Origin of the sequence: Pantoea sp. GbtcB22 (assembly GCF_019091025.1) — a bacterium.
GTDB classification, from domain to species: domain Bacteria; phylum Pseudomonadota; class Gammaproteobacteria; order Enterobacterales; family Enterobacteriaceae; genus Pantoea; species Pantoea leporis.
In genome coordinates this window covers 1,533,259-1,648,601 of record NZ_JAGXKB010000001.1, presented here as the reverse complement: position 1 = coordinate 1,648,601, position 115,343 = coordinate 1,533,259, and the positions used below count along the sequence as shown (strand labels likewise).

108 protein-coding genes and 2 pseudogenes (1 of these 110 running past the window's edge) are annotated in these 115,343 nt (G+C 55.5%); 69 read left to right on the top strand and 41 right to left on the bottom strand.

Annotation, left to right across the window (positions count from 1 at the left end; all coding sequences use genetic code 11):
- A pseudogene (locus tag KVT28_RS27750) lies at positions 1-121 on the top strand (hypothetical protein); its annotated part reaches 41 nt to the left of the window's first position; the annotation flags it as partial.
- 45 nt (positions 122-166) lie between these two features.
- Here KVT28_RS27750 and KVT28_RS07770 read toward each other — a convergent pair.
- From KVT28_RS07770 to KVT28_RS07755, 4 genes are all read right to left on the bottom strand, one after another.
- Positions 167-370: a hypothetical protein gene (locus tag KVT28_RS07770; protein WP_101762527.1), complete on the bottom strand. Its 204-nt coding sequence runs from the start codon at positions 368-370 to the stop codon at positions 167-169.
- 67 nt (positions 371-437) lie between these two features.
- Positions 438-929, bottom strand: coding sequence for a type VI secretion system tube protein TssD (locus KVT28_RS07765; RefSeq protein ID WP_101762526.1), 492 nt, complete (start codon positions 927-929; stop codon positions 438-440).
- Positions 930-1,202 (bottom strand): hypothetical protein, encoded by a 273-nt coding sequence (locus tag KVT28_RS07760; protein ID WP_368734921.1) that lies wholly within the window; start codon positions 1,200-1,202, stop codon positions 930-932.
- Positions 1,177-1,698 (bottom strand): DUF2778 domain-containing protein, encoded by a 522-nt coding sequence (locus KVT28_RS07755; protein ID WP_217547471.1) that lies wholly within the window; start codon positions 1,696-1,698, stop codon positions 1,177-1,179. Before KVT28_RS07755 ends, KVT28_RS07760 begins: the two co-directional genes overlap by 26 nt.
- 214 nt (positions 1,699-1,912) lie before the next feature.
- Here KVT28_RS07755 and KVT28_RS07750 point away from each other — a divergent pair, with 214 nt between their 5' ends.
- Positions 1,913-2,053, top strand: coding sequence for a hypothetical protein (locus tag KVT28_RS07750; RefSeq protein WP_217547469.1), 141 nt, complete (start codon positions 1,913-1,915; stop codon positions 2,051-2,053).
- Positions 2,005-2,178 (top strand): annotated as a pseudogene (locus KVT28_RS27745) (hypothetical protein); the annotation flags it as partial. The gene KVT28_RS07750 and the pseudogene KVT28_RS27745, both read left to right, overlap by 49 nt.
- 36 nt (positions 2,179-2,214) lie before the next feature.
- On the opposite strand, the gene fadE reads toward KVT28_RS27745, so the two are convergent.
- Positions 2,215-4,659 carry an acyl-CoA dehydrogenase FadE gene (gene fadE, locus KVT28_RS07745; protein WP_217547467.1) on the bottom strand — a complete coding sequence of 815 codons (2,445 nt, stop codon included), beginning with the start codon at positions 4,657-4,659 and terminating at the stop codon, positions 2,215-2,217.
- A gap of 243 nt (positions 4,660-4,902) precedes the next feature.
- On the opposite strand from fadE, the gene lpcA reads away from it, so the two are divergent.
- Positions 4,903-5,484: a D-sedoheptulose 7-phosphate isomerase gene (gene lpcA / locus KVT28_RS07740; RefSeq protein ID WP_064740353.1), complete on the top strand. Its 582-nt coding sequence runs from the start codon at positions 4,903-4,905 to the stop codon at positions 5,482-5,484.
- Between the two features lie 48 nt (positions 5,485-5,532).
- Positions 5,533-6,300 carry a class II glutamine amidotransferase gene (locus KVT28_RS07735; protein WP_008108933.1) on the top strand — a complete coding sequence of 256 codons (768 nt, stop codon included), beginning with the start codon at positions 5,533-5,535 and terminating at the stop codon, positions 6,298-6,300.
- Here KVT28_RS07735 and dpaA read toward each other — a convergent pair.
- The gene (gene dpaA, locus KVT28_RS07730; protein ID WP_101762523.1) at positions 6,271-7,014 is read right to left on the bottom strand and encodes a peptidoglycan meso-diaminopimelic acid protein amidase; all 744 of its coding nucleotides are present in this window, start codon (positions 7,012-7,014) and stop codon (positions 6,271-6,273) included. The two genes, KVT28_RS07735 and dpaA, sit on opposite strands and share 30 nt — an antisense overlap.
- Before the next feature lie 244 nt (positions 7,015-7,258).
- Here dpaA and dinB point away from each other — a divergent pair, with 244 nt between their 5' ends.
- The gene (dinB, locus tag KVT28_RS07725) at positions 7,259-8,314 is read left to right on the top strand and encodes a DNA polymerase IV (RefSeq protein WP_217547464.1); all 1,056 of its coding nucleotides are present in this window, start codon (positions 7,259-7,261) and stop codon (positions 8,312-8,314) included.
- A 117-nt stretch (positions 8,315-8,431) separates the two neighbouring features.
- Here dinB and KVT28_RS07720 read toward each other — a convergent pair whose 3' ends face one another.
- The 4 genes from KVT28_RS07720 to pepD form a co-directional block, all read right to left on the bottom strand.
- Positions 8,432-9,496, bottom strand: coding sequence for a sugar ABC transporter substrate-binding protein (locus KVT28_RS07720; RefSeq protein WP_192236753.1), 1,065 nt, complete (start codon positions 9,494-9,496; stop codon positions 8,432-8,434).
- A 27-nt stretch (positions 9,497-9,523) separates the two neighbouring features.
- A complete protein-coding gene (locus KVT28_RS07715; RefSeq protein WP_101762520.1) occupies positions 9,524-10,522 on the bottom strand; it encodes an ABC transporter permease in 999 nt (332 codons plus the stop codon).
- Positions 10,519-12,024 (bottom strand): sugar ABC transporter ATP-binding protein, encoded by a 1,506-nt coding sequence (locus KVT28_RS07710; RefSeq protein WP_217547461.1) that lies wholly within the window; start codon positions 12,022-12,024, stop codon positions 10,519-10,521. Before KVT28_RS07710 ends, KVT28_RS07715 begins: the two co-directional genes overlap by 4 nt.
- A 359-nt stretch (positions 12,025-12,383) precedes the next feature.
- On the bottom strand, positions 12,384-13,844 hold the full coding sequence (pepD, locus tag KVT28_RS07705) for a beta-Ala-His dipeptidase (protein WP_167391190.1): 1,461 nt from the start codon (positions 13,842-13,844) through the stop codon (positions 12,384-12,386).
- A 255-nt stretch (positions 13,845-14,099) separates the two neighbouring features.
- Here pepD and gpt point away from each other — a divergent pair, with 255 nt between their 5' ends.
- From gpt to crl, 3 genes are all read left to right on the top strand, one after another.
- Positions 14,100-14,558, top strand: a complete 459-nt coding sequence (gpt, locus tag KVT28_RS07700) for a xanthine phosphoribosyltransferase (RefSeq protein WP_217547459.1) — start codon at positions 14,100-14,102, stop codon at positions 14,556-14,558.
- 121 nt (positions 14,559-14,679) lie between these two features.
- Complete coding sequence (gene frsA, locus KVT28_RS07695) at positions 14,680-15,927, top strand: esterase FrsA (RefSeq protein ID WP_192236751.1); 1,248 nt, start codon at positions 14,680-14,682, stop codon at positions 15,925-15,927.
- 102 nt (positions 15,928-16,029) lie between these two features.
- Positions 16,030-16,431, top strand: a complete 402-nt coding sequence (gene crl / locus KVT28_RS07690) for a sigma factor-binding protein Crl (RefSeq protein WP_008108946.1) — start codon at positions 16,030-16,032, stop codon at positions 16,429-16,431.
- A gap of 81 nt (positions 16,432-16,512) precedes the next feature.
- Here crl and ompC read toward each other — a convergent pair whose 3' ends face one another.
- Positions 16,513-17,604 carry a porin OmpC gene (ompC, locus tag KVT28_RS07685; protein WP_101762516.1) on the bottom strand — a complete coding sequence of 364 codons (1,092 nt, stop codon included), beginning with the start codon at positions 17,602-17,604 and terminating at the stop codon, positions 16,513-16,515.
- 245 nt (positions 17,605-17,849) lie between these two features.
- Between ompC and proB the strand changes: the two genes are divergently transcribed.
- The 7 genes from proB to KVT28_RS07650 all read left to right on the top strand — a co-directional run bounded on the left by proB (position 17,850) and on the right by KVT28_RS07650 (position 23,281).
- Complete coding sequence (proB, locus tag KVT28_RS07680) at positions 17,850-18,953, top strand: glutamate 5-kinase (RefSeq protein ID WP_101762515.1); 1,104 nt, start codon at positions 17,850-17,852, stop codon at positions 18,951-18,953.
- Between the two features lie 10 nt (positions 18,954-18,963).
- A complete protein-coding gene (gene proA / locus KVT28_RS07675) occupies positions 18,964-20,217 on the top strand; it encodes a glutamate-5-semialdehyde dehydrogenase (protein ID WP_101762514.1) in 1,254 nt (417 codons plus the stop codon).
- A gap of 353 nt (positions 20,218-20,570) precedes the next feature.
- On the top strand, positions 20,571-21,302 hold the full coding sequence (locus KVT28_RS07670; RefSeq protein ID WP_101762513.1) for a S24 family peptidase: 732 nt from the start codon (positions 20,571-20,573) through the stop codon (positions 21,300-21,302).
- Between the two features lie 415 nt (positions 21,303-21,717).
- Positions 21,718-21,993: a hypothetical protein gene (locus tag KVT28_RS07665; RefSeq protein WP_217547457.1), complete on the top strand. Its 276-nt coding sequence runs from the start codon at positions 21,718-21,720 to the stop codon at positions 21,991-21,993.
- A gap of 183 nt (positions 21,994-22,176) precedes the next feature.
- Entirely contained in the window at positions 22,177-22,644 is a 468-nt protein-coding gene (locus KVT28_RS07660; RefSeq protein ID WP_101762511.1) for a glycoside hydrolase family protein, read from the top strand.
- Positions 22,645-22,646: 2 nt separating this feature from the next.
- A complete protein-coding gene (locus tag KVT28_RS07655) occupies positions 22,647-22,991 on the top strand; it encodes a hypothetical protein (protein ID WP_192236784.1) in 345 nt (114 codons plus the stop codon).
- Positions 22,988-23,281 (top strand): hypothetical protein, encoded by a 294-nt coding sequence (locus KVT28_RS07650; protein WP_110867798.1) that lies wholly within the window; start codon positions 22,988-22,990, stop codon positions 23,279-23,281. The genes KVT28_RS07655 and KVT28_RS07650 overlap by 4 nt, the downstream gene beginning before the upstream one ends.
- A 19-nt stretch (positions 23,282-23,300) precedes the next feature.
- Here the strand turns inward: KVT28_RS07650 and KVT28_RS07645 are convergent, their stop codons facing one another.
- Complete coding sequence (locus tag KVT28_RS07645; RefSeq protein WP_158527638.1) at positions 23,301-23,444, bottom strand: hypothetical protein; 144 nt, start codon at positions 23,442-23,444, stop codon at positions 23,301-23,303.
- 39 nt (positions 23,445-23,483) lie between these two features.
- Here KVT28_RS07645 and KVT28_RS07640 point away from each other — a divergent pair, with 39 nt between their 5' ends.
- Positions 23,484-25,229, top strand: a complete 1,746-nt coding sequence (locus tag KVT28_RS07640; RefSeq protein ID WP_192236783.1) for a glycosyl hydrolase family 28-related protein — start codon at positions 23,484-23,486, stop codon at positions 25,227-25,229.
- A 125-nt stretch (positions 25,230-25,354) separates the two neighbouring features.
- Here the strand turns inward: KVT28_RS07640 and KVT28_RS07635 are convergent, their stop codons facing one another.
- The 6 genes from KVT28_RS07635 to KVT28_RS07610 form a co-directional block, all read right to left on the bottom strand.
- Positions 25,355-28,753, bottom strand: coding sequence for an autotransporter outer membrane beta-barrel domain-containing protein (locus KVT28_RS07635; RefSeq protein ID WP_217547454.1), 3,399 nt, complete (start codon positions 28,751-28,753; stop codon positions 25,355-25,357).
- A 288-nt stretch (positions 28,754-29,041) separates the two neighbouring features.
- A complete protein-coding gene (locus KVT28_RS07630) occupies positions 29,042-30,112 on the bottom strand; it encodes an ABC transporter ATP-binding protein (RefSeq protein WP_217547452.1) in 1,071 nt (356 codons plus the stop codon).
- Entirely contained in the window at positions 30,105-31,874 is a 1,770-nt protein-coding gene (locus KVT28_RS07625) for an iron ABC transporter permease (RefSeq protein WP_110867794.1), read from the bottom strand. The genes KVT28_RS07630 and KVT28_RS07625 overlap by 8 nt, the downstream gene beginning before the upstream one ends.
- 73 nt (positions 31,875-31,947) lie before the next feature.
- Positions 31,948-33,036, bottom strand: a complete 1,089-nt coding sequence (locus tag KVT28_RS07620; protein ID WP_217547450.1) for an ABC transporter substrate-binding protein — start codon at positions 33,034-33,036, stop codon at positions 31,948-31,950.
- A 170-nt stretch (positions 33,037-33,206) separates the two neighbouring features.
- Positions 33,207-33,899, bottom strand: a complete 693-nt coding sequence (locus tag KVT28_RS07615) for a response regulator (protein WP_110867792.1) — start codon at positions 33,897-33,899, stop codon at positions 33,207-33,209.
- A complete protein-coding gene (locus KVT28_RS07610; RefSeq protein WP_137385231.1) occupies positions 33,892-35,532 on the bottom strand; it encodes a sensor histidine kinase in 1,641 nt (546 codons plus the stop codon). The genes KVT28_RS07615 and KVT28_RS07610 overlap by 8 nt, the downstream gene beginning before the upstream one ends.
- A 1,022-nt stretch (positions 35,533-36,554) precedes the next feature.
- On the opposite strand from KVT28_RS07610, the gene KVT28_RS07605 reads away from it, so the two are divergent.
- From KVT28_RS07605 to KVT28_RS07590, 4 genes are all read left to right on the top strand, one after another.
- Positions 36,555-37,532, top strand: coding sequence for a glycosyltransferase (locus tag KVT28_RS07605; RefSeq protein ID WP_217547447.1), 978 nt, complete (start codon positions 36,555-36,557; stop codon positions 37,530-37,532).
- Between the two features lie 16 nt (positions 37,533-37,548).
- Entirely contained in the window at positions 37,549-38,856 is a 1,308-nt protein-coding gene (locus KVT28_RS07600) for an oligosaccharide flippase family protein (RefSeq protein WP_217547445.1), read from the top strand.
- On the top strand, positions 38,853-39,848 hold the full coding sequence (locus tag KVT28_RS07595) for a glycosyltransferase family A protein (protein WP_101762499.1): 996 nt from the start codon (positions 38,853-38,855) through the stop codon (positions 39,846-39,848). Before KVT28_RS07600 ends, KVT28_RS07595 begins: the two co-directional genes overlap by 4 nt.
- Before the next feature lie 379 nt (positions 39,849-40,227).
- Complete coding sequence (locus KVT28_RS07590) at positions 40,228-41,517, top strand: HAAAP family serine/threonine permease (protein WP_110867788.1); 1,290 nt, start codon at positions 40,228-40,230, stop codon at positions 41,515-41,517.
- Between the two features lie 45 nt (positions 41,518-41,562).
- Here the strand turns inward: KVT28_RS07590 and KVT28_RS07585 are convergent, their stop codons facing one another.
- From KVT28_RS07585 to dbpA, 3 genes are all read right to left on the bottom strand, one after another.
- A complete protein-coding gene (locus KVT28_RS07585; RefSeq protein WP_101762497.1) occupies positions 41,563-43,119 on the bottom strand; it encodes a methyl-accepting chemotaxis protein in 1,557 nt (518 codons plus the stop codon).
- Positions 43,120-43,560: 441 nt separating this feature from the next.
- Positions 43,561-44,523 carry a chemotaxis protein gene (locus KVT28_RS07580; RefSeq protein ID WP_008105989.1) on the bottom strand — a complete coding sequence of 321 codons (963 nt, stop codon included), beginning with the start codon at positions 44,521-44,523 and terminating at the stop codon, positions 43,561-43,563.
- 141 nt (positions 44,524-44,664) lie between these two features.
- Entirely contained in the window at positions 44,665-46,044 is a 1,380-nt protein-coding gene (gene dbpA / locus KVT28_RS07575; RefSeq protein WP_101762496.1) for an ATP-dependent RNA helicase DbpA, read from the bottom strand.
- 402 nt (positions 46,045-46,446) lie between these two features.
- On the opposite strand from dbpA, the gene KVT28_RS07570 reads away from it, so the two are divergent.
- On the top strand, positions 46,447-46,644 hold the full coding sequence (locus tag KVT28_RS07570; RefSeq protein ID WP_039333073.1) for a hypothetical protein: 198 nt from the start codon (positions 46,447-46,449) through the stop codon (positions 46,642-46,644).
- Positions 46,645-46,850: 206 nt separating this feature from the next.
- Here KVT28_RS07570 and KVT28_RS07565 read toward each other — a convergent pair whose 3' ends face one another.
- The gene (locus KVT28_RS07565) at positions 46,851-48,212 is read right to left on the bottom strand and encodes an amidohydrolase family protein (protein WP_217547443.1); all 1,362 of its coding nucleotides are present in this window, start codon (positions 48,210-48,212) and stop codon (positions 46,851-46,853) included.
- Positions 48,213-48,300: 88 nt separating this feature from the next.
- Positions 48,301-49,161, bottom strand: a complete 861-nt coding sequence (locus KVT28_RS07560; protein WP_192236741.1) for a LysR family transcriptional regulator — start codon at positions 49,159-49,161, stop codon at positions 48,301-48,303.
- Positions 49,162-49,248: 87 nt separating this feature from the next.
- Here KVT28_RS07560 and KVT28_RS07555 point away from each other — a divergent pair, with 87 nt between their 5' ends.
- The 5 genes from KVT28_RS07555 to yniD all read left to right on the top strand — a co-directional run bounded on the left by KVT28_RS07555 (position 49,249) and on the right by yniD (position 53,230).
- The gene (locus KVT28_RS07555; protein WP_217547440.1) at positions 49,249-50,421 is read left to right on the top strand and encodes a cyanate transporter; all 1,173 of its coding nucleotides are present in this window, start codon (positions 49,249-49,251) and stop codon (positions 50,419-50,421) included.
- A gap of 176 nt (positions 50,422-50,597) precedes the next feature.
- Positions 50,598-51,365, top strand: coding sequence for a transcriptional regulator LldR (gene lldR / locus KVT28_RS07550; protein WP_101762492.1), 768 nt, complete (start codon positions 50,598-50,600; stop codon positions 51,363-51,365).
- The gene (gene lldD, locus KVT28_RS07545) at positions 51,362-52,552 is read left to right on the top strand and encodes an FMN-dependent L-lactate dehydrogenase LldD (RefSeq protein WP_101762491.1); all 1,191 of its coding nucleotides are present in this window, start codon (positions 51,362-51,364) and stop codon (positions 52,550-52,552) included. Before lldR ends, lldD begins: the two co-directional genes overlap by 4 nt.
- Before the next feature lie 62 nt (positions 52,553-52,614).
- Positions 52,615-53,043 carry an OsmC family protein gene (locus tag KVT28_RS07540; protein WP_101762490.1) on the top strand — a complete coding sequence of 143 codons (429 nt, stop codon included), beginning with the start codon at positions 52,615-52,617 and terminating at the stop codon, positions 53,041-53,043.
- Positions 53,044-53,122: 79 nt separating this feature from the next.
- Entirely contained in the window at positions 53,123-53,230 is a 108-nt protein-coding gene (gene yniD, locus KVT28_RS27740; protein ID WP_021507251.1) for a small membrane protein YniD, read from the top strand.
- Between the two features lie 114 nt (positions 53,231-53,344).
- Here yniD and KVT28_RS07535 read toward each other — a convergent pair whose 3' ends face one another.
- Positions 53,345-53,578 (bottom strand): hypothetical protein, encoded by a 234-nt coding sequence (locus tag KVT28_RS07535; protein ID WP_110867781.1) that lies wholly within the window; start codon positions 53,576-53,578, stop codon positions 53,345-53,347.
- 111 nt (positions 53,579-53,689) lie between these two features.
- The gene (locus KVT28_RS07530) at positions 53,690-53,860 is read right to left on the bottom strand and encodes a hypothetical protein (protein WP_007887091.1); all 171 of its coding nucleotides are present in this window, start codon (positions 53,858-53,860) and stop codon (positions 53,690-53,692) included.
- A gap of 212 nt (positions 53,861-54,072) precedes the next feature.
- On the opposite strand from KVT28_RS07530, the gene KVT28_RS07525 reads away from it, so the two are divergent.
- Positions 54,073-54,240 carry a hypothetical protein gene (locus KVT28_RS07525; protein WP_167391189.1) on the top strand — a complete coding sequence of 56 codons (168 nt, stop codon included), beginning with the start codon at positions 54,073-54,075 and terminating at the stop codon, positions 54,238-54,240.
- Positions 54,241-54,298: 58 nt separating this feature from the next.
- Here the strand turns inward: KVT28_RS07525 and KVT28_RS07520 are convergent, their stop codons facing one another.
- Both KVT28_RS07520 and KVT28_RS07515 read right to left on the bottom strand, forming a co-directional pair.
- On the bottom strand, positions 54,299-55,105 hold the full coding sequence (locus KVT28_RS07520; RefSeq protein WP_192236737.1) for a GIY-YIG nuclease family protein: 807 nt from the start codon (positions 55,103-55,105) through the stop codon (positions 54,299-54,301).
- 109 nt (positions 55,106-55,214) lie between these two features.
- Positions 55,215-55,862, bottom strand: coding sequence for a CPBP family intramembrane glutamic endopeptidase (locus KVT28_RS07515; RefSeq protein WP_101762487.1), 648 nt, complete (start codon positions 55,860-55,862; stop codon positions 55,215-55,217).
- Between the two features lie 219 nt (positions 55,863-56,081).
- Between KVT28_RS07515 and KVT28_RS07510 the strand changes: the two genes are divergently transcribed.
- The 3 genes from KVT28_RS07510 (at position 56,082) to KVT28_RS07500 (ending at position 59,806) form a co-directional block, all read left to right on the top strand.
- A complete protein-coding gene (locus tag KVT28_RS07510; RefSeq protein WP_217547438.1) occupies positions 56,082-58,670 on the top strand; it encodes an EAL domain-containing protein in 2,589 nt (862 codons plus the stop codon).
- Between the two features lie 347 nt (positions 58,671-59,017).
- Positions 59,018-59,317, top strand: coding sequence for an I78 family peptidase inhibitor (locus KVT28_RS07505; RefSeq protein ID WP_101762485.1), 300 nt, complete (start codon positions 59,018-59,020; stop codon positions 59,315-59,317).
- Between the two features lie 171 nt (positions 59,318-59,488).
- Positions 59,489-59,806, top strand: a complete 318-nt coding sequence (locus tag KVT28_RS07500) for a hypothetical protein (RefSeq protein WP_101762484.1) — start codon at positions 59,489-59,491, stop codon at positions 59,804-59,806.
- Between the two features lie 12 nt (positions 59,807-59,818).
- Here KVT28_RS07500 and KVT28_RS07495 read toward each other — a convergent pair whose 3' ends face one another.
- Positions 59,819-60,070 carry a biofilm development regulator YmgB/AriR family protein gene (locus KVT28_RS07495; RefSeq protein ID WP_101762483.1) on the bottom strand — a complete coding sequence of 84 codons (252 nt, stop codon included), beginning with the start codon at positions 60,068-60,070 and terminating at the stop codon, positions 59,819-59,821.
- 392 nt (positions 60,071-60,462) lie between these two features.
- Between KVT28_RS07495 and KVT28_RS07490 the strand changes: the two genes are divergently transcribed.
- Positions 60,463-61,767, top strand: coding sequence for a multidrug efflux MFS transporter (locus KVT28_RS07490; protein WP_217547436.1), 1,305 nt, complete (start codon positions 60,463-60,465; stop codon positions 61,765-61,767).
- On the opposite strand, the gene KVT28_RS07485 is transcribed toward KVT28_RS07490, so the two are convergent.
- Positions 61,706-64,786 (bottom strand): beta-galactosidase, encoded by a 3,081-nt coding sequence (locus KVT28_RS07485; RefSeq protein ID WP_217547434.1) that lies wholly within the window; start codon positions 64,784-64,786, stop codon positions 61,706-61,708. The genes KVT28_RS07490 and KVT28_RS07485 overlap by 62 nt on opposite strands.
- Before the next feature lie 253 nt (positions 64,787-65,039).
- Between KVT28_RS07485 and KVT28_RS07480 the strand changes: the two genes are divergently transcribed.
- The 7 genes from KVT28_RS07480 (at position 65,040) to KVT28_RS07450 (ending at position 71,556) form a co-directional block, all read left to right on the top strand.
- A complete protein-coding gene (locus tag KVT28_RS07480; protein ID WP_217547431.1) occupies positions 65,040-65,180 on the top strand; it encodes a hypothetical protein in 141 nt (46 codons plus the stop codon).
- 313 nt (positions 65,181-65,493) lie between these two features.
- On the top strand, positions 65,494-65,748 hold the full coding sequence (gene iraP / locus KVT28_RS07475) for an anti-adapter protein IraP (RefSeq protein ID WP_101762480.1): 255 nt from the start codon (positions 65,494-65,496) through the stop codon (positions 65,746-65,748).
- A 102-nt stretch (positions 65,749-65,850) separates the two neighbouring features.
- Positions 65,851-66,153 (top strand): PsiF family protein, encoded by a 303-nt coding sequence (locus KVT28_RS07470; protein ID WP_101762479.1) that lies wholly within the window; start codon positions 65,851-65,853, stop codon positions 66,151-66,153.
- 287 nt (positions 66,154-66,440) lie between these two features.
- Positions 66,441-67,964 (top strand): sodium:solute symporter family protein, encoded by a 1,524-nt coding sequence (locus KVT28_RS07465; protein ID WP_217547429.1) that lies wholly within the window; start codon positions 66,441-66,443, stop codon positions 67,962-67,964.
- Between the two features lies 1 nt (position 67,965).
- Positions 67,966-68,739 (top strand): 6-phosphogluconolactonase, encoded by a 774-nt coding sequence (locus tag KVT28_RS07460; protein WP_217547427.1) that lies wholly within the window; start codon positions 67,966-67,968, stop codon positions 68,737-68,739.
- Positions 68,732-69,901 (top strand): N-acetylglucosamine-6-phosphate deacetylase, encoded by a 1,170-nt coding sequence (locus KVT28_RS07455; RefSeq protein ID WP_217547424.1) that lies wholly within the window; start codon positions 68,732-68,734, stop codon positions 69,899-69,901. The genes KVT28_RS07460 and KVT28_RS07455 overlap by 8 nt, the downstream gene beginning before the upstream one ends.
- Before the next feature lie 125 nt (positions 69,902-70,026).
- On the top strand, positions 70,027-71,556 hold the full coding sequence (locus KVT28_RS07450) for an FAD-dependent oxidoreductase (RefSeq protein ID WP_217547422.1): 1,530 nt from the start codon (positions 70,027-70,029) through the stop codon (positions 71,554-71,556).
- A 141-nt stretch (positions 71,557-71,697) separates the two neighbouring features.
- Here the strand turns inward: KVT28_RS07450 and proC are convergent, their stop codons facing one another.
- Complete coding sequence (gene proC / locus KVT28_RS07445) at positions 71,698-72,510, bottom strand: pyrroline-5-carboxylate reductase (RefSeq protein WP_137386850.1); 813 nt, start codon at positions 72,508-72,510, stop codon at positions 71,698-71,700.
- A 147-nt stretch (positions 72,511-72,657) separates the two neighbouring features.
- Between proC and KVT28_RS07440 the strand changes: the two genes are divergently transcribed.
- Positions 72,658-73,101 (top strand): YaiI/YqxD family protein, encoded by a 444-nt coding sequence (locus KVT28_RS07440; protein ID WP_008106050.1) that lies wholly within the window; start codon positions 72,658-72,660, stop codon positions 73,099-73,101.
- On the opposite strand, the gene KVT28_RS07435 is transcribed toward KVT28_RS07440, so the two are convergent.
- Positions 73,102-73,794 (bottom strand): DUF2076 domain-containing protein, encoded by a 693-nt coding sequence (locus KVT28_RS07435; RefSeq protein ID WP_217547419.1) that lies wholly within the window; start codon positions 73,792-73,794, stop codon positions 73,102-73,104. It abuts the gene before it with no gap.
- A gap of 283 nt (positions 73,795-74,077) precedes the next feature.
- Here KVT28_RS07435 and aroL point away from each other — a divergent pair, with 283 nt between their 5' ends.
- From aroL to ppnP, 7 genes are all read left to right on the top strand, one after another.
- Positions 74,078-74,602, top strand: coding sequence for a shikimate kinase AroL (gene aroL / locus KVT28_RS07430; RefSeq protein WP_101762472.1), 525 nt, complete (start codon positions 74,078-74,080; stop codon positions 74,600-74,602).
- A 108-nt stretch (positions 74,603-74,710) separates the two neighbouring features.
- Positions 74,711-74,902, top strand: a complete 192-nt coding sequence (locus KVT28_RS07425) for a YaiA family protein (protein ID WP_101762471.1) — start codon at positions 74,711-74,713, stop codon at positions 74,900-74,902.
- Positions 74,903-75,259: 357 nt separating this feature from the next.
- On the top strand, positions 75,260-76,012 hold the full coding sequence (locus KVT28_RS07420; protein WP_101762470.1) for an IclR family transcriptional regulator: 753 nt from the start codon (positions 75,260-75,262) through the stop codon (positions 76,010-76,012).
- Positions 76,013-76,201: 189 nt separating this feature from the next.
- Positions 76,202-77,761, top strand: coding sequence for an OPT/YSL family transporter (locus tag KVT28_RS07415; RefSeq protein ID WP_110867769.1), 1,560 nt, complete (start codon positions 76,202-76,204; stop codon positions 77,759-77,761).
- A 15-nt stretch (positions 77,762-77,776) separates the two neighbouring features.
- Positions 77,777-78,709, top strand: a complete 933-nt coding sequence (locus KVT28_RS07410; protein ID WP_110867768.1) for a DUF1177 domain-containing protein — start codon at positions 77,777-77,779, stop codon at positions 78,707-78,709.
- 2 nt (positions 78,710-78,711) lie between these two features.
- A complete protein-coding gene (locus KVT28_RS07405; RefSeq protein ID WP_101762467.1) occupies positions 78,712-79,389 on the top strand; it encodes an AroM family protein in 678 nt (225 codons plus the stop codon).
- A gap of 104 nt (positions 79,390-79,493) precedes the next feature.
- On the top strand, positions 79,494-79,778 hold the full coding sequence (ppnP, locus tag KVT28_RS07400) for a pyrimidine/purine nucleoside phosphorylase (RefSeq protein WP_101762466.1): 285 nt from the start codon (positions 79,494-79,496) through the stop codon (positions 79,776-79,778).
- 127 nt (positions 79,779-79,905) lie between these two features.
- Here ppnP and rdgC read toward each other — a convergent pair whose 3' ends face one another.
- Positions 79,906-80,817, bottom strand: a complete 912-nt coding sequence (gene rdgC, locus KVT28_RS07395; protein WP_101762465.1) for a recombination-associated protein RdgC — start codon at positions 80,815-80,817, stop codon at positions 79,906-79,908.
- 145 nt (positions 80,818-80,962) lie between these two features.
- Here rdgC and mak point away from each other — a divergent pair, with 145 nt between their 5' ends.
- On the top strand, positions 80,963-81,874 hold the full coding sequence (gene mak / locus KVT28_RS07390; RefSeq protein WP_110867766.1) for a fructokinase: 912 nt from the start codon (positions 80,963-80,965) through the stop codon (positions 81,872-81,874).
- A 395-nt stretch (positions 81,875-82,269) separates the two neighbouring features.
- Here the strand turns inward: mak and eat are convergent, their stop codons facing one another.
- Positions 82,270-83,634 carry an ethanolamine permease gene (gene eat / locus KVT28_RS07385; RefSeq protein WP_217547570.1) on the bottom strand — a complete coding sequence of 455 codons (1,365 nt, stop codon included), beginning with the start codon at positions 83,632-83,634 and terminating at the stop codon, positions 82,270-82,272.
- Between the two features lie 259 nt (positions 83,635-83,893).
- Between eat and KVT28_RS07380 the strand changes: the two genes are divergently transcribed.
- Together KVT28_RS07380 and KVT28_RS07375 are read left to right on the top strand one after the other, a co-directional pair.
- On the top strand, positions 83,894-84,898 hold the full coding sequence (locus tag KVT28_RS07380) for a phosphotransferase enzyme family protein (RefSeq protein WP_192236726.1): 1,005 nt from the start codon (positions 83,894-83,896) through the stop codon (positions 84,896-84,898).
- 151 nt (positions 84,899-85,049) lie between these two features.
- A complete protein-coding gene (locus KVT28_RS07375) occupies positions 85,050-86,141 on the top strand; it encodes an AraC family transcriptional regulator (protein WP_210081256.1) in 1,092 nt (363 codons plus the stop codon).
- Here KVT28_RS07375 and KVT28_RS07370 read toward each other — a convergent pair.
- Positions 86,071-86,490 (bottom strand): cell envelope integrity protein TolA, encoded by a 420-nt coding sequence (locus KVT28_RS07370; RefSeq protein WP_217547416.1) that lies wholly within the window; start codon positions 86,488-86,490, stop codon positions 86,071-86,073. The two genes, KVT28_RS07375 and KVT28_RS07370, sit on opposite strands and share 71 nt — an antisense overlap.
- 154 nt (positions 86,491-86,644) lie before the next feature.
- Between KVT28_RS07370 and KVT28_RS07365 the strand changes: the two genes are divergently transcribed.
- Genes KVT28_RS07365 through KVT28_RS07355 form a run of 3 tightly spaced genes read left to right on the top strand, consistent with a single transcriptional unit; the run spans position 86,645 to position 88,343 of the window.
- Positions 86,645-87,322, top strand: a complete 678-nt coding sequence (locus tag KVT28_RS07365; RefSeq protein ID WP_101762459.1) for a CsgG/HfaB family protein — start codon at positions 86,645-86,647, stop codon at positions 87,320-87,322.
- An 11-nt stretch (positions 87,323-87,333) separates the two neighbouring features.
- The gene (locus KVT28_RS07360; RefSeq protein WP_101762458.1) at positions 87,334-87,693 is read left to right on the top strand and encodes a DUF4810 domain-containing protein; all 360 of its coding nucleotides are present in this window, start codon (positions 87,334-87,336) and stop codon (positions 87,691-87,693) included.
- On the top strand, positions 87,690-88,343 hold the full coding sequence (locus KVT28_RS07355; RefSeq protein ID WP_101762457.1) for a DUF799 domain-containing protein: 654 nt from the start codon (positions 87,690-87,692) through the stop codon (positions 88,341-88,343). The genes KVT28_RS07360 and KVT28_RS07355 overlap by 4 nt, the downstream gene beginning before the upstream one ends.
- A 101-nt stretch (positions 88,344-88,444) precedes the next feature.
- On the opposite strand, the gene KVT28_RS07350 is transcribed toward KVT28_RS07355, so the two are convergent.
- On the bottom strand, positions 88,445-92,128 hold the full coding sequence (locus tag KVT28_RS07350; protein ID WP_217547414.1) for an AAA family ATPase: 3,684 nt from the start codon (positions 92,126-92,128) through the stop codon (positions 88,445-88,447).
- Positions 92,125-93,342: an exonuclease subunit SbcD gene (sbcD, locus tag KVT28_RS07345; RefSeq protein ID WP_217547412.1), complete on the bottom strand. Its 1,218-nt coding sequence runs from the start codon at positions 93,340-93,342 to the stop codon at positions 92,125-92,127. The genes KVT28_RS07350 and sbcD overlap by 4 nt, the downstream gene beginning before the upstream one ends.
- Positions 93,343-93,539: 197 nt before the next feature.
- On the opposite strand from sbcD, the gene phoB reads away from it, so the two are divergent.
- The 6 genes from phoB (at position 93,540) to proY (ending at position 101,559) form a co-directional block, all read left to right on the top strand.
- Positions 93,540-94,229 carry a phosphate response regulator transcription factor PhoB gene (phoB, locus tag KVT28_RS07340; RefSeq protein ID WP_007887040.1) on the top strand — a complete coding sequence of 230 codons (690 nt, stop codon included), beginning with the start codon at positions 93,540-93,542 and terminating at the stop codon, positions 94,227-94,229.
- A 20-nt stretch (positions 94,230-94,249) separates the two neighbouring features.
- On the top strand, positions 94,250-95,560 hold the full coding sequence (phoR, locus tag KVT28_RS07335) for a phosphate regulon sensor histidine kinase PhoR (RefSeq protein ID WP_137385254.1): 1,311 nt from the start codon (positions 94,250-94,252) through the stop codon (positions 95,558-95,560).
- A 657-nt stretch (positions 95,561-96,217) separates the two neighbouring features.
- Positions 96,218-97,144, top strand: coding sequence for a PstS family phosphate ABC transporter substrate-binding protein (locus tag KVT28_RS07330; RefSeq protein WP_217547410.1), 927 nt, complete (start codon positions 96,218-96,220; stop codon positions 97,142-97,144).
- Positions 97,145-97,310: 166 nt separating this feature from the next.
- On the top strand, positions 97,311-98,414 hold the full coding sequence (locus tag KVT28_RS07325) for a cobalamin-independent methionine synthase II family protein (protein WP_217547408.1): 1,104 nt from the start codon (positions 97,311-97,313) through the stop codon (positions 98,412-98,414).
- 402 nt (positions 98,415-98,816) lie between these two features.
- Positions 98,817-100,136: a branched-chain amino acid transporter carrier protein BrnQ gene (brnQ, locus tag KVT28_RS07320; RefSeq protein WP_101762451.1), complete on the top strand. Its 1,320-nt coding sequence runs from the start codon at positions 98,817-98,819 to the stop codon at positions 100,134-100,136.
- 67 nt (positions 100,137-100,203) lie between these two features.
- On the top strand, positions 100,204-101,559 hold the full coding sequence (proY, locus tag KVT28_RS07315) for a proline-specific permease ProY (RefSeq protein WP_101762450.1): 1,356 nt from the start codon (positions 100,204-100,206) through the stop codon (positions 101,557-101,559).
- 334 nt (positions 101,560-101,893) lie between these two features.
- Here proY and KVT28_RS07310 read toward each other — a convergent pair whose 3' ends face one another.
- From KVT28_RS07310 to KVT28_RS07300, 3 genes are all read right to left on the bottom strand, one after another.
- Positions 101,894-102,703: an inositol monophosphatase gene (locus KVT28_RS07310; RefSeq protein ID WP_101762449.1), complete on the bottom strand. Its 810-nt coding sequence runs from the start codon at positions 102,701-102,703 to the stop codon at positions 101,894-101,896.
- A 190-nt stretch (positions 102,704-102,893) separates the two neighbouring features.
- Positions 102,894-104,144, bottom strand: a complete 1,251-nt coding sequence (locus tag KVT28_RS07305) for a mechanosensitive ion channel family protein (RefSeq protein WP_217547405.1) — start codon at positions 104,142-104,144, stop codon at positions 102,894-102,896.
- A gap of 92 nt (positions 104,145-104,236) precedes the next feature.
- Complete coding sequence (locus tag KVT28_RS07300; RefSeq protein WP_217547403.1) at positions 104,237-104,818, bottom strand: ACP phosphodiesterase; 582 nt, start codon at positions 104,816-104,818, stop codon at positions 104,237-104,239.
- A gap of 183 nt (positions 104,819-105,001) precedes the next feature.
- Between KVT28_RS07300 and queA the strand changes: the two genes are divergently transcribed.
- Genes queA through secF form a run of 5 tightly spaced genes read left to right on the top strand, consistent with a single transcriptional unit; the run spans position 105,002 to position 110,440 of the window.
- Positions 105,002-106,072: a tRNA preQ1(34) S-adenosylmethionine ribosyltransferase-isomerase QueA gene (queA, locus tag KVT28_RS07295; protein WP_210081249.1), complete on the top strand. Its 1,071-nt coding sequence runs from the start codon at positions 105,002-105,004 to the stop codon at positions 106,070-106,072.
- A gap of 34 nt (positions 106,073-106,106) precedes the next feature.
- Positions 106,107-107,231 (top strand): tRNA guanosine(34) transglycosylase Tgt, encoded by a 1,125-nt coding sequence (gene tgt / locus KVT28_RS07290; protein WP_217547401.1) that lies wholly within the window; start codon positions 106,107-106,109, stop codon positions 107,229-107,231.
- A 24-nt stretch (positions 107,232-107,255) separates the two neighbouring features.
- Positions 107,256-107,588, top strand: coding sequence for a preprotein translocase subunit YajC (gene yajC, locus KVT28_RS07285; protein WP_008103990.1), 333 nt, complete (start codon positions 107,256-107,258; stop codon positions 107,586-107,588).
- A 25-nt stretch (positions 107,589-107,613) separates the two neighbouring features.
- Positions 107,614-109,461, top strand: a complete 1,848-nt coding sequence (gene secD, locus KVT28_RS07280) for a protein translocase subunit SecD (RefSeq protein WP_101762445.1) — start codon at positions 107,614-107,616, stop codon at positions 109,459-109,461.
- A gap of 10 nt (positions 109,462-109,471) precedes the next feature.
- A complete protein-coding gene (gene secF / locus KVT28_RS07275; RefSeq protein ID WP_101762444.1) occupies positions 109,472-110,440 on the top strand; it encodes a protein translocase subunit SecF in 969 nt (322 codons plus the stop codon).
- Positions 110,441-110,498: 58 nt separating this feature from the next.
- On the opposite strand, the gene KVT28_RS07270 is transcribed toward secF, so the two are convergent.
- Positions 110,499-111,059, bottom strand: coding sequence for a DUF3251 domain-containing protein (locus tag KVT28_RS07270; protein ID WP_217547398.1), 561 nt, complete (start codon positions 111,057-111,059; stop codon positions 110,499-110,501).
- Positions 111,060-111,073: 14 nt separating this feature from the next.
- Positions 111,074-111,514, bottom strand: coding sequence for a peptidoglycan-binding protein LysM (lysM, locus tag KVT28_RS07265; RefSeq protein WP_101762442.1), 441 nt, complete (start codon positions 111,512-111,514; stop codon positions 111,074-111,076).
- A 205-nt stretch (positions 111,515-111,719) separates the two neighbouring features.
- Here lysM and nrdR point away from each other — a divergent pair, with 205 nt between their 5' ends.
- The 5 genes from nrdR (at position 111,720) to thiL (ending at position 115,300) form a co-directional block, all read left to right on the top strand.
- Positions 111,720-112,169 carry a transcriptional regulator NrdR gene (gene nrdR / locus KVT28_RS07260; protein ID WP_008103978.1) on the top strand — a complete coding sequence of 150 codons (450 nt, stop codon included), beginning with the start codon at positions 111,720-111,722 and terminating at the stop codon, positions 112,167-112,169.
- Between the two features lie 3 nt (positions 112,170-112,172).
- Positions 112,173-113,276: a bifunctional diaminohydroxyphosphoribosylaminopyrimidine deaminase/5-amino-6-(5-phosphoribosylamino)uracil reductase RibD gene (gene ribD / locus KVT28_RS07255; RefSeq protein ID WP_217547396.1), complete on the top strand. Its 1,104-nt coding sequence runs from the start codon at positions 112,173-112,175 to the stop codon at positions 113,274-113,276.
- 90 nt (positions 113,277-113,366) lie between these two features.
- Positions 113,367-113,837 (top strand): 6,7-dimethyl-8-ribityllumazine synthase, encoded by a 471-nt coding sequence (ribE, locus tag KVT28_RS07250; RefSeq protein ID WP_007887008.1) that lies wholly within the window; start codon positions 113,367-113,369, stop codon positions 113,835-113,837.
- Positions 113,838-113,856: 19 nt separating this feature from the next.
- Entirely contained in the window at positions 113,857-114,276 is a 420-nt protein-coding gene (gene nusB, locus KVT28_RS07245) for a transcription antitermination factor NusB (protein WP_007887007.1), read from the top strand.
- A gap of 46 nt (positions 114,277-114,322) precedes the next feature.
- Positions 114,323-115,300 (top strand): thiamine-phosphate kinase, encoded by a 978-nt coding sequence (thiL, locus tag KVT28_RS07240; protein WP_101762440.1) that lies wholly within the window; start codon positions 114,323-114,325, stop codon positions 115,298-115,300.
- Positions 115,301-115,343: the final 43 nt, after the last annotated feature.

The window sequence follows — 115,343 nt, the reverse complement described above, 5'->3', positions numbered from 1 at the left end:
GCGCAGCAAAAAACCAGATAGTCAAACTGCGGGGCGACGGGAGAGGCCATTCCCGAGAGTGGAGAAAGAGAGGCCCTGGAAGTTCCCGACAGCCAAAAGAAAAAATGCCAGTCAGGCTTAACTGACTGGCATTAGCCCCGTTTCCGGGGCTTTTTTTATTTCACGTTTAAGCTGGATTTTTTAGCTTCATAACGATGTGTTCAACACCCGGCTCATTCGGTAACAGCTGAAGGGACGATTCAATGACAGTAATTTTTCCTGCGTTGATGTCATCCAGGCGGCCACGCACAATCTTATCGGTGTGAACGTTTAAGTCGATGCTAAAAACATCAGCGCTTGCGATCATTTTGTCACGTTCAGACTGTGGCAAGGCATAAAATTCTTCGAAGTTCTTTGGAAAAGCTTTATTTGCTGAGTGAAAGTTAATTACTAACGGATTACGCAGAAGGACGTTCGTTCCATGCGTCCGTGTACTGGATATTACCATCCACGATACGCCAGGTGATTTTTTCATACTGCAGACTGACGCTTTCCGTGTGGTTCAGCTTGTCATTGCCCGAAAGTTTTGTGTTGGCCACGCCGCAGTTAACGCCGGTGACTTTCACGTTTTCCATCAGCACGGTGTAATAGCACACCTCTTGGCCCGCATCGCTGATGTTGTAGAAACGAATTTCGGCGCTTTTCAGCGTCTGGCCGGTGGCCGCTGCTTTATAGAGATAAGGCGTTGAGCTATCCACCTCTTTCTCTATCATCATTGATGAATGCTGGCGCGTGCCGGTTATTTTGCCGTTAGCGGTGTCTACCGGCAGGTTAATTCCGTGGCTCAGGCCGATAATTTCAATGCTGCCTTCACGTTCGTGAACATCGACAGAACCTCTAATATCCGCGCCACCATCGTCTTTAAGCCACATATACGGAGGAATTGGCATTTATTTGCTCCTTATTTTTTTGATTAACTTCATTGTTAAAATGTAAATAACAACCGTGATGGGAATCACTGTGCATACGGACATGTAGAAATAGATGTCGTAAAAACGATCCGCTCCAATCTCTTCCTTCCCGTAAATCATTTGGCCGATTTTCAAGGCTAATTGTTCGTTAAACCATAACTCTGGCGGGCCCAGAGTACGGGCGACAACGAGCATTAGCGCGAGAAAAAAAGCGACTTTGGCCGCTTTACGGGCAAGTGTTTGAATAACCACCGGCAACCACCTCAATGTATCCGCGCGCCATTAAATTTTTCATGCAAGGAACCGGGATCGGCGCTGTTCTCAGAAGGGCATTACGAATTAGCGCATAGTCTGAATTAAGGTGGAGAGTTATACATCCTTCAGATACGCGGCCGGGATGAAGGCGAAATAATCCGCGTTTGACGTCATTAATCCACGTTTCATCATCAATGCTCAGATCGTCACGATATAAAGCAAACCATTCGTCGCGATCAAATTCAGCACCGTTAAAAACGCGGTTATATAAATCCTGTGACTTTGCCTTAGCCCATGACAGCAGGCCACCCCTCCCACGCTCAACAATCCAGTATTTACCCGGTGGGATAGGCCCAACGTTTGGGACGGCCATACATGCAGGAATATTTCTGTAGGCACCTTTCCCGGAAAACGCCATGAAGACGCCCACGCCATACAGATTCAACGGCACGAAATCTGAGCCGTTCAAAATCATCTTACCGATAATTGGCATCGTTAATCCCTAACCTTTAATCCATGTAGTAACTGATGTTTACGTTACATCCCTCAGATTGTCAGGACCAGAAATAATTAGAGTTGGTAATCAATAAAGCTTTTACGATCACGCTTTGCTATTGGCGTTGTTAAAACAACAACGAGAGATAGAGAATCTCAACGAACAACTCCTCCTTTCGCGCAAGACGTGCGACACAAACAGGATATTCGTTATGTCGCAGATGCTGACCGATCAGGATTTTAAGAACGCCGCCACCAAACTCAGCTGCAGTGAAGCCGCCGTGCGAGCCGTCGCCGAAGTAATGAGCTCCGGTATCGGGAAATCAAGCAGGGGCTGCAGAATAACCGGCTGACGCTGCGCAGCAAAAAACCAGATAGTCAAACTGCGGGGCGACGGGAGAGGTCATTCCCGAGAGTGAAGAAAGAGAGGCCCTGGAAGTGCCCGACAGCCAAAAGAAAAAATGCCAGTCAGGCTTAACTGACTGGCATTACTCCATGCGGAGGCTTTTTTGTTTTAAGCGGCTTCACTGGCCCGCGGGTTGGCTTTCGTCTGCGGCTTTGGCACTGCCAGCGCTTCCGGCGCGAAATCATCGACGTTAATCGCTTTCAGACGGCTGGCTTCCGCACGGATCAAGACCTGCGCTTCGCTCTCATCAATCCAGCCCGCTTTCAGGCCCTCTTGTGCCAGCGCATCCAGTCGGGTAAATGACAGATGCTTTTTCTGCTGCTTGCATAAACGATCGTGAATCACTTCGGCGGCCATCACATCCTGCAGCGCCTGCTCCAGCTGACCTGCAGGATTATGTGCGCTTGGTGCCAGATATTGGCCGCGGCCCAAACGGGTACGGGTCGCAGAAGGCAGCTGCAGCAGTTTCGCCAGCTTGTGGTCCAGTTTATCTGACGGTGCCGGGCAGTGATGACCACCGGCGAAAATCACCAGTCGCAGCGCACCGGCCACCATGCGGTTCGGGAAGTTACGCAGCAAATCATCCATCGCCACTTCGGCCTGATGCAGCGCATCCTGCACGCCCCAATGTACCAGCGGCAAATCGGCTTCGTTGCGGCCTTCATCGTCATAGCGCTTCAGGGTGGCGGAGGCCAGATACATCTGGCTCAGCACATCGCCGAGACGCGCCGAGATACGTTCACGACGTTTCAGGCTGCCGCCCAGCACCGCCATCGATACATCTGACAGCAGCGCGAGGTTGGCGCTCAAACGGTTAAGGTGTTGATAGTAGCGGCGCGTGGCGTCGCGGGTTGGTGTGGCGCTAGTGCGGCCGCCGGTTAAGCCCAGCCACAGGCTGCGTACTTTATTACTGCCTACGTGGCCAATATGGCTGAATAGCGCGCGGTCAAAGGTCACCAAATCGTTTTTCGCTGCGGCGTTCATCTCTTCCAGCACCCACGGATGGCAGCGGATCGCGCCCTGGCCGAAGATGATCATGCTGCGCGTCAGGATGTTAGCACCTTCCACGGTGATGGCGATCGGTGCGCCCTGATAAGCCCGCGCCAGGAAGTTGTTTTCGCCCAGCATAATGCCTTTACCGCCAGCGATATCCATCGCGTCGATAATCGCGCGCTGACCGCGATGGGTGCAGTGATACTTCACAATCGCCGATAGCACCGCAGGTTTTTCACCGAGCATAATGCCGCTAGTGATTAGCGTTGCGGCAGCATCCATCACGTAGGCGTTACCAGCAATGCGTGCCAGCGGCTCTTCGATCCCTTCCATCTTGCCGATAGAGACTTTGAACTGACGGCGGATGTGCGCATAGGCACCGGTCGCCAGTGCAATGCTTTTCAGGCTGCCGGTTGAGTTCGAAGGCAGCGTGATGCCGCGACCGACTGAAAGACACTCCACCAGCATGCGCCAGCCCTGGCCGGCCATGGATGGGCCGCCGATGATGTAGTCGATGGGTACGAAAATGTCTTTACCGCGCGTCGGACCGTTCTGGAACGGCACGTTGAGCGGGAAGTGACGTTGGCCGATCTCTACGCCAGGCGTGTGCGTTGGGATCAGTGCGCAAGTGATGCCAAGCTCTGTAGTCTCGCCCAGCAGATGATCCGGATCGGAGAGTTTGAACGCCAGGCCTAACACGGTGGCAATCGGTGCCAGCGTGATATAGCGCTTGTTCCAGGTAAGACGCATGCCCAGCACTTGCTGACCTTGCCACTCGCCCATGCACACCACGCCGGTATCGGGAATCGCGCCGGCATCCGAACCCGCTTCCGGGCTGGTCAGTGCAAAGCACGGGATCTCATCACCGCGTGCCAGGCGCGGCAGGTAATGATCTTTCTGCTCATCGGTACCGTAATGTTGCAGCAGTTCGCCGGGGCCGAGTGAGTTCGGTACGCCAACGGTGATCGCCAGAATGCCGGAGACGCCCGCCAGTTTCTGCAGCACGCGCGCCTGCGCATAGGCGGAGAATTCCAGGCCGCCATACTCTTTCTTAATGATCATGGCGAAGAAGCGATGCTGTTTCAGATACGCCCACAACTCCGGCGGCAGATCGGCCATTTCATGGGTGATTTCGAAGTCGTTCGCCATGCGGCACGCTTCTTCGACCGGACCATCGATAAAGGCCTGCTCCTCTTCGGTCAGGCGCGGCTGCGGATAGTTGTGCAGCTTCTGCCAGTCCGGTTTGCCGCGGAACAGGTCGCCTTCCCACCATGTGGTGCCGGCGTCGATCGCCTCTTTTTCGGTGCGCGACATCGGCGGCATCACTTTCTGGAAGCTGTGCAGCGCCGGTTTCGAGAACAGGCTGCGACGCATGACCGGCAGGTTAAATGGCAGCAGAATAATCGCCAGCGGCAGCAGCATCCATGGCGTCCATAAGTCAGCGGCCGCCAGTGCGCCGGTCCACAGCAGCAGAATTACGCTGCTCAGCTGAAGCGAAATTTGGTGGTAGAACAACACGCTAAGCAGGATTAGCGTCGCAAAGATTGAGGCAACCAACATAATGAACCACTCCATAAGTAGTAAGAGGTCTGACCTGTTATGGATGTAGGTTTAGAATATGGGGCAAAATTTATCAATCTGTTTACATCGCAATTACAACACATCTCACAAATTCGTTGCACGATGCGCAACAACTGCCAAACTTCCTCGAGACGCCGCGCTTTTCCTTATGGCAGGCGCTTTGCGGCTTAGCCCCATTCCGTTAAACTTGCCGGGTCAATCTTTCCTCTAAAGGACATCTCTATGTATCAGGACATTATTCGCTCAGAACTCAATGAAGCAGCCGATACGCTCAACACGTTCCTGAGTGACGAAGCCAACATTCACGCCATTCAGCGCGCCGCAGTTCTGCTGGCCGATAGCTTTAAAGCGGGCGGCAAGGTGCTCTCCTGCGGTAACGGCGGCTCGCACTGCGATGCGATGCATTTTGCTGAAGAGCTGACTGGACGCTACCGTGAAAACCGTCCTGGCTACCCGGCGATTGCCATTTCTGATGTCAGCCATCTCTCGTGCGTCAGTAACGATTTTGGTTATGACTATGTGTTCTCACGCTATATCGAAGCGGTAGGCCGTGAAGGCGATGTGCTGCTGGGTCTTTCTACGTCCGGTAACTCTGCCAACATCATTAAAGCCGTGGAAGCTGCGCGCGCGAAAGGCATGAAAGTGATTACTCTGACCGGCAAAGATGGCGGCAAGATGGCAGGTTCGGCGGATATCGAAATTCGTGTGCCGCACTTTGGCTATGCCGACCGCATTCAGGAGATCCACATCAAAGTGATCCATATTCTGATGCTGTTGATTGAAAAAGAGATGGTTAAGTCATGATGCGTTCCTCTCGCCGCGCGCGAGAGGATCTAACTTAAGGCGGTTGCTATGTGCGAATTGCTCGGGATGAGCGCCAATGTCCCCACGGACATCTGTTTCAGTTTTACCGGTCTGGTGCAGCGTGGCGGTGGAACCGGGCCGCACAAAGATGGTTGGGGCATCACGTTCTACGAAGGAAAAGGGTGCCGCACCTTCAAAGATCCGCAGCCGAGCTTTAACTCGCCGATAGCCCGTTTGGTGCAGGAATACCCGATCAAATCGCATTCGGTGGTGGCGCATATCCGCCAGGCGAATCGCGGTGAAGTGTCGCTGGAAAATACCCATCCATTTACGCGTGAGCTGTGGGGCCGCAACTGGACCTACGCACACAATGGTCAGCTCAAAGGTTATCGTCAGCTGGATACCGGGCCATTTCGTCCGATTGGTGAAACCGACAGCGAGAAAGCATTTTGCTGGATGCTGCACAAACTGACCGAGCGCTATCCACGCACGCCGGGCAACTGGCCAGCGGTGTTCCGCTACATTGCCGAGCTGGCAGCAGAAATGCGTGAGAAGGGCGTGTTCAACATGCTGTTATCGGATGGGCGCTATCTGATGGCGTTCTGTTCGACTAATCTCTACTGGATTACGCGCCGGGCGCCGTTTGGCAAAGCGACGTTGCTCGATCAGGATGTGGAAATTGATTTTCAGCAGCAGACGACGCCGCAAGATGTGGTGACGGTGATTGCTACGCAACCGCTGACGGGCAATGAAACCTGGCACCGGATAGTGCCAGGCGAGTGGGCATTATTTTGCCTGGGTGAGCGCCAGGAATGATTTCGAGGCAGCATCCGGTGTAGCGATCACCGGCGTGCTGTTCACCGCATATTGGCCGGTGGCCGTCACGTTCACGGTAGGCGGCACACGGTACTTAGCGAAGTACGCATAGCCCGGCTGCAGTTCACGCCAGAAGTTAATGTACGTCGAGTATTTATGACGCTGCATATTGCTGTCTGTCATGCGGAACGGATAGATATTGACCTGAATCTCCTGCTGACCATTACGCAGCGCGGCGTTGGTGTAGGCGAAGATCTCATCCATCGATGCATCCGTCATTGCGTAGCAGCCCACTGACACGCAATCTCCGTGAATCATTAAATAGTTACCGTTATAGCCTTTAGCGCGATCGTACTGATTGGGAAAACCGGTATTAATAGCGCGATAAAAACGGCTATCCGGTTTTAACTGGTTCAGCTTAACGTTATAAAAGCCTTCCGGACTTTTGAAATCGCCCTGACGACGTTTAGGTCCTAAACCGCCAGAGAAATTACAGATGCGATAGCTGTCCAGCAGACGATATTCATTCCCGATTTTGCCGTACAGTTCCAGCGTACGCTCTTCCTTGAAAATCTGAATAAAAACGGGGGTTCCAATTAGTTGTTTCTTTAACTCTTTGCTCACCGGAGCCAGCGGTTGCGTAGGCTCGGGGTTCATTGCCCAGCTAAGGAGCGGCATAAGAATCATCGCAAGCGTTAATGCGATTCTGCCCATTCTGTAGATACCTTGATGTGGAGAGAGACGATGACGCTGTGCGTCCGGGTATTGCATTATCGGAAATATCCGCTATCGCAGCGCAACATTAACATTGTCTGGCTTTTAATCAAGCCAGTGTCCGAGAAAATGGCGCGTTCCTAAAAGGAATACGACCACTAATTTGTAAACTTTAATCTCGCTCTCAACAAATATTGCCGATATTTTTCGCTGCTGTATACTTATCCAGTATCTGGGAGGGCGTATGCGCAAAATTATTCATGTCGATATGGACTGCTTTTATGCAGCGGTTGAGATGCGCGACGATCCCTCTTTACGTGATATTCCTATCGCCATTGGCGGCAGCCGCGTGCAACGTGGCGTGATCAGCACCGCGAACTATCCGGCACGTAAATATGGCGTGCGCAGCGCGATGCCGACCGGCATGGCGCTGAAACTCTGCCCGCATCTGCGGCTGCTGCCTGGCCGCTTTGATGCCTATAAAGAAGCCTCCCGCCAGATCCGCGACATCTTCTCACGTTACACCTCGCTGATTGAACCGCTGTCGCTGGATGAAGCCTATCTGGATGTGACCGACAGCCTGCATTGCCATGGCTCGGCGACATTAATGGCGCAGGCGATTCGTGCCGATATCCTGCGTGAAACCGGGTTGACCGCTTCCGCCGGCATCGCGCCGATCAAGTTTCTCGCCAAGATCGCTTCCGATCTCAACAAACCCAACGGGCAATATGTGATTACGCCGGACGCGATGTCCGATTTTCTACTGACGCTGCCGCTCAGTAAAATTCCTGGCGTGGGTAAAGTGGCGACTAAAAAGCTGGAAGAGATGGGCTTGCGCACCTGCGCGGATGTGCAGCGCGCCGATTTGGCGCTGCTGCTTAAACGCTTTGGCAAGTTTGGCCGCATCTTGTGGGAACGCAGCAACGGCGTGGATGAGCGCAATGTGGTGGTTGAGCGCGAACGCAAATCGCTCGGCGTTGAACGTACCCTGATGGAAGATATTCACAGCTGGGAGCAGTGTCTGGAGATTATTGATTTTCTCTATGCGGAGTTGGATCGCCGCTTAACCGCCATCAAGCCGGATAGGCAGATCGCCCGACAAGGCGTGAAACTGAAGTTCAATGATTTCCAGCAAACCACGCAGGAGCACGTTTGGACGGTGCTGAATAAAGACGACATGATCGCGGTGGCGCGTCAGGCGTGGGATGAACGCAGAGCAGGGCGCGGCGTGCGGCTGGTGGGATTGCATGTCACGATGGTGGATCCGCAGTTGGAGCGGCAGTTGGTGTTGGGGTTGTGAGATTGTGCGCGCTGCCCCTCATCCCGGCCTTCTCCCGCCAGCGGGAGAAGGAGTAAAACAAACCGCGCTAATCGGTTCTTTCTCCCACATGTGGGAGAGGGTTAGGGTGAGGGAAAACTACTTCTTACCGTACTTCGCTTCCAGCGTTGCAAACCATGGCGCGATGAAATCGTTATTTTCGCCCCAGCCCGGAATGATCTTATTCAGCGACGCCACGTTGACCGCGCCTTGCTGGCTATTCAACTGCTGCTGAGAAATCGATGACGCTTTAAACTCGTAAGTCGCCGGTGTGGTTTCGCCTGCAATCTTGTTCGCCACCAAACGCATATTCACTGCGCCAATGGTTTTCGGATCCACCGCCACGGTTTGTACCCACGGGCTGTTTTTCTCGTGCATCAACTGCAGATCCTGATTGGATACGTCGATGCTATACAGTTTGATCTCGCTACGACCATTCTCCTGCAGGGCTTTATACGCGCCCTGGCTGAAAGCATCCCACGAACCCCAGATCGCATCGATCTTGCCTTTCGGGTATTTCGCCAGAATCGCGCCAATCTTGTTGGCGGTATCGCCCTGTACATCAGATGAAACCGCGCCAATCGACTCCAGCTGATGAATGCCCGGATTCTCTTTCAGCAGCTTCTCATACACCACCTGACGACGATCCATCGCCGGGAAACCGGCCACCCACAGCTTGACGATATTCGCCTTACCGTTGAAGTCTTTGATTAAGCTGCCGAGTGATTCCTGCGCCAGCGAAGCATCATTCTGCGCCGTCACGGTGACGCCCTCTACCGGCGTATTAACCGGCGTATCAAACACCGACAGCTTGATGCCCGCTGCGGCAATACGCTGCACCAGCGCCGTGGAGTAGGGATCTTTACCGTGCGACAGGATAATGCCGTCATATTTCTGGCTAATCGCCTGGTTAACGAAATCCTGGAAGCGCGCATCGTCGCCATTGCTGAGGAAAGTGCTGACCTTAAAGCCCAGCTGGCGGCCTTGCTGAATCGCACCGGCGACAAACTGCGTGGTGTTATCGTCCGAACCCAGGTTGCGGATGATGGCGATGCGTACCGGGCCTTCATGGTTAGCGATAACCTCAGGCACTGCGGCATCGGCGAAGGCGGCGCTGGCGTTGAGCAGGCTAACCGCCAGCAGCGAAAGGGTAATTTTTTTCATTATGATCTCTTTCTGATTAAACGCGCCTTAACGGCGCTGGATGTAAGTCATCGCCAGCGCCAGCGCCAGTACCAGACCTTTAATAATGTCCATCGCGTAATAGGGCACCGACAACATCACCAGCCCGTTCTGCAACACACCAAGAATGATGGCGCCCACCAAGGTACCCAGCGCATTCGGTTTGCCCGAACCGGCCAGCGAGAAGCCGATCCACGCTGCGGCAACGGCATCCATCAGATAACCGCCGCCGGCATTCACCTGCGAAGAGCCGATGCGTGATGCCAGCAAAATGCCGCCCAAGCCAGCCAGCAGCGAGGCAAGCACATACGCCAGCACGCGATAGCGCGTGGTACGAATACCGGAGAGACGCGCCGCTTCAGGATTGCCGCCCAGCGCATACATACGACGGCCATGCTTGGTCAGCGACAGCGCCAGCTGCGCCACAATGGTGACCACCAGCATGATAATCACGATGGTCGGCACCTGGCCGAGCAGGCCAAAGGCGGCAGGAATGGTGCCTTCGGCCATGTCGCCGCTCGGCAGCACCATATTCTCGGTAATGGAACCACCAAAGCTGTAGGTCATCGCCACGCCCTGAATCACAAACAGCGTGGCGAGGGTGGCGAGCATGTCGGGAATACGTAGCACCACAATCAGGAAGCTGTTGAACAAGCCAACCAGCGTACACAGCAGTAGCGTAATAATGATGGCTTCTGTGGTGCCAAAGCCGTGCCAGACGAAAAGCGAAATCACCAGCGCATTGGCCAGCGAAGCGGTGGATCCCACCGACAGGTCAAAGCCGCCAATGGTCAGCGAAATCGACACGCCAATCGCAATCACCGTGACGATGGCAATCGAGCGCAGGATGTTAATGATGTTGGTCGGTTCGAGGAAGCTGTCCGAAGCAAGACCAAATGCGGCAATCAAAATCACCACGGTCAGCAACATGCCCCACTTATAGAGGAAATCAAACAGCTGATGGCGCAGAGAAGGCTGCGAGTTTAGGGATAGTTCTTTGCTGCTCACGCAGGTGTTCCTCCGGTGGAATAAAGCAAAAGTGCCTCTTCTGTGGCGGTGTTGCCCTCCATCTCTGCCACAATGCGCCCATCCCAGAGCACACAAATGCGGTCGCACAGACCGACCAATTCAGAAAACTCGCCCGAGGCATAAATGATGCCTTTGCCCTCACGCGCTAAGCCATCGATCAGCGTGAACAGATCGGTTTTGGCTTTGATATCGACGCCTTTCGTCGGCTCATCAAAAATCAGCACATCGGCGTTGTTGCGCAGCCACTTGCCAATCGCCACTTTTTGCTGATTGCCGCCCGACAAACGACGCAGGATTTGCCCCGGTCCGGTGGTGCGCACATTCAGGCGCTGAATCACCGCTTCCGCCCAACGCCACGCCTGGCGATGACCAAACAGGCTCCAGCGCGAGAAGCTGTTATCGGCGCTGATGCTCAGATTCATGCTCACCGGTTCATCGATGAAAATGCCCTCTTTGCGGCGCTCTTCCGGCACCAGCGCCATGCGGTTTTCTACTGAATCATGTGGTGAACGCGGTCGCCACGGTTTGCCGTGCAGTTCGCCCTTTGTCACGCGGCTTTTGCTGGCACCAAACAGCGCTTTACACAGCTCGGTTTTACCGGCACCCGCCAGACCAGCAATGCCCAGAATCTCCCCTTTGTGCAGACGCAGCGAAATATCCTGCAGTAGCCGATCGTCGTGTAAGCCTTCCACCGACAGCAGCAGCGGCAGAGTCGCACGGGCGCGACGCGGCGGAAAAACATCATCCAGCCGATGTCCGAGCATTTTTTCCACGATCTGCTCGCCACTCAGCGCCGCCATCGGGCTGCTTTCAATCAGACGACCATCGCGCAGCACCGTTAAGCGGTCGCAAATCGCTTTCAGTTCGTGAATGCGGTGCGAGATAAACACCACGCCAATGCCGCTGGACTGCAAGCGGCGCACCACGGTAAACAGGCGCTCGCTCTCATGCTGATCGAGCGGGGCGGTGGGTTCATCCAGGATCAGAAAGCGGCAGTGATGGGACAGGGCGCGCGCCAGCAGGATTTGCTGCTTCTCTGCCAGCGAGCAGCGCTCCACCAAACGGTTGACGTCGATGTTCACTTCCAGCTGCGCCAGTAACGTACGCGCCTGGCGGCGAATCTCACGCCAGCTGTAGACGTGACCCGGTTCGGCTAAACGATCGAGCAGAATGTTTTCGGCCACGCTGAGCTGTGGCACCAGCGCCACATCCACTTCCTGCTGCACCAGATGAATGCCGAGCTTTTTGGCATCGCGCGGTGAGCGAATAGTGACCGGCGCATCATCCAGCAGAATCTCACCGCTGTAATGATCGTGTGCGCCAGCCAGCACCGCCATCAGCGTAGATTTTCCGGCGCCGTTAGCGCCCGTCAACGCATGCACCGAGCCGCCTTCAGTCAGAAAATCCACCTGCGCGAGCGCGGCGAAACCGCCAAAGGCAATGGAGATATTACGCATCTCCAGGCGGTTGATCGCACTCATTGAACCGGGCCTTTAATTAGTTGAGTTGGGGGCATTTTTTCCTGAACCATCACTCTCGGCAACGAACGAAAGGGCATAAGCTAGCACGAAATCTTATTAGCCATCCAGACATCTGGACGTTATGGCGGCTAAATCTGGTTTGATGGAAAGATTTGGGTTAACCGAGAGGTGTAATCGTATTTATTCAGCGGGATGTGCTGTTTGTTGATTTCCGCAATAAATTGCGCCGCTACGGTATGTACAGCGTTTTATTTCCACACCTTACACACGTCACTTTTGTAGCGGCGCAATTTATTGCGCAATCCTTCGCAGGCATAAAAAAACCCGACCGAAGTCGGGTTCATCGCGAAAGCGCAATCTTACGCTTTTTCAGGCACCACGCTGAGCAGCGCGGTCAGCAGTTTCCAGTACAGACCCACGCTTTCGATGTGAACCTGCTCATCCGGCGAATGCGGGCCGGTGATGGTTGGGCCAATCGATACCATATCCATGTTTGGATACGGCTTCTTGAACAGACCACACTCCAGACCGGCGTGAATCACCTGAATGTTCGGCGTTTTACCAAACAGCGCTTCATAAGTTTTGCGCGTTAGCGCCATCACCGGTGAATCGGCATCAGGCTGCCAGCCCGGATAGCCGCCTTTAGGTGCGCTTTTCGCCCCGGCCAGATCGGCCAGCGAGGTCAGCACTTCAACCACCCAATCTTTACCGGTATCGATCAGTGAACGAATCAGGCAGATGATTTCGGCATTGTCCTGATCCATCGTAACCACGCCGACGTTCAGCGAGGTTTCCACCACGCCTTTCGCCACGTCAGAGTTACGAATCACGCCGTTTGGCGTAGCGTTTAGCAAATTAAGGAAACGATCGCGGCTGTCAGCGTTCAGCGCCTGGCCTTGATGCGCCAGCGACTCGGTGACCACGGCGATGTTCTTCTCTTTAATGCCCAACTCGTTCAGCAGCGTCGCCTGGAAATGTGCCGCAGCAGATTTCAGTGCATCAACCTTATGGCTGTCGATCGCCAACGTAGCAAAAGCTTCACGCGGGATAGCGTTACGCAGTGTACCGCCGGTGAATTCGATCAGACGAACATCGAGTTCACGCGCGTGCAGCGCCAGGAAGCGTGCCAGCAGTTTGTTGGCGTTGCCGAGACCATGATGAATGTCGGCACCGGAGTGACCGCCTTTCAGGCCTTTCAGCGTGAGCTTCAGGGTTTCATAGCCCGCAGGAATCGCTTCACGCGTCAGCGGCAGGGTGGTGATGAAGTCGATACCACCGGCGCAACCCATGTAGATCTCACCTTCCTCTTCCGAGTCGGTGTTGATCAGAATGTCGGCCTGCAGCCAGTTCGGCTGTAAACCAAAGGCGCCGTCCATACCGGACTCTTCGGTCATGGTCAGCAGCACTTCCAGCGGACCGTGGATCAGGCTGTTGTCAGCCAGCACCGCCAGCGCAGACGCCATACCAATGCCGTTATCCGCGCCCAGCGTGGTGCCGCGCGCTTTCACCCATTCGCCATCAACATACGGCTGAATGGGATCTTTGGTGAAGTCGTGCACCGTGTCATTGTTCTTCTGCGGCACCATATCGAGGTGCGCCTGCAGCGCCACCGGCGTGCGTTTTTCCATACCGGCGGTAGCGGGTTTACGAATCAGGATGTTGCCAACCTGATCGCGCTCAACCCACAAACCTTGCTCTTTTGCCCAGCCGACAACGTGTTCGGCCAGTGCTTCTTCGTGGTAAGAAGGGTGCGGAATGGAACAGATTTTGGCAAAAATATCCCACAGCGGTTGGGGTGAAAGTTGCGACAATTCAGACACCATGCATCTCCTGTGTCAGCGTGGCGGACATACCGCACGCACGCGGGTTTCCAGTAAAAATCGTCGTCAGAAGATCTGACGTGATGGGCCTGAGAATATCACTGTTTCTCGCCGGGTGCGTAATCAGCCGCGCTAAAAACCTGCAACCAGTAAGACAGATGCTGGTTTTTAAGGCGTCAGATCCTTATAATCTCGCGCAACCTTTTCCCCCTTGCATATTTTTTAAGCCAAGTTTCTTGGCCGGGATTCCTTTATATGAGCGAAAAATACGTCGTAACCTGGGACATGTTGCAAATCCATGCCCGTAAACTGGCCCAGCGCCTGCTTCCTGTGGAACAGTGGAAAGGTATCATCGCGGTGAGCCGTGGTGGTCTGGTTCCGGCATCGCTGCTGGCGCGTGAACTCGGTATTCGCTACGTCGATACCGTGTGCATCTCCAGCTACGATCACGATCATCAGCGCGAAATGAAAGTGCTGAAGCGTGCCGAAGGCGACGGTGGAGGCTTCATCGTGATTGATGACCTGGTGGATACCGGCGGCACCGCGCAGGCGATCCGCGACATGTATCCTAAAGCGCGTTTCTGCACCATCTTCGCTAAGCCAGCTGGCCGTGCGCTGGTGGACGACTACATTGTCGATATCCCGCAGAACACCTGGATCGAGCAGCCCTGGGACATGGGCGTGGTCTACATCCCGCCAATCGTCAAAAGCTAATTGATGCATCGCAAACAACGCCCGGTTATGCCGGGCGTTGTGCTTTCTGCGCCTCGCGCGCGTATGGCGGGTGCAGTACACTCTTAGCCATCGCCACGTTGTTGGCAGGAGAATAGCTGAGATGTCTGATAAAAACCTGAGCGAAGAACTGTTCAAACCGCGTTTTAAACACCCGGAAACCTCCTCATTAGTGCATCGCCAGCATCATGCCGCCGTGCAGGTGCATAACGCCCTCGAAGGGGATACGCAGCGCGGCTGGTATCGCATGCTGAACAAGCTGCTGTGGACGTGGCGCGGTCTGTCGCCGCAGGAGATCAGCGAAGTGCTGGCGCGTATCGCGGTGAGCGAGTTCGAACGCACCAATGAAGCCTTGCTCGATACCGTGATTGGCTATCGCGGCGGCAACTGGAATTATGAGTGGTCGAAGCAGGCGGCGATCTGGCAGCAGCGCGCGTTAGAGAGCGAAAACCATGACGATGCCGGTCAGCATTGGCTGCACGCCGCCAATCTGTTCAGCCTCGCGGCTTACCCTTACATCAAAGGCGACGAGCTGGCCGATCAGGCGCAGGTGCTGGCCAATCGCGCCTACGAAGAGGCCACGCAGCGTCTGCCGGGCGAACTAAAATCCCTGACTTTTCCGATGAGCGGTGGCAGTCCGGTGACGGGGTTCCTGCATATGCCCGCGCAAGCCGAAGCGCCGTATCCCACCGTGCTGCTGTGCGGCGGCCTTGATTCGCTGCAGAGCGATCACTATCGCCTGTTCCACGACTATCTCGCGCCGCGTGGCATCGCCATGCTGACGCTGGATATGCCATCGGTAGGATTTAGCAGCAAATGGCTGCTGAATCAGGACACCAGCCAGGTGCATCAGCAGGTGCTGCGTGAACTGAGCAATGTGCCGTGGATCGATCATACACGCGTGGCGCTGCTGGGCTACCGCTTCGGTGCCAACGTGGCGACACGTCTGGCCTATCTGGAAGTGCCGCGAGTACGCGCGGTAGCGACGCTGGGAGCCATGGTGCACAGCGTGTTTGTGGATGCGCAACAGCAGCAACAGCTGCCGGATATGTACATGGATATGCTGGCGAGCCGTCTCGGTATGTCCTCAACCTCCGACAGCAATCTGCGTACTGAACTCAACCGCTACTCGTTGAAGGTGCAAGGCTTACTCGGCCGCCGCACGCCAACGCCGATGCTGGCGGCTTATTGGCCGGATGATATTTTCGGTCCGGAAACAGACGCGCAGTTGATCGCCAACTCCTCGTCGCAGGGCAAGACGCTGGCGATTCCCGCCAAGCCGGTTTTTGCCAGTTTTGACAAAGCGCTCAATCAAATTTGTGACTGGCTGGAAAAACAGTTGAAAGGCTAACTGGCGAAATCTCTGAACTCTGCTACTACTTATATCCGGGATTTTCCATTTTTATGTTAATGGAAAGCTGGAAGTGCAATTTAAAGGGTTAAGGGAAAAGAGATGACATTACCGAGTGGTCACCCCCGTAGTCGCCTGCTTAAGCGCTTCACCGAATTGGGGCCGTATATCCGTGAAGGCAAATGTGAAGAGACACGCTTCTTCTTCGATTGCCTGGCAGCGTGTGTCAACGTCAAGCCTGCACCTGAGCTGCGTGAGTTTTGGGGCTGGTGGATGACGCTGGAAGCCTATGAAGATCACTTCACATACGAATATCATTTTGGCCTGTTTGATAAAGCGGGTGATTGGGGCGCTGCGACCATCAAAGGCAAAGAGAACAATGCCAAAGTGGAAAGCACGCTGCGTAATTTCCATGAGCGTCTGAAAGCGATGCTGCTGGAACAGAAACTCGATCTGCGCCCGGCGGAAGGCTTTAAAGAAGAGCCAGTGAAACTGAGCGCCTGATAGACTTTTAAGGGTTTAAAAAGGAAAGAGCCGGTGATGAGCCGGCTCTTTTTTTATAGACACAACGAGGGTACAGCTCAATCAGAATTGGTAAGTTAAGCCAACGGCCACAACGTCATCGTTGTTCAGGTTCAGCTTGTTGTTGTCATCCAACTGGTTGATTTTGTAATCCACAAAGGTCGACATGTTTTTGTTGAAGTAGTAAGTCATGCCCACGTCGATGTATTTAACCAGATCCTCGTCACCGATCCCTTCGATGTCTTTGCCTTTGGTCTGGATATAGCCGAGGGACGGACGCAGGCCGAAGTCGAACTGATACTGCGCTACCACTTCGAAGTTCTGTGCTTTGTTAGCAAAACCGCGGGTGCCGATTGGCGTCATGTTGCGGGTTTCGGTGTAGATAGAAGCCAGGTAGATGCTGTTCGCATCGTACTTGATACCGGCGCCCCATGATTCCGCTTTATCACCGCTACCCAGCGCCTGCAGCTGCTGCTGGTTAGTACGGTCAGAAGAGGTGATGGCCGACATCAGGCTGATACCGGTGTCAGCAATGGTGTAACCCAGTGACGCACCGTAACCGTCGCCGTTCTGACGAGAAGTATCGGTGATGCTGCCACGGGCGTTAGCGCTGGTGGCGTCGTTTTTGCCCTGATATTGCAGCGCGAAGCGCAGGCCATCAACCAGGCCAAAGAAGTTGCTGTTGCGGTAAGTGGCTACGCCAGTTGCACGCGCAGTCATGAAGTTATCGGTACGCGCGGTACCGTCACCGCCGAACTCTGGGAATACGTCAGTCCAGGCCTCGACGTCATACAAAACGCCATAGTTACGACCGTAGTCGAATGAACCGTATTGGCCGAATTTCAGACCAGCAAAGCCCAGACGGGTTTTGTTGCCTGCGTTGGCATCAGAACCTTCAGAATTATTCGCGTTGTACTGATATTCCCACTGACCGTAACCGGTCATAAGGTCATTAATCTGCGTCTGGCCTTTGAAACCGATACGCACGTAAGATTTGTCGCCGTCGCTTGACGCGTTATCGCTGAAGTAGTGTTCAGCTTTAACACGGCCGTAGAAGTCCAGTTTATTACCGTCTTTGTTATACACTTCTGCGGCGTTTGCGGTGGAAGCCAGCGCCAGCGCTGATACAACTAATGCCAGTGTGCTCTTCTTCATTTTGCTATCAATCCCAATGAGTAAAATTTGTTGTACCCGTGAAAGGTTTTGTAAAACACCGACTTTTTACCGGTTGGTGATGAACGTTTTATGACAGTTTTTCGGCTTTCTTGTTAATCGCGAACTTTTGGTCTACCGCATTGTCAGGGGATTTTTGTGCTTTTCCCCTTGCTGTTGTTGGCTTCCTTGCTCACTCCTGATAAAACGTCCCTTCGCAGATTTTTTTCTTACATGGCAGGAAAAACATGAGTGGCAGTCAAACCCTTGTGGTCAAGTTGGGTACTAGCGTCCTCACCGGCGGTTCACGTCGGTTGAATCGGGCGCACATGGTGGAGTTGGTTCGTCAGTGTGCGCAGTTGCACGCCGCGGGCCATCGCATTGTTATCGTTACCTCTGGCGCCATTGCCGCCGGACGCGAACACCTTGGTTACCCTGAACTGCCGCCTACCATCGCCTCAAAGCAGCTGTTGGCTGCGGTGGGGCAGAGCCGTTTGATCCAGCTGTGGGAACAACTGTTTTCGATTTATGGCATTCACATCGGGCAGATGCTGCTGACGCGCGCTGATATGGAAGACCGTGAACGTTTCCTTTATGCGCGAGACATGCTGCGCGCGCTGCTCGACAACCACATCGTGCCGGTGATCAACGAGAACGATGCGGTGGCCACCGCTGAAATTAAAGTGGGCGACAACGACAATCTGTCGGCGCTGGCGGCGATGCTGGGCGGCGCGGATAAACTGCTGCTGCTGACCGATCAGCAAGGGTTGTTCACCGCCGATCCGCGTACCAATCCGGAAGCGGAGTTGATCAGCGACGTGCACCAGATCGATGATGCGTTACGCACCCTCGCGGGCGGCAGCGTGTCGGGCCTGGGAACCGGCGGCATGGCGACCAAGCTGCAGGCGGCGGACGTCGCTTGTCGCGCGGGGATCGATGTGATCATCGCCGCCGGCAGTCGTCCGGATGTGATCAGCGATGTGCTGTATGGCAAACCGGTCGGTACGCGTTTCCACGCGCAGCAGTCGCCACTGGAAAACCGTAAGCGCTGGATCTTCGGCGCACCGCCGGCGGGCGAAATCACCATCGATGATGGTGCGCTGGCCGCGATGCTGGAGCGCGGCAGTTCGCTGCTGCCAAAAGGCATCCGTGACGTGCAGGGCAACTTCTCGCGCGGTGAAGTGATCCGCATTCGCAACCTGCAAGGGCGCGATATCGCCCACGGCGTCACGCGCTATAACAGCGATGCCATGCGCATGATTGCCGGTCATCACAGCCAGGAAATCGGCGAGATCCTCGGTTACGAATATGGCCCGGTAGCGGTGCACCGCGACGATATGATCGTCAGTTAAGGAGCAGATAATGTTAGAAGAGATGGGTAAAGCGGCGCGCGCTGCGTCGTACAAACTGGCAGAACTCTCCACCGAACAAAAAAATCAGGTGCTGCTCACCATCGCCGATCGTCTGGAAGCGGAAAGCGCGGACATCCTGGCGGCGAACGAGCAGGATTTGGCGGATGCACGCCAAAATGGCATGAGCGAAGCGCTGCTCGATCGCCTGACACTCAACCCGCAGCGTCTGAAAGGCATTGCCGATGATGTGCGTCAGGTGTGTCGCCTGGCCGATCCGGTGGGGCAATTGATGGATGGCGGCCAGCTTGATAGCGGCCTGCGCATTGAACGTCGTCGCGTGCCGCTGGGTGTGGTTGGCGTGATTTATGAAGCGCGTCCTAATGTCACTGTTGATGTGGCATCGCTGTGCCTGAAAACCGGCAACGCGGCGATTCTGCGCGGCGGCAAAGAGACTTATCGCACCAACGCCGCCACCGTGCGCGTGATCCAAAATGCGCTGACCCAGCACGGTTTACCAGCAGGCGCGGTGCAGGCGATTGAAAACCCGGATCGTGAACTAGTGAATCAGCTGCTGAAGCTCGATCGCTACGTCGATATGCTGATCCCGCGCGGCGGAGCAGGTTTGCACAAGCTGTGCCGTGAAAACTCCACCATTCCGGTGATCACCGGCGGCATCGGCGTGTGCCATCTCTATCTCGATGAAACCATGGAGACCGAGGCCGCGCTGGAGGTGATCGTCAATGCCAAGAAGCAGCGGCCAAGCGCCTGCAACTCGCTGGAAACGCTGCTGATCCATCGCGATCAGGCGGACACATTCATTCCGGCATTCCTGCAACGTATGGCGCAAGAGAAGATTGCGCTGCACGCCGACGAAAATGTGCTGGCGCTGCTGCAAAACGGTGCTGCCGAGGTGGTGGCGGTGCAAGCGGAAAATTATGATGACGAATGGTTGTCCAACGATCTGAACGTCAAGCTGGTGTCGGATATTGATGAAGCCATCGCGCATATCCGTGAGCACGGCACGCAGCACTCTGATGGCATTCTGACGCGCAGCATTGGCAATGCCAATCGCTTCGTCAACCAGGTTGACTCATCGGCGGTATACGTTAATGCCAGCACACGCTTCACTGACGGCGGCCAGTTTGGCCTCGGTGCCGAAGTGGCGGTCAGTACGCAGAAGCTGCATGCGCGTGGTCCAATGGGACTTGAAGCGCTGACCACCTACAAATGGATAGGGTGGGGCGACGATACGCTACGTCGCTAATGTTCGCTCCTGCATGACAATGGGCACCGAAAACGGTGCCCATTTTTTTCGTTTTCGATCCAGTTATTCCAAGAGCTTTTTGATTTATTTCTGTCATCTATGGCGGGCTCGCGGCTTTTCACCCATTTTTTCCTTTAGATGCTGGTCTTATTGCTACAGAACAATCCTGAAAACCCCTGTCAGAACAAGCGATATGGCACTGAACACTGGTTTCGCCCTAACCGAAGGGGATAATGATTGTCCAGCTTCATTGATAAAAGCGGTTGGGTAGTAAACTGCCGGTAATATAAAATGAACTGGTAGCAAAAATGAAAATAACATTCAGTCTTTTACTGAAGGCAGATTATTAACTGATGGTTAAAAAAGAAAGTACGAGACAAGCATTCACTGCCAGGCTGATTGCCGCATGCGAAAGCGCGGGAATTGTCGGACATGGACGGAATAAACAGGTTGCGCTGGCTCTGCAAGAGAGGGGATGCAAGATCTCAACGCCGGGGGTGTGGAAATGGTTTAACGGGCAATCGATCCCCGATGATAATAATTTACTGGCGCTCAGCCAGTTACTCGACGTGCGCGTGGAGTGGCTGCAATTTGGCATGGAAAAACCGGCCGCCTTGCTGACGCAGCGCAGTCTGGTGAACCCAAAACATCTGTTTCGCGTGGAGAGTCTGGATATTGGCCAGCACGGTGTGCGCAGCGGCTCTTCGCGCGATGAACTGGTGGAAACCATTCAAGCCATTGAATATGGGCTGGAAGAGGCGCGGGTGCTGTTTAACGGCCGCCCGGCAGAAAATATTCGCCTTATCGCGCTGAACAGCGATTCGATGGCCGGCACTTTTGCGCCGCGCGATCAGCTGTTTGTCGATATCAGCGTGCATCGCTTCGATGGCGATGGTATTTACCTGTTCACGCTTGACGATCAGCTCTATCTCAAACGCCTGCAACTTCAGCACAAAAAGGTCGCGGTAATCTCCGACAACAAGCGCTATGAAACCTGGTACCTCACGCTGGAAGAAGCCAGGACGCTGCAAGTGGTGGCGCGGGTGATCATGAGCCAGGCGCGGGATTATCAAATCCTGGGCTGATCACAAAACGTCAGATTGCGGCAAAAAAATATTTTGGCTGAAATCATTAATTTAACTGACGGTAAATAAAAAATTAACCATTGGTGTTTGCCAATGCATTAGAACCTGTTAATAATTTGAGCATGGATGGACAACATACCTGCTCACGGATGAGCCCGCTCTTAAACAATTGAGGCGCTGCACAAGCGCGATACATACCATCCAAAGTTAGTGAACTTTGGGATGGGGTGGATACGCACTTTGCAGCGTTGTCAGTTGCCCTCTGATTTTCACTCTCCTCTACTTCACCCTGGCCGCGAAAGCAGCCGGGTAAGTTGACGTCGGGTATTTTCCAGAGGAATAACGAACGCGTCGGCCTCAGCCGAATTGCCGTGCCTGTCACCCCATCGCCAAAGACTCATTAACAGGAGGAGTTATGGCGATTATCCAGTACGGAAAGTCAGTATTTTCAGGCAATGCACGCACGCGCCGCCATCGGCGACGCCAGTCCCTCAGCCTTAAGCGCAGCATCGATAGCGCACTCGGCATCGAATACGAAAACGTCACCTTGCGCACCGCTGAACGCATCTGCCAGCGCCAGAAGCTGTCGCGCGTTGACAGCGCCGTGCTAGCGCCCGTTCGTGTTCAGCAGGCACAACCCAGCTTTGATAACTGCTGTCTGCCCCACGTCTATTTGTATGCCGTGCGTTAACCCTGCATCACTTTCCCCAGTTTTAAACGGAACGTTCCATTGTTGCTCACTGTTTAACCATTCTTGAGCGTTTCGCTTATATGAAAACGCACTCAATGTCGTAAACGATCAGCAGGATTTATGTTTTTTGCCGTTTTGCGCAGCCATTTTCAGGCTGTTGCGCCCCGTCAAAGAGGAATTTCTATGAGCCAGATTATTGCCATCCTGAATTTCGAAGAGGGTTATCGCGAAGCGCCTTACCTCGACTCGCTGGGTTTCCCCACGGTCGCTGGCGGCATTCGCATCGGCCCCAAAGGGGCATCGCTTAGCAACTACATCTTCCAGGTGCCGCGTCCCGTCGGCGATGTGTGGAAGCAGTGCATTGTCGAGGGCAAGGTGCAGCAGATGCATCAGCGTGCGCTGGTGCAGCAGGCGCTGGCCAAATGCAATGAGGCGCGCAGCGATGTGCTGATCAGCATGGGATATCAGCTGGGGGTGGATGGGCTGGCGATGTTTCGCGGCATGCTCACCGCCATCACGCAGGGCGATTTCAACAGCGCGGCCAACGCCATGCTCGACAGCCTGTGGGCAAGACAAACGTCGGGTCGCGCACGGCGCCATGCCGAAGTGATGCGCAGCGGCACCTACGACATCTATCGGGGGCTGCTATGAATCTGAAACTGCTGATTTTTGTCACCGCGGTGCTGGCAGTGATTGTGGTGGTGTTGGTGATGCAGCGCTTCACCACGCTGGAGTTCGTGAAACATGCGCGGCTGTTATTCAAAACCTGGTCGGTATGGCTGGCGTCGCTCGGTTCGATGCTCAGCGCGTGGGTGCAATCATTTCCCACTGCTGCGCTTGATGCCTGGAACAGCATGCCGCCCGACGTGAAAGCGATTCTGCCGCACAACTATCTGGGGCTGATTGGCGCCTTTATGGTGGCGATGGGCGTGATTGCCCAATTCATCCGCCAGAAAGGCCTCAACCAGCAGAAAAATGCGATGGAGGAAAAAGTATGACATTGCTCATGACATTGTTCGGCGGCAGCTGGCACTGGGTTGCCGCGCTGGCGGGCGTCATCGCCGCGCTGGTTGCCAGCTACTTCGGTGGCAAGAAAATCGGCAAGGTGCAGCAAGCATCCCAGGCCGCCGTCGAGCGCGCCGATAAAGCCGCGGCGCAAGCGGTAGCGGTTAACCAACAGCAGCAACTGCTGCGCGAGGAGGCCAAACGTGTGGAAGCCAGCAACCTTAATCTTGATGACGCTGCTGCTCGTGACAAGTTGCAGCAATCGAAGTATCACCAGCCCTGAATCTCCCGTCGTCATCGACTCAGCCTGCACCCTGTTTTCCCCGATTTACACCCACGGCAATGACGCCGAGCGCATGGACGTTCGCACCGTGCGCGCCATCAACAACCACAACGATCTTTGGGATCAGCACTGCGGCCAACCGGCTCAGTAACGTTGCTCTCATGCATTTGCATTACCTACCCGAAAAGCCGAGGAGGCTATGATGATCGAAGTTAACTCTTATGCAGAACTGCGCACCACTGTACCGGCCAAAAACGGCGATTTGGCATTCTTACGTCGTTACAACGCGGACTCCACCTTCCACGGTGGCGGTGATTTTACCGGTTTTATCGGCACCACCACGGCGGTAGAAGATGGCGGTACGCTGGTGATCGGTAACGGTTTTTACTGGAAACGCGTGATTAACGATCCCACCGAAATCAACGTTTATCACTTCGGTGCCAAAGGCGACGGTTACGCCAACGATACCGAGGCGTTTAACCGTATGCTGGCGTGGACGCAAAGCTACTCAGGCAACATCACCGCATTACCGGTGCGTTTTCCAGGCGGTCGATTCCTGATTAGCCCCATCGACATCAGCGGTACCGAGCGCGCCTTCTTCGGTTTGCAGGGGGATGATGTCGAGCTGGGTTCGCTGCCGCGCACCACCATCATTTCCGACAAAAGCGCCAACACGGTGTTCAAGGTGAAGGCGCGTCGTACCTCAATCCGCGGTATTGCGTGGAACGGCCAGGCATCCGCCGATATCACCACCAACAAAAGCACCATCACTGCCGACATGTGCAGCAACGTGCAGCCGTTCTTCGAAAACACCTGTATCGAAGGCACCACCGTCAATATCTACTGTTTCCGCGCGCAGAATAACGGCGGTACGGTGATTAAAGTGCTGGATACCCTCGACAGTAAATTCGACCAGATTTACACCCTGTATACCTACGGACGCGTGTTTGATGTCGGCTGGTCAAACTCGCCAAAAGGCGCGTGGGATCACTCCACGGCGATTGAGCTGTGTAACTGTAACTTCCAGACCGGTTATGGCGACGCCACGCTCTACATGCCGCGCGTGACGCAGGGAATTATTCGCAACGTGTGGATTGAGCACACACGTAATCCGGGCGATCTCTCTGACGGCGGCTGGACGGTGGATACGCTGAACATTGAGGATTGCGGTACGCCGTTGAATCTCAATAATGCGCGCGTGGTGATCCGTCAGCTCAATCTGCAATCCGGCGCAAAACTCAGCCTGGATGCGGTGGCTGGACGTTGGTTATCCACCTTTGAGTATGGCTACCGTCGCGACGAGAACTACGGCACCTTTATGACCGGATCGCTGCGCGCGGGCTACTTCAGCGGCTACAAAATTACTAATAACACCGATACCGATAACTGGTATCGCGTCGGGCAGCTGTTCTTCCCGAACGCTAACCAGCAGTGGGTAATGGAGTTTATTGGTAAAGCGGATGCCACTCAGCCAACGGGCACTGCCGGTTCACCGGTCAACGTGGCGGCGACCGGCAAAACCTGGGTCAATCTGCAGCGTCTGGAAACGGTGTGGGCCGATGCCTATCACATGGGACAACCTGCGGTGCTGGATATCCGCTACAGCCGCGTCGGCACCACCTATGCGGCGGTGTGGGTAAAACTGCGCGCCAACAGCGGTGACACCATGATGAACCTGAAATGCACCGGCCCTACGCGTTTCGATACCGGTTCCTGCTCGCTGTTTCAGCAGGACTTCTCAGTCGTGACCGATACCACCAAACTGGGCGGTTTCAAACCGGCGGCGCGTTTCGGGCTGCACAACGGTTTGGCCGGTATTGGCGCGAACGAGAAAGGCGTGCTGACCGTCGCGACGGCGGCCGGTACGCCGACCAACAAAACCGCGCCTACGGGCTTTGTGCTGGTCAACATTAACGGTGTCGATCGTAAACTTCCTTATTACGATTGAGGTCCAGCACCTGTTTGGCGAGGCTTCGGCCTCGCCTTTTTTTGTTTGTGGGGAAAGAGCTCTGGCCATAAAAAAAGCACCGCTGTTTCCAGCGATGCTCTGATTAAAAGAGGCCGATTGCGCTATCAAAAACTGACTTTGACGCCCAGCGTGGCGCTGGAATCGCTGAAGCCTTTACCGCCAACCTGTTGCGCGATGCCGCCCCAGATGCCGACGTGCTGGCTCGGATTCACTTCAAGACCCAGTTTCACTTCGCCGATGTTGCGCGCACCCGCCTGCTCAATCTTCACGCCATCCAGTTTGCTGCCGAAGCGCTGCGTGTTATGCAGCCAGTTCACTTCAGCGTAAGGCTGCGCGGTGGCGGTGTGCATGGTTGCCCGTACGCCGGCGCGGGTTTGCACGTTATTTTTGCCGGTGGCGCTGACGCGGGTGCCGTTCTGCTCGGTATAATCGCCGGTTTTTACGCCCATCCACACCGCCTGCGCTTTCGGCTGCAGGCGATACTGCTGCTGCTCGCCGAAGGCGAAGCTGTAGCCGCCTTCCAGTGACGCTGTCATCCCCTTCGACTTGTAGCTTTCCTGACCGAGACCTTCACCTTTTACGCTGTTATTGAAGGTGTTGTAGGCCAGCCAGCTGTCGACAAAGGCGCCGCTGCGCGTCTGGCTGTCCTGCTGCCAGCCGGCATAGATACCGCCGCTGTAGCCGTTAACCTGGCCTTTGGCGCTGTAGCCGGTGGTTTTCGACAGCGTATTGCTTTTGGCGTTGCCGTAACCCGCCATCACGCCGAGGCTGAAACGGTCGCTGCCATTCAAACTCCATTGTGCGATGTCGCCACCCAGCTGCGTCATGTAGCTGTTGGTGATGCTTTTCAGCTGCGCGGTGCTGTCACTGAAGCGCCCGTGCGCGCCTTCGTTGCGCAGCCACAGCGTGGTTTTTTCCACTTTGCCGGTCAGCGCATCACGGTATTCTGTCACGCCCGGACGATCGGCTGCGCTCAGGGTAAACAGGTTGCTGGCCGCCGCAAGGTTAGCAATATAGCTGCCGACTTCCGGACGAGCACGCGGGGTACGTTTCGGTTGCGGCACCTCCGGTGCAATGACGGTACCCGTATCGCCGCCCTCGTCTTTGATGGGATCGACAGGCGTTGGATCAACGGGAATCGGATCGCTAACCAGGCGCCACTTACCGTTTTTATCCTGCACCAACGCATAATCCCACGCGCCTGCGACAATGCGGCCATCCTGCAGGAACTCACCGTTTTGCGTGCCCTCAACGCGAATCAACTCAACGCCCTCCAGTGTGGCAGCACCTTTACCGCCCGCATTGTGCACCTGAACTTTGGTGGTGCCGCTGGCGTTGCCGGCGATATGCAATTTATCGCTAGCCGCATCGTCACCCGCCAGCGCAAGGTTCATCACCAGCTTGGCGTTGTCAGCGTGGTAGTCGCCCTTAACGGTTAAGGTGTGGAAATCGCCTGCACCGTGATCGAAGATGATGGTGCTGTCTTTGGCCGTCAGGTTGTCCACGGTGGAAGTGCCGGTCATGTTCCACTGGCTGCTACCCGCTAAGCTGAGATCCTGCAAATCATGCGCGGCGCCCTGCCAGCGCGAACCGGAATCCAGGCTGACGCTGCTGGCCTGCGTTTTGCTGCGATCAATATTGGCATCGCCCTGAAGCTGAGAATAATTGCTGGCGTTAAACGCAATGCCGCGCACGTCTCCTCCTGCATCACCGCCATTCGGTGCAAACCCGCTTTCGAGCAGCGTTGTACCGGACAACAGGCTGTTGTCAAGATTCACCGTCGTTAAGGCTTGGTTATAAGCGACGATTGCAGGCCCATTATCTACCGTCAAGATTGTGTTATTGAGGTTGACTTCACCTTTAGTATATTCAGTCACAATTCCAGCGGCGTTATTTCCTTTGATATGTAAAAATGAATTATTAATGTTAGCCGTAGGGTCCGCGGAGCTTAAATAAGAGTTAGAGATGTTTATAGCAGTAACTAGTTTTTCTGGGTTATTAGTGTTATCCATTTCTGCAAAAACATTGTCAGCCGTTAATACGGAGCCACTTTCAACATAAAATGCAGTACCACCGCTGTTACTGTTTATTTTTGATTTTTTTAAATTTGTTTTTCCACTATAATCTAAGTGTATTCCGTATCCACCACCCAGGATGTCAATATCTACATTTTCTGCTTCAACTTGCCCTGAATCATCGGCATAAAGACCAGCAGAAGCTCTATCAGCGGCAATCAATTTACTGTTACGAACGGTTGCAAATCCTTTATTACGGGCAGTTATTGAGCCGCCATTATAAGCCCCGGAAGAAATTGTACTGTTATTGACATTTATCCGGGAGCCCTCATTTGTCGCCCAGGCTCCATTTCCTCTTGCATCAATCTGTATATTTTCAGCATTCAGGACGCCACCGTTTTTCGCAAACATGCCGGTGCTGTTTTTTCCTGTTGTAGTGATGCTCCCACCAAAAATATTCAGTTCCGAACCGGTATTGACCCACGCACCATAGGCACTGTCGCCCGTCGTAATATAGTGGCTATCGATGCTGGTCGTCTTTCCGCCGTTTTCAGCCAGTAATCCGTACGCCCCTTTATCCGTAACGGTGACATGACTGTTAGCCACATTTGCCACGGCTGAGCTGTAGCTATTGATGCCCTGACTGGTAGACACGACGGTCACGCCATCAACATTTACTACGCCACCGCTTTTGGCGAAAATACCGACGCTTTCTTTTCCGGTATTGGTAATGCTGCCACCGATAATGGTGAGTTCAGATCCCTTGTTTGCCCATGCGCCGTAAACGCTGCTGCCTGACGTGATGTAATGACTGTTGGTGCTGGTAACGTTACCGCCATTTTCAGCCAGCAGCGCGTAGGCTCCATTACCGTTCACGTTTACATTGCTGTCGGCAATGACAAGCTCGGTACCTGCACCCAAACCGTAAACGCCATAGGCGTTGGCCTGTACGCTCAGGTTCTTGGCCAAAATGTTGGATCTATCGGCGTAAACGCCCACGCCGGAAGTATTCAGGGTAATATCGCTAGCCATTAACTTGCCGCCATTGCCAGCCGCTAAACCATATCCTTGTGGACCTGTAGTGGTAATTGTACCACCCGTGACATCAATACTTGATCCGGCACCATTAACATAAACTCCATACGCTTTTTTACCGCTGGTCGTGAAGTTCACATTATTGCTGTGCGCGGTGGCGCCTTTTTCAATAAATAAGGCGTGCGCATTGTCTTCATTGGTGGCTACGTCCTTATCCTGAATATCAATAATATTGCCTGCGCCAGAAGCATATTCACCGTAAGCGGGGGCGGCCAGCGCTGGCTGGATAATCCCGACGCTGGAAATCGCCATGAAGGCCGTCGCCACGCAGCCTGCGGTGAGGCGACGTGCTGTGCTGGAGCGGGATGATTTCACTTTACCGCGTGCCAGCTCGGAGGTGACAACATAATTACCCTGGCTGTGGTTCCAGATAACCCGATAATTTTTATTCATTTTGACTCTCTGCATGTAAAAATACATCACGCCGCAATAACACGATGATTCGCACGCGGGATGGTTAAGGGGTGGGGATATAACTTGATGGCAGAGAGAATATGAAAGATGCGGCAAAAAACCGGCTAAGACATGTCTTGAATAAAATAAGTACAGAAAGAATTTAATTATTGAGCGGCGTATTTAATAGCAGGAGGTGATGTGTCGCTGTTTATTCTGTTTTAAAAAATTTATTTTTAATGAGGATTATCAGTGAAGAAAGGAGGCGGCTGGCCGCCTCCTTAAACATCAGGATTTCGGGAAAATCCACACATGGTTTTCCGGCAATGCCAGATGGCAGTGCTGCGGATCGCGCACCTCGCTGCCATAAGCGCGAATGACAAAATCATCGCCCTGGGTGCGGAACAAATATTCCCAGCGATCGCCCAGATACATGCTGGTGAGCAGCGGCAGTTCCAGCTGATTTTCGCCCGGCCCCTCGACCAGTTTCACCCGCTCGACGCGGATCACCGCCGTGGCTTCCTGGCCGTTTTGCACGCCTGCGCCCGCCAATCCCCACAACGCCCAGCCTTTGCCCTCGATGCGCGCTTTGCCGTCGCGCAGCTCGGTGATTTTGCCGTGCAGCCGATTGTTGCTGCCCATAAACTCGGCGGTGAACAGGGTTTTCGGTGAGCCGTACATCTCCTGCGGTGTGCCTTGCTGTTCGATTTTGCCGTTATTGAGCAGCAAAATACGGTCGGAAATCGCCATCGCCTCATTCTGGTCGTGTGTCACCATCAGCGCCGACAAGCCCAGTTTGATGATCAGCTCACGCAGGAACACGCGCGCCTCTTCGCGCAGCTTGGCATCCAGATTCGACAACGGCTCATCCAGCAGGATCACCGGCGGGTTGTAGACCAGCGCACGACCAATTGCCACGCGCTGCTGCTGACCGCCAGAAAGCTGGTGCGGATGGCGTTTACCAAGGTGGCCTAACCCCAACTGCACCAACACATCCTGCACGCGTTGGGTGATCTCCGCCGCCGCTACTTTGCGCAGCTTTAACGGATACGCCACGTTCTCGAACACGGTTTTGTGCGGCCACAAGGCGTAGGACTGGAACACCAACCCCAGATTACGTTCTTCCGCTGGGATCTCACTGCGCGGCGTGCCGGCGTAAACCGTGTTGTTGCCAATCACAATCGTGCCTTGCGTTGGCTTCTCCAGCCCGGCGACCGCACGCAGCAGCGTGGTTTTGCCGCTGCCGGACGGACCAAGAAGAGAAACCACTTCGCCGCGCTGCAAGTTCATCGACACGCCTTTCAGTACCGGATTGTCGCCGTAAGTTAAGTGCAGGTTCTCGACCGATAATTCAATCATGTAATTTGACTCCAAATCGCAAGGCAATACCCAAACCGACCACGACCAGCAGGATGTTAATAAACGAGAGTGCGGCGACGATATCTATCGCGCCCGCCGCCCACAGGGAAACCAGCATGGAGCCGATGGTTTCCGTGCCGGGCGAAAGCAGGTACACGCCGGTGGAATATTCGCGCTCGAAAATCAGGAACATCAGCAGCCATGAGCCAATCAGGCCGTAACGGGATAACGGAATGGTGACGTGACGCGTGATCTGTCCGCGCGTGGCGCCGGTGCTGCGCGCCGCCTCTTCCAGTTCCGGCCCGACCTGCAGCAGCGTGGACGAGATCAGACGCAGGCCATACGCCATCCACACCACGGTATACGCCAGCCAGACGCTGAAGATGGTGCTGCGCAGTGACCGCAGCCAGACGATCAGGTTATCGCGCAGCCACTGCGACCAGACGAAATCAGACAGCCAGCCCGATTTGAGCGAGTTATCCAGCCACATCGGCAGGAACAGGAACACCCAGAGAAACGCCAGGCCGGCCAGCAAGCCCGGCACCGCACGCGGTACCAGCACGCTGTAGTCGAGAAAGCGCGTGGTGTTATCGGGTTTGCGGTGCATGGCGATGCCGATAAACAGGTAACACACCACCGCCAGCGCGCCGCCAATTACCCCAATCGCCATCGAGTTGACGATGGCGCGCAGCAGGTTAGGCTGCGCCCAGATAGTCTGGAAAGTTTTGATCGACAGCTCATCCCAGAGCGAGACGCCAACGCCCCAGTTTGAGATAAACGCACGCAGCACCACGCCCAGCAGCGGCACGCCAATGGTCACCGTCAGCCAGAAGGCGACAACCGCGCCCGCCACCCAACGCCATTTGCCCAGCGGCAGCGCACGCGCCTGTGAGGCTTTGCCTTTCACGGTGACAAAGCGATTGGCGGTGCGCATCAGGCGGCGTTGCAGCATCACCAGCGGAATGGTGATACAGATCAGCACCACCGCCACGGCGGCCATCAGATGATAAGAAGGCGTGCCGAGTTTATTAGTCAGTTGGTAGAGATAGGTGGCCAACACCATGTTGCCTTCGGGATCGCCCAGCACCAGCATCAGGCCGAACACCTCCAGCCCGAGGAAGAACAGCAGCACGGTGGCATACAGCATCGAAGGACGCACCATCGGCAAGCTCACCGCCGTCATCACCTGCAGCGGTGTCGCACCCGCAATACGCGCCGCTTCTTCCACATCCGATCCCACGCTGCGTAGCGCAGAAGAGATATACAGATAGGCGTGCGGGACGTGCGTTAGCCCGGCGATCACTACGATGCTCGACATGTCGTAGATATTCCACGGCACAAAACCGAACAGCGATTGTGCCCACAGCGAGAAGAATCCCACCGGGCCCGCCGCCACCACGTAACCAAAGCCGAGTACCATCGGCGAGACAAAAATTGGCACGAGGATCAGCGGCTCAATGATGCGTCGGCCGGGCAGATCGGTGCGCACCATCAGAAACGCCAGAATACCGCCCAGCGGAATGGCGATGATCACCAGCCCGAAGGCGAGAATAAATCCGCTGCGCAGCGCTTTATAGAAGTCGGGATCGGTGAAAATAAATTCAAACGACTCGAGGCTCCACGCTTTCGACGGCGAAAAGAACGGGGCGGACAAGAAACTTTGTATCACGATAAACGACAGCGGAACGTAGATAACCAGCGCGGTTATCAGCACCACAACGCCGCGCGGCAGGCTTTGCCACTTTCTCTGCAATGCACGCATATTGAGACCCTGAATGGCGAATCAGATAACAGAAAGAGAAGCGCGACGCAGCGGCCGCGCTTCGGTACTGCCGTTATTTACCGGCGGCTGTGCGCCACTGTTTGATGTAATCCAGGCGTTTTTTCGGTTGCAGATATTCCAGCAGGCTTTCATCAACCGGGATCGGTTTCAGCGCGTTACCTAACATTTTGGTCAGGCCATCAATGTCATTTTTGCCTTCAATATCGTTGCGCAGGGAAGGGATATCGGCTTGATTGGCCAGAATGCTTTGTCCTTTTTCAGACAGCACGTAATCGAGCCACAGCTTAGCCGCATCGCTGTGTTGCGCTTGCTGGCTGATGAACGAGACGCGTGACAGCACCAGCGTGTAATCCTTCGGATAAGCGATGCCCAGCGACGGATCGGTTTTGGCGCGCGCTTCGGCGTAAGAACCCAGAATGTTAAAACCAATCAGGTTTTCGCCGGACGAAACCCTTTCCATCATGGTGCCGGTGGAAGACTGCACGGCTAAACCGCCTTTCGCCACGTCAGCCAGGGTTTTGAAATAGTTGGGGTCGGCTTTGGCATCCTGTACTGAGAGCATGAAGCCGAGGCCCGATTTCTCAATATCGTAGGTGGTGACTTTGCTCTTGAATTTGTCGGTCTGGCTGGCGATCAGTTTGGCTAACGCAGCGTGCGAATCGGGCACGTCACCGGCCGGGATCATGCGCTTGTTGTAGATAAAGACCACCGGTTCGTAGGTGGTGCCGTACGCCTTGTTATTCCACACCGCCCACTTCGGCAGTTGCGCCAGTTCAGGGGATTTGTACTCCTGCGCGTAGTCGGTCGCCAGCTTCAGCCCGGTATCCATTGAGGAGCTCCACACCACATCGCCGCTGGTGCCACCCGAGGCTTGTTCACTGATAAAACGGTTGTACAGCTCGGTGCTGTTCATATCGTTATATTCAACTTTGATGCCGGGATAAGTGGCCTCAAAGCCTTTTACCAGCGGCCCGGCGGCTTTGATGTCGGTGGTGGAGTAGACCACCACTTTGCCCTCTTTGGTGGCGGCATCAATCACGCTTTGGTAGTCCGAAGGGTAACCTTGCGGCGGAGCCGCTACGGCTGACATGGAAACAAACACAGTGGCGGCAATCAGAGACAGAGGGAAAATGTTCGACATTATAATTAACCTTTTAGTTACATTTGAGGAACTAAAGGTCAACATAGCCGATCGCCTTTTCCACACAAGAGGTGACGGATTGTTATCTTCACGAAGTGTGATTGTTGGCGTCGTTTAGGCAATTAACACCATAAAAACCACAAGTGGCCGCGCGCGGAATTTGCGCGTGATCACAGGATTTTGCGGTACAGCCGTCGCGGGTGGCCGATATTGCCGTACTGCATCTCGACGCCAATAAATCCGATCTCTACGCAATATTCGAGGTAGCGGCGGCCGGTGGTTTTGCTGATGCCGATGTTTTCTACCACCTGTTCAACCGACCAGCTGCTGTGCGGTGCTGCGTTAAAAAAGCCTTTCACCCGTTCCAGCGTAATCGACTCAATGCCTTTGGTGGATGGCGCAGCAGGCGCGTCACTGGCTGGCAGGTTGAACAGCTTATCCAGCGCCTGTTGATCGACATTCTTCATCTGACGCAGGGTCTGCACCAGCAGCATGAAGCGCTCCAGCGACGCGCGCAGGCGATGGAAAAACACCGGTTTCAGCAGGTAGTCAAAGGCGCCGCTGCGCATCGCGTGGCTACAGGTTTGCATGTCGCTGGCGGCAGTGATGAAAATCACCGAGCACTCAAAACGCTTCAGCAGCGGATCGTCAATCAAGGTTACGCCCTGACCATCCGGCAAATAGTTGTCGAGCAGCAGCAGCCGTGGCTGATGCGCGGCAATCAGCGCGCGCGCCTGCGCCAGCGTGGCGGCAATGCCGACCACGCGCAGATGAAAGTTTTGCTCAATATATTCACGATGCAGATCGGCCAGATGCGGCTCATCTTCCACAATCACCACATCAAGCGGCTTAGCATTATTCATGGGAAAGTCCTGTTAATGCGGCGGGCTGGAACGGAATAAACACCGAGAAGATGGTGCCCTGCGGTGAGTTGTCGCTGATCTCAATGCTGCCGCCCGCCTGCTGTACATAACCTGCCGCCAGATAGAGGCCGATGCCATGCTCTGCACCGAACATATCGTCTTCGCTGGACGGCTTGCTGGTGACGCCTTGCTCAAACAGATGCGGTTTAATGCTGTCATCGATGCCGCAACCCTGATCGGCCACTTCGATTAACAGCTCCTGATTACGGCCAGAAATATACAATTCTATCGGGGCGGCGGGCGTTGTGGCATTGAGCGTGGCGTCGACGGCGTTATCCAGCAGATTACCAATCACCGACATCAACGCCGTTTCACTCAGTGCGGCAGGAATGCGGCTCAGCTGGCAGGCCGGATCAAATTTCAGCTCCACGCCTTTTTCCCGCGCGCTGACATATTTCCCCAGCAGCAGCCCACAGAGCGCGGGCGAGGTGAAGCGCGCCGAGACAAAATCCAGCACCTGCTGCGCGCCAGCTGATTGCGCGTGGATGTAGCGCATCGCGTCGTCGTAACGCTGCATCTGTAACAGGCCGACCAGCGTGGCGGTCCAGTTCAGCTGTTCATGACGCATGATGCGTAAATTATCCGCATAGCGTTTCACCTGGCTCAGCTGGCTGCTCAGCGTATTGATGTCGTTTTTATCACGGAAGCTGCATACCCAGCCGCCAGGCTCGCCGGGTTCCAGCTCGATTGCCACCCGGTTAACGATCACCTGACGCTGATTGAGCACGGTAACGTGATCGTGGGTTTTCACCTCATGCTGGCGCAAAAACGCCGCAGGAATCTGCAACACCGCATCCAGCGGTTTCCCCAGCAGTTCACTCTCACTCTGCTGAATATCCAGCAACTCGCGCGCGGCGCGGTTGATGAGAATCAGCTGCCGCTCCGCGTTGACCGCAAACACCCCTTCATACATCGCTTCCAGCAGCGCCTTTTGTTGCAGCACCAGCAGGGCGATATCCTTCGGCTCCAGCCAGAACATCTGTTTTTTCAGGTTGCGACTAAACATCCAGGAAAAAATAAACAGCAGCAACAGCAGCGCCACGCCATACAAACTGGCCTGCCACAGCAGGCTAACGTTGATATTGGCAATATAGGAAGTGAGATAACCCACCGAGACAATGCCAATCACCTGATGCTGGGCATTTAAGATTGGCGCCTTGCTGCGCAGCGACACGCCGATGCCGCCTTTGCGCACCGAAATAATGGTTTTGCCCTGCAGCACCTCGGCATTGTCGCCGCCAATCATCGGTAAATTGAGGCGCTCCGGTGATTCCGAGTGGTAGAGATGGTGTTCTTGCGTGTCGCCAATCACGATATAGCTGGCATCGCTTTGGTTGCGCAGCGGCTGAATCAGCGCGGCGATGCCAGCGATATCGCGGCGCGCTACTTTCTCCGCCAGGCCGGGCATCAGCGCAATTTCACTGGCCTGCACCCGCGCGCGCTGTCCCAAATCGTGATGCAGCTGGCGATCGATAAAATGAAACAGAATAGTGCCCAGCAAGGCGAGTAGCAGGCAGGAAAACAGCACCAGCGACAGGAAGAGTTTTACCTGGAAAGATAATCTGCGTTTCATACAACCTGCAGTAAAGAGAAACTGGAGAGAGGCATGGCTGGAGACTAGCACGCGAAAATGCGTGCCGTGACACGCTATCTTCAGAGTTGTGAGCTGGCTTCAATCCCGGCGCGGCTTGGGCGCTGGTTACTGTTGGCACCATGTCAGCGATATTCCCATCTTATTCCTGGTATTCGCCTGCTGTGGCGCTAATCAATCGGCAAAAAATCAATTCACCACGGCTAATCTATGCGCCGTTGTTTAATCCAGCCTTTCTCTGAGTAAATTCCGGTTTGGCCTGGCAACCATTGACCTTATAACCCGGAGTGGTGAGAATGCCGGGAAAAGTTTTGAATTAGATCGCAAATTTTGGGCATTAAGCCCGTTGCAGTGCGACCGCAAGCGCCGCACTGAATTAACGCCACTTGCACTCATCGGAACGCAAAAGACGCGCCGAAGTAATAAAAGTGCAGGGCACACAGCAAATATCGTTAATGTCGTGACGTTCGTTGAGAAGGCCCGTCTGTTGATGCACCTACTCAGCCCCGGTCGGCATTTCTTGTTTTTGGTGATGAGCGCGATAAAAACGCCAGCGTTTTTTTACGCTTACAACCAGACAGATAAAAATTTAATTTAAGTTCGCCGTGAATGACGTGGTGACGCTATTAAGCCAAATCACCGCAAGATAAAACGTAACTGGCTGAAAATTAACTGAACTCTTACGAGCGCAGCGCAGCCTTTTTATGCCTGAAAATGGGTTTGTGCGTAGTCAGTAAACAGGTAGCTGCAAGCCTGGGGCGGTAGCCTGCCTGTTTTACCTGACGAAAGCAGAATAAATCTGCACGGTTTATTTGGCGATTATCTTATTTAGCGATCTTTTTACAGAGAATTAAAGGCCAGTTTTATTTGACCTGAGGAAACTCTGAAATAGACAGGCAATAAATGTTAAGCCGGGCGCAAGCAACGTGCACTGTTAATCACTGCAATGTTCAGCAAATATTTTTCCGCCCGCAACTTTTACTCCGACAGAGTCCAGAGGTTATATGCAAAATCCCGTTAACGACGTTTTAATCAGCGTCATCGTGCCGGTGTATAACGCCGCGGCGTATCTGGAGCGATGCATTGACAGCCTGCTACAGCAGGAAGAAAGCCGTTTTGAAGCGATCTTTATTAATGACGGCTCCAGCGATAACTCGCTCGCGATATTACAGAATTACGCCCATTACCCACATTTTCACATTATCGACAAAACCAACGGCGGCGTTTCGTCGGCGCGCAATCAGGGCATTCGCGCCTCGCGCGGCAAACTGCTGTGCTTTTTAGACGCCGATGATTTTCTGCCGGCCAGCGCGTTTGCCACCTATGTGCGGCTGATGCAAAACAACATCGCCATGGTGGGTGGGGAATCGCAGCACTTCACGCCGCAAGGCGATCCGCTCGATTTCCCGGCCAATAGCAGTGACGTGCGCCAGCTGACCGCTTCGGCGGCGATCAACGATCTGCTCTATTTCAATCCGCGTCACGGCATCTGCGACAAGGTGTTTCGTGGTGATGTGATTCGTCAGCATCAGCTCACCTTTAACGAAGAGATTTATAACTTCGAAGATCTGCTGTTTGTGGTCAATTACCTGCACCTGCAACAGGATCGTCAGGTGATCTTCACCCAGCAGGTGGTTTATCACTATGTGGAATCCACCAACTCCGCCACGCGATCGGCGTTACGCGAAAAGCATTTCTCCTTTGCACGTTCCTTTAATGGCATGCAGGCGTTTTTATCCGCGCAGCATAGCCGCTGTTATTACCATCTCTATTTAAAAGTGACCTCGTCTTATATCTATAAAGCGCTGCACAGCGACGGATTCAGCCGCGCCTTTATTGATGAATATATTTCGCTCTACCGTCGCAGCTTCAAGTCCTATTTCACATCAGGATTGATGCTCAATCCGTGGAGCCTGTACTTTGCGCTGTTTTTTGTCAGTCCACGACTGGTATCGCGTCTGCGCCGCCTGGCACAGAAATAAACGCTGAGGTTGAGTTGTGAAAGATAAATTAAAAAATTCTCTGTGGATGATCGCTGAAAAGCTGATTGCGGTGTTCGGCCTGATATTTGTCACCTCTTATGTGGCGAAATATGTGGGGCCCACCACCTTCGGCATTATCTCGATTTCGATGCTGGTTTTTCAGTTCATCCAAAGCATCGCGCTGATGGGCAGCGATGTGATTCTGCTGAAACGCTTATCGCAAAATCATCACTCCGGCATGCGCTTAATGATGGCGACCTTTCTGCTGGTGTTAGTGATTTACGGCATTCTGGCAGCCAGCGGCATGCTGATTATGGGCGAAGAGTGGAGTGCTGAAGCGCGGGTATTTATCTGCGCAGCGGCGATTGCCTGTCTGTTTTCTTCGCTCGATCTGGTCAATATCTACAACGAGGCGATGCTTAATGCGCGCCTGAATGTCATCGCCAATCTGGCGGGGCTGGCGATCAGTTTAACCGTGCGCTTCTTTATTTCGTATTACGGTTTGGATCCGCAACTGTTGTCGATTCCGATCGTACTGGCGACCTTTGTTCCTTTTGCCATCAAACTCACGATATTCCTGAAATACCATCGTCAGGTACCGATTCCGGCACTGCGCCAGATGAAGAAATATTCACGCTATATGGTGGCGTCCGGTATTTCTCTGGTGTTTTCCGTGATTGCGGTGGCGATTTATACCCGCGTTAACCAAATCAGCGTGTCGTATTTCCTTGGTGTGAAAGAGGCGGGGATTTTCTCTGTCGCGCTGACGCTCGCCACCGCGTGGGTATTTTTACCCAATGCCTTGCTGGCTTCCTTTTTTCCGGCGTTCTTTGCCGAACGTGACGATCGGCAATCGATTATCAAAGCACAGAAATTACATCTGCTGGTGATTGGTGTCTCGTCGCTGGTGATTCTGGCGATTTGGTTATTGTCCGGATGGTTTATCCGTGACTTTTACGGTGCGGAGTATCTCGATGCGGTAGCGCCAACGCTGTTACTCAGCGTGGGTGCGATGTGCGCGGTGCTAAGCAGCGTGATGGATCGTTTCATTATTAAGTACAACGGATATCGCTATTTAGTGAAGAAAACCTTCGTGGTGTTATTAATTTGCGTGGCCTCCTCTTTATTGTTGGTTCCTTATTTCGGTTTAAATGGCGCGGCCATGAGCGTGGTATTAACCGAGTTTTTATCTTTCTCCCTGCTTAATTACTTTTTCCCTGCTCAACCCGTAATGCGTATTCATCAAATTTTTATCAATCCCAGGAAACTATGGCTGTTATTTAACAATATCAAAACCTCAGACAGTAAAGAGAGTTTATCATGAATGAAAAACCCCTGTTTAGTCTTATCATTCCCGTCTATAACTCACAAAAAACCATTAAACGTACTTTACTGAGCGTGCTTAAACAGACGTTCAGCAGTTACGAAGTGATTGTGGTTAATGATGGCAGCAGCGATTCAACCGCGAATATTCTGCAGGAGTTTAGTGCTTATTCGCAGGTCACGGTAATTCACCAAATTAATGCCGGTGTGAGCGCCGCTCGAAATAGCGGAATGCAGCAAGCCAGCGGTGAATATGTGTTATTCCTCGATGCAGATGATTGGGTGGATGATAACTTCCTGATGATCTTCAAACAGAATCTCGATGCCTGGCCAGCGGAATCTGTCGATTTGATGGTGGGCAACCTCAACGACAACCGCGTGGGCAAAGTGTCGCAGGCGGGCTTCTTCAGTCAGGAGGACATTCCTTATGTGCTCGGTGAGCTGGAGATGAGTGATAACATCGGTTATCTGCATAACAAATGTTATCGCCGTCAGATTATTGAGGAGTTGAACCTGCGCTTTTTGGAAGGTATCTCCATGAGCGAAGATTTGCTATTTAACCTTAAATTCTTCAGCTGCATTAGCAATTTTCTGGTCACGCCGGGTGCGGCTTATCATTATGAAGATGTGGCGGGTTCATTATCGAAGCGTAAAGTGCAATACAGTGAACTGAAAGTACGTAAACAGTTTCTCACCGCACTGTATGATTCGATCATCAGTAAATATCAGGCCAGCGATCTCGACTATTTCCTTAAAGGCATCTCCAAACGTGTGCTGGCGCTGGATATGCAAATCGTGACCGCAATGTATCACTCATCGTTTTCACCTGCGGATATTGCCCAGGAAATTGATCAAATAAAGCGGGGTAAATACTCAAAAGGTATTTTCATCCTGCTGAATAAAAATGAAAAATTGAAGTACATGATTATGAATTTGAATACACTCACAGCGTACTATTTTCTTTATGCACTCTACAGAATGCGCGCATTCTAATTAAATTCTCCCGGCGTTAGCCTCTGGACGCATTTGCTGTATCAGAGGCTAGTGGCCGGGGGAGTTGCTCTTGTGTCATTTGCACTACCCGTGGTAACAGCCCAGCGTTGCCACACCTTTCCACTTTCCTCACGCCTTTCTGCTGACTCCCCGTTACTCCTTCTTGCACTCATTCCGCGTCTCATGTCAAATAGCGCCCCATGCAATCGATTGCGCGCATGTTTCGTGCATTTACTACGGCGCAAAACATCAGGATGCGTGAATTTCATCTCATGAAGCGTCATCCTTTGCGTTCCGGCCGGGCGGAGCAGCCCACGCCATGATTGGTAGCCATCTTTGTGGCTGCATGTTGATAAAGCTTGAAATTCTGGAGAGACAGATGGACAACTCACAAACCGGTACGCTTGGCACCGTAGAAACGGCGGCTAAGGGCTGGCGTAAGAGTGATACCGTGTGGATGCTGGGTCTGTACGGTACGGCGATTGGTGCGGGCGTGCTTTTCCTGCCAATTAACGCCGGTGCAGGCGGGCTGATTCCGCTGATTATCATGGCGATTCTTGCCTTCCCGATGACCTATTACGCGCACCGCGCGTTAACGCGCTTTGTGCTCTCCGGTAAAAATCCCGGCGAAGACATTACCGAAGTGGTGGAAGAGCACTTTGGCGTGGGCGCTGGCAAGATTATCACCTTGCTCTACTTCTTTGCTATCTATCCGATCCTGCTGATGTACAGCGTGGCAATCACCAACACCGTGGATAGCTTTATCGTGCATCAGCTGGGGCTGGTTTCGCCGCCGCGTGCGCTGCTGTCGCTGATTCTGATCATCGGCATGATGACGGTGGTGCGCTTTGGCGAACAGATGATTGTGAAAGCGATGAGCATACTGGTGTTCCCGTTTGTGGCGGTGCTGATGCTGCTGGCGGCTTATCTGGTACCGCACTGGCATGGTGCAGCGCTGGAAACGTTGTCGTTAGATGCGAATGTAAGCGGCCACGGCATTCTGATGACGCTGTGGCTGGCTATTCCGGTGATGGTGTTCTCCTTTAATCATTCGCCGATTATCTCCTCTTTTGCTGTTGCCAAGCGCGATGAGTACGGCGCAGGCGCGGAGAAGAAGTGTTCGCGCATCCTGGCGAACGCCCATCTGCTTATGGTCGTGACGGTGATGTTCTTTGTGTTCAGCTGCGTGCTGAGCCTGTCGCCCGCCGATCTGCAGGCGGCGAAAGATCAGAACATCACCATTCTGTCCTATTTAGCCAACCACTTTAATGTACCGATGATTGCGTGGATGGGGCCGATTGTGGCGATGGTGGCGATCACGAAGTCGTTTCTCGGGCATTATCTGGGGGCGCGTGAAGGGTTTAACGGCATGGTGGTGAAGTCGCTGCGCAGCCGCGGTAAAACCGTCACGCCGCAGCGTCTGAATCGCCTGACCACCACGTTTATGCTGCTGACCACCTGGCTGGTGGCAACGCTGAACCCCAGTATTCTGGGCATGATTGAAACGCTGGGTGGGCCGATTATTGCGATGATTCTGTTCCTGATGCCGATGTATGCCATTCAGAAAGTGCCGGCGATGCGTCAGTACAGCGGGAAAATCAGTAACGTGTTTGTGGTGATCGTTGGCGTGCTGGCGATTTCGTCGATTGCTTATTCGCTGGTCAGTTAAGCATACATATCAGAAAGGTCGCCAGGCATGGCGACCTTGTCATAACTACACCGCAGCCGTTTTAAACACACTCATCGACTGCGCCAGGCGATCTGCCTGTTCCTGCAACGCCTGCGACGCCGCTGAGGCTTCCTGCACCAACGCGGCATTCTGCTGCGTCACCGCCTCCATCTGCGTAATCGCTGAGTTGATCTCGCTAATCCCGCTACTTTGCTCGCTGCTGGCAATGGTGATTTCGCTCATAATATCCGCCACGCTCTTCACGCTGTTGACCACTTCACCAATCGTTGAACCGGCGTGCGTCACCAGACGGCTACCTTCATCCACCTGCGCGACCGAATCCTCAATCAACACCTTGATCTCTTTCGCGGCAGATGCCGAACGCGCCGCCAGATTACGTACTTCGGTGGCTACCACGGCGAAACCACGGCCTTGCTCACCGGCGCGTGCGGCTTCGACCGCGGCGTTAAGGGAAAGTATGTTGGTCTGGAAGGCGATGGAATCGATCACGCTGATAATATCGACGATCTTCTTCGAAGAGAGCGTTATGGCTTCCATCTTCTCGATCACCTGTTCCATCACCACGCCGCCTTGCTTCGCCACGTTGGAGGTGTTGGCCACCAGCTGATTAGCTTCCCGCGCGTTTTCGGCGTTGTGCTTGACGGTGGCGGTCATCTGTTCCATCGCCGATGCGGTCTCTTCCAGCGAGCTGGCCTGCTGTTCGGTGCGTGATGAGAGATCGATGTTACCGCTGGAGATTTGATTCGAGGCGACAGCAATGGTATCGGAACCGGCGCGCACATCGGAAACGATAGTGAGCAGATTGTCGTTCATCGCCTGCAGCGCCTGCATCAGCACGGCGGTTTCATCTTTACCGCTGATTTCAATGTGCGAACTGAGATCGCCTGCCGCGACTTTCCCGGCGATTTCCACCGCTTCATTCAGCGGACGCACAATTGAACGCGTCAGCATAAAGCCTAATACGATGGAGGCCGCAATGGCGAGAGCGGAGAAGATTAGCGTCATCTCAATAGCGGACGATCCGTTATCAATAATCTTCGCGCCTTCTTGCTGTAACTGCTGCGATTGCGAATCGGCAAACGCCACCGCGCTCGCCAGGAAAGCGTTTTGCGTAGCGGTAATGGATTTCAGTACATAGGTGCTGGCGGCGTCTGCATCGCCAGCGCGTACCAGCTCAATCAGCTGATGTTTCTCGGCCTCGAATTTGTCACTGGCCGCCAGCAGCCCGGCGATTTTCTTTTTACCCACTTCGGTAACCTGTATCGCTTTGATTTTGTTCATCGCGTTGTTGGTATGCTCAGTGGCTTCGGCGAGTTGCTGATAACGTTTAACGTTATTTTCCGGACGCGTGGTATCAATCACGATGCCACGCAGATATTTAATTTGATCGTTAACACCGTCACGGACGTCAAAACCAAGACGCACTTTCACGTAACGGTCTTCCACAATCGACGTAATACCGGTTTTGATGTTGTTAATTTTGGTAATCGACGTGATGCCGACAATGACTAACAGTGCCACCACTAAACCAAAGGCGATGCCCAAACGGACGCCGACCTTCATATTCTTTAAGCTCAACATTGGTTCTCCCCGTAATGCCAAAAATTGATGTTTTCAAGACGGAAAAGCAGGCAAGGCGCCCGCGTCAGGTTGATGTTTTCTAAGGTAAAAATGGTTACGCAGCGTGACAAATCTGGTATGGCAGCACCAGCGCAAGCGCTATCTGTTATCGGTTGTTAATGTTTTAACTTTAATTTTTTAGAGATGCGTCACGGTTTGGTTAATGACGTTAACCTTGATTTTTGACTGGATGGGAAAGTTAGGCGGGAGGATCCTGGTTGAAGGGTCGCCAGGAATGGCGTAATGCCGATCAGTTAAGCACCTTATCAAATCACCGCACATTCCGTAGCGGCGCGATTTATCGCGCAATGAATTGCGCCGCTACAAGGTGTGCTCTGGTAATTAAGGGTTTTCAGGTCTTAACTGACAAGCATTACGCTATGAACGGTGGCGTTACGATCATTAACGCGGCTTTTTCAGCACGCCGTGGATCACATTCGACAGCTCGTTGATTTCGAACTTCGCCACGTAACCATCGGCACCGACTTTGCGCACGTGATCTTCGTTGGCGCTGCCGGAGAGTGAAGAGTGGATCACCACCGGAATCTGGCGCAGGTTGTTATCGCGTTTGATGTTGCGCGTTAAGGTAAAGCCATCCATCTCCGGCATTTCGAGATCGGTCAGCACCAGCGCGATCTTGTCGTGGATCGACTCACCGTTTGCAGCCGCTTCTTTCTGCATTTCGTTAATTTTGATCCAGGCTTCCAGACCGGTGTTGTGCATAATCGCCGGGATGCCCATGCTTTTCAGGCCTTGCTCCAGCAGCTGACGCGCCACTTTGGAATCTTCCGCCACAATCGCCACTTGGCCAGGCTTCAGATTGAAGTCTTTGGCGGTCTCTGCGCTTGGCTCAACGCCGCGCACTGAAGGAATGATGTCATACAGAATCTGCTCAACGTCCAGCACCATCGCCAGATTATTGCTTTGGCCGTCGGTATCCAGACAGGCGATGCTGGTGATGTTGCGGCTACCGATGCCCGCTTCCGCCGTGTGCACCTGGCTCCAGTCGAGACGCACAATGTTCTCCACCGATTCCACCGCAAACGCCTGAGTGCTGCGCGCATATTCGGTCACCAGCAGCAGGTTAAGGCCGGTTTCTGGTTTGCAGCCGGTGACGGCGGGCAGATCGATAACCGGAATAAACTGGCCGCGAATACTCGCCATGCCAAGCAGCGGCGATTGCATGCCAGCGGCGCGAGTGATGGTGGGCATCGGCACGATTTCACGCAGTTTAAACACGTTGATGCCGTACAGCTCAGATTTGCCTTTCAGCTGATCGGAACCCAGTCGGAACAACAGCAGTTCGAATTTATTGGAAAGCGCAAGGTTGGCGCGTTCATCGATCTCTTTCTGAAAATTATCCATCATGGCCTCGGAGCAGATCTGGGCTGAGTAAAGGGCAGGGCAATATCGCCATGATTAACTTATCGGCAGAAGAGAAAAAAAATGAAGGGGGAGATAACGGAAATTTTAGCGTGAGAGCGATCGCCCTCACGCGGGTACCCTTTACTTCAGCAGAATGGCGCGCACGCTTTTGCCTTTGATCTTGCCCTCTTTCAGCTTGATCAGCGCTTTCTTCGCCTGAGCGGCGTCGATGGCAACATAGGCGTGGGTGGCGGTCATATCGATCTTGCCGATCTGGTCGCCGCTAAAACCGGCTTCACCGGTCAGCGCGCCGAGAATATCGCCCGGACGGATTTTGGCTTTGCGGCCGCCATCAATACACAGCGTCATTTTGGTCGCCGGCAGCGATTTGGCGCTGGTGCCTTTCAGCGAGCTGGAGGAAACCCAATTGAGCTTCTGCTGCAGATACTCTTCCAGCGCATTGGCGCGCACCATTTCGTCGGGGGCAACAAAGCTTACCGCCAACCCTTTCTCACCGGCGCGACCGGTACGGCCGATGCGATGAATGTGTACTTCCGGATCCCACGCCAGCTGGAAATTCACCACCAGCGCCAGCGATTTAATATCCAGACCGCGTGCAGCGACGTCGGTGGCGATCAATACGCGGATGCTGCCGTTGGCGAAGCGAATCAGCACGCGCTCACGATCGCGCTGCTCCAGATCGCCATGCAGCGCTAACGCACTGATATCACGCTCGTTCAGCGCGGCAGCAACGTCGTCACACTCGCGCTTGGTGTTACAGAACACCACGCAGGAGGCCGGTTGTTGCTGGCTGAGCAGCGCGCCGAGCAGGCTGTGGCGCTCTTTGGCGCTGGCTTCAATAAACTGCTGCTCGATGGTCGGTAACTCGGTTTTATCTTCGGTGGCGACCGCCAGCGCATCGCGCTGAAAACGCTGGCTGAGACTGGCGATGGTATCCGGCCAGGTGGCAGAAAACAGCAGCGTCTGGCGTGTTTCCGGCGTAAAGCCGATGATCGCTTCCATATCGTCGCGGAAGCCCATCTCCAGCATACGATCGGCTTCATCCAGCACCAGCGTTTGCAGCTGGCTGAGATCAAGGTTGTCACGCTTCAGGTGATCGAGCAAACGGCCCGGCGTGCCGACCACGATATGTGGCGCATGCACTAAAGAATCACGTTGCGCGCTCATCGGCTGGCCGCCGCACAGCGTCAGAATTTTGATGTTGCGGGTAAAACGCGCCAGCTGACGCAGCACGTTGCTGACCTGATCGGCCAGTTCACGCGTCGGGCACAGAATCAGCGCCTGGGTGTGGAACTGGCTGTTATCGATGCGGTTCAGCAAACCCACGCCAAAGGCGGCGGTTTTGCCACTGCCGGTTTTCGCCTGCGCACGCACGTCGCGCCCTTCCAGAATCGCGGGTAGGGAAGCGGCCTGAATCGGCGTCATGGCGTCGAAACCCATCTCGCGCAGGTTATCGAGTTGGCTGGCGGGCAGTTGCGTCAGGGTAGAAAAAGCAGTCACGGGAAAGTCTCTAATTGCGGGTAGGATGGCGGCGGTCAGTCTGGCAGAAAGGGGCGTCATCGGCAATGGCAAAAGCGCTTCTGCTGCCTGCCTGAAAACCGTTAGTGTTATAACAGGCTTGTCTCGTTTTTATACGCATACTGTTGCGAAGTTCTAATGCTTTTGTGGTTGATTTTATTCTGCAATGAAGGCGCTAAACCTCGACATATTCAACGAAAAAGGAGAATTAGCGTTATTAAACAAGCATTATCAGGGTTTGTTAATGCTTACTTATAAGTATTGTGCTAATGAATGGCTTCGCTTAGGTAAAATTCTGATTAAAACGAATAGCCGATTTGCTTTATATTTACCCCGCCGTTTGGCTAATCAGTAAATACCCATAATATTTCAGAGGTCATTTCATTGAGTCATTATGTCCAGGGACAAAACGAAGACATTCTGAAAATCGTCGGCCGCGCCGTGTTAACGCTGCATCTGCATGGAGAAACCTTATCTTCGGATAAAGTCAGCTCTATGATTGCCTGTTACGCGGAAGAAGAGCCTGTCAGCGACGATGAAAACCAGCGGCTGTATGCGCTGGCGATTCAGATGCTTTCGTAAAATCCAGCACTCACCGGGTGTGCGCATGCTGCCTGTTTATGTCGTACGTAAAGCCTCCTTGCGGAGGCTTTTTTGTTGGGTGCCTTCAGCCACAAGCTGCATACCATTGTAGCGGCGCAATTTATTGCGCTATGTCGTGAAGGGCGCGGTGCCGCCATTAATACGCGCGATAAATCGCGCCGCTACGGGAATGTGCGATTTTCTGCTTAAGCACTGAAAACTGGCAATCCGCGGTGGAAGGTGGCGCGGACCGGCGAGATGCGGGCAACGGCTTCGGCGGAGCAGCTGGCCTCGACCAGCATCATGCTGGCTTCATCGTCGACCTTCGGCCACTGACGTTCGCCCTGATTCGACAGCGGCAAAATCCCGCCGGTGGCGATATGCAGCGCGCGGCTCAAACCGAACTCATCGGAACCGCGATACAGCTGCGCGTACAAATTGGCTTTCTCCAGCATGCTGCCGGTGCCAAACGGTGACCAGTGATCGATCACGCTGTCCGTGCCGGTCATCACCGTGATGCCCGCCGCCTGCAGCTGCGGCAGCGGCATGGTCAGTTTGCCAATCGGAATGGTCGACGCCACGCTCATCTGCTGCTCGGCCATGCCCGCAATCATCTGATCCAGCGCTTTGCCTTCCAGCGTGCCGAGCGCAAAACCGTGGCTCAGCGTCACTTTACCCTTCAGCTGCGGGTTTTTCGCGATGGTGTCGATCATGTATTGAATGGCCGCCACGCCGGATGGCGAGGTTTCGTGCAGATGGATATCCACGCTGCGCTGGAAATCGAGGGCGATCTGGAACATCGCATCCAGCGACGCCTGCATCGCGCCATCCACGTTGGTGGGATCGAGCCCGCCGACAAACTGCACGCCCATCTGCATCGCTTCGCGCATCAAGCCATCAACCTTCGAATGCAGCAAACCGTGCTGCGGGAAGGCAACGATTTCACACGGGAATTCCGCATGATTCGCTAGCGCCAGCTTGAGATGCTCAAGGCTTTTCAGGCCGCTAACCGGATCGATATTGCAGTGGCTGCGCGCTTCGGTGGTGCCTTTGCTGTGCAGCAAACCAATGATCGCTTCGGCACGCGCCTGCGACGTTGGCAGCAGTTGCGGGATCAGCACCTGTTCGCGCGCAATCATATCCATGATGGTTTTGCCCTGACGCGGACGTGGCGCTTCCCACGGACCACCGTAAAAGGTTTTGTCGAGATGGATATGCATATCACGGGTGCGCGGCAGCAGCAGGGCACCGTTGGCATCCCACTGTGGCAGGGCGGCGTTACGCGCTTTGCCTGCGGCATCAATCGCCGCGAAAGTGCCGTCTTTGATGGTGATGTCGTACAGCGCGGTGCGCGTGGCGATCACCTCTTTACCGTCGCGCTCAAAGCCCTCTTCGAGGCGGACATTGAGCAGCTGGTAATGCGCAACGCGCGGTGGCGGCGTGTGCGGCTGTGTGCTGTTAGCGAGCAGCGGTGAAGCGGGTGCAGCGTAGCTGATGCCGGCGGCCAGCAGGCTTCCGGCGGCGGTCAGACTAAGAAATTCACGACGGCTGGGAGAGGTCAGTTGCATCAGCGGTTCCATCAAATGAGAAACGCTTAATCTGGCAAAACTCAACGCAGCGCGCTGCGATATTTGCCACTGGTTAGCAGTGGAAAAATCACTGCCACTGCAGCTGACAAAAGGTCACCAGCGCGGCGGCCAGCGCCTGCTGCAGTTCGTCCTGCGGCGCACGGCAAAATAGCGCCAGTTCAAAATGGTTGATGGTGGGTAAACCATCGGCTTCCCCTAATACGCGATGCTCAGGCAAGCGGCAGCTGGCGGGCAGCAGCGTTAAGCCCAATCCGGCGGCGCTGGCGCTGGCGAGCGCCACCAAACTGGCGCTGCTGTAGCTGATGCGCCAGCTGCGGCCGAGGCTATCCAGCGTCTGCGCCATCTCCTCGCGATATAAACCGAGCTGCGGGAACACCACCAGCGGCACCGGCGTTTGCTCAAAGCAGGGATGTGCGGCGCTGTCCAGCCACAGCAGCGGCTCGGGGCGCGCAGCCAGCGGACGTTCACCGCCCGGCTGTTTGATCAGCATGATATCCAGCTCCTCACGCTGCCAGGCGCGATGCAAATCGACATACATGCCGCTCATCACATCAAGGCGCAGTTGCGGATGTTCGCGACTGAACTCCGCCAGCAATCCGGCGGTCGGCGCGGCGAAATCCTCAGGCACGCCAAGGCGCAGCACGCCGTCGCGCCATTTATCGCTCAGCACGTCGTGCGCTTCGCCGTTTAACGCGATGATGCGGCGCGCATAGCCCAGCAGCTTTTCGCCCTCTTCGGTGAGCGCCACCTGATGCGACGTGCGCTGCAGCAGCGGTTTACCTATCATCTCTTCCAGCCGACGCACCTGCTGGCTCACGGTGGATTGCGACAGATGCACGCGATCGGCGGCGCGGGTGAAGCTGGCGGTTTCGCACACCGCGACAAAACTCAGCAGTTGCTGCGGGGTAAACATCGGCTGACGATTCATTTTTCCACTGGTCGTTATGGTGTTATTTCATTTCCAAATAGTAACGACTGCTGCGATGCTGACAACCTCTTTGCAGCAGGATTGTGTATGAATCGACATTTCAACGGATTAACGCTCGCCGCTTTGGTAGTGGCTGGGCTGAATATGCGACCGTTACTCACTTCTCTTAGTCCATTACTCGGCCAGCTTCGGCAAACGATGGGCCTCTCTTCACTGGCGGCTTCGCTGCTGCCTGCGGTACCGATGGTGATGATGGGCGCGGTCGCGCTACTGAGCGCTTCGCTGATGCAGCGCGTGCCGCTGCAACGCTTGCTGCTAGCCGGATTGACGCTGCTGCTGCTGGCGCTGGCGGCGCGTGGCGTGATCCACGACGGCAGTTGGCTGGTGGTCAGCGCGCTGTTTGGCGGCCTTGGCGTGGGCGTGGTACAGATGGCGATGCCGGGCCTGATTCGTCAGCGCTTTGCGCAGCGCAGCGCGCCGGTCACCGGATTGTGGGCCGGTGCGCTGATGGGCGGCGGCGGTTTGGGGGCGGCGTTATCGCCGTGGCTCAGCGATCATTTGGGCGAGCCGCTGGCGCTGAGCGGCTGGGCGCTGCCGGTGCTGCTGGCGATTGCACTGTGGCTTTACGTGCGCGTACCAACCGTCGCCAGCACGGAAAAGGTTGCGCTGCCGTCGCTGTGGCGCACGCCGCGCGCCTGGACGCTGGCAATCAGTTTTGGCCTGGTGAACGGTGGTTACGCCACCTGCGTTGCCTGGCTGCCGGATGCCTATCATCATCTTGGCTGGTCGGCGCAGGCCGGCGGATCGCTGCTCGGCGCAATGATTCTGTGTCAGGTTGCAGGTGCGCTGTTGATGCCGCTGCTAGCGCGTAAGGCGGATCGGCGTCCGCAGCTGATTATCAGCCTGGTTTGTCAGCTGATCGGCATGAGCGGCTTTCTGTTTGCCCCGCTGTTCGCGCCGTGGCTGTGGGCGGCGATTGCCGGATTTGGTCTGGGCGCGGCGTTCCCACTGGCGATGGTGCTGGCGCTTGATCACCTGCCGCATCCACAGGCCGGTGCACGGCTGGTGGCGTTTATGCAGGGCGCGGGCTTTATCATCGCCGGCTGCATGCCGTTTATCGCCGGTCAGCTACAGGCATTAACCCACAGTTTTTCCAGCGTCTGGCTGATGCAGGCGGCGGTGACGGTCGGGCTGATTTTGCTGAACCTGCGCTTTCATCCGCGCAGTTATGATCGGGCCTTTGGCCGGACTGCGGCGTAATTGGTCCTACCAAAAGATTCAAATGTGGCCGCGTCGTCACATAACATGAAAAATCCCGCCTGTTTCGTTGCATCGAAATAACAAAGCATTAACCATTCTCCTCCATCAAGCCCGCCACGCTGCATTTTGGTCCTACCAATGCAGCATGGCGGGGGAGCCTTTCTCAGGATAATGCGATGACCGAAAATACGCTGCGGGCGCGGCTCTGCGCCTGGATTACCGAGCATCAGCTGGAGCCGGGGATGCGGCTGCCGTCCGAACGCGCGCTGGCGGCCGAGTTCGGTTCATCGCGATCGTCACTGCGCGAGGCGATCCAACAACTGATCAGCAGCGGCGTGTTGATCAGTAAACGCGGTGGCGGCACCTGGCTACGTCAGCCGCAGCAACCGTGGTCGGAACAGCGCATCGTAGAGCCGATTCGCCAACTGCTGGCTGAAGATCCCGATTATCGCTACGACATCCTTGAAGCGCGTCACGCAATAGAGGCCAGCACGGCGTGGCATGCGGCGTTGCGCGCCACCGAAGCCGATAAAGAGCGGCTGGCTTACGCCTTTGATGCGCTGCTGAAGATTAAGCAGAGCGACGATGCCGATCTCGCGGCGCAGGCCGATCTGCGTTTTCATCTCGCCATCGCCGAAGCCTCGCACAATGTGGTGCTGCTGCAGACCATGCGCGGCTTTTTCGATCTGCTGCAATCCTCGGTGCTGCACAGCCGTCAGCGCATGTATACCCATCCGGTGATTTTTAATCGTCTTAACGAACAGCATCAGGCGATGTTTGATGCGGTGATGGCCGGTGATGCGGAAACGGCGCGCCAGGCGGCGATGGATCATCTCGGCTTTGTTCACACCACTATGAAAACCCTGCATGAAGATGAGGCGCGCCAGGCGCGTATTACGCGTCTGCCGGGCCACCAACCTCAGCACAAGGAAAATAACGGATGATCATTTCTGCTGCCAGTGACTATCGCGCCGCGGCGCAACGCATCTTGCCACCGTTCTTGTTTCACTATCTGGATGGCGGCGCTTACGCCGAGCACACGCTGAAGCGCAATGTCGCCGATCTCTCCGACGTGGCGCTGCGCCAGCGCGTGCTGAAAAACATGTCGGCGTTGAGCCTAGAAACGAAGCTGTTCAACGAAACCCTGTCGATGCCGGTGGCGCTTGCGCCGGTCGGCTTGTGTGGCATGTATGCGCGACGCGGTGAAGTGCAGGCGGCGCGCGCGGCGGCGCTGAAAGGCATTCCGTTTACGCTCTCAACCGTGTCGGTTTGCCCCATTGAAGAAGTGGCGCCGGCCATAAATCGTCCGATGTGGTTCCAGCTCTATGTGCTGCGCGATCGCGGCTTTATGCGCAACGCGCTGGAGCGCGCCAAAGCCGCCGGCTGTACCACGCTGGTGTTCACTGTCGATATGCCGACGCCGGGCGCACGTTATCGTGATGCGCACTCCGGCATGAGCGGCCCCAATGCGCCGCTGCGTCGTTACTGGCAGGCGGCAACCCATCCGCAATGGGCGTGGGATGTCGGTTTACATGGCCGTCCGCACGATCTCGGCAACATCTCCACTTATCTTGGTAAACCGACCGGGCTGGAAGATTACATCGGCTGGCTGGCGAACAATTTCGATCCGTCGATTTCCTGGAAAGATCTGGAGTGGATTCGTGAATTCTGGGATGGCCCGATGGTGATTAAAGGCATTCTCGACGCGGAAGATGCGCGCGATGCGGTGCGATTTGGTGCCGATGGCATTGTGGTGTCGAATCACGGCGGGCGTCAGCTGGACGGCGTGCTGTCGTCGGCGCGCGCGTTGCCGGCAATTGCCGATGCGGTGAAAGGCGATATTACCCTTCTCGCCGACAGCGGGATTCGCAGCGGATTGGATGTGGTGCGGATGATCGCCCTCGGTGCCGACAGCGTGCTGCTGGGACGCGCGTTTGTCTATGCGCTGGCAACGCACGGTCAGCGCGGCGTTGAAAATCTGCTCAACCTGATTGAGAAAGAGATGAAAGTGGCGATGACGCTGACCGGCGCGAAATCGATCAAAGAGATTACGCAGGCTTCGCTGGTGCAGGCTAACGCGCTGTTGAGCGAGGCGGGCTTGAGTCCGGCGCGTCCACGCGCGGTGAGCTAATCCAGCAGAATGAGTCATGTTGTCTATACTCAATACCTGTCGAACACAACAGGAGGAATGACATGACCATTCATAAGAAAGGATCGGCCCATTGGGAAGGCGACATTAAAGGCAAAGGTACGGTAAGTACCGAAAGCGGCGTGTTGAGCAATCAACCGTACGGTTTCAATACCCGTTTTGAAGGCCAGAAGGGCACTAACCCGGAAGAGCTGATTGGTGCTGCGCACGCCGCTTGTTTCTCAATGGCGTTGTCATTGATGTTGGGCAATGAAGGGCATCCGCCAACAAGCATTGATACCACCGCGGATGTGTCGCTGGATAAAAAGGGCGACGGTTTTGCCATCACCAAAATCGCGCTGACCAGCGCCATCGTCTTACCGGGCATTGATGACGCGAAGTTTGATGAGATCATCCAGAAAGCCAAAGCGGGCTGCCCGGTTTCTCAGGTACTGAATGCTGAAATCACGCTCGACTACACGCTGAATAAATAATCGCCCAAATGGGTGACCAGCGTTAGAATCAACGGTGCGCCTTAGGGCGCATCGTTGCTTTCTGTCGTCTGGAGGATGCGTGGCAAAAAAACTGGCTGCAACCAAACACTGGAAAATGATCGTGGTGCTGTTGTGCATCTGCGGGGCGCTGATGCTGATTCGCTGGGCGGCGATGATATGGGGATGAAAGAGTGGATCAGCAGCCACAAGCTTGGCGTGTTGGTGATGGTGATTTTGGTGCTGGAGTTACTGCACTACCTGCTCACGGCGTCATGGTTCCCATGGCAGATTGGCTAATCAATCAGGCGTACTCACCGTCTGTCTGGCGTACGTTACGCGCACTGCTGCGCGCAATGCGATACGCCTTGCGTGGATCGCCCGCCACGAACTCAAACGTGGGCGAGAAATAGAATGGCAGCCAGCCGCCGAAGCCGCTTTCCCATTCCCAACGTACGGGGCAGGGCCAGAGAATGCCATCATACAAAATGTAATAAACCCAGCGTCCGTTTGGACGACGGGGGCGAGATGTTTTCATTGGATTCACAACGATGATAGTGAAAAGCAGCTTATATTTTGAACGCTACAACCCATTCTTGCAATGCCGTTTGGCTACTATTTGCGCAACTTTAATCAAGCTGGCACCGAATTAACGGTGCACTTCGCCACAAAGTAAGACCACATTTGGCCGCACTTTATGGATGCGATCGGCCATCTGCTCACAGGCCACTTTGGTCGGATAGATACGCTCCGAAACCGGTAAGGCATCACAGGCATCATGCCCACATGCGCTCACTAATAAAACAAAACCAATCAGCATAATCAGACTCCTTTAACACCTTCTCGCTGGTACGGAATGTGTGGCTGGTCGTTCCCTTTTTTGATCCAGTATAGCTAAACGCGTTGAGAGTCAATTATCACCCTGAGCGGCTTTCTTGTCCGGCTCGCAAGATTATACGCATCGCAGTGCGCAACCGTAGCTCAATCTGGGCTAAACTATGCGGCCCTGATAAAAACGATGAGTGAGTTAACATGTCGAACGAAATTGCCCAACCAGCCAGCAGCCCAAAACAAGCCGCCTTGCAACTGGTGATTGAACTGGTGCGCGCGGGAAAACTGAGCCCGCTGCACGGTGATGCTTCCAACATGATTTCAATCTACGAACAGTTCAAAAACCATTTCGAAGCGGAAAAAGAGTAGCGCAAAAAATTATTTACGGCGCGTTGATAGCGCCGTAAATTTGAGATAGAGCTGTTAGCTAATTTAAATTATAACCATAATTATTCGAGCATAGCACGCGCTTCCAAAATTGTTCTCTATCTATAATTAGCTGATCATCCGTTCTCATTGAATAGAATTCCAATAAAGAAAATTGGAAGTTCTTTCTGGCATAATCGATGCCAGCCAAAGAAATTATCTCCGTGAGTCCTTCATTCAAACCATGTCCGGTGTGAACATAACATTCCCAGCGTGACCAAATGCCTGAATCACCATATGCGGAACCAACATATTTCTTTCCATTGGATTTATCTACAATAAGATAGACACCTTTGACGTTTAGCAATGCGGTTTTCCAATCTAAACGTTGGTTTTTGATGATGTGCTCGATTTTATCAAATGAATGTTCGATTTTGTCAAAGCCGCAGAATGTCTCGCCTGAGTATTGCTCTTCAAGTATCTGAGATATTTGCATTTTTGTGTAGTGATTTTCAAACAAGAAAGATCGTCCACGAGCTCCTGGGCCCGGATATTTTATAAGAAGTCGACCTATAAATTCTTTGTGCAAATCGAGCAGTTTAACAGTATATTTTTCCTGGTTTCTTTCTAATACTTCATAGATGCCACCAAATAACCACCGTTCTTGTTGAGGGTAAAACTTTATCAAACTGAAGATGTATTTTCTGTTGAAGTCATCTCTATGTCCTCTCCATTCATTCCATGCTTGCCATTCATCTTTACTACGAACAAAAGCATCCAGTGGCTGTTCTTCATAATTATAAACTGCAAAGTGAACCTTATAATCAAATTCATTCTCAATCTGTAAAACTGAACTCAGAGATATCATCCGTTGACCTCATCTTTAATGGTGATTTAATGAAATATTTTAACTCTGTAATGATTGTAGATTTAATTTTTAGCCTAATTTTTATGCGTATAAAACGTGATCTTTTTTATTAAGCGAAATACCAGGCGGGCAGGATAGCGATTAAATTGTTCAGCGTGTGCAGGAAGATCGGCAGCGCCAGGCTATTACTGCGCAAACGCGCGTAGCACAGCAGCATAGAAAACAGCGTTAAAGCAACCAGCGTTTCCCAGTGCACATATTGGGTATGCATCGCGGCGAACAGCAGGGAGGTGAGCAGCATGCAGGCAAAACGGCTTCTCGGCGCCCACAACAGAAAACCTTGCAGTAAAAATCCCCGGAACAGCACTTCTTCAAACACCGGCGCCAGCAGCACGGCGGTGAGCAGCAGAATCAACATCGAGCTGCGTCCCTGCTGCGATTGCGCAATCAGCCAGCCTTCGGGTTGCAGAAACTGCGTCTGCGCCACCATCAAAGCAAACAGCAATCCAATAAACAGCAGCGCCTGCATCGGCCGCACAAAGCCCAGCGGAATGTCGCTGCGACGCTGACAGTAAAAACGGTACAGCGGATAGATCACCGCAAACTCCACCAGGCAAAGCACCGGCATCAGCAAGCCGTTGGTACGCAGCATCCCGTAATTGGGAAACAGCGTAACCAGCATGGTCACAAGGTAATAGACCACAAAGCTACCCACGTAGAACAGCGTTAACGTAACTTTGTCGGATTGGGTGTCCATAGGCGACTCAGCGAGCAGAGGAGAGCGCATAGTAGCAACGCCGATCATCCCTGTCGAGGTGGCGTGCTGCACATTTGCGCTGCTCAAATATTCCACCAACAAGACTAAATCTGCGGCGCTCGGGGCCGATAACCGATCAAACCCTTACAGGGTGGAGATGTGCGCAGTCTGCGTTGTCATCCGCCTTTTTTTGCTGCCTGTATTCTACGAGCAATGCGCATGAATTCTGAGTTTCACCGGCACACGGCACTGGCCGCCAGGACCAATATGGAAGCACATACGGTAAGGCTGACGCGGCGCAGTCTGCGCACCTTATCCTCGCTGCTGTTTGGCGTGCTACTTCTCTCTGTGGTGATGGTGTTAGTTATCGCCCATCGACAAAACATCGACTCAATCCAGCAAGATGCCAATCTGATGCGTCAGGCGTGGCAGCAACAGCAGCAACAGATGCTCGTCGATGCGCGCGATTATGCTAACTGGGGCGAAGGCTGGAAGAACCTGCATCTGACGGTCAATAAGGTTTGGGCGTGGGACGAAGAGAACTTTGGTCCGGGGCTTTACAAGGAGTATCACTACGACGGCGTGTTCGTGGTAGATGGCAATGGGAAAACCCGCTATGCGGTGATTAACGGTGAATTATCAGATGCTTCGATTGAGAGCTTGTTAGGCGCACAAAGCAACGTACTGCTAAGCGCGGCGCGCTCACTGCATGACGCCGTTGCAGGCAATGCGCTGGTGGAGAGTAACCCGGCGATCGTCGTGGCCGCACCGATTACGCCGGGCAAAGGACAGGATTTGCCGACGATGCCCGGCCCCGCTTCGGTCATGGTGTTCGTTAACATTTTCACGCCACAAAAACTGCAAGCGCTGGGCACATCCCTGAATGTGATTGAACCGCGCATCGCCAGCGATCTAAACGATGCGCGGTTTGAGCCACGGCTGGTGGAGCCGGTGCTGCAGGGCGAACCCCTGGTGCTGCGCTGGCAGCCGAAAAATCCCGGCTTCGGTGTGATGTGGCTGATGATGCCGCTGCTGCTGTTCACCGCGCTGGCGGTGGCGCTGGTGACGCGTCGCGTGCTGCGGCATGCACTGCACAACGCGGTGATCTCCGATCGTCGCTTTGAAATGCTGGCGATCAGTCAGCGTGAGTTGGCCAACAGCGAAGAGCGTTTTCGCGATCTGGCGGAAGCCGCGTCGGACTGGATTTGGGAAGTTGACGCACAGGGCCGCCTCTGTTATCTCTCGTCGCGCTTTGCTGCGGTGACCGGCCATGAAGTGAAAAGCTGGATTGGACGTCCGCTCGATCAACTGCTGAGCCATCCCAGCCATTCGCTGGTCTCCTGGCTGATGCGTCAAGGCGAAGAGGTGAAACCTGTGCCGCTGCGCTGCCAGTTTATGTCGGCCAACGGCGAGCGCCGCATTGGGCAGTTAATGGCGAAAGCCATTCGGCGTAACGGCTTGCGCTCGGGTTTTCGCGGCACGGTGTCGGATATCACTCATGAAGTGGACGCCGAAGCGCGCATTCAGTTTCTGTCACGTCATGACATGCTGACCGGCCTCGCGAACCGCATGCAGCTGCAGGAGTATTTAACCGCGTATCTGGAGTGCGTCAGCGCGGATGATCCGCTGTTTGTCATCAGTTTCGATCTCGATCAGTTCAAACCGATCAACGATACGTGGGGCCACGCGGTCGGTGATGACGTTCTGAATGAGATCTCGACACGGCTGAAAAGCTTGCTGGCGCCGAATGAACTGGCGGCCCGGCTCGGCGGCGATGCCTTTATTTTGCTGCTGCGCGAAAGCACGCGGGCGGGTGTGGAATATCGCTGTCGTGCGCTGCAGCGCATGGTGCATCAACCGATCATCAGCGGATCGCATCAAATCAGCCTCACCGCCAGCATGGGCATCGTATCAGCACCGCAGGATGCGGCTCAGCCGGAAGCGCTGTTACGCCTGGCCGATATTGCGCTGGCTCAGGCGCGCAGTGCCGGACGCGATCGGTGGGTTTGGTACTCCACCGATATGGCGAACCATCTGCAGTCAAAACGCGACATGGTGCAGGCGATTGAGGGCGCGCTGCACAATCACGCCTTCACGCTGCATTATCAGCCGCGCTATCAGCTGCAAAGCGGGCAGCTGGCTGGCGCTGAAGCGCTGATTCGCTGGCAGATAGCCGACGATCAATGGATCACACCCGATCGCTTTATTCCGTTAGCGGAAGAGAACGGCCTGATCGCTGCGATCAGTGATTGGGTGCTGATGCGCGCATGCGTGGACGCCCGCGACTGGGGCGAACAGCGCTATGTTTCTGTGAATATTTCGCCGGTGGAGTTTCGTAATAACGATCTGGTGCAGCGCGTGGCGCATGCGCTGGAGGTGAGTGGATTACCGGCCACACGGCTGGAGCTGGAGATCACCGAAAACGTCACTTTTGAGAATCCGGATCGCGCATTGGAGATCATGCAAGGCCTGCGCGCGCTCGGCGTGCGGCTGACGGTGGATGATTTTGGTACCGGCTATGCGGCGTTGGGCTATCTGAAAACTTTCCCGTTCAACGGCTTGAAGATCGATCGTTCATGGATGAAGGAGTTCCCGGAATCGCAGCAGGCGCAATCGGTGGTGGCGGGGATTGTCGGCCTGGCGCGCGCGTTTGCGCTGACCATTACCGCTGAAGGGATTGAAACCGAAGCACAGCTAAAGGCGCTGAAAGCGCTGTCGTGTGAAGAAGGGCAGGGATATGTCCTTGGCCGACCCATGTCGCTGGCAGCCTTCAATGCGCGGTTACAGGAAGAGGAAACCGTCAATTGATTTTGCACACATTGTAGCGGCGCAATGCATTGCGTGATAAATCGCGCCGCTACGAAATGTGCGCGGCTTTTTAACGCACTCTGATCGCAACAAACGTCATCAGAGCGGCGAAGCCAACAAAAATTACCAGTTCCATCATTGCCTCCTCGCTAAGAAAATTCTTAGTTAATTGTAGTGGCTGGCGGATTGATTTTTAGACAGTGCGTGCGATTAATCCTAACTTTTGAGAGGAAGATCGCCCTTTTGAGCTGATTAGTGCGACCAATCTGCTGTAAAAATTTCCGTTTCACGGTCACGCTTTGCTACTCTCAAAAACCGGTTGTCTATTTATCCAGGAGGAGAAACTTGTGACCCATTATGGAAAAGCGCTACTGGTAACGGCCTTTTTTGCCCTGACCGCTTGCCAGTCAGCCAGCAAACCTGACGCCAGCGCGGCTGCCAGCCACGATCCGGAAACCGATCAGTGCGGCGCATCGCAATACCAAAACTACGTTGGTCAGCCATTATCGACGCTCGACAACAAACGCTTCGCGGTGCCCGTGCGTGCTATTCCGTGGAATTCAGCGGTAACGATGGATTTCAATCTGCGTCGGATAAATTTCGCGGCGGATCAAAGCGGTAAAATTTCCCGGGTGTACTGCGGATAACAAAAAAACGACATTGCATTGTCATCTGGCTGTCACAGCGCCGGGCGAGGATAACTGCGCACTACGGAGATTTCCTCGTCACTCTCGAATATGCAATGTTCGTCTTATTTCTTCCCGCTGCGGCGGGAATTTTTTTATCTTTCGGCCTGCAAGGCTGATGGAGGAGTGATGATGAGAACGCGTGGAAAATTGCTGCTGTTAACGCTGTTGTTGAGTCCGCTGGCGCAGGCGTCGAGCGAAGCCGCATGGCAGCAGAACGACAAAAATATGCAGCAAAGCTGTCTCAAGGCCAGCGGCCTGAAGACAGCGAAAGTGGTGGGTAAGCCGATTCAGTATGATGACAGCGTGGGCTTTGATGCGCTGCTGCTGGAAGGTCGCTATCCGCAAAAGCACATGAAAAATCAGGTCGGACGCGAACTCTGCCTGTACCAGCGTCAAAGCGGCAAGGCATTTGTCAGCGAAGCCGACCATCTGCGTGCGGTAAAATAGTGGCGTGGGCCGCTATTTCTGCGGCCCCGATTCCAGCAGTTTTGCCAGTAAGTTGCGGTAGCTCTGCAGCTGCTGTTCATCCCCTTCAAATTCCAGCTTATCAATCACGCGCGCAATAATCGCTTTGCTGGTGGCAGGCTGTCCGTCATCCATCAGTTCGCGCATGATCGCCGCCAGCATGTCGCTCTCATGCGGTGCATGCCAGGCTGGGCTATTGAAGTAGTCGGTAATCGCCCGACTGGCGCTGTTTGGCTGGGTTCTCATAGCTGACCTCCGCAGAGACAACGATGCCCACCGCCGGATAATGGCAGCATGGGGAAATTGGGTTTAATCATGCGGACTGTCCAGAACAGACAGCGCGTCGCCAGTGATAACTGGTGGTTTTTTAAACATAGATGCGGTGTGGAATATTGTCAGTAACGTGTAGACATATTTTTTCACGTTTGCCTGCCATTGCGATGCGCTTATCTTGCGGCAGGCAGGGTTTCAGCACATAAAGACACTAAAAAACGGCTTTCAGACATGATTTGCTGTGAGCAAAATCACGCTCGACAGTGTAAAACTGCGTTTTTTCGCCCATGCCATGTTTTGCCGTCCGGTAATGTTATGAGATTGTTAGACTGAACTCTCGTTTCATTCTGCTGATGCCCACGCCCATGTTACGCTCCATCGAGTCCTGGAAAGTTAATCTGATATCTGTTTGGTTTGGCTGCTTTTTTACCGGCCTTGCTATCAGTCAGATCATTCCCTTCCTGCCGCTGTATGTGGAAGAACTCGGGATTCGTGGCGGTAACGCGCTCAGCGTCTGGTCTGGACTCACCTTCAGCGTCACCTTCATTGTTTCTGCCGCCGTCGCGCCATTGTGGGGCAGCCTTGCTGACCGTAAAGGGCGCAAGCTAATGCTGTTGCGCGCCTCTTTCGGCATGGGCGCGGTGATTCTGCTGCAGGCGTTTGTCACTCAGGCGTGGCAGCTGTTACTGCTGCGCGCGCTGATGGGCCTTACGTCCGGCTACATTCCCAATGCGATGGCGCTGGTGGCGGCGCAGGTACCGCGCGAACGCAGCGGCTGGGCGCTCAGCTGTGTTTCCACCGGGCAGATCAGCGGCGTCATTCTCGGGCCGATGATTGGCGGTTTGCTGGCGGACTGGCTCGGTTTACGCATGGTGTTTATCGTCACCGCCGTGCTGCTGATGGTGAGCTTTCTCGTCACCTTATTTCTGATAAAAGAGACCGGTTATACGCCGGCTAGCAAGCAGGACAAGCTGAGCGGGCGCGACGTGTTTCTCACCCTCGATAATCCGCGCTTAATGATCTGCCTGTTCTTCACCACCATGGTGATTCAGATGTGCAACGGCTCGGTGAACCCCATCCTGACGCTGTTCGTGCGCGAGCTGGCACCGAATGCGCAGAACATCGCGTTTCTCAGCGGGGTGATCGCCGCGCTGCCGGGCGTATCGGCGCTGATCTCCGCGCCACGGCTGGGTAAACTCGGCGATCGTATTGGCACGCAACGCATTCTGCTCGCCACTATGATGGTTTCATTATTGCTGCTGGTGGCGATGTCGTTCGTCACCAGCGCGACGCAGTTGGGCGTGTTGCGTTTCCTGTTGGGGTTTGCCGATGGTGCCATGATGCCGGCGGTGCAAACGCTGCTGGTGCGGCATTCACGCGATAACGTCACCGGGCGCATTTTCGGCTACAACCAATCTTTTATGTATCTGGGTAACGTGGCGGGTCCGCTGCTGGGCGCGGCGGTATCGGCGGCAACCGGCTATCGCTGGGTGTTCTTCGCCACGGCGATGGTGGTGATGGTTAACGTGATCTTCCTGCGCCGCTTCTATCGTCGGCCGAAAACCACGCTGACTCCACCTTTGAGCCAGCGTGAAACCGCAGAAAAACCTACTGACGCAACGTCAGCGCGTAGTGCCAGCGCTGCTGAGAAAGCAAAAACTCCGGGCTAACGCTTGGGCTCCATGAATCATCACCGCCGACGCCCATGTGGAAGCCATCGAGGTGCAGCCAGCACCCATCCTCTTGCTGCAATAAGTGGCGATGCGAGGTGGCACGCAGCTGTTCAAGGCTGAAGCGACTGAGCGAAAAGGCGAAGTCGCCGCTCACCTGCAAGCCATTGCTCTGTAACTGACGCGTGCCACAGCGCAAACCATTTTCACCGGGGAACACATACGCGGTGCTGAGCGCTGCCAGTGGCAGCTGCCAGCGCGAGAACTGCGCCGCCAGTTGGCGATCCGGATAGTTCTCGTGCGGGCCCAAACCGAGCCAGCTCACCTGCTGCGGCGACTTCGCCAGTTGGCAGCGCAGCCCGATGCGTGCCGGCGCCGGCAGACCGGGCGCCTGTTCCACATTGACGCTAATGGACAACTCACCGTTAGCATTAATTTGATAGCGTTTGTGGCTGGTGAAAGCCAGCTGACCGTTGGCCAGCCACTGATGCCAGGTTTCAATCAGCACGCTGTGTTTCAGGCTATCGACCTGCATATCCACCAGCACCGCTTGCAACTCATCGTAGCCCGCACGTTTCCAGCGCTCGACCCACGCATTGGGATCAACATTGGCAGCTTCGCTGGTGCCGATATCGTTATCAATCGGCGCACGAATAAAGCACTCCTGCAGCGGCGTGAGCAGCGTTTCTTCATCATCGACAAACCATTGCACCAGCTCGCCGCTGCGGCGCGAGAAGTGCCAGCGCTGCTGCGACACAACTACCGCCACCAGATCGTGATTGGCAATCAGTTCCGGCGCGGTGGCACCGATCTCCACAACGCGCACCGGCAGCGCAGCGGGCAACGGCCACTGATCCCAGGCGACGCGCGCATCCGCTTCGGACCACGGCGTGGCGTTGATTTGATGCACCGCCAGATTCAGCCACGCGTTGCCCTGCAAATCTTCACTGGCGGGCAGCGTAAAGGTCTGGCTGCCTTGAGCGGCGAGATCGAGCGGCAATTCACCGCTGGCGATGGCAACGCCATCCTGCTCGATTGACCAGCGCAGCACTTCGTTATCGCTGCGGCGGAACAGATATTCGCTGCTGACGGTAAAGCGATACGGCTCGTTAGCGTCCCGCTGAAACTGGAAGTACTGCTGCGCGCGCTGGGCTTCAAACAGCGCCGGATGCGGTGAGCGGTCGGCAAAAACCAGCCCGTTCATGCAGAACTGGCGATCGTTCGGCGTATCGCCAAAATCTCCGCCGTAGGCTTGCCAGGCTTCACCGTTGTCGTCGTAGCGCGTCAGGCTTTGATCGACCCAATCCCAGACGAAGCCGCCCTGCAAGCGCGGGAACTGGCGGAAGGCTTGCCAGTATTTCGCGAAACCGCCAAAGCTGTTGCCCATCGCGTGGGCGTATTCACACAGAATCAATGGCCGCGTCTCGCCCGGCAAACCAATCCACTTTTTCAGCGACCACTTTGGCACCGCCGGAAAAGGCTGATCCTGATCGACGCGCGCGTACATCGGGCAGACGATATCGGTGGCGGCGGTGTTGGCGCCGCCGCCTTCGTACTGCACCGGACGCGTCGGATCGCTGCTTTTCACCCATTGATAGAGCGCATCGTGCGTGCTGCCGTGACCTGATTCGTTGCCCAGCGACCAGATAATAATGCAGGCATGATTGCGGTCACGCTGAACCATGCGCGTGACGCGCTCGCTGTAGGCGGCGAACCAGCGCGGATCGCTGGAGAGGCGATTCATGGGCTGCATACCGTGCGTTTCGATATTCGCCTCATCCACCACATACAAACCGTATTGATCGCACAGGCGATACCACAGCGGATGATTGGGATAGTGCGCGCAGCGTACCGCGTTAAAGTTGTGGCGCTTCATCAGCTCGATGTCGCGGCGCATGCTGGCTTCATCCACCACCTGACCGTTTTCCGGGTGATGTTCATGGCGGTTCACACCACGAATCAGCAGCGGCTTGCCGTTGAGACACAATTGGCCCTGTTCAATGCTGACGCGACGGAAACCGACGTCGTAAGCTTCGGCTTCGAGCACGGCACCGTTTTCATCCAGCAGCGTCACCACCGCGCGATAGAGATGCGGCGTTTCGGCGCTCCACAGCTGCGGCTGGTTGACCGGCAAAATCAGCAAAGCGCGTTCGGGATAATGTCCGCGCTCGTCGATAATCGCACTGCCGAGGGCCTGTTCCTGCTCGCCAATGCAGCTGTCGCAGCGCCACAAACTGACGCGCAGACGGCACTGCGCGGGCTGACGATCGCCGGCGTGGATCTTGACGCTGACACGCAGATCGCCGCGCAGGTATTCCGGGCTCAGCACGGTTTCAATCTGCACATCGGCCAACTGCATCTCCGGCTTATGCAGCAAGCTGACATCACGGAAGATGCCGCTCATGCGCCACATATCCTGATCTTCCAGATAGCTGCCATCGCACCAGCGCAGCACCATCACGGCTAAGCGGTTCTGGCCGGGTTGCAAAGCGTGAGTGAGATCAAACTCGGCGGGCAGGCGGCTGTCCTGCGAATAGCCGATCCACTGGCCGTTACACCACAGGAAGAAGGCCGAATTTACGCCATCAAAGATAATGCGCGTCTGGCCCTGTTGCAGCCAACTAGCATCCACTTTGAATGTGAGCGAGTAGCATCCAGTAGGATTCTGTTGCGGCACCAAAGGCGGCGTGACCGGAATCGGATACTGCACGTTGGTATAAATTGGCGCGTCAAAGCCGTGCAGCTGCCAGTTTGCGGGCACCGGCAGCGCATCGGCGCCAGGCAAATCCTGCAGCAGCCAGCTTTGCGGTACCGCTTCCGGCTGCGTGAAGTAGCTGAAGCTCCATTGGCCGTTCAATAGCTGGCGCGAAGGTGAAGGGCGGTCATCGCGCGCGCTGATTTCGTCGCGCCAGCTGGCAAACGGCGGATGCGCATCCAGTCGATTAAGGCTGGTGATCACCGGATTTTCCCAGTCACGGCGCGCCAGAATTTCACTCAGGGAGACAGCAGATAAGCTCATGATGAGATCTCATTTATTGTAATGCGCTCACATTGCGTGAAATCGCACCGGCTGTAAAGCGATCAACCACGATTTTGCGCAGCGCGTTGGCAGCAATTTATGCCAGCCGTGCAATGTTTTTGCCGCTTTAGTGCCAGTAAATTGTTAAGCGTGGTGAGCAGAGATGAATAGCGCCGGGTTGCGGAGAATTCTGTATTGTCGTGCCCGATGTGGCCTCATACACTCAGCCCGATTTCACCATTCCGAGGTAATTATGGTCCGTATGATTAAAATGGCCGCAGTTGTGGCATTGGTCACCGCGCTGAGCGGTTGTATTTTCCCACCTCCGGGTGGCGGCGGTTGGGGCGGCGGCCATGGTGGCGGTCCGGGACGCGGCTTTACGGGGCCGCATTAATACCCATCATAATTCAGGCTGCAGGTGCGTTGGCTGCGTGCATTCACCTTCAGTCACTTACTGAAGTAAGCTCCTGAGGATGATTGCACTTGCCGCCTTCCTGCACCTCGAATTATTCAGGGCATAGGTGAGCGAAACGTTTCAATAAATCTTTGAACGTCCAGTGAAACGTTTCGCTATTAACTATTGAAATCTAGCCGGTTTTTTTATTTTGCCGTTTGGCTGTTTTTTCTCTAAAACGGCTTAAAAATCCTTGTTGTTTTATTCAGCGCAATGCTAACGTCTGTTTTTCTTCTCTCGTTGAGCTTGTCGCATGAAAAACCTGATTGCGGAACTCCTTCTAAAGCTGGCTGAAAAAGAAGAAGAGTCTAAAGAATTAGTGGCTCAGGTTGAGGCATTAGAAATCGTGTTAACCGCGATGCTGCGCAAACTGAATCCCGATCAATTCCACGACATTGAGGCCGCTATTAAATTAGCCATGCCGCCCGTCGCTCCTGCGGCTGAAACGCCCGATACCACCATGCTGCGTAATTACGTAGAGAAGTTGCTGCATCATCCGCGCGTATAATGGCTATCGCCTGTTTTTGCAGGCAATTGTCATTATCGATTTCTCGTATTTGCTTATTCCGTGCCATGCTTAGAGAGCAATAATGCTACGGAGAATCCGGTAATGAAATCGTGTCTTTTAGCAATAATGACAGCAGGCTTGCTGATTGCAGGCGGAGCGAGTGCGGCAGAGAAAACCGCACAGCAGGAAAAAATGACCCAGTGTAACCAGAGCGCCGGTACACAAAATCTGAAAGGCGATGCGCGTAAAAGCTTTATGAGTGACTGTCTGAAAAAAGACAGCAAAATAGGCAGTATGACGCCGCAACAAATGAAGATGAAAACCTGTAATGCTGATGCGAGCGATAAAAAGCTCACCGGCGATGCACGTAAAACGTTTATGAGTTCGTGCCTGAAGAAAAGCTGATTTAATTAGCGATAATCGTCGCCGTTTTTAAATCACTCATGCGTGAAAAGGAATAAGGGTTCATGTTTAGCGTGAACCCTTTTTTTATTGCTGTAAGCTGCGGCGCAGACATATTCAATTTTACTTATCACGTCAGAGGAAAAACTCATATCAGGATCCTCATCACAAAACCGCACCGATAACGCTGCCAGGATGCTTTAGTCCTAAATGATGACTAATTATTCCATCCGCTCAATCCCCGCGAAGCCAGAGCGTTCGTTGGGCAGCCTTTACCTGTGGAGTCTGCTATGAATGTGCTTGATTATGCTGTGATGGCGCTTTATGCGCTGATGATTGTGGCTATAACCTTGTGGGCGATGCGCAAGGTGGGCAGCACGCGTGATTTCTTTGCGGCTGGCGGCAAAATGCCGTGGTGGCTGTCGGGCGTGTCGCATCATATGTCAGGATACAGCGCGGCGGTGTTTGTCGCCTATGCGGCGGTGGCTTACAACATGGGCATCACCATCTATTTTTGGTGGGCGTTTCCCATCGCGATCGCGGTGTTGATAGGTTCACGCCTGTTTGCGCCGCGCTGGGCGCGCTTGCGTATCTATATGAACATCGAATCGCCGATGGAATATCTCGCCACGCGCTACAACCTGCCAACGCAAATGGTGCTGGCGTGGAGCGGGGTGCTGCTGAAAACTTTTGACGTCGGCGCGAAGTGGGCGGCAATTGCGGTGATCATCAACGTCTTCACCGGACTCGATCCGCTGATTGGCATCTGTGTATCTGGCGCGCTGAGTTTGTTTTACACCGTGATGGGCGGATTGTGGGCGGATGCCTGCAACGACTTCGGCCAGTTCGTGGTGCAGTTTGTCGCCGCGATTGTGATGGTGGTCGCGGTGGCGGTGCACCTCGGCGGCTTTGCTGAGCTGTTCACCATCTGGCAGCGTTTGCCGCCAACCCACACCCAGATCATTCAGGAGCCTTACAGCATCGGCTTTATTCTCGCCTATTTCGTCATCTACACGCTGAGCTACAACGGCGGCACCTGGAATCTGGCGCAGCGCTTTATAGCCGCGCCCGCCGGCCGCGATGCACGCAAAGCGGCGCGCCTCTCCGCCGCGCTCTATCTCATCTGGCCGCTGATTCTGTTCTGGCCGATGTGGGCAGCGCCGCTGCTGTTTCCCAATCTCAGCGATCCGTCGCGCTCTTATTCGATGATGGCGATGGAGCTGCTGCCGAATGGTCTAGTGGGTTTGGTGCTGGTGGCGATGTTTACTCACACGCTGTCGATGACCTCGTCGGATGCCAACGCCATTACGGCGGTGGTGACGCGCGATATCCTGCCCGGCATGCTGCCGAAACACTTTCAGCGCGGTAAAAGCTCGCTGCTGGTGGCGCGGCTCACCGCTTTTATCTTCATTATCACCATGCTGGTGATTGCCATGAACGCCAGCCACTTCGGCGGCGTGCTGTCGCTGCTGATCATCTGGTTTGGCGGCTTAGTCGGCCCGATCTCCATTCCTATGCTGCTGGGTTTGCTGCCGGCATTTCGTCGCAGCGGCAGCGCCGCCGCGCTGGTGAGTTGGGCGATCGGCGTCGGCACTTTCTTCTGCGTGAAATTTGTCTTTACCGATGTCAGCACCGCCACCGTGGTGGCTGCGCCGGTGATGTCCTCGCTGGTGCTGTTTGTGGTGATGGGCTGGTTACGCCGCGCGCCGGTGCGCCCGGAAGTAGATCAACTGCTGAACGCACTCAATCAGGATCAGGATGCGCCTGCCGCACAGCGCTGGGCGCATAAAAGCAACGTCTCTCAGGAGGGATAACATGACGCTATTACAACAGGGAACCCGAGATCGCTTACGGATCAAACGCTTCGCCAGCCGCGCGGCATTAGGTGCTGCTGCTGCGCAGGATGTGGCCGCGTTTCTGCGTCAACGGCTGAGTGAACAGCATGTGGTGCGCATGGTGTTTGCCGCCGCGCCCTCGCAAAACGAGTTTCTCGACGCGCTGGTTGCGGCCGCGGATATCGACTGGTCGCGTATTCACGCTTTCCATATGGACGAGTACATCGGGCTGGAGACGGATGCGCCGCAGCGTTTCAGCCACTTTTTACGCCAGAAGCTGTTTGATGTGGTGCAGCCTGGCGAAGTTCACTTGATCCCATCTTGCGGCGATCCTGCCGCGATCTGTGCGGATTACGCGGCAAAACTTACCGCCGCGTCAATTGATGCGGTGTGCCTTGGCATTGGCGAGAACGGCCATTTAGCCTTCAACGATCCGCCGGTGGCCGACTTCAACGATCCTTTCTCCGTTAAGGTGGTGCAGCTGGATAATGCCTGCCGCCAGCAGCAGGTCAACGATGGCTGTTTCGCCACTGTCGAGGCGGTACCGACGCATGCCGTAACGCTAACGATTCCCGCCTTGATGAGTGGTGCGCGGCTGTTCTGCATGGTGCCGGGTGCGAGCAAACGCGCGGCGGTGCGCGCAACGCTTGAGGATGCGATCTCCACCGCGTGTCCGGCGACGTGTCTGCGCCAGCATGCCGATTGCACGCTCTATACCGACAGCGATGCCTGCCCGGAGGTGACCTTTGACTAACCTCATTTTGCGCGGTCGCGATTACCGCACGCTGCAACCGATTGAGCTGGAGATTGAGTACGGCACCATCAGTGATGTGCGCGCGCTGAATAAACTGGAAGAGGAGATCATCCTCGCGCCGGGCTTGGTCGATCTGCAGGTCAACGGCTTTCAGGGCGTCGATTTCAACCACTTTCCTTTTAGCGAAGAGGATGTGCTAAACGCCACGTGCGCGCTGTGGCAGCAGGGCGTCACCAGCTTTCTGCCAACGGTGATCACCGCCATGCCGGAGGAAATTGCGCAGGCGATGCAGCGACTCGCCAGCGCCCGCCAGCATCATCCTGACGTGGCACGCGCCGTTCCGGGGTTTCATCTGGAAGGACCTTTTTTGTCGCCTGAAGATGGGCCGCGCGGTGCGCATCCGCGCGAGGCGATTCGCGCACCGGATATTGCGCTGTTCGACAGCTGGCAGCAAGCCGCGCAGCAGCATATTCGCCTGCTCACGCTGTCGCCGGAATGGCCGCACAGCGATGCGCTGATCAAACATTGTGTGGCGCAGCAGGTGCGCGTCGCCATTGGGCATACGTCCGCCACGCCAGCGCAAATTAACGCGGCGGTTGACGCGGGCGCCACGCTCTCCACCCATCTCGGCAACGGCGCGCATCTGCAACTGCCGCGTCATCCCAATTACATCTGGCAGCAGCTGGCGGAAGATGCGCTGACGGCCACGTTGATTGCCGATGGCGATCACCTGCCGGCGGACGTGTTGAAAGTGTTCCTGCGTGCCAAAGGCGAGCAGGCGCTGCTGGTCAGTGACGTCACCTCGTTCGCTGGGCAGCCGCCGGGCATCTACGACACCGCGATTGGCGGCCGCGTGCAGCTTAGCGCTAGCGGACGCCTGAGCATCGCCGATGCGCCGCAGCTGCTGGCGGGATCGGCGCGTGGTTTGCTGGAGGGCGTGAACTTCCTGCTGCGCCATCAGCTGGCGACGCTGGCGCCGGCGATTGAGATGGCGTCTGTTCGTCCGGCGCGGCAGCTCAATCTGCCGCAGCAACAAGGTTTGGCCTGCGGCGCACCCGCCGATGTGCTGCTGCTGGCTGCTCAGGCGGACGGCGGCGTGGCTTTACGCGGCTGTGTGAAGCAAGGCGCTGTCGTGTGGCGGGATGGTGAAGATTATCTTTAGCGAATAAACAATAACTTACCTACCGTAGCGCGTTGTCGATGCGGACAAATCACCATGCTTTGCCAGGCTTACTCTTTGTAGGGATTTGCTGATTACCTCAAAAACCACAAGAAAGGAGGCCTAACGTGAGCTATCAAACTGTCGTGGAACTCAAGTCGCTGGCACAGCGCAAACCCACCAAATTTACCGTCGGCGACACCGATGTGGTACTGATTCGTGACGATGAGCGGGTGCAGGCGTTTCAGGCCAAATGCCCGCACGCCGGGGCGCCGTTAGAGCAGGGCGCGGTGTGTGGCGACAAGCTGATCTGTCCGTGGCACAAAGCGGTGTTTCAGCTGCAGGATGGGCAGATGTGCGAGCCGCTGGCGCTGGCGAATCTCAAGCGTTATCCGGTGCGCATCGAACAAGGCAAAGTGCTGGTCAGTCCGCAGGCGATGTCGCCCGCCAGTGCGCCCTCCGCACAAGGCGAGTCACCGGTATGCGTGATTCTCGGTTCGGGCGCGGCGGGGAGTGCGGCGATCTGGACGCTGCGCGATGAAGGTTTTAAAGGGCATATTGTGTTGATCGAGCGGGAATCGGCCGCACCTTACGATCGCACAGCACTGAGCAAATTCGTGCCGTCCGGCAAAATGGCGATTGAGGATGTACCTAAGCTGCTGCAGCAGGATGTGCTGGGCACGGTGGAGCGGATTCAGGGCGATGTCGAGCAGCTCAAAGCGCTTGAGCAAACGCTGATCCTTAAAGGCGGTCAGCAAGTGAAGTTTGACCAACTGCTCATTGCCAGCGGCGGCGTGCCGCAACCGCTCGATATACCGGGTAAAGATCTCGATGGCGTGCATCTGCTGCGATCGCTTAATCAAGCCGATGAGTTACTCAAAGAGGTGGATAAAACCGAGCAGCTGGTGATTATCGGCAACAGCTTTATCGGCATGGAGATGGCAGGTTCGCTGCGTAATCGTGATGTTGATGTCACGGTGATTGCGCGCCAGCCGCTGCCGTTTGCTAAACAGTTTGGCGAAGAGATTGGCCGCCACTTTTACGATCTGCATCGCAGCAACGGCGTGAAGTTTGTCGAAGGCGATCCCATGGCGCTGGAAGGCGAGGGCAAAGTCACTGCCGTGCGCCTGAAGAGTGGCAAAAAAGTTGATGCCAGCCTGGTGCTGTTTGGCACGGGCGTGGTGCCGGCGACCTCATTCATCCACGACCTGCCGCTGGAGGACGATGGCAGCTTGCTTACCGACAGCCAGCTGCGCGTGGCCGATAACATCTGGGTGGCCGGTGATATCGCCAGTTATCCGTCGGTGCAGGGCCCACAACGCATTGAGCACTATCGCGTGGCGCACCAGCAAGGGCGCATCGCGGCGCTGAATATGTTAGGGAAAAAGATCCTGTATGACCGCGTGCCGTTCTTCTGGACCGCGCATTACGGTACCCGCTATGAGTATCTGGGGCATGCGGAAGAGTGGGACGATTACCGGCTGCTGGGATCGCTACAGAATAAGCAGTTTATCGCTTTCTATTGTCAGGAGGGGATGATTGCGGCGGTGTGTTCTGCCGGGTTATATACGCTGACGGCAGCGCTGGTGCAGGAGATGCAGCAGCCCATGACGCTGGCGCAGGGTATTGCGCTGTATGAGGCGTACGCAGCGGCCTGATGCCCTCTCCTACAGGAAGAGGGAGACGCAGCCACATGCCCGATCGGACCCCTCTCCCGCATGCGCGAGTTCGCCACATGCTCGATCCGTTCCCTCTCCCGCTTGCGGGAGAGGGTTAGGGTGAGGGGCAAAGCGCACCGATCACTGCTTACTCAACGCCTCTGACTTCGCCATACACTGCTGCATCGCATTCATCACCGCGGCGCGGAAGCCTTTCTCTTCCAGCACTTTCACCGCTTCGATGGTGGTGCCGCCTGGCGAGCACACCATATCTTTCAGCTCGCCGGGATGCTTGCCGGTTTCCAGCACCATCTGCGCCGAGCCTTTGACCGCCTGCGCCGCAAACTGATATGCCTGCGCACGCGGCATGCCGCCGAGCACCGCCGCATCGGCCATCGCTTCGATAAACATAAACACATAGGCTGGCGCTGAGCCGCTCACGCCAACCACCGCGTGAATCAGGTATTCATTTACCACCGCCGCTTTGCCGAAGCTTTCAAAAATCCCCACCACTTCATCCACTTCATGCGCTTCCACCAGCACGTTTGGCGTCACCGAGGTCATACCTTCGTTGACCAGCGATGGCGTGTTGGGCATCACACGGATGATTTTGCGATCGTGGCCGAGCACCGATGCCAGAGAATCCAGCGTCACGCCTGCGGCGATCGAGACCACCAGCACATCTTTCTTCAGCTGGCCGGCAAGATCTTTCAGTACTTTGAGAATCACATTGGGTTTCACCGCGCCAAACAGGATATCCACTTCGCGCGCCAGACTTTCCACGCTGTCTGCGGCGGTGACGCCATATTGCTGCGCCATCGCCTGATTGGTGGCGGGCTTACGGTCGAACACCCAGATATTGGCGGGGGCGATCTGCCCGCTGTTGACCAGTCCGCTAATGATGGCTTTCGCCATATTGCCGCAGCCGACAAACCCGATTTTCTTCTCCAGCATCGCTTTATCCTCTAAGTGGTTCATTTTCTGTGGGGGTAAGCTTACGTCAGCGAGGATTAATAACAAGGCGGGCGGCCAGCAAAAACAGTTGCCATTCTGCCGTAGCACGGCAAGATCAGCCTCATTGTCTGTGAAAAAGGAGTCATCATGTCGATTTGGGTTGATGCCGATGCCTGTCCCAATGTCATCAAAGAAGTGCTGTACCGCGCGGCTGAGCGCACCAAAGTTACCGTGACCTTTGTCGCCAACCAACCGCTGCGCGTGCCGCCGTCGCCGTGGCTGAAAACGCTGCAGGTTGCTGCCGGGTTTGACGTGGCGGATAACGAGATTGTGAAACGGGTGCAGCCCGGCGAGCTGGTGATCACCGGCGATATTCCGCTGGCGGCAGAAGTACTGGAGAAGGGCGCTGCGGCGCTGAATCCGCGCGGAGAGCGTTATTCGACAGACACCATTCGTCAGCGCTTAACCATGCGTGACTTTATGGAAACGATGCGCGCCAGCGGGATTCAGAGTGGCGGCCCGTCGACCTTAAGCCAACGCGACCGCCAACTGTTCGCCAATGAACTAGATAAGTGGTTACGTCAGCGCTGATCAGACGAAGCTATCATCGTCGTCAAAGTCGCCGCCGCTGCCAAAGTCACCGAAATCATTATTGTCCGCCAGGTTGTTATCCCAGCCCGAGTTATCATTCAGGAACGCATTGTTGCTGTCGTTGCCGTTAAAGGTGTCGAGGCTGTTATCGACCTGCGGCAGCGCCGGTTCGTTGATGATGTTAACGATCTCTTCCGGCTGCGAATGGTGGAACATGCTGGTCAGCATATCCGCCATCACCACGCCGCCCGCCACGCCAACGGCCGTCTGCAATGCGCCGCCGAGGAAGCCGGTGCCGCGTGCCGCAGGCGCAGCAGATTGCTGCTGTGGTGGCGCATATTGCTGTTGTGGCTGCGGCGGTGGATTCCCCCACGCTTGCTGATGTTGCGCCGCCGGGCGCGATCCGCCACCAAACAGGCTGGAAAGAAAACCGCCGCTGCTCTGCTGCGGTGCCTGTTGCTGCTGCGCCTGCGCCAGACGATTTTCCAGATCCGTAACCTGCGCATTAAGCTTTTTCAGCGCCGCTTCCTGAATCAGGATCGCCTGTGACATGTAGTAAGGCGCGCCGGGCTGATTCTGTAAATGCTGTTTGATTAACTGCTCTGCGCCAGCATCACGCGGGCCGCTTTGCGTCTCAGCCTGTTTCAGTCGGCTGAACAGGTTTTCAATAAGTTGTTGTTCTTCGCTTTGCATGGGGAACCCTCCGTTAAGGTATGCCTCATATATGAGGGCGCGACCGAAGAAAGTAAATCAGCGGCCTGGTAAGGAAATGTTGGCCGCTGTTACATTTGGCCCGATGCACGATTCATGCATTGTTTTTTGCAGCTTAATCAAACGACTAGCTTAGGATGTGACTGAAATACGCGTAAATCGTGCCTCGCGGGTGGCTGATAAAATAAAATCCAGGTATTATGCGACGCATTATTGACCTGATGACGTTGCCCGTGCGGCACATTACGGCGGAGGATGAGCCCGGATGTCATTACCCATCTATCTGATCGGCGCACGCGGTTGCGGTAAAACCACGGTTGGCCAGGCGCTGTCGCAAGCGCTGGGCTATGTCTTCAACGATACCGATCACTATTTGCAACTCACTACGCAACGCAGCGTGGCGGAGATTGTGGCATCTGAAGGGTGGGATAGCTTCCGCGCCCGCGAAACCGAATCGCTGCGCGCGGTCACCGCTCCGAATACGGTCATCGCCACCGGCGGCGGCATGGTGTTGGCGGAAGTGAATTGTCGCTTTATGCGCGAACACGGCCAGGTGATTTGGCTGAACGCGCCTGCAGACGTGCTGGCCGATCGTCTGGAACATCAGCCGGAAGCCGCGCAGCGTCCCACCTTAACCGGCCGCCCGATTGCCGAAGAGATGGGCGATATTTTGCGTGAGCGTGCTCATTTGTATCGCCAAACCGCGCATCATGAAGTCAACGCGATGCAATCGCCCGATCGCGTAGTAGAGCAAATTCTGCAATCGCTCTCTTTAGCGCGCGCCAGCTAAACCCTCAGATTTCTCTCTGTTTCTTTGCAGCGATCCTCAGTTGTCTATACTTAGCGTTAGGCAGAGGATCACCGCTGTCTGTGGACAACTGATAGAAGAGGGAAAACAATGCCAACGAAACCACCCTATCCGCGCGTCGCGCGTATTGTCGCCGTTGAAAAAGGTTCGGCGGATCAAACCGTCACCTGGTATGAATTGCGTGCCGACCATCCCAAACCCGATACATTAATAAGCGAACACAAAAGCGAAACCGAAGCGCAAGATGCCAAAGAGCGCTACGAAGACGCTGAAAAAGATTAAGTTTACCCGTCATATTTCAAGCTGCAGGTGCGTTGGCTGCATGTGTTCACCCCAGTCACTTACCTAAGTAAGCTCCTGGGGGATTCACCCATTTGCCGCCTCCCTGCAACTTGAACTCTATAGGGTAAATAATTCAGCCGAAAAACTGCAATATTCCAAAAAAGTTACACACTTTCCTGCGGAATATTTAACTCACCTGATTACGTCATTTATTTCCCACTTCACGCCGTATTTTATTCTGCCTTAAATTCCCTCAGAAACGTCCGGCTTAAAATTTGCGCTTGACCGTCAAAGCGTCGCGCTTTACTTTCTGGTTATTGAAAGAGGAACTGTGTTCCATATAGTGAAACCAACGCCATGACCACACTCGAAAATGCCTCCGCTGTACTGAAGCTGTTTCAGCGCTTTGGCGTGACGCAGGGCCATCCCGGCTTGACCTTTACCGAGGTGGTGGATGCGTTAGGCATGCCGAAAAGCACGGTCTCGCGCCTGTTAGCGACCATGGAGAGTGAAGGCTTACTTGAGCGTGACACTGAAAGTCGCTGCTTCCAGATTGGTCGCGTGCTGCTGTCGGTGGCGGGTCACTATCTGTCGACGCCGCTAGTGGATAGCGCGTCGGCGCCGATGGCGCGCCTGGCGGCCAGCAGCGGTTGCATGGGTTATATCTCGGTGTTGGATGGCGACGATGTGCTGGTGATGCGCATGTATCACGGCCGCTTCTTCACCCAGTTGGTGACGCCGCCGGGCTCGCGCGTTTCATTAACCGGCACTTCGACCGGACGCGTGCTACTGGCGCAGCTCAGTGATGACGAGGTTCGCGAACGTTTTGCCAGCAACTGGCAGGCGGCTTCGATGAACTCGCCGCTGAGCGTCGATGCGTTATGCAAAGAGTTAGCGGTAATTCGCCAGCAAGGCTGGGCACTGGCGCGCAATGAGACGCTGCCGGGCATCAGTTCGCTGGCGGTCGCGGTAACCAATAAACATCGCGGTGAAAGTGCCGCGCTCTGTCTCTCGTTTTTATCGCAAGAAGCGGCGCCCGGATATCCGGAGAGGCTGCTCAGCGAACTACGCGCAACGGCTGCACTGATGGCCGAAAAATACGGCGCATAATCCTGTCCAAAACAGGAAACCCTATTTTAGTTTTGAAGGCGTTTATTCGCGCCACACCAGGGAAATAGCAGGTCTTCGGACCAGCTTATTTCAATAATCAGGGAACGATTAATATAAAAACGTTGATGTCCCGCGTGTCGGGCACTTCGAATTAAAGCGTTTTCTACAGGGTGAAAATACGGGGATCTCATGCGTCAAAATAATCCAATAAAAAGCGTTGGCGTTGCCTTAATGCTGGTTCTGCTGTCCGTTGCCGGCGCCATCATTGGGGTTCAGCTTATTACCACCATTGGGGTAACACCCAATACCTCTATTATCGGCGCACTTTTTGCCATGCTGCTGGCGCGTATTCCGCTGCAATGGTTTCGTCGCTATCGCTCCATTGAAGTACAAAACCTCGCGCAAACCGCCATCTCCTCGGCCACCTTCGGTGCGGCCAACAGCCTGTTGATGCCGATTGCGGTGCCGTGGGCGCTGGGTGAGCCGCAGCTGGTGCTGCCGCTGTTTGTAGGCGTCAGCGCGGCGATGCTGCTCGATGCTTATTTACTCTATCGTCTATTTGATACCCGCGTCTTCCCGGCCAGCAATGCGTGGCCGCCGGGCGTGGCGGCAGCCGAAGCGATCAAAGCCGGTGACAAAGGCGGTCGTCAGGCTTGGCTGCTGGTGGTGGGGATTGTTGGCGGCATCGTGGGTTCGATGCTGAAGATCCCGATGTCGGCATTTGGTACCGCGTTTATCGGTAATATCTGGGCGCTCAGCATGCTCGGTATGGGTTTCCTGCTGCGCGCCTACGCGCAACCGGTTGCTGGCATTGATATCAACGCACTCTATATTCCGCACGGCGTGATGGTCGGTGCCGGTTTGGTGGCGTTAATTCAGGTGGTGCAGGTGATTCGCAGCCGCCGCAATGATCAGGTCAACGTCAGCCGTAGCGACAGCGAAGTCAAACGTTCGCTGGGTTTCGGCACCGTCGGTTACATCGTCATCTCCACGCTGCTGGCGCTGGCGGGCGGTCTGTGGAGCCAGATGGGCCTGCCGATGCTGGTGCTGTTTATCCTTTACGCCGCCTTTGCTGCCTTCGTGCATGAATTGATTGTTGGTATCGCCGCCATGCACTCTGGCTGGTTCCCGGCCTTTGCGGTGGCGCTGATTACCCTGATTCTCGGTATTCTGCTCGGCTTCCCGCCGTTGGCGTTGTGCCTGCTGTGTGGCTTTACCGCCGCTACCGGTCCGGCGTTTGCCGATATGGGTTATGACCTGAAAGCCGGCTTTATCCTGCGCGGTAACGGTGCCGATGTGCAGCAAGAGCTGTGGGGTCGCCGTATCCAGCTGATCGCCGCGATGATTGCCTTTGTGATCTGTATTCCCGTGGTGTGGTACGCGCACACCATTTTCTTTGCCGAGAATCTGCTGCCGCCGGTGGCGCGCGTCTATGCCAAAACCATTCAGGCCGGCGCCGAACCGGGGATAGCCGGCAACCTGCTGATGTGGGCGATTCCGGGCGCGATTATTCAGTTGATCGGCGGACCAAAACGTCAGCTTGGCGTCCTGCTGGCGACCGGCTTGTTAATCAACAACGCCGCGGCAGGTTGGGCGGTGATGGTGGGCATCGCGCTGCGCATTATCATCCTGCGCGTGTGGGGCGAGCGTGGACGTTCACCGATGGAGGTGATGGCCGCCGGATTTATCGCGGGCGACGCGCTCTACAGCTTCTTCCATTCACTTTTTGCCAGCGGCAGCAAAAAATAATCCAGGAAATTCATGATGAGTTTACAGCAGACACTGCAGGTCTTTGAGTTACTCGATAGCGCTTACATTGATGGCCAACAGGTGGTCGATCTGTTCGCGGCCTATCCGGGCGTCACCGCCAGCACGAAACGCGTTAGCGGGCCAAAAGGGCGGACCGATTTCGTCCGCATCGATATCCCCGGTGCGCAGGGCAAAAGCAACGGCGGCAGTGCGCCAACACTCGGCATCATTGGCCGTCTCGGCGGTATTGGTGCGCGTCCAACGCGCATTGGTATGGTATCGGATGCCGATGGCGCCGTCGCGGCGGTGAGCAGCGCGTTGAAGCTGGCGCAGATGCAGACCAAAGGCGACGTGCTGGCCGGTGATGTGATTATCACCACCCACATCTGCCCGGATGCGCCAACCCGTCCGCACGAGCCAGTCGATTTCATGGATTCGCCGTGCGACGACATCACCATGAATGACAACGAAGTGATCGCTGGCGTTGATGCGATTCTGTCGATCGATACCACCAAAGGTAACCGCATCCTCAATCACAAAGGCTACGCGCTGTCGCCGACGGTGAAAGAGGGCTACATCCTGCGCGTATCAGAAGATCTGTTGCGCATCATGGAGATGACCAGCGGCAAACCGGCGGTTACCTTCCCGATCACCACGCAGGACATCACGCCATACGGCAACGGGGTTTATCACCTCAACAGTATTTTGCAACCTTCCACCGCGACGGATGTGCCGGTGGTCGGCGTGGCGATCTGTGCCGAATCGGTGGTGCCGGGCTGCGGCACCGGCGCCAGCCACGAAGTGGATATCGCTTTAGCCGTGAAGTTTGCGGTCGAAGTGGCGAAAGAGTTCGGGCGTGAAACCTGTCACTTCTACGACCCACAAGAGTACGCGCTGCTGCTCTCTTTGTATGGTAGTCTCAGCCATCTGCGCACCCGGAAAGCCTGATGATGAACATCTCCCTGGTCACACTGACGATTGGTCAATCACCGCGCAGCGACATTCTGCCGCTGCTGCTGGAACATCTGCCCGCCGATCAGGTGGCGCATGCCGGTTTACTCGACGGCCTGACGCTAGCCGAAGTTGAGCTGCAGTATGCGCCCGCGCCGGGTGACAAGGTGCTGGTATCGCGTATGACCAGCGGCGAGCAGGTGCGCCTGTCCGTAGCAAAAGTGGAGCTGGGACTGCAACGTAAGATTAACGCGCTGGAGCAGCAGGGCTATGACACCATTTTGCTGCTGTGCACCGGCGAGTTTGGCGCGCTGAAAACCCAATCCGCTTTGCTGCTGGAGCCCGATCGCATCATCCCACCGCTGGTACGCGCGATTGTGCAAGATCATAAAGTCGGGATTGTGGTGCCGGTGGAAGAGCAGATTGCCGAGCAGGCCAACAAGTGGCGCAATTTGATCACTCCGCCGTGTTTTGCCGTTGCCAGCCCGTATCTGGCGGAGCAGGCCGATTTGGTGGAAGCGGGATTGTCGCTGCAGGAGCAGGGCGCGGATGTGGTGGTGCTGGATTGCATCGGCTATCACCAGCAGCACCGCGATTTCCTGCAGAAAATGCTGGGTATCCCGGTGCTGCTGTCGAACGTGCTGGTGGCCAAGCTGGCGGCAGAATTGATCGTCTAACGCAGGGAGATCACAAGTTGCGATCTGTGGCGCTAATTCGCGTGACAGATCAGCGAGTTCCTTAGTAATCTGCCAGTCACGATAATGTGCTGTGAGGAAGTAATATGCTCAATACAAGTGAGTATTTCGACGGAAAAGTGAAATCCATTGGTTTCGACAGCGTGACCATTGGCCGTGCCAGCGTTGGCGTGATGGCCGAAGGTGAATACACCTTCGGCACCAATCAACCGGAAGAGATGACGGTGGTGAGCGGCGCGCTGAAAGTGCTGCTGCCGGGCGAAACCGAGTGGAAATGGTACGAAGCCGGCACCAGCTTCAACGTGCCAGGCCAAAGCGAATTCCATCTGCAGGTGGCAGAGCCTTCTTCTTATCTGTGCCGCTACCTCTAAACTCAAGCTTTAGAACATCTTAAACCTGCGACTTCTGTTGAAGCGCAGGTTTTTTTATTGCTCGACCCACGAAAATCCTGCGGGTTTGTCGTAGGGTCACCCTTAATGGCGATCAGGATCGAGAGGATTAACGCTTCGCTTCGCCGCCTAACGCTTCGACCAGATTGCCGATCAGCGCGGCCAGTTCGCTGGTCATAAGAATAAAATCGGCATCGAAACGCTGGGCGAAATCATCGCGGTCGATGTCATCATTCTGCTCACGCAGCGTGTCGCTGAACTTCAAACGCTTCACTGAAGCATCATCGGCAATAACGAACTGAATGCGTTCCTGCCAGTCAAGCGCTAGCTTGGTGACCACTTTACCGGCTTCAATGTGTGTAGCGATTTCGTCGGAAATCAGATCCTGCTTCTTACAGCGGATCACGCCGCCATCTTCCAGCATGGCTTTCAGCTCGGCTTCATCCATCAGGGCAAAACCGGCTGGCAGCTCACCTGAGCGCACCCATTCGGTCAGCGTCAGCTCGATCGGATTCTCCAGCGTCAGCGGTACCACCGGCAGCGAACCGAGGCTTTTACGCAGCAGCGCCAGCGTGTCTTCGGCTTTCTTGGCGCTGGCACAGTCGACGATGATCAGATTGTTAACGGTGTCGATCCACATATACGTCTGGCTGAAACGGCTAAACGCGCGTGGCAGCAAGCTGTGCAGCACTTCATCTTTCAGCGAATCTTTCTCGGTCTTCTTCAGCTTGCGGCTCTGTTCAGCTTCCAGCTTGTCGATTTTGGCTTCCAGCGCCTGCTTCACCACCGGCGACGGCAGAATCTTCTGCTCGGTGCGTGCACAAATCACCATCTGACCGTTGATTTCGTGCGTCAGCGCTTCGCTGCGGTTGCCCATCGGTGAAACCCAGCCGGTTTTTGCCATATCCTGGCTGCCGCACGGCGAAAAGGTAAAGGCGTCGAGCTGTTTTTCCAGATCGTCTGCGGACAGCGGAATGTCACGATTCAGACGATAAACCATCATATTTTTAAACCACAACATCGGGATTCCTTACCGTGGGTGCGATCGGGCGCACAAGTCTCAAAGTCAGCGCGCATGATAGCGAAACATCGGATTGGTTTCATTGCCTTTCCCGATTCAGCCTTCTACTGTATTTGTCACCAGAACGAATAATGAGGAATAAATCGTGCGTATCGGGATTGATTTAGGCGGGACCAAAATTGAAGTGATTGCACTGTCTGATCAGGGTCAGGAGCTGTTCCGTCATCGCGTTAACACCCCGCGTGACGACTACGCTGCCACGGTTCAGGCGATTGTCGATTTAGTGCTGCTGGCTGAGGAGAAAACCGGCCAGCAGGGCACGGTCGGCATCGGCATTCCCGGCACGATTTCGCCCTACACGCAACGGGTGAAGAATGCCAACTCCACCTGGCTGAACGGTCAGCCGCTGGATAAGGATTTAGCGCAGGCGCTGAATCGTGACGTGCGTATTGCCAACGACGCGAATTGTCTGGCGGTTTCCGAAGCGGTAGATGGCGCGGGCGCGGGTCAGCCGCTGGTGTTTGCGGTGATTATCGGCACCGGATCGGGCGCGGGCGTAGCGATTGGCGGTGAGTCGCGTATTGGCGGTAACGGCAATGCCGGTGAGTGGGGCCACAATCCGCTGCCGTGGATGGATGAAGATGAACTGCGCCACCGCGCGGAAGTGCCCTGTTATTGCGGCTTGCAGGGCTGCATTGAGACCTTTGTATCGGGTACCGGCTTCGCTATCGATTATCAGCGTCTGAGCGGTAAAGCGCTGAAAGGCGCGGAGATCATCAAGCTGATTGAGCAGCAGGATCCGGTGGCGGAACTGGCGATGAATCGCTACGAAATGCGTCTGGCGAAATCACTGGCGCAGGTAGTGAATCTGCTGGATCCCGATGTGATTGTGTTAGGCGGCGGCATGAGTAACAACGATCGCCTGTACCAAACCGTGCCGGCGCTGATGAAGCAGTGGGTGTTTGGCCGCGAGTGTGAAACGCCAGTGCTGAAGGCGGTACATGGCGATTCGAGCGGCGTGCGCGGGGCGGCGTGGTTGTGGCCGTTGAAAGGGTAGTTTCTGTTACGCACCTCTGTATGTGCTCGCTTTCCCCCTCCTCGGTCCTCCCCCATAAATGGGGGAGGAAGATGCTGCCACATGTCAGTGATGAAGCTGCATGTGGCAGCGTCTCCTTCCCCCGCTTGCGGGGGAAGGCCGGGATGGGGGACAGCGTGCACACCTCCATAAATGGGGGAGGAAGATGCTGCCATATGTGAGTTTGGATGCTGCATGTGGCAGCGTCTCCTTCCCCCGCTTGCGGGGGAAGGCCGGGATGGGGGACAGCGTGCACACCTCCATCAATGGGGGAGGAAGATGCTGCCACATGTCAGTGCTGAAGCTGCATGTGGCAGCGTCTCCTTCCCCCGCTTGCGGGGGAAGGCCGGGATGGGGGACAGCCAGCACTAACCCACTCACTCACCCACTAACATCGAATCCTGCGGCGCGTTATCGCGCTGGGCTTTCGTCGCCAGGAAGTAGACATATCCCACCGCCATAATCGCCACAAACAGGCCGCCAATCACCGGGTTAAACCACAGCATCGCCACCAGACACACCAGCGACAGCACCAGCGCAATGCCCGGCACAATCGGATAGCCAGGCGCACGGAAGCTGCGTTCCATCTCTGGCGCAGTGCGACGCAGTTTAAACAGGCTCAGCATACTCATCAGATACATCACAATCGCGCCGAACACCGCCATGGTGATCATCGCAGCGGTCAGCGTCATGCCTTGCAGATTAATGAAACCATCGCTGTAGATCGCGGCGATGCCAATCAAACCGCCGGCGATAATCGCGCGGTGCGGCGTCTGGAAGCGCGACAGCTTCGCCAGACTCTGCGGAATATAACCGGCGCGGGCGAGGGCGAAGAACTGGCGCGAATAGCCGAGAATAATGCCGTGGAAGCTGGCAATCAGGCCAAACAGACCGATCCACACCAGCATGTGCATCCAGTTGGAATTTTCACCGACAATCATCTTCATTGCCTGCGGCAGCGGATCGTTGATGTCCGACAGCTTGCGCCAGTCGCCAGCGCCACCGGCCAGCAGCATCACGCCAATCGCCAACACCACCAGCGTCAGAATGCCGGTGATATAGGCTTTGGGAATGGTGCGTTTGGGATCTTTGGCCTCTTCGGCCGCCATCGCCGCGCCTTCAATCGCCAGGAAGAACCAGATGGCGAACGGAATCGCGGCAAAGATGCCAGACATCGCCGGCATGCCGAAGTGATCGCTGCCCGCCCAGCCGTTAGCGGCAAAGTTGGCGATGCTGAAGCCCGGCGACACCACGCCCATAAACACCAGCAGCTCCAGAACCGCCAGCACGGTGACCACCAATTCGAACATCGCCGCCAGCTTAACGCCGAGAATGTTCAGCGTCATGAAGACGATATAGGCGCCGACCGCGGCGGTTTTCGGATTGAGATCGGGATATTGGACGTTGAGGTAAGCGCCAATCGCCATGGCGATCGCCGGCGGTGCGAACACGAACTCAATCAGCGTGGCGAGGCCCGCGATCAAGCCGCCGGTTTCACCGAACGCGCGGCGGCTATAGGCAAACGGACCGCCCGCATGCGGAATCGCGGTGGTCAGTTCGGTAAAGCTGAAAATGAAGCAAGTATACATGGTGGCGATCATCGCGGTGGTGATCAGAAACCCTAGCGTGCCCGCCACGCCCCAGCCGTAACTCCAGCCAAAATATTCCCCGGAAATCACCAGTCCAACCGCAATGCCCCACAAATGCAGGGTGCCCAGCGTGGGTTTGAGCTTATTCGTCATCATCTTCTCCCCGTCGTCATTGTTGGTGCGGCAGCTTCACCGCGCTTTTTTATCTTTGCGCTACAGTGAAGTGATAATGCCGCTGCCGGACGCGGGAAAACTTGACGCGGGCGCAGTGAGTTTTGTCCTCCACGGTCAACTCTAAGGCAAGAAAAGTGCCAGATGCACGCTGCGGTCAACTTTGGGTTGTCTGCGGTCAAGCAGTCAGGACGACGTCATCCCATGCTGATACCACTTGCTTGATGCTGGAGATTGATGAATGAGTGCCGAACAGTCCGATACCTTAACTGATACTGAAATCACCCTGCTGGCGCATCAGGCGCTGGCCCGTTATCCCGCGGCACTGCGCGGCGAACTCAAGCTGCTGTGCCGCTCGGAAAATGCCACCTTCCTGTTGCAGGCGGCGGGCAAACGCTACGCGCTGCGTCTGCATCGTCCTAACTATCACAGCAAAGCGGACATTCAGAGCGAGCTGCTGTGGCTGGATGCGCTGCGTGACATTGGCATCATGGTGCCGCAGGCGATCCCGGCCAGTGAGGGTGAGACCGTGCTGACGCTGCTGATGGCAAACGGCGACGAGCGCTACGCCGTGTTGTTCCACTGGATTGAGGGTGACATGCCCACCACCGATGTCGATCCCAAAGCGTTTCAGCAGCTGGGTCACATCACCGCGCGCTTGCACCAGCACAGCCGCAGCTGGCAGAAACCGGCCGGTTTCCAGCGCATCATCTGGGATCATCACACTATGGTCAGCGATCATAGCCATTGGGGACGCTGGCAGGATGCGCCGAACCTCAATCCGGCCGATCACGGCATCGTCGCCGAAGCGGTAGCGCGCGTCGGGCAGGAGCTGCAGGGCTTTGGCAAAGGGGCGGATCGTTATGGTTTGATCCACGCCGATCTGCGTCTGACCAACCTGCTGCTGCATAAAGGCGAAACGCGGGTGATCGACTTTGATGACTGCGGACTCGGCTGGTATCTGCACGATCTGGCGGCGGCGATCAGTTTTGTTGAGCACCATCCGCGCGCCGCCGAATGGGTGGATAACTGGATCCTCGGTTACGAAAAAGTGGCGCACATCAGTGATGACGAGATGGCGCTGGTGCCGACGCTGCTGATCCAGCGCCGCATTCAGATGACCGCGTGGATGGGATCACACGCGGAAACGGAAATGGCACTGAGCCTTGGGCCGCGCTGGGCCGATCACTCGGTGCGCCTCTGCCGACGTTATCTGGAAACCAATCAGCTGCCGGTTGGCGTTTGATGCACCAGCAGTGAGCAGCTTTGCGCTGTCGCGGCGCAGCAAAGGTCGCCATTCATGGCGACCCTGCGACAAAATCCGCAAATCATCCGCCTGGTACGAATATTGCTGGAATCCTCAACCTGTTTCACTCGCGCCACACGCAGAGGTTCCGATGCAATCACTCATAACACCCACTGAAGCCTTTAGCGCCTTGTCCGTCAGCGCCAGCAACCGCGGCGTTTTGGCGGCGGCGGCCACCGGACTGAGCGGGTTTATCACTGACAAAGGCGGCGATGTCGATCGTATTTTTGGCATCAGCGGCATCAACTCCGAACTGCTGGCGAGCCCCACGCTAAGCCTGGGTTTGGTGAACTACTGCCGCGTGATGGAAGAGGCAGCGCGTCATTCCGGTTTTGATAACTTCGGTTTGCATTACGGCAAGCAGTTCAAACCGCAGTCATTAGGCTTGATTGGGTATATCGGCCTCTGTTCGCCCACGCTGGAGCAGGCGCTGCACAACGTGGTGAACGCCTTTCCGTGGCATCAGCACGACACGCTGACGCGGCTGGTGGATAAAGGCGAGTGCTGGCGGCTCGATTATCAGGTGCGCCACGGTGCGATCCTCTCCAGACGTCAGGATGCGGAGCTGACGCTCGGCATGTTCCTCAACTTGATCCGCCACGTTGCCGGCAAAAACTGGGCACCGCGTGAAGTGCACTTCGAACATCCGCGCCCGGAGCAGTGGCACGAGCACTGCAAAGTATTTGATGCGCCGGTGTGGTTTGATCAACCGTTCAACTCATTACTGATCCCGAAACGCGATCTGCTGCGCAGCATGCCGGAACAAGATCCGATGTTGCTGATGGTGATGCAGGATGCTATCCGCCGCCTGAACAGTTGTGCCAGCCTGCAAAGCGTGGTGGAGCAGGCGCGATCGCAGGTCAATCTGTCACTGATGCAGGGCGAACCGGTGCTGGAAGATATTGCCGAAAAAATGGGCTTGTCGAGCTGGTCGCTGCAACGGCGGCTGCGTGAGGAGGGCATCAGTTTCACGGCGCTGGTGGACAAGGTGCGCTGCGAGATGGCGACGCACTATCTGCAACAGAAGCAGCTGCCGATCTCAGAGATGGCGCTGCTGCTCGGCTATTCCGAAGTCAGCGCCTTCTCCCGCGCCTTCCGCCGCTGGTTTGGCATCAGCCCGCGCCAGTGGCGCCAGGATGGCTCGGCGTTGCCGGGGCAAAACCGAACCACGCTGGCTGGCTAGCGTCCGGCGGCGGCGGTAAATGGTTGCTTTGACCAATCAACTGCCAGGCGCGCAGGCACAGCGTTTCGTCGCCTTGCGTCTGCGTCACCGCGTAGCGCCCGCTGTTTTGCCACTCAAGCCGCACCAGACATTGCTGACCGGCATAACGGCGCGCATCGCGGAAATGCTGGTTGAGCTGATGCTGCATCTCATCAGTCCACTTGCAGGATGCGCTGCCCGGCGCGCTTTGCGGCTGACACAGGTTGGCGATGCTATCCTGTTGCTTTGGCTGAGAATGCTGACAAGCGCTGAGCGTCACAATAATCATTAACCCGCCCAATAATCCCGCCATTCGATTAATTAAATTCATTAATATGCCTGTGTTTTCACTAAAGTTCCTCTCCCTCACTGCCGACAGTCTACAGACCGACTCAACCAATGCTATGGCATTACTCTGACTATCGGCAGAACCAGAATTTGCCGCAGCCTCGCGGCTTTATCTCCTTTTGATTCATGGATTAGAAATGCAGAAAAAATATGCCCTTGCGGCACTCTCCTTGTTAAGCGCCACGCTGCTCAGCGGCTGCGCGACCGAATCGTCACGCGCGATTGAAGCGCCACAGGTGCGTGCGGCCAGCCAGCCCGCGTATCAGGGCGTGCGCAGCCCGATTGCGGTTGGCCAGTTTGATAACCGCTCCTCGTACATGAACGGCATCTTCTCCGATGGCGTGGATCGTCTTGGCAATCAGTCGAAAACCATTTTGGTCACGCACCTGCAGCAGACCAATCGCTTCAACGTGCTGGATCGCAGCAACCTGAAAGAGTTGCAGCAGGAAGCCGGCTTTAAGAAGAGCGAGCAGAACATCAAAGGTGCGACTTACATCATCACCGGCGATATCACCGAATTTGGTCGCAAAGAAGTGGGCGATCAGCAGCTGTGGGGCATTTTGGGGCGCGGTAAGAACCAGATCGCCTATGCCAAAGTCAACCTGAATGTGGTGGATGTCACCACCTCAGAAGTGGTGTACAGCGCGCAGGGCGCGGGTGAATTCAAGCTGTCAGCGCGTGAGATCGTCGGTTTCGGCGGCACCGCCAGCTATGACTCCACTCTCAACGGCAAAGTGATGGATCTGGCGATTCGTGAAGCGGTAGATCATTTAGTGGATGGCATTAACAGCGGCGCATGGCGTCCGGCGAAATAAGGATATTGAGCATGAAAGGGTTGCAACTGAGTGCGGCGCTGATCGCTGCGGGTGTGCTGGCAGGCTGTGCGCCAAAAGGGCCGGAACCGATCTATTACTGGGGCGATTACCAGCAGCAGATCTATAGCTATTACAAAAAAGATAGCGATCCGCAGAAGCAGATCGAAGCACTGAATCTGGATATTGAAAAAGCCAAATCGGTCAACAAACCGGTTGCGCCGGGCCTGCACGCGCAGCTCGGCCTGCTATACGCCAAAACCGGTGCTACCGATAAAGCCTTCGGCCAGTTTGCCACCGAGAAGCAGCTGTTCCCGGAATCGGCACCCTATATGGACTTTCTGATGAAGAAAAAACAAGGAGTTGCCCAGTGAACAAGCTGATTGTGTCTTTGGGCGTGCTGGCCACGCTGCTATTGACCGGCTGCGCGCATAAAAAACCGTACGATTACAGCGCCTTCCGCGCCAGCAAGCCGGCCTCAATTCTGGTGCTGCCTGCGGATAACCGCGCGCCGGATGTGAACGCGGCGAACAGCTTCACCTCGCTGGTGACGCGTCCGCTGGCGGAAGCGGGCTATTACGTGTTCCCGGTGGCGGTGGTGGATGAAACCTTCCAGCAGAACGGATTGACCAACGGCCATGAAATTCAGGCTGTCAGCCCGCAGCGTCTGCATGACATCTTCCACGCCGACAGCGCGCTGTACATTTCAGTGACCGATTACGGCAGCAGCTATCAGGTGATCCAGAGCGTGACCAGGGTGTCGGCGACGGCACGTCTGGTGGATTTGCGCAGCGGTAAAGAGCTGTGGCAAGGCATTGCCACCGCCAGCGACGCGGAAGATGGCAACAACAATAATGGCGGTATCATTGGCATGTTGGTCTCTGCTGCGATTAAGCAGATCGCCAGCAATGTATCGGATAAGGCACACACAATCGCCGGTGTGACCAGCGCCCGTCTGCTGGCGCAGAACGAGCAGGGCGGTTTGCTGGCCGGCCCCCGTTATAAGTTGGTGAGTACGCGTTAAAAGAACGCAGTGAATCGTAGCGGCGCGATTTATCGCGCTCTTTTCGGATGGGCACCGCCTTAACAAGCGCAATAAATTGCGCCGCTACGAATTGTGCGTTTTTAAGCGAGATCGCCCGGCAACTCCAGCTTGCTGTAACCCAGGCCATTCATCTTGCGGACACGGATCTGTACCGGAATACGCTCCTTCATCGCTTCGACATGGCTGATCACGCCGATGGTTTTGCCGCTGGCGTTGAGGGCATCGAGCGCATCCAGCGCGGTATCCAGCGTCTCGGCATCCAGCGTGCCGAAGCCTTCGTCGAGGAACAGCGATTCGATGCGCGTTTTATGACTCACCAAATCTGACAGCGCTAACGCCAGCGCCAGGCTGACGAGAAAACTCTCGCCGCCCGATAGCGTGCGCGTATCGCGCGTGGCGTCAGCTTGCCAGGTATCAACCACTTCCAGCTCCAGTTCTTCACTGATGCGGCGCTGCAGCAGATAGCGACCGTGCAGGCGATCGAGCTGACGGTTCGCCAGCCACACCAGATGATCGAGCGTCAGACCTTGTGCGAAGCGGCGGAATTTATCGCCTTTGGCCGAACCCACCAGATCGTTCAGACGCCCCAGCTGCGCCAGTTCCACTTCATCGGTGGCGATTTGCGTCAGCAACGATTGCTGCTGCAAACGCTGTTGTGCATCGCTGTGTAACTGCTGCTGCGCTTCGCCCTGTTGACGGGCATTGTCACGTAACGTCACGCGCAGCTGTTCCAACTGCTGCTGAATCGTGGCGGCGATCTCGTCGCTAAGTTCCAAAGGCCGCTGCTGCTGATGCGCCGTCCAGCGCTGCATAAGCTGTTCGCTGAGGGTGAGCTGCTGCTGGCGCTGCTGATCGAGCGTTTGCAACTGCTGGCGCAGCTGCTGCACCTCGCGCTCCTCCAGCAGGGCGGCACGCAGCGCGCGCTCATCGTCAAAATCACTCTGCTGCAGCGCGGCGAGGAAGGCGCTTTCTGCGGCGGCAGCGCGCTCACGTAAGGTGTGTTGCTGCGCCGCGATCTGCTCGCACTGGCCATTCAGGCCGTGCAGCATGCTTTGCGCCTGTTGCCACTGCTGAAGCTGCTGCGCCAGCGCCTGTTCACACTGTTGCAGCGCGGCATGCTGCTGCTGCCGGGCTTCTGCCACCAGACGATCGCCAAACAGCTGTTGACGCTGTTGTTGCTGCTGTTGGCGCTGCTGCTGCAAAGTGCTGAGCGTCTGCTGCAGCTCATCCAGCCGCTGCTGTTCACGCGCCAGATTCTGCTGCAGGCTGCTGCGCTCGCTTTCGGCTTTCGCCAGCTGTGGCTGTAACTCGCCGTGTAACCGTTCATTTTCCTGCCATGCGATCCAGCGTTGTTGTAAGGTGCGCAGCCAGCTTTCCCGCTCAGCGACATCTGGCAGGACGAGCTGATGCTGCGTCAGCTGCTGTTCCAGCTGCTGCGCCAGTTGCTGCATGGCGCTGCGTTCGCTGGCCTCGCGCTGGCTGATTTCATCCAGCGTCTGCTGCGTGCTGGCGATCTGCTGCTGCGCCAGCTGCTGCTGATTCTGATGCTGTTGCCACAGCTGCTGCTGTTGCAGATGCGCATCCTTCGCCTGCTGCAGCGCACGCGCGGCGTTTTCCCGCGTCTGCAGCTGCTGTTGCTGCAGCTGCTCCTGCGCATCCTGCTGCTGTTGCCACTGCGCAAAATCGTCCTGCTGCTCTAGCGTGCAGGTAAGTGCCAGCTCACCGCTCAGCGCTTGCCATTGGCTGTTCACCGTCGCCAGTTGCTGATCGTAATCGCTGATCTCCTGCTGCAACGCCTGCTGCTGTTGCAGCGACAGTTTCTGCTGCTCGCCTTTGGCGGTGCCGGACTCTTTTAGCTGCGCCACGCGCGTTTCCAGCGCAGTTAAACGCTGCTGATTGGCACCGGGCTCAAGCTGCTGATATTGCGCAATCGCCGGATGCTGGCACGAGCCGCACAGCGGGCAGGGCTGATCCGGCTGCAGTTTAGCGCGCTCGTCGGCCAGCTGGGCGATGGTGCGCTCCAGCTCGCAGATTTTGCGCACATCGAGCAGCGCCTGATGTTCCCGTTTGTACTCCTCGCGCAGCGCCTGTAACGCCTGTTCCGCGTCCTGATGCTGCTGCTGGAGCTGCGCCAGTTTCTGCTGACGCTGCAACCGCTGCGGTTGCAGCGCGCGCCACTGCGCGGCGAGCAGGTTAAGCTGCTGGCGCGCAGGGCGTTGGGTTTGATGCTGCGTCAGGGCGTCGCGCAGTTGCGCGCTGCCGATCTCCGCTTCAAGTGAAGTCAGTGCTTGCTCCGCTTGCAGACGCTGCTGCGCGGCCTGCGCTTCGGCTTGCTGCAACGGTTGCGCCGCCTGTTCACGCTGAGCCTGCGCCTGTTGATGCTGCTCCAGCTGGCTGCGCTGCTGTTGATGCTGTGCGATGAGCTGCGTCAGCGTCTGCTCGCGCTCATCCAGCCGGGCAATCTCCGCCTGCCAGCGCGTTAATTCCGCGCCCCAATGGGCGACAGCGGCTTCGCGGACACGGAATTCCTGCTGCTGCGCCAGCTGTTGTTGTAAACGTTCACTTACCTGCTGTTGCTGGCTGAGTGCGGTTTGGCTGGATTGCAGCGCCTGTTGCTGCTGCAGATGCAATCGCTGCTGTTCATCCAGCTGCTGCGCGAGGGTGGTGATGCGTTGATCGAGCGGGATAACCTGCTCGGTGAGCAGCATTTCAAGCTGCTGCTGTTGCTGTAACGCCTGTTCACGCGCCTGCTGCGCGGCCTGATAATGGTTTTCGCCCTGTTGCAGCGCGGTTTTGGCTTGCTGCCGTTGCGCTTGCAGCTGCTGCGATTGCTGTTCCAGCGCACGCAGATCGCCCTGCAACTGTTCGCGCTGCTGCAACTTCTCGCGCAGTTTTTCTGCCGGTTCGGCGCGCGCCAGCCGCTGACGATCGCCATCCGCCTGCTGCCAGGCCTGTTGCGCGGCAAGCAGCGTCTGTTCGGCCTGCTGCTGCTCTTGGGTTAGCTGTTGCTGCTGCACCAGCCATTGCTGCTGATGCTGCGCCAGCGTTAGCTGTTCGCTGAGAATTTTCTCCTGCGCACCAAGTTCTGCCAACTGCTGCGTCAATTCTGCCCGGCGTGCTTCATCCAGCAGCGACATGCCACCGGCGCGGGCTCGCAGCGTATCCAGCTCGCTGCGCGCGGTGCGCCAGCGTTCATAGATCTGCACCGAGATTTGTCCGTAGATTTCGGTGCCGGTCAGCTCTTCCAGCAGCTCGGCGCGTTCGCCGGGTTTGGCATTCAGGAAGGCGGCAAACTGGCCTTGCGACAGCATCATCGAGCGGGTAAAACGGGCGAAATCGAGCCCCGACAGGGTCTCAATCGCTTTCAGCTTGTCGCCAACTTTATCGGCGATGATCTGATTATCGGCCACACGCGCCAGCTCGACGCGCGGTGCCTGCAGCTTACCGTCGGCTTGGCCGCGCGCGCGGTTCTGGCTCCAGAAGGCGCGCCAGGCTTCGCCTTTGATCTCAAACTCCACTTCCGCCAGACACTCGGCGGTGTCGCGGGTGATCAGCTCGTTCTGGGTTTGCGACAGCGTGCCGAGGCGCGGCGTCTGATGATAGAGCGCCAGGCAAATCGCATCGAGTAAGGTGGTTTTGCCCGCGCCGGTGGCGCCGGTAATGGCAAATAAGCCGTTGCTGGCAAAGGGCTCGCGACGGAAATCGATAAACCATTCGCCGCGCAGCGCATTGAGGTTTTTAAAGCGTAGCGTCAAAATTTTCATGCGGATGGATTCTCCAGCGCGGCAAGCTGGGAGCGGAACAGCTGCGTTAACTGCTCGGCCTGCCCGGCATCCAGCTGATCTTCCTGCGCCAGTCGGCGAGCAAACACGTCTTCCACTTTTAGTTCGCTCAGGGTTTCGTTCTCCAGCCGTTCGAGGCTGCGCTGCCGCTGTTCGCGGCTGCGGCGCACCAGCAGCACTTCGACCGGCAGATTTTCGGTGAGCGCTTCAATGCGACGTTGCAGATCGCTGAGATATTCCTGCGTGGTGATCTCAATATCCAGCCAGACTGGCTGTTCGCTGGCGCTCGCGCTGAACTGCGCCAGCTGATGTTCAATCTCCGCCATCGAGCCTTTCAGCATCTGCATCGGCTGGAAGTGCGGGATGGTTAGCGGCGTAACGGTATCGAGCGTGGTGCTGAATTCGAGCAGGAAGACGCTTTTCTCGCGGCCAAGCTCATCAAAACTGAGCGGAATCGGCGAGCCGCTGTAACGAATGTGCTCGCTGTTGGCGATGCGCTGGGCGCGATGGATGTGACCGAGCGCGATGTAATCGGCGGGCGGAAACGCCTGCGCCGGGAAGGCATCCAGCGTACCGATATAGATGTCGCGCACCGAATCGCTTTTAGTCACGCCAACAGTGGTGAGATGGCCGGTGGCGATGATCGGCAGCGTAACGCCCTGCGCATCGCGCTGCGCCTGCGCTGCAGCAAAGCAGTGCTGATAATGCTGCTCGATCGCCTCCAGCAGTGAGATCTGCTTTTCGCGGCCGGATTGGCCGGCCTGGCTGCGCAGAATGTCGCGCGGACGCAGATAAGGAATGGCGCACAGCAGCGCACCCGGCGCGCCATCACGCTGCTTCAGGGTTAACACCTGCTGTTCGCCCTGCGGCGTGGCGCTGGTGATCACCTGCGTATTCAGGCAGGCCAGCAGCTCGCGCGATTCATTCAGCGTCGCCACCGAATCGTGATTGCCCGCCAGCACCACCAATTGGCAGCCGCTTGGCTGTAGCGCCACCACAAACCGGTTAAACATTTCACGCGCGTAACTCGGCGGCGAACCGGTATCAAACAGATCGCCGGCGATTATCAGCGCATCCACCTGATGCTGCACAATCTGGTCCAGCAGCCAGTCGAGAAACGCCTGATGTTCCCGCGCGCGACTTTTGCTGTAAAAGAACTGACCGAGATGCCAGTCAGCGGTGTGAATGATGCGCATGTTTGCTCCGTGCTCTGTTTAGCGAAGGCGAATTATAACCACTTAAGATCACAAAGAAAAAAAGCAGAATTTTATTGTGACATTTCTGTTTTTTATCTATCTATCTTAGGGCGGTGTTTTCATAAAAGTGTCACAAAACTGACGCATAATGGCGCCGCAAATCCCAGTGACACGGTGTCACACTAGCAGGAGTTACAATGGCTAAGCGCATTTTGGTTGTGGAAGACGAAGCTCCCATCCGTGAAATGTTATGTTTCGTGCTGGAACAGAATGATTACCAGCCTATTGAGGCGGAAGACTATGACAGCGCGATTGGTAAGCTGATCGAACCCTGGCCTGATTTGATTCTGCTGGACTGGATGTTGCCCGGCGGCAGCGGGATTCAGTTTATTAAGCATTTGAAGCGCGAAGCCATGACGCGCGACATTCCGGTGATGATGCTGACGGCGCGCGGTGAAGAAGAAGATCGCGTGCGCGGTCTGGAAGTGGGCGCGGATGATTACATCACCAAGCCATTCTCACCGAAAGAGCTGATGGCGCGTATCAAAGCGGTGATGCGCCGTATTTCACCGATGGCGGTGGAAGAGGTGATTGAGATGCAGGGCCTGAGCCTTGATCCTTCCTCACATCGTGTGATGTCGGAAACCACGCCGCTGGAGATGGGACCGACCGAGTACAAACTGCTGCACTTCTTTATGACCCACCCGGAACGCGTGTACAGCCGCGAACAGCTGCTGAACCATGTTTGGGGCACCAATGTGTATGTCGAAGATCGCACCGTCGATGTGCATATTCGCCGTTTACGTAAAGCACTGGAATTAACCGGCCACGATCGCATGGTTCAAACCGTGCGCGGAACAGGGTATCGTTTCTCTGCCCGCTATTAAACGTAAACGGAGTGTTTACCGTGCTGGAACGACTCTCCTGGAAGAGATTGTTGACCGAGCTGGCGCTGGTCTGTTTACCTGCGCTGGTGTTGGGTCTGTTGTTCGGATATCTGCCGTGGCTGCTGCTGATTGCGGTGACCGGCGTGATGTTCTGGCACTTCAGAAATCTGATGCGTCTGTCGCACTGGCTGTGGGTCGATCGTTCAATGACGCCGCCCACCGGACGCGGCAGCTGGGAACCGCTGTTTTATGGCCTGTACCAGATGCAATTGCGCAACCGGCGGCGTCGCCGCGAGCTGGGCAATCTGATCAAACGTTTCCGCAGCGGGGCAGAATCGCTGCCGGATGCGGTGGTGCTGACCACCGAAGAGGGCACTATTTTCTGGTGCAACGGCCTGGCGCAGCAGCACCTTGGCTTGCGCTGGCCGGAAGATAACGGTCAGAACATCCTCAATTTGCTGCGTTATCCTGAGTTTTCCCGCTATATCCGTCAGCGCAAGTTCGACATGCCGCTGACCCAGATCCTCAATAATCAGCATCATATGGAATTCCGCGTGATGCCTTACAGCGAAGGTCAGTGGCTGATGGTGGCGCGTGATGTCACCCAGATGCACCAGCTGGAAGGCGCGCGACGCAACTTTTTTGCTAACGTCAGTCATGAACTGCGCACGCCGTTAACGGTATTGCAGGGTTATCTGGAAATGATGGACGACTCGGTGATGAACGAGCGCACGCGCAGCAAGGCGTTGCATACCATGCAAGAGCAGACGCGCCGCATGGACAGCCTGGTGAAGCAGTTGTTGACCTTGTCGCGTATCGAAGCGGCGCCAGCCATCGATCTCAAAGAGACGGTGGATGTGCCGGGCATGCTGATGCTGTTGCAGCGTGAAGCGGAAACGCTGAGTCAGGGACGTCACACCATCCATTTTCATACCGATCCGCATCTGAAAGTGTTCGGCAATGATGAGCAGCTACGTAGCGCCATTTCCAATCTGGTCTACAACGCGGTGAATCACACGCCCGATGGCACGCGCATCGACATCAGTTGGCTGCGCACTAAACAAGGCGCGCAGTTTAAGGTGTGCGATGACGGGCCGGGCATTAGCGAGCAGCATCTGCCGCGCCTCACCGAGCGTTTCTATCGCGTGGATAAAGCGCGTTCGCGCGCCACCGGCGGAAGCGGATTGGGGCTGGCGATCGTGAAGCATGCGTTGGGACATCACAACGCGCGGCTGGAGATCACCAGCGTGCCGCATCAGGAAACCTGTTTCAGCTTCCTGCTGCCGCCACGCTTGATTGTGGCTAACGTGATGCAAGAGCGGGTTAATTAAGGTCGTAGGATCGCTATTCATGGCGCCATACTTATCAGTTAATAAAGCCTTTTTGGTGCGGGCGCTGACACATCTGCTGCGTCACGGGCCGTCCTCGCGCCGCTAGCGCGGTACCTTCGGCTTCCACGTTGTGCCGACGGACCGTTCGCGGATCGGCCTTCCCTGGCCGACCCCGAACTGCCTCGCGCATCCATGCGCGAGGCTCCTGGCCCAACGTAAAAGCCTCAGCGCTGCGAATGGCCCTTTTGCCGCAGCAGACGCGCCAGCGCCTGAAGCGAATGAGTCCTTTTCAACAACACGCACTGAAGCTTATGAGCAGGCCGGGGGCACTTTTGGCCCGGCAATCCGCAGCGCTGAACGAAGCGAGGAAGCCAGGAGAGCCCGCAGGACGCGGGCGAAAGGCGGAGCCGGGACAAGGAAGTCCCGTCTCCGCCGGTCCGTCAGGCAGACGAGCGAAGTGAAGGTACCGCGTAAGCGGCGCGAGGACCGCCGGACCAAAAGTGACACCGGCCTGCGCACTCGTCGTTGGTTTAACTGACAAGCATTACGCCATTCATGGAGACCAATTCCCGCCTCATTAACAACCCATACGCAATGTATTGCGTGATAAATCGCACCGCTCCAGAATAGGCGTCTTACTGAATTGCGGAATCGCCAATGAAATCGCTGCTGATCTCCCTCTTGCTGCTTTGCTCTGCTTTGGCACACGGCCAACAAACCATGCTAACCGGCAATCTGAGCAGCGTTGGATCGGATACGCTGGGTTATCTGATGACATTATGGGGCGAGGATTTCAGCCGCCAGTCGCCGGGCGTCAACGTTCAGGTGCAGGCGGCGGGATCTTCTACTGCGCCGACGGCGCTGGCGGCAGGTGCTGCCCAGCTGGGCGCGATGAGCCGGCCGATGCAGATCGACGAACGTCAACTTTTTAACGCGCGCTACGGCTATCCGCCGCTGGCGGTGCCGGTGGCGATGGATGCGCTGGTGGTAGTGGTTAATCAGGACAATCCACTGCCGCGCATCGCGCCGCAACAACTCGATGCGCTGTTCTCCATCACGCGTCTTTGCGGTGGGCAACAGGTGCCGCAGCGCTGGGGCGATCTCGGCCTGAGCGAAGGCCAGTGGGCCACGCGCAGCATCCAGCGCTATGGCCGCAACTCGGCGTCGGGAACGTGGGGCTTCTTTAAGCAGCAGGCGCTGTGCAAAGGTGATTTCCGTGCTGATGTCGCTGAATTCCCCGGCTCTGCGGCGGTGGTACAAGCCGTTGCCGCCACACCCAACAGCATCGGTTATGCCAGTTTTGGTTTTCATCTCAGCGGCGTGAAAATGCTACCGGTGGTCACGGCGAACGGCGACAGCGTGATGCCGGATGCCGAATCGATACGCAGCGGCCGCTATCCGTGGTCGCGCCCGCTTTATATCTACGTCAACAAAGCACCCGGCAAACCGCTGCCGCCGCTGGTGAATGCCTTTCTGCATCAGGTGTTATCGCCACAAGGTCAGCGTCGGGTGAGCGAAGCGGGTTATCTGCCGTTGTCAGATAGCCAGATGGCGCAAGCGCGAGCGGCAATTGAGGGAAATTGAAGAACGTGCATCTGAACATGAAATAGTTTCATGCAAGCTGAATTTTCTTCCGTTGCCGAAAGGGTAACGGCGTGGCATTCTTTCTGGACGTATAGCCGTCCAGATGGCTGAAATAACCCAGCGAAATTATACCCTGACGCAACTATGCGCTCAGCCAGGAGATAAAATGCCACGTCATAACCCGTTCCGCGCCGATACCGTCGGCAGTTTTCTGCGTCCCGCAGCCATCAAGCAGGCGCGTGTGCAGTTTGCCAATGGCGAAATCAACGCTGATCAACTGCGTCAGGTTGAAGATCGCGAAATCCGCCATGTTGTGGAGCAGCAGCGTGCCAACGGCCTGCAGATCGTTACCGATGGTGAATTCCGTCGCGCTTGGTGGCACTTCGATTTCTTTGGCGATTTGCACGGCGTCGAGCTGTTCGAAGCGGAGCAGGGCATTCAGTTCAACGGCGTGCAGACCAAAGCGCACGGCGTGAAAGTCACTGGTAAAGTGGCTTTTAATCCTCAACACCCGATGCTGGATCACTTCCGCTTCCTGCAAAGCGTGGCGGGCGATGCGGTTGCCAAGATGACCATTCCCAGCCCAAGCGTGCTGCACTTCCGCGGTGGCCGTAAGGTGATCGATGCCACGGTGTATCCCGATCTGAAAGAGTACTTCGCCGATCTGGCGCAGACCTACAAAGACGCCATCAAAGCGTTTTATGCGGCTGGCTGCCGTTATCTGCAGCTGGATGACACGGTGTGGGCCTATCTGTGCTCAACCGAACAGCAGCAGCAGATCCGCGAGCGTGGTGAAGATCCACAGGAACTGGCGCGCATCTATGCTGAAGTGCTGAATACTGCACTGGAAGGTAAGCCAGAGGATCTGACCGTTGGGCTGCATGTGTGTCGCGGCAACTTCCGCTCAACCTGGATTTCCGAAGGTGGCTATGAGCCGGTCGCCGAAGTGCTGTTTGGCGGCGTGAATATCGATGCTTTCTACCTTGAGTATGACAACGAACGTTCAGGTGGTTTTGAGCCGCTGCGCTTCCTCAAGCCGGGTCATCAGCAAGTGGTGCTGGGTTTGATCACCACCAAAACCGGCGAGCTTGAGGATGCGCAGCAGGTGAAAGCGCGTCTGCAGGAAGCAGCACAGTTCGTGAGTCTTGATCAAATCTGCCTTAGCCCGCAGTGTGGCTTTGCCTCAACCGAAGAGGGCAACAGCCTGAGCGAAGAGCAGCAGTGGCAGAAGATTCGTCTGGTGGTCGATATAGCAAGAACAGTCTGGTAATGCTGTAAAGTTAGCCAAACAGGCGCGTAAATCGCGCCTTTTGTGCATCTGCAAGCTGATTTATGCAAAGAGATCTCTCGCGTCGAGGAAACATTTAGCAAATCATCTGAGGTGTTTTGCCGCTATTCCACCGTGATTCACTGCTTTATCTCACTATCTTGTTATATCCTTCTGGTTTTTCGATCCTGTATTGCCTTTCTTCGCTATAAACGTTCTAATTTGCGCCGTTGTCGATTTATCCCTCTGCGAACAGAAGAAAAGTAGATTAAATCACCTGCGCTTTAACGATTAGTCCCGCATAACACGCTGGTCTTGCCTGATAAGCCCTTGTTTTAGCGCATCCAGAGGACAACACGAACTCAACTTCCACCGCAACATCAGCTACAGGCAGTACAGAAGTTTATGACACATCGTTTAACCTCCAAGGATATCCTGGCGCTGGGCTTCATGACGTTTGCCCTGTTCGTTGGCGCAGGAAATATCATCTTCCCACCGATGGTGGGGATTCAGTCTGGCGAACACGTTTGGATTGCGGCTTTCGGCTTCCTGATTACGGCTGTTGGCTTACCGGTGATCACCGTCATCGCGCTGGCGCGTGTGGGCGGCGGCATTGATGCGCTGAGCTCGCCGATTGGTAAAGCCGCAGGCTTGCTGCTGGCGACCGTGTGTTACCTGGCTGTTGGCCCGCTGTTTGCCACGCCGCGTACCGCCACCGTTTCCTTTGCCGTAGGTATTGCACCGCTGACCGGCGACGGCACGCTGCCGCTGTTCATTTACAGCCTGATTTACTTCGCGCTGGTGATTGGCATCTCACTGTATCCGGGCAAACTGCTGGATACCGTCGGCCACTTCCTCGCTCCGCTGAAAATTCTGGCGCTGATTGTGCTCGGCGTTGCCGTGCTGATCTGGCCGGCCGGTGGCGTTTCGCCGGGCACCGAAGAGTATCAGCGTGCCGCCTTCTCCAGCGGTTTCGTTAATGGTTATCTGACCATGGATACGTTGGGAGCGCTGGTGTTCGGTATCGTCATCGTCAATGCGGCGCGCTCACGCGGTGTGGAAGATGCCAAATTGCTGACGCGCTATACCATGCTGGCGGGCATCATCGCCGGTATCGGTTTGACGCTGATTTACCTGACGCTGTTCAAACTCGGTAACGATAGCGGCGCATTAGTGGCGCAAAGCGCGAACGGTGCTGAAATTCTGCATGCTTATGTGCAGCAGACTTTCGGCGGCATGGGCAGCTTCTTCCTTGCGGCACTGATCTTCGTCGCCTGCATGGTGACGGCGGTGGGCCTGACCTGCGCCTGTGCAGAATTCTTTGCGCAATATGTTCCGCTGTCGTATAAAACGCTGGTATTTATTCTGGGTCTGTTCTCGATGGTGGTGTCGAATCTCGGTCTGAGCCATCTGATTCAGATTTCGATTCCGGTGCTGACGGCGATTTATCCGCCATGCATCGTGCTGGTGGTGCTGAGCTTCACGCTGAAGTTCTGGAACAAAAGTTCGCGTATTATCGCGCCGACCATGCTGGTAAGCCTGCTGTTCGGTATCGTTGATGCCATCAAAACCACCAGCTTTAAAGATGTGTTGCCGCTGTTCAGCCAGCATCTGCCGCTGGCCGATCAGGGACTTTCCTGGTTGCCGCCATCGCTGGCGATGCTGGTGATTGCCGCGGTAGTTGATCGGGCAAAAGGACGTGAGCAGGTCGCGGTTCATCAGTAAGCGACATTGCTGTTAATTCCAACCACGGGCTTGCCCGTGGTTTTTCATTTTCAAGGTACTGAGTGTTATGCAAGAAACCAATAAGCTCAAACGCGGACTGAGCACGCGCCACATTCGCTTTATGGCGCTGGGATCGGCGATTGGCACCGGGCTGTTTTACGGCTCGGCAGATGCCATCAAAATGGCGGGTCCAAGCGTGCTGCTGGCGTACATCATCGGCGGTGCGGTGGCGTACATCATCATGCGTGCGTTGGGGGAAATGTCGGTCAACAACCCGCAGGCCAGCTCCTTCTCGCGCTATGCGCAGGATTATCTTGGCCCGCTGGCCGGATACATCACCGGCTGGACCTACTGTTTTGAAATCCTGATTGTGGCGATTGCCGACGTAACGGCTTTTGGTATCTACATGGGCGTGTGGTTCCCCGATGTGCCGCACTGGATTTGGGTGCTGAGCGTGGTGCTGATTATCGGCGCCATCAACCTGATGAGCGTGAAAGTCTTTGGCGAAGTGGAGTTCTGGTTCTCCTTTTTCAAAGTCGCCACCATCATCATCATGATTCTCGCCGGCTTCGGCATGATTTTCTGGGGCATCGGCAACGGCGGCCAGCCGACCGGCATTCACAATCTGTGGACCAACGGCGGCTTCTTCGCGCACGGCATTGTCGGCATGCTGCTGTCACTGCAGATGGTGATGTTTGCCTACGGCGGCATTGAGATTATCGGGATTACTGCCGGTGAAGCGGAAGATCCGAAGACCTCGATTCCACGCGCCATCAACTCCGTACCGATGCGTATTCTGGTGTTCTACGTTGGTACGCTGTTCGTCATCATGTCGATTTATCCGTGGAATCAGGTGGGCACTTCTGGCAGTCCGTTCGTGCTGACCTTCCAGCATTTGGGGATTGCGGCGGCGGCATCAATTCTTAACTTCGTGGTGCTGACGGCGTCGCTGTCGGCGATTAACAGCGATGTGTTTGGCGTGGGGCGTATGCTGCACGGCATGGCGCAACAGGGCCACGCACCGAAGGTATTCCAGAAGGTTTCGAATCGCGGAATTCCGTGGGTGACCGTTTTGGTGATGATGCTGGCGATGCTGATTGCGGTGTATCTCAACTACCTGATGCCAGAGAAAGTGTTCCTGGTGATCGCCTCGCTGGCGACCTTTGCTACCGTTTGGGTGTGGATCATGATTCTGCTGTCGCAGATCGCCTTCCGCCGCAAGATTGGCAAAGAGCAAGCCGGTAAGCTGGATTTTGCCATGCCGGGCGGTAGCGCCACCGCATGGTTCGGCGTGCTGTTCCTGGCCTTCATTATTGGGCTGATTGGTTACTTCCCGGATACGCGCGTGTCGCTGTACGTTGGTTTTGCGTGGATTGCGCTGCTATTACTGGCGTGGCCGCTAGTGAAAAAGCGTAAAAGCTGATGATATTGTAAGGTCGCCATTGATGGCGACCTTTTTTATCGATGACGATTAAAAATAATATTAAAAAATAATCACGCCATCCCGAAATAATAAAATGCCGAAAAATATCTCGGCGCATCCTGGCGCCGAAAAAGAACAACAAAAAAGGAGAAAATAAGTATTACTAAGGGATGTTTGACTTGCGCAGCATATCGTATTTTTATTGATGCCGGGATGTTTAAGAAAAAAAGAGAAAATTCTCACTTCGGAATAGAATATTACTTACAGCGCGCTTAAGTAATTTTGCATGAAGGTTAAGTTCGCATAAATTAACGAACTTAACCGATTACGGAAATTATAACGATAAATGCCCAGGCAGCAGCGCTTTCAGCTGCGGATAAATCACCGCATTAGCCAGCAGCACCGGATTGCCGTTCTGCAAGCCGTGATTAGCCAGATAATCGTTGGTAATGCCGCCCGCTTCGCGCATCAGCACAATGCCCGGCAAGCCATCCCACGGATTCATATGCGCTTCGTAGTAACCAATTAAGCGACCGGCCGCCGCCCATGCACTCATCAACGCCCCCGAGCCGTTGCGGATAAACATGCCGCCCTGCGCCAGTAATGCGCTGATAAAAGTGGTCAGCGGTTCAATCGGTTGGCTGTTGGAGCTGCTCAGACCAAGCAATCCCTGATCGAGCTGCTGCGCGCTGTGCGCCTGAATGCGCTTATCATTAACCCAAGCACCTTTGCCGCGGCAGGCGTGAAAGGTTTCATGATGATTGGGATCGCACACCACACCAATCACCGCTTCGTTTTCACAAACGATCGCCAGCGATACGCACCAGTTGTGCAAGCCGTTAAGAAAGCTGCTGGTGCCATCAATCGGATCGAGCACCCAGATAAAGCGTGCGCCAGCAGTATTGCCGCCGCTCTCTTCACCCAACACCGCATCGTCAGGAAAGCGTTCGTGGATCAGATGCTTGACCAAGGCCTCAACGTTGCGATCGGCTTCGCTGACCACATCCTGCAGATCTTTCTTATGCTCAACCACTAATTGATGACGTTGTTGATACCAGGATAGAGCCCGGCTGGCGGCGGTTTTGGCAACATCACAGGCGAAATGATAACGTGCGTCGAGTTCGGTAAGCGAAGCTGATGACATCTTTCCCTCTTATGATTTTCAGGCTGGCGAAGCAACAACAGACGCCAAAAATGGCGTATTGGCTGTGTGACGAAGTTAACAAAAGTTAAGAAAGGCTTCATTAAGCCGCAGATGGCTGCGCGTGACAAGAGGGGGAAAAGCCCGCCAGTGAAATTTTTCTTCTTACTGGCGGGTAATACGGGATGAAGCCTTAGTGGCGGGTTCTTACGCCAATTTGACGCATGTCATTACCGGTTGGCGATTGATGGACGCGCAGACCAAAAGTAGGTAGCACCGCGTAAATATGGTCAAAGATATCCGCTTGAATATTCTCGTACTCTTTCCACACCGTGGTGTTGGTGAACACATACACTTCCAGCGGCAGACCGTTTTCACCTGGCGCTAACTGCCGCACCATTAACGTCATCTCTTTGTGAATACGCGGATGCTGCTCCAGCCAGCTCTGCAGCCAGACGCGGAAGGTACCGATATTCGTCAGGCGGCGACCGTTGAGTGGCGAATCTAAATCACAGCCCAGTTGCGCATTCCATGCGGCCACTTCTTCGCTTTTGCTATCCAGATACGGTGCCAGCAGATGCGCACTTTTCAGCTGCTGCATCATGGCATCATCAAGGAAGCCAATACTGGTGGTATCAATATGAATGCTGCGCTTAATGCGACGCCCACCGGATTCCGACATGCCGCGCCAGTTTTTAAAGGAGTCGGAAATTAAGGCGTAAGCGGGAATGGTAACAATGGTGTTATCCCAGTTGCGCACTTTTACCGTGGTTAAAGAAATATCGATGACCGCACCGTCCGCGCCATATTTCGGCATTTCCAGCCAGTCATTCATTTTCAGCATATTATTGGCCGCTAACTGAATACCGGCCACCAGACCCAGAATTGGATCTTTAAATACCAGCATCAGCACCGCGGTCATGGCACCGAGTCCGGTGATCAATACGCCGGGCGATTTACCCAACAGCAGCGAAATAATCATGATTACCATTAAAATGGCGGCGATCAATTTCACGCTCTGGATAATACCGCGCAGCGGCAATTGCTGTGCCAGCATGCTGTTCGCGCTGAGCTGCTGCAGTAAATCCAGCAAGGAGAACAACATCAGCAGGGCGAAGATCATCATCCACAGCTGGGCGAAAATCAGCAGCGCTGCATAGATCTGAGCACTGTCGTGCAGGAAGAGTTCAGTCTGTAATTTGAATAGCACACCTTGCATCAGCCAGACGCTGCGGCTAAACAGGCGACTGTTAATCAGCGCTTTTGGCCACTGACGGCTACTTTTCTCGGTGTAGCGACGCAGCAGCGGCAAGATAGCGCGGTGCAGAATGGCGTGAGTAAGCAGTGAGATGGCAAAGATAATGGCAATCACTATCCCCAACGCCAGGATGTGCGTGTAGCTAAGACCGGCTTCTGCGAGCCGGTTGGCAATAAGATGCTGCATGAGATTTCCCTGAGTGTGACGAAGATTAAGGTCACGCAGGGTAGGTGATGGGAAATTTCCCGTCCAACAGACGGGTCTTGAATTACCTAATATTACAATTCCTGCGCGCGCGCGGCGGCCATTAAGCGCGGATAAAACTGGAAGAACAGCGGCTCAAGTTGCTCGTAGTGATCAACAAAATCCTGATAGGAGTCGCGCAGCGCGGCTAAGCGCGGACGGCGATGCGCCATGCCGTTGAGCACGCGTGCCAGCCGCGTTGGTTCGGCATAGTGCTCAAACCAGCGTTCGCGCCACATCACTGCGTTCAGCTCGATGAAACCTTCCGGCGTGCCCGCCAGCTGCGGCACGATGTTTTGTTCAGCCGCCGCGGTAAACGCCACCAGCGACTGCGTTGGGTGGAATTCATCCCAGTGTAGCGCGAGGAAGTGGTCCCAAATCACGTCGAGCGTGATGGGGGCCACGCGGCGCGTTTCCGGACGAAATAGCGCACGCGCAATCCGCACTTCGGGCAGGTTATCGGTCAGGGCGTCGAGGCGACGATGCATGGCAATGCCATCCACCACCGATGCAGGCCATTGTGATTGCACGTTGCCGCGTACGAAATCGGCCATGAGATTGCCCAGCAGAGAGCTGTTAGCCAGCTGCGCCAGGTGAAGGTGAGCGAGAAAGTTCATGGCGCATTATATACACGTCATACTTCAAGTTACAGGTGCGGGAGCTGCTCTCGTTTGCCGCCTGCCTGTACCTCGAATTATTTTGTGTATTCGCAGAATCACAGAAGCGCAGCCAGTTGTTCAGAATTTGCCGCTTTTCCGCTAGACTATGCCGCCTGATTTTAAGTCCTGAAGAAGTGAAGCATGCGCGTAGCCGATTTTACCTTTGAGTTGCCAGAATCCTTAATCGCCCACTATCCGCAGGCGCAGCGAAGCGGTTGCCGCTTGCTGTCGCTGGATGGTCCAAGCGGCGCGTTAAGCCACGGCGTATTTACAGACGTGATGGATAAGCTCAATCCGGGCGATCTGCTGGTGTTCAACAACACCCGCGTGATTCCGGCGCGCGTCTTTGGGCGTAAAGCCAGCGGCGGCAAAATCGAGATGCTGGTTGAGCGCATGCTGGACGATAAGCGCGTGCTGGCGCACGTGCGCGCCTCCAAAGCGCCCAAGCCGGGCGCAGCGCTGCTGCTGGGCGATGACGAAAGTGTCAAAGCCACGATGGTGGCGCGCCATGACACACTGTTTGAGATCGCCTTCGAAGACGATCGCGCGGTGCTGGATATTCTCAACAGCGTCGGCCATATGCCGCTGCCGCCGTATATTGATCGTCCGGATGAAGATGCTGACCGTGAGCTGTACCAGACCGTGTACGGCGTGCGTCCCGGCGCCGTCGCCGCACCGACCGCCGGTTTGCACTTTGACGAGCCGCTGCTGGAAGCGCTGAAAGCTAAAGGCGTCGAGATGGCGTTTGTCACACTGCACGTCGGTGCCGGGACTTTCCAGCCGGTGCGCGTTGAAACCATCGAGGATCACATCATGCATGCCGAATACGCGGAAGTGCCGCAGGATGTGGTGGATGCGGTGCTGGCGTGTAAAGCACGCGGCAACAAAGTGGTCGCCGTGGGCACCACCTCAGTACGTTCGCTGGAGAGCGCCGCGAAGGCCAGCCAGGATGCGCTGATTGCACCCTTCTTCGATGACACACAGATTTTCATCTATCCCGGCTATCACTATCAGGTGATCGATGCGCTGATCACCAACTTCCATCTGCCGGAATCGACCCTGATTATGCTGGTTTCGGCCTTTGCTGGTTATCAGCACACCATGGCGGCTTATCACAGCGCGGTGGCAGAGCAGTACCGTTTCTTTAGCTACGGGGATGCGATGTACATCACCCGTAATCCACAAGCGCCTGACGAAAGCGTCGGCGCATAATTGAATCAGACTGTTTCTCTGATCAGAGGTTAATGTGAAATTTGAATTAGATACTACCGACGGGCGCGCGCGCCGTGGCCGTCTGGTCTTTGATCGTGGCGTTGTTGAAACCCCAGCATTTATGCCCGTGGGCACTTACGGCACGGTGAAAGGCATGACGCCGGAAGAAGTGAAAGAGACCGGCGCGCAGATCCTGCTCGGCAACACCTTCCACCTGTGGCTGCGCCCAGGTCAGGAGATCATGAAACTGCACGGCGACCTGCACGATTTCATGAACTGGCAAGGACCGATCCTTACCGATTCCGGCGGCTTCCAGGTGTTCAGCCTTGGCGATATCCGTAAGATCACCGAAGCGGGCGTGCACTTCCGTAACCCGATCAACGGCGATCCGATTTTCCTCGATCCGGAAAAGTCGATGGAGATTCAGTTCGATCTCGGTTCTGACGTGGTGATGATCTTCGACGAATGTACGCCATATCCGGCGGATTGGGATTACGCCAAACGTTCGATGGAGATGTCGTTGCGCTGGGCACAACGCAGCCGCGATCGCTTCGATTCACTCGGCAATAAAAATGCATTATTTGGCATTATTCAGGGTGGTGTTTACGAAGATTTACGAGATGTCTCGGTTAAAGCTCTGGTAGAGATTGGCTTTGATGGGTACGCTGTGGGCGGCCTGGCGGTGGGTGAACCTAAAGAGGACATGCACCGAATCCTGGAGCACGTCTGTCCGCAAATTCCGCAAGACAAACCGCGTTATTTGATGGGCGTCGGCAAGCCAGAAGATCTGGTGGAAGGCGTTCGCCGCGGTATCGATATGTTTGACTGCGTTATGCCAACGCGCAATGCGCGCAATGGTCATCTGTTTGTTACCGATGGCGTGGTGAAAATTCGTAATGCCCGGTATAAAGATGACACCGCAACGCTGGATGCAGAGTGTGATTGTTACACCTGTCGCAATTATAGCCGCGCCTACTTGCATCATCTTGATCGCTGTAACGAAATACTGGGCGCACGCCTGAATACGATTCACAATCTGCGCTATTACCAGCGTTTGATGGCCGGTTTACGTAAGGCTATCGAAGAGGGTAAATTAGAGCACTTTGTTAGCGAGTTCTACCAACGGACGGGGAAGGCGGTTCCTCCGCTGAACGTCTGATAATTCATCAATGAGGGAAATTTAATGAGCTTTTTCATTTCTGACGCCGTAGCCGCAGCAGGCGCACCGTCTCAGGGAAGTCCGTATTCTCTGGTGATCATGCTGGTGGTATTTGGTCTGATCTTCTACTTCATGATTCTGCGTCCACAGCAGAAGCGTACTAAAGATCACAAGAAACTGATGGATTCCATCTCTAAAGGTGATGAAGTGCTGACCAGCGGTGGTTTAGTTGGCCGTGTGACCAAAGTGGCAGAAACTGGCTATGTTTCTATTGCCCTGAACGACACCACTGAAGTAGTTGTTAAACGTGATTTCGTGGCCGCCGTTCTGCCGAAAGGTACTTTGAAGGCGCTGTAATTTTTTCTTCCCGAAGGGAACTGCCGTGTTAAACCGTTATCCTTTGTGGAAGTACATCATGCTGGTCGTCGTGATTCTCGTCGGCCTGCTCTATGCGCTTCCTAACCTTTATGGTGAGGATCCGGCCGTTCAGATCACTGGTGCGCGCGGTGGCGCCGCCAGTGAGCAAACGTTGGATCAGATCCAGACCGTATTAAAACAAGACAATATCGAGAGCAAATCCCTCGCTCTGGAAAATGGTGCCATTCTGGCCCGCTTTGCAACGCAGGATGGACAGCTGCGCGCGCGTGATGCACTCACCAGCGCGCTGGGCGAAGACTACATTGTGGCCCTTAACCTTGCGCCGGCAACGCCTCGCTGGCTGAGCATGCTGTCCGCGGAACCGATGAAACTCGGTCTTGATCTGCGCGGCGGCGTTCACTTCCTGATGGAAGTGGATATGGATACGGCTCTGGGCAAACTGCAAGAGCAGAACGCCGACAGCCTGCGCAGCGATCTGCGCGACAAAAGCATTCCGTATACCACCGTTAATAAAATCGCGAACTATGGCGTAGAAGTGCGTTTCCGTGACGGCGCCAGCCGTGATGCGGCAATCAGCTACTTGTCTACTCGCCACCGTGATCTGGTGATCTCAAGCCAGGGCAGCGATGCGCTGCGTGCGGTGATGAGTGATGCGCGTCTGAGCGAAGCGCGTGAATATGCGGTGCAGCAAAACATCACCATTCTGCGTAACCGTGTGAACCAGCTCGGCGTTGCCGAACCGCTGGTGCAGCGTCAGGGTTCTGACCGCATCGTGGTGGAACTGCCGGGTATTCAGGACACCGCGCGCGCGAAAGAGATTCTGGGCGCAACTGCCACGCTGGAATTCCGTCTGGTGAACACCAGCGTGGATCCAACCGCAGCGGCCAGCGGCCGTGTGCCCGGCGATTCGGAAGTGAAGAAAACCCGCGACGGGCAGCCAGTGGTGCTGTACAAGCGTGTGATTCTGACCGGTGATCACATCACTGATTCCACGTCGAGCATGGATGAGTACAACCAGCCGCAGGTGAACATTTCACTGGATGGCGCGGGCGGCAACATGATGTCCAACTTCACCAAGGACAACATCGGTAAGCCGATGGCGACCCTGTTTGTGGAGTACAAAGACAGCGGTAAGAAAGATGCCAACGGCCGGTCGATTCTGGTGAAACAGGAAGAAGTGATTAACGTGGCGAACATTCAGTCGCGCCTCGGTAACAGCTTCCGTATCACCGGTATCAATAATGCAAACGAAGCACGTCAGCTGTCGCTGCTGCTGCGCGCGGGTGCGTTGATTGCGCCAATCCAGATTGTAGAAGAGCGTACTATCGGCCCAACCATGGGTCAGCAGAACATCACACAAGGCCTCGAAGCCTGCCTGTGGGGTTTGATTGCCTCGATCCTGTTCATGGTGGTGTTCTACAAGAAGTTTGGTCTTATCGCTACCAGCGCGCTGCTGTGTAACCTGGTGCTGATTGTCGGCATCATGTCACTGCTGCCAGGCGCGACGCTCACCATGCCGGGTATTGCCGGTATCGTGCTGACGCTGGCGGTTGCGGTCGATGCTAACGTGTTGATTAACGAACGTATTAAAGAAGAGTTGCGTAACGGACGCTCGGTACAGCAGGCGATTCATGAAGGCTATAAAGGCGCCTTCTCCAGTATCGTCGATGCCAACGTCACTACGCTGATCAAAGTTATCATTCTTTATGCGGTCGGTACCGGTTCAATCAAAGGCTTTGCGATTACTACGGCTATCGGTATCGCAACCTCAATGTTTACCGCTATCGTCGGCACCCGTGCCATCGTTAACCTGGTGTACGGCGGCAAACGCATCAACAAGCTGTCTATCTGAGGAGTGCGTTGTGGCACAGGAATATAGTATTGAGCAGCTAAACCACGGTCGTAAAGTCGTCGACTTTATGCGCTGGGATAAGCTGGCTTTCATCATCTCCGGTCTGCTGATTGTGGCATCTATCGTCATTGTCGGTGTGCGAGGCTTCAACTGGGGCCTCGACTTTACCGGCGGAACGGTGATTGAGATTAACCTGGAAAAACCAGCGGATCTCGACGCGCTGCGTGAAGGTTTGGTGAAAGCGGGCTTTGAAGAGCCGCTGGTGCAGAACTTTGGTAGCAGCCGTGATGTGATGGTGCGTATGCCTCCGGCCACCGGCAATGCCGGCACCGAACTGGGCAATAAAGTGCTGGCTTCCATTAGCCAGACCACGCAGCAGAACGCTACCGTGAAACGTATCGAGTTCGTTGGCCCAAGCGTGGGTAGCGATCTGGCGCAGGCCGGTGCGATGGCGCTTCTGTCAGCGCTGATTGCGATTTTGATCTACATCGGCTTCCGCTTTGAGTGGCGTTTAGCGCTCGGCACCGTACTGGCGCTGGCGCACGATGTGATCATCACCTGTGGCATTTTGTCGCTGGCGCACGTCGAAATCGACCTGACGATAGTCGCTTCATTGATGTCGGTAATTGGTTACTCGCTTAACGATAAGATCGTGGTATCCGACCGTATTCGTGAGAACTTCCGCAAGATCCGCCGCGGTTCTTCTTACGACATCACTAACGTGTCGCTGACCCAGACGCTGAGCCGTACCTTGATCACCTCCATCACCACGCTGGCGATGATCATGATCCTGTTCGTGTTTGGTGGTGCGTTGCTGAAAGGTTTCTCACTGACCATGCTGATCGGTGTCACCATTGGTACCATTTCATCGATTTATGTCTCTTCAGCGCTGGCGCTGAAACTCGGCATGAAGCGTGAACATATGCTGGTACAGAAAGTGGAAAAAGAGGGCGCAGATCAGCCTTCGATTCTGCCGTAACGCGGAGTCAGAAAGTAAACGGGCTGCCATTGGCAGCCCGTTTTTTTATGCCTGTCGATCAGGGCGTGGTTTTCGTCGCTGGAGGCTCAACATCGTGCACGCGCACGTAGCCGAGTTGCTCCGGAGTTAACCCGCTGAGTCGCAGCGGTACGCTAACGGAACTGCGCGGCATTAACTGTGCAGGAACCTCGATGGTCTGGCTCAGGCTGCCCGCGCTAAGCGGTTTGCCGCTGGCCGGATCCATTTCGCCCCATACCACGGTCGCGCGCAGTGCCGGAATCGGCTGATCATCGGTTGAGCGGATATTCAGATTGGCGCGACTGCCGCTGGCTTCACCCGCCACCTGCGAGAGTGACAAACGCAATTTACCTAGCTGCGTCTGTAACTCCACCGGCGTATTGGCTTGCGGCAACAGCCACGCGCCCTGGGTGGATTGGCTGTTCAGCTGTCCCTGAATCTCCAGCGCCGTTGCCTGATTGGTCAGCTTGCGCATCTGCTGATTAAGCTGACTCACCTCCTGATGCAACTCTTTGACCTGCGGTGAAACCGGCGTTGAACTGCAACCACTGAGAACCAGCAAAGAGAGTGCTGCCGGAGCCCAAAACGTCCTGATCGTCATGCAATGTCCTTTCTTTATTCGGGAATTCGTAAAACCTGGCCAGGGTAGATCTTATCAGGATGCGTCAGCATTGGCTTGTTCGCTTCGAAAATCTTGTTGTATTCATTAGGATTTCCGTAGACCTCTTTCGATACCGCACTCAAGGTATCGCCTTTTTTCACGGTATAGAATTTCGCGGGCGTAGCGGCATCGCTGGCGGTGACCTTGTCATCCACCTTGGTGATGCCCGCGACGTTACCGGCGGCCACCAGAATCTTCTCTTTTAACTCCTGAGAGATGCCATCACCAGTCACAGTAACGGTATCGCCTTTGACATCCACCTTGACCTTATCGCTGTCGGGCAAACCGAGTTTGTTGATGTGATCCTGCAATTTCTTGCTGGCATCGTCGCCGCCGCCACTGACGGCATCCCACAGTTTTTCTCCAGCATCTTTCACGAAATCAAACAGACCCATACATCCTCCAGATTTTTATGATGTTGGCCGCCTTGCTGGCGGCTCTTTAAGCGTAGTGGTTTTTTGCCTGTGGTCATGTAGGTGATGTCTTGCATTTGGCTTAACGTCACAAACGGGGATTCACACATTATGTGCCACACACATACATTTTGTGGCGCGATCGCGCTACACTGTGTGGCCTATTTATCTCGCATCAGGAAGCCTCATGCATTGCCCATTCTGCTCCGCTGTGGACACCAAAGTGATTGATTCTCGTCTGGTTAGTGAAGGATCGTCGGTGCGTCGCCGTCGTCAGTGTCTGGTGTGTCATGAGCGTTTTACCACCTTTGAAGTGGCAGAGTTGGTGATGCCGCGCGTGGTAAAAAGCAACGATGTGCGTGAACCCTTCAATGAAGACAAGCTCAGCAGCGGCATGATTAAGGCGCTGGAAAAACGCCCCGTCAGCGCCGATGCGGTTGAAAGCGCGGTCAATCATATTAAAACTCAGCTGCGTGCCACCGGTGAACGCGAAGTGCCAAGCGCACTGATCGGCAATCTGGTGATGGATGAGCTGAAAAAGCTCGATAAAGTGGCCTACATTCGCTTTGCCTCGGTCTATCGCAGCTTCGAAGATATTCGCGATTTTGGTGAAGAGATCGCCCGCCTACAGGACTAATCCATGACTGACGAACGCTATATGGCGCGCGCGCTGGAACTGGCGCGGCGCGGACGCTTTACCACCACACCTAACCCCAACGTCGGCTGCGTGATTGTGCGCGAGGGCGAGATTGTCGGCGAAGGCTGGCATCAGCGCGCCGGCGAACCGCATGCCGAAGTGCATGCGCTGCGTATGGCGGGCGAACGAGCTGCTGGCGCAACCGCGTATGTCACGCTGGAACCTTGTAGCCACCATGGACGCACGCCGCCGTGCTGCGATGCGCTGATTGCCGCAGGCGTGACGCGCGTGGTCGCCGCGATGCAGGATCCCAATCCGCAGGTGGCAGGACGTGGACTCTACCGTTTACAGCAGGCGGGCATCGACGTCAGTCATGGCCTGATGATGAACGAAGCGGAAGCGCTGAACCGGGGTTTTCTCAAACGTATGCGGACCGGATTCCCGTGGATCCAGCTGAAACTCGGCGCATCCCTTGATGGCCGCACCGCCATGGCGAGTGGCGAAAGTCAGTGGATCACCTCCGCGGCCGCAAGGCGCGATGTGCAACGTTTACGCGCCCAGAGTTCAGCTATTCTTAGCACCAGCGCCACGGTGTTGGCTGACAATTCGTCGCTCACGGTACGCTGGAGTGAATTGAATGAAGAGGTGCGTGCGCAGCTTGATGAAAGCCAGCTGCGTCAGCCGGTGCGCGTGGTGATTGATAGCCAACAGCGCGTCACGCCGCAACACCGACTGATCGACCAGCCAGGCGAAACCTGGCTGATGCGCAGCGAGCCCGATCAACACGCGTGGCCCGCCAGCGTGACCCAGATTGCGGTGCCCCAGCGTGGTGAACAGCTTGATTTGGTCGCGATGATGATGTTGCTCGGCCAGCGCCAGATCAACAGCGTGTGGGTGGAAGCGGGTGCCGGATTAGCGGGTGCTTTGCTGCAAGCGGGCCTGGTGGATGAGCTGATTGTTTACATGGCGCCAAAGCTGTTAGGAAATGCCGCACGCGGCCTGTGCACGCTGCCCGGACTGGAACAGCTGGCCGATGCGCCGGCCCTGAATTTTAGCGATGTGCGCTTGGTTGGCGAGGACCTGCGCCTGACGCTGACGCCGCGCTGAAAGCGCGCGGAAAAGCCTGAGCGCGTCGCCAAAGAGTATGATAGAATCCGCCCCCTTCTGCGGGGCCATAAAACAACCCAAAGGATATGTATGAAAGTTATCGAAGCTCCTGTTGCCACGCCTGATGCAAACATTGCCATCGTAATTGCGCGTTTTAACAACTTCATTAATGACAGCCTGCTGGACGGCGCGATTGACGCACTTAAGCGCATCGGCCAGGTGAAAGCAGATAACATCACCGTTGTCTGGGTTCCAGGTGCATACGAACTGCCGCTGGCAGCACGCGCACTGGCGAAAGCCGGTAAGCACGACGCCATTGTTGCGTTGGGCACTGTCATCCGTGGCGGCACCGCACATTTCGAATATGTGGCCGGTGAAGCCAGCTCGGGCATTGCGCACGTCGCGATGACCAGCGAAATCCCGGTGACCTTCGGCGTGTTGACCACTGAAAATATCGAGCAGGCGATTGAACGCGCCGGCACGAAAGCAGGTAATAAAGGTGCCGAAGCGGCCCTGACTGCACTCGAAATGATCAACGTATTGAAAGCCATCAAAGCCTGATTTTTGTAAGGGGAATTTTGTGAAACCTGCTGCTCGTCGTCGCGCCCGTGAGTGCGCTGTCCAGGCGCTTTACTCCTGGCAGCTGTCTAAGAACGACATTGCCGATGTGGAATACCAGTTTCTGGCGGAACAAGACGTCAAAGACGTCGATATTAGCTATTTCCGCGAATTGCTGGCCGGTGTGGCGACTAACAGCGCGTACCTGGACGGTCTGATGAAGCCTTACCTGTCGCGTCAGCTGGAAGAGCTGGGCCAGGTAGAAAAAGCCATCCTGCGTATTTCGCTGTATGAGCTGAGCAAGCGTTCTGATGTGCCGTATAAAGTGGCCATCAACGAAGGCATCGAGTTGGCAAAAGTGTTTGGTGCTGAAGACAGCCACAAATTCGTCAACGGTGTGCTCGACAAAGCTGCCCCGCAAATTCGACCAAACAAAAAATAGCGTTAAAGGCCGGTTATCCGGCCTTTTTCTCATTGAGACCTGACTTATGTCTTGTGGTGAATTCGAACTGATTGCACGTTACTTTAACCGCGTCACCAGCTCCCGCCGCGATGTGGAGAAAGGAATTGGTGACGACTGCGCGTTACTTAACGTGCCAGAAAAACAGACACTTGCCATCAGCACCGACACGCTGGTTGCAGGCGTCCACTTCTTACGTGATATCCATCCCGCCGATCTCGGCTACAAAGCCGTCGCCGTTAATCTCAGTGATTTAGCCGCCATGGGCGCCGATCCGGCCTGGCTGACGCTGGCATTAACGCTGCCTGAAATCGATGAACCGTGGGTGGCGGCCTTTAGCGACAGCCTGTTTGAGCTGCTGGATTATTACGATATGCAGCTGATTGGTGGCGATACCACGCGCGGACCGCTGAGCATGACGCTCGGCATTCACGGTTTAGTGCCAGTGGGAAGGGCGCTGAAACGTTCGGGCGCGAAGCCAGGCGACTGGATCTTTGTCACCGGCACCTTGGGTGACAGCGCGGCCGGTTTGTCGCTGCTGCAGCATCGCCATCGCCTGAACGATCCGGCGGTGCACGAAGCGTTGATCAAACGCCATTTGCGTCCAATGCCGCGCGTGCTGCAAGGCCAGGCGCTGCGGGGGCTGGCAACCTCGGCGATCGATATCTCTGATGGCCTGATTTCCGATCTCGGCCATGTGCTGACCGCCAGCCGCGTTGGCGCTCGCATCAATCTCGACGCGTTACCGCTTTCAGCTGCCCTGCGCGATCACTTCGAGCCTGAACTGGTGCTGAAATGGGCGTTGAGCGGCGGCGAAGATTACGAGCTGTGCTTTACCGTGCCAGAAGTGAACCGTGGCGCGATCGACGTGGCGCTCGGCCATTTTGGTGTGCCTTATACCTGTATTGGGCAGATTGCACCCGAATCGGAAGGGCTGAGTTTGCTGGAGAACGGCAAGCCACGCAGTGTAGATGTGAAAGGGTTTGATCACTTCGGCGCGAAGTAAATTGCCCTCACCCTAACCCTCTCCCACAAGTGGGAGAGGGGAC

Coding starts and splice junctions, on each gene's coding strand:
- KVT28_RS07755 (WP_217547471.1), bottom strand. CDS start 1,698: ATGCCAATTATCGGTAAGATGATTTTGAACGGCTCAGATTTCGTGCCG.
- KVT28_RS07305 (WP_217547405.1), bottom strand. CDS start 104,144: ATGCAGCATCTTATTGCCAACCGGCTCGCAGAAGCCGGTCTTAGCTAC.
- KVT28_RS07380 (WP_192236726.1), top strand. CDS start 83,894: ATGAGTGCCGAACAGTCCGATACCTTAACTGATACTGAAATCACCCTG.
- KVT28_RS07665 (WP_217547457.1), top strand. CDS start 21,718: ATGGCGATTATCCAGTACGGAAAGTCAGTATTTTCAGGCAATGCACGC.
- KVT28_RS07625 (WP_110867794.1), bottom strand. CDS start 31,874: ATGCGTGCATTGCAGAGAAAGTGGCAAAGCCTGCCGCGCGGCGTTGTG.
- nrdR (WP_008103978.1), top strand. CDS start 111,720: ATGCATTGCCCATTCTGCTCCGCTGTGGACACCAAAGTGATTGATTCT.
- KVT28_RS07325 (WP_217547408.1), top strand. CDS start 97,311: ATGCCACGTCATAACCCGTTCCGCGCCGATACCGTCGGCAGTTTTCTG.
- KVT28_RS07555 (WP_217547440.1), top strand. CDS start 49,249: ATGAATCGACATTTCAACGGATTAACGCTCGCCGCTTTGGTAGTGGCT.
- lldR (WP_101762492.1), top strand. CDS start 50,598: ATGACCGAAAATACGCTGCGGGCGCGGCTCTGCGCCTGGATTACCGAG.
- KVT28_RS07535 (WP_110867781.1), bottom strand. CDS start 53,578: ATGAAAACATCTCGCCCCCGTCGTCCAAACGGACGCTGGGTTTATTAC.
- proY (WP_101762450.1), top strand. CDS start 100,204: ATGCAAGAAACCAATAAGCTCAAACGCGGACTGAGCACGCGCCACATT.
- KVT28_RS07420 (WP_101762470.1), top strand. CDS start 75,260: ATGACCACACTCGAAAATGCCTCCGCTGTACTGAAGCTGTTTCAGCGC.
- lysM (WP_101762442.1), bottom strand. CDS start 111,514: ATGGGTCTGTTTGATTTCGTGAAAGATGCTGGAGAAAAACTGTGGGAT.
- KVT28_RS07660 (WP_101762511.1), top strand. CDS start 22,177: ATGAGCCAGATTATTGCCATCCTGAATTTCGAAGAGGGTTATCGCGAA.
- KVT28_RS07365 (WP_101762459.1), top strand. CDS start 86,645: ATGCAGAAAAAATATGCCCTTGCGGCACTCTCCTTGTTAAGCGCCACG.
- KVT28_RS07540 (WP_101762490.1), top strand. CDS start 52,615: ATGACCATTCATAAGAAAGGATCGGCCCATTGGGAAGGCGACATTAAA.
- KVT28_RS07485 (WP_217547434.1), bottom strand. CDS start 64,786: ATGAGCTTATCTGCTGTCTCCCTGAGTGAAATTCTGGCGCGCCGTGAC.
- lpcA (WP_064740353.1), top strand. CDS start 4,903: ATGTATCAGGACATTATTCGCTCAGAACTCAATGAAGCAGCCGATACG.
- KVT28_RS07300 (WP_217547403.1), bottom strand. CDS start 104,818: ATGAACTTTCTCGCTCACCTTCACCTGGCGCAGCTGGCTAACAGCTCT.
- ribD (WP_217547396.1), top strand. CDS start 112,173: ATGACTGACGAACGCTATATGGCGCGCGCGCTGGAACTGGCGCGGCGC.
- dinB (WP_217547464.1), top strand. CDS start 7,259: ATGCGCAAAATTATTCATGTCGATATGGACTGCTTTTATGCAGCGGTT.
- KVT28_RS07530 (WP_007887091.1), bottom strand. CDS start 53,860: ATGCTGATTGGTTTTGTTTTATTAGTGAGCGCATGTGGGCATGATGCC.
- aroL (WP_101762472.1), top strand. CDS start 74,078: ATGTCATTACCCATCTATCTGATCGGCGCACGCGGTTGCGGTAAAACC.
- KVT28_RS07510 (WP_217547438.1), top strand. CDS start 56,082: ATGAATTCTGAGTTTCACCGGCACACGGCACTGGCCGCCAGGACCAAT.
- proA (WP_101762514.1), top strand. CDS start 18,964: ATGTTAGAAGAGATGGGTAAAGCGGCGCGCGCTGCGTCGTACAAACTG.
- KVT28_RS07620 (WP_217547450.1), bottom strand. CDS start 33,036: ATGTCGAACATTTTCCCTCTGTCTCTGATTGCCGCCACTGTGTTTGTT.
- eat (WP_217547570.1), bottom strand. CDS start 83,634: ATGACGAATAAGCTCAAACCCACGCTGGGCACCCTGCATTTGTGGGGC.
- KVT28_RS07735 (WP_008108933.1), top strand. CDS start 5,533: ATGTGCGAATTGCTCGGGATGAGCGCCAATGTCCCCACGGACATCTGT.
- ribE (WP_007887008.1), top strand. CDS start 113,367: ATGAAAGTTATCGAAGCTCCTGTTGCCACGCCTGATGCAAACATTGCC.
- KVT28_RS07460 (WP_217547427.1), top strand. CDS start 67,966: ATGACGCTATTACAACAGGGAACCCGAGATCGCTTACGGATCAAACGC.
- KVT28_RS07650 (WP_110867798.1), top strand. CDS start 22,988: ATGACATTGCTCATGACATTGTTCGGCGGCAGCTGGCACTGGGTTGCC.
- KVT28_RS07495 (WP_101762483.1), bottom strand. CDS start 60,070: ATGAGAACCCAGCCAAACAGCGCCAGTCGGGCGATTACCGACTACTTC.
- KVT28_RS07500 (WP_101762484.1), top strand. CDS start 59,489: ATGAGAACGCGTGGAAAATTGCTGCTGTTAACGCTGTTGTTGAGTCCG.
- KVT28_RS07640 (WP_192236783.1), top strand. CDS start 23,484: ATGATCGAAGTTAACTCTTATGCAGAACTGCGCACCACTGTACCGGCC.
- KVT28_RS07270 (WP_217547398.1), bottom strand. CDS start 111,059: ATGACGATCAGGACGTTTTGGGCTCCGGCAGCACTCTCTTTGCTGGTT.
- KVT28_RS07615 (WP_110867792.1), bottom strand. CDS start 33,899: ATGAATAATGCTAAGCCGCTTGATGTGGTGATTGTGGAAGATGAGCCG.
- brnQ (WP_101762451.1), top strand. CDS start 98,817: ATGACACATCGTTTAACCTCCAAGGATATCCTGGCGCTGGGCTTCATG.
- crl (WP_008108946.1), top strand. CDS start 16,030: ATGACATTACCGAGTGGTCACCCCCGTAGTCGCCTGCTTAAGCGCTTC.
- KVT28_RS07480 (WP_217547431.1), top strand. CDS start 65,040: ATGGTCCGTATGATTAAAATGGCCGCAGTTGTGGCATTGGTCACCGCG.
- rdgC (WP_101762465.1), bottom strand. CDS start 80,817: ATGTTGTGGTTTAAAAATATGATGGTTTATCGTCTGAATCGTGACATT.
- KVT28_RS07370 (WP_217547416.1), bottom strand. CDS start 86,490: ATGAATTTAATTAATCGAATGGCGGGATTATTGGGCGGGTTAATGATT.
- KVT28_RS07310 (WP_101762449.1), bottom strand. CDS start 102,703: ATGTCATCAGCTTCGCTTACCGAACTCGACGCACGTTATCATTTCGCC.
- dpaA (WP_101762523.1), bottom strand. CDS start 7,014: ATGGGCAGAATCGCATTAACGCTTGCGATGATTCTTATGCCGCTCCTT.
- KVT28_RS07580 (WP_008105989.1), bottom strand. CDS start 44,523: ATGGATAATTTTCAGAAAGAGATCGATGAACGCGCCAACCTTGCGCTT.
- KVT28_RS07710 (WP_217547461.1), bottom strand. CDS start 12,024: ATGAGTGCGATCAACCGCCTGGAGATGCGTAATATCTCCATTGCCTTT.
- KVT28_RS07465 (WP_217547429.1), top strand. CDS start 66,441: ATGAATGTGCTTGATTATGCTGTGATGGCGCTTTATGCGCTGATGATT.
- KVT28_RS07515 (WP_101762487.1), bottom strand. CDS start 55,862: ATGGACACCCAATCCGACAAAGTTACGTTAACGCTGTTCTACGTGGGT.
- KVT28_RS07410 (WP_110867768.1), top strand. CDS start 77,777: ATGAGTTTACAGCAGACACTGCAGGTCTTTGAGTTACTCGATAGCGCT.
- KVT28_RS07670 (WP_101762513.1), top strand. CDS start 20,571: ATGGTTAAAAAAGAAAGTACGAGACAAGCATTCACTGCCAGGCTGATT.
- KVT28_RS07720 (WP_192236753.1), bottom strand. CDS start 9,496: ATGAAAAAAATTACCCTTTCGCTGCTGGCGGTTAGCCTGCTCAACGCC.
- proC (WP_137386850.1), bottom strand. CDS start 72,510: ATGCTGGAGAAGAAAATCGGGTTTGTCGGCTGCGGCAATATGGCGAAA.
- sbcD (WP_217547412.1), bottom strand. CDS start 93,342: ATGCGCATCATTCACACCGCTGACTGGCATCTCGGTCAGTTCTTTTAC.
- KVT28_RS07490 (WP_217547436.1), top strand. CDS start 60,463: ATGTTACGCTCCATCGAGTCCTGGAAAGTTAATCTGATATCTGTTTGG.
- KVT28_RS07375 (WP_210081256.1), top strand. CDS start 85,050: ATGCAATCACTCATAACACCCACTGAAGCCTTTAGCGCCTTGTCCGTC.
- thiL (WP_101762440.1), top strand. CDS start 114,323: ATGTCTTGTGGTGAATTCGAACTGATTGCACGTTACTTTAACCGCGTC.
- KVT28_RS07560 (WP_192236741.1), bottom strand. CDS start 49,161: ATGAATCGTCAGCCGATGTTTACCCCGCAGCAACTGCTGAGTTTTGTC.
- KVT28_RS07330 (WP_217547410.1), top strand. CDS start 96,218: ATGAAATCGCTGCTGATCTCCCTCTTGCTGCTTTGCTCTGCTTTGGCA.
- ppnP (WP_101762466.1), top strand. CDS start 79,494: ATGCTCAATACAAGTGAGTATTTCGACGGAAAAGTGAAATCCATTGGT.
- lldD (WP_101762491.1), top strand. CDS start 51,362: ATGATCATTTCTGCTGCCAGTGACTATCGCGCCGCGGCGCAACGCATC.
- KVT28_RS07525 (WP_167391189.1), top strand. CDS start 54,073: ATGTCGAACGAAATTGCCCAACCAGCCAGCAGCCCAAAACAAGCCGCC.
- KVT28_RS07415 (WP_110867769.1), top strand. CDS start 76,202: ATGCGTCAAAATAATCCAATAAAAAGCGTTGGCGTTGCCTTAATGCTG.
- KVT28_RS07765 (WP_101762526.1), bottom strand. CDS start 929: ATGCCAATTCCTCCGTATATGTGGCTTAAAGACGATGGTGGCGCGGAT.
- KVT28_RS07405 (WP_101762467.1), top strand. CDS start 78,712: ATGAACATCTCCCTGGTCACACTGACGATTGGTCAATCACCGCGCAGC.
- queA (WP_210081249.1), top strand. CDS start 105,002: ATGCGCGTAGCCGATTTTACCTTTGAGTTGCCAGAATCCTTAATCGCC.
- KVT28_RS07645 (WP_158527638.1), bottom strand. CDS start 23,444: ATGAGAGCAACGTTACTGAGCCGGTTGGCCGCAGTGCTGATCCCAAAG.
- proB (WP_101762515.1), top strand. CDS start 17,850: ATGAGTGGCAGTCAAACCCTTGTGGTCAAGTTGGGTACTAGCGTCCTC.
- KVT28_RS07590 (WP_110867788.1), top strand. CDS start 40,228: ATGGACAACTCACAAACCGGTACGCTTGGCACCGTAGAAACGGCGGCT.
- phoB (WP_007887040.1), top strand. CDS start 93,540: ATGGCTAAGCGCATTTTGGTTGTGGAAGACGAAGCTCCCATCCGTGAA.
- KVT28_RS07470 (WP_101762479.1), top strand. CDS start 65,851: ATGAAATCGTGTCTTTTAGCAATAATGACAGCAGGCTTGCTGATTGCA.
- KVT28_RS07565 (WP_217547443.1), bottom strand. CDS start 48,212: ATGCAACTGACCTCTCCCAGCCGTCGTGAATTTCTTAGTCTGACCGCC.
- KVT28_RS07435 (WP_217547419.1), bottom strand. CDS start 73,794: ATGCAAAGCGAAGAACAACAACTTATTGAAAACCTGTTCAGCCGACTG.
- KVT28_RS07425 (WP_101762471.1), top strand. CDS start 74,711: ATGCCAACGAAACCACCCTATCCGCGCGTCGCGCGTATTGTCGCCGTT.
- KVT28_RS07440 (WP_008106050.1), top strand. CDS start 72,658: ATGTCGATTTGGGTTGATGCCGATGCCTGTCCCAATGTCATCAAAGAA.
- KVT28_RS07750 (WP_217547469.1), top strand. CDS start 1,913: ATGTCGCAGATGCTGACCGATCAGGATTTTAAGAACGCCGCCACCAAA.
- KVT28_RS07595 (WP_101762499.1), top strand. CDS start 38,853: ATGAATGAAAAACCCCTGTTTAGTCTTATCATTCCCGTCTATAACTCA.
- KVT28_RS07605 (WP_217547447.1), top strand. CDS start 36,555: ATGCAAAATCCCGTTAACGACGTTTTAATCAGCGTCATCGTGCCGGTG.
- iraP (WP_101762480.1), top strand. CDS start 65,494: ATGAAAAACCTGATTGCGGAACTCCTTCTAAAGCTGGCTGAAAAAGAA.
- fadE (WP_217547467.1), bottom strand. CDS start 4,659: ATGTTGGTTGCCTCAATCTTTGCGACGCTAATCCTGCTTAGCGTGTTG.
- gpt (WP_217547459.1), top strand. CDS start 14,100: ATGAGCGAAAAATACGTCGTAACCTGGGACATGTTGCAAATCCATGCC.
- KVT28_RS07585 (WP_101762497.1), bottom strand. CDS start 43,119: ATGTTGAGCTTAAAGAATATGAAGGTCGGCGTCCGTTTGGGCATCGCC.
- frsA (WP_192236751.1), top strand. CDS start 14,680: ATGTCTGATAAAAACCTGAGCGAAGAACTGTTCAAACCGCGTTTTAAA.
- KVT28_RS07635 (WP_217547454.1), bottom strand. CDS start 28,753: ATGAATAAAAATTATCGGGTTATCTGGAACCACAGCCAGGGTAATTAT.
- KVT28_RS07350 (WP_217547414.1), bottom strand. CDS start 92,128: ATGAAAATTTTGACGCTACGCTTTAAAAACCTCAATGCGCTGCGCGGC.
- KVT28_RS07630 (WP_217547452.1), bottom strand. CDS start 30,112: ATGATTGAATTATCGGTCGAGAACCTGCACTTAACTTACGGCGACAAT.
- yajC (WP_008103990.1), top strand. CDS start 107,256: ATGAGCTTTTTCATTTCTGACGCCGTAGCCGCAGCAGGCGCACCGTCT.
- KVT28_RS07610 (WP_137385231.1), bottom strand. CDS start 35,532: ATGAAACGCAGATTATCTTTCCAGGTAAAACTCTTCCTGTCGCTGGTG.
- KVT28_RS07360 (WP_101762458.1), top strand. CDS start 87,334: ATGAAAGGGTTGCAACTGAGTGCGGCGCTGATCGCTGCGGGTGTGCTG.
- KVT28_RS07520 (WP_192236737.1), bottom strand. CDS start 55,105: ATGATATCTCTGAGTTCAGTTTTACAGATTGAGAATGAATTTGATTAT.
- ompC (WP_101762516.1), bottom strand. CDS start 17,604: ATGAAGAAGAGCACACTGGCATTAGTTGTATCAGCGCTGGCGCTGGCT.